General features: G+C 70.2%; 102 protein-coding genes and 7 pseudogenes (1 of these 109 cut by a window edge). 53 read left to right on the top strand and 56 right to left on the bottom strand.

The window, feature by feature from the left end:
- The 5 genes from DTB53_RS33120 to DTB53_RS33100 form a co-directional block, all read right to left on the bottom strand.
- On the bottom strand, positions 1-656 hold the 5' portion of the coding sequence (locus DTB53_RS33120) for a sugar ABC transporter permease (RefSeq protein WP_012377630.1). Its footprint begins 610 nt before the window's first position; the window shows 656 of its 1,266 coding nt (coding positions 1-656); it begins with the start codon at positions 654-656; the stop codon falls past the left edge of the window.
- Complete coding sequence (locus tag DTB53_RS33115) at positions 653-1,513, bottom strand: ATP-binding cassette domain-containing protein (protein ID WP_012377629.1); 861 nt, start codon at positions 1,511-1,513, stop codon at positions 653-655. The genes DTB53_RS33120 and DTB53_RS33115 overlap by 4 nt, the downstream gene beginning before the upstream one ends.
- Positions 1,514-1,623: 110 nt before the next feature.
- Positions 1,624-2,703 carry a substrate-binding domain-containing protein gene (locus DTB53_RS33110; RefSeq protein ID WP_012377628.1) on the bottom strand — a complete coding sequence of 360 codons (1,080 nt, stop codon included), beginning with the start codon at positions 2,701-2,703 and terminating at the stop codon, positions 1,624-1,626.
- Positions 2,704-2,812: 109 nt separating this feature from the next.
- Positions 2,813-4,285, bottom strand: a complete 1,473-nt coding sequence (locus tag DTB53_RS33105) for an FGGY-family carbohydrate kinase (RefSeq protein WP_012377627.1) — start codon at positions 4,283-4,285, stop codon at positions 2,813-2,815.
- 96 nt (positions 4,286-4,381) lie between these two features.
- Positions 4,382-5,437 (bottom strand): 2-hydroxyacid dehydrogenase, encoded by a 1,056-nt coding sequence (locus tag DTB53_RS33100; protein WP_003964093.1) that lies wholly within the window; start codon positions 5,435-5,437, stop codon positions 4,382-4,384.
- 203 nt (positions 5,438-5,640) lie between these two features.
- On the opposite strand from DTB53_RS33100, the gene DTB53_RS33095 reads away from it, so the two are divergent.
- The 3 genes from DTB53_RS33095 to DTB53_RS33085 all read left to right on the top strand — a co-directional run bounded on the left by DTB53_RS33095 (position 5,641) and on the right by DTB53_RS33085 (position 8,670).
- Entirely contained in the window at positions 5,641-6,291 is a 651-nt protein-coding gene (locus tag DTB53_RS33095; RefSeq protein ID WP_003964092.1) for a histidine phosphatase family protein, read from the top strand.
- Between the two features lie 5 nt (positions 6,292-6,296).
- Positions 6,297-7,073, top strand: a complete 777-nt coding sequence (locus DTB53_RS33090; RefSeq protein WP_003964091.1) for a DeoR/GlpR family DNA-binding transcription regulator — start codon at positions 6,297-6,299, stop codon at positions 7,071-7,073.
- Between the two features lie 124 nt (positions 7,074-7,197).
- The gene (locus DTB53_RS33085; protein WP_012377624.1) at positions 7,198-8,670 is read left to right on the top strand and encodes an FGGY-family carbohydrate kinase; all 1,473 of its coding nucleotides are present in this window, start codon (positions 7,198-7,200) and stop codon (positions 8,668-8,670) included.
- A gap of 129 nt (positions 8,671-8,799) precedes the next feature.
- On the opposite strand, the gene DTB53_RS33080 is transcribed toward DTB53_RS33085, so the two are convergent.
- On the bottom strand, positions 8,800-9,705 hold the full coding sequence (locus DTB53_RS33080; RefSeq protein ID WP_042495338.1) for an SDR family oxidoreductase: 906 nt from the start codon (positions 9,703-9,705) through the stop codon (positions 8,800-8,802).
- 35 nt (positions 9,706-9,740) lie between these two features.
- Between DTB53_RS33080 and DTB53_RS33075 the strand changes: the two genes are divergently transcribed.
- Entirely contained in the window at positions 9,741-10,307 is a 567-nt protein-coding gene (locus DTB53_RS33075; protein WP_003964088.1) for a TetR/AcrR family transcriptional regulator, read from the top strand.
- Positions 10,308-10,640: 333 nt separating this feature from the next.
- Positions 10,641-12,197: a pectate lyase family protein gene (locus tag DTB53_RS33070; protein ID WP_012377622.1), complete on the top strand. Its 1,557-nt coding sequence runs from the start codon at positions 10,641-10,643 to the stop codon at positions 12,195-12,197.
- 329 nt (positions 12,198-12,526) lie between these two features.
- On the opposite strand, the gene DTB53_RS33060 is transcribed toward DTB53_RS33070, so the two are convergent.
- From DTB53_RS33060 to DTB53_RS33015, 10 genes are all read right to left on the bottom strand, one after another.
- The gene (locus DTB53_RS33060) at positions 12,527-13,867 is read right to left on the bottom strand and encodes a pectate lyase family protein (protein WP_012377621.1); all 1,341 of its coding nucleotides are present in this window, start codon (positions 13,865-13,867) and stop codon (positions 12,527-12,529) included.
- Positions 13,868-14,048: 181 nt separating this feature from the next.
- Positions 14,049-15,383: an ABC transporter substrate-binding protein gene (locus DTB53_RS33055; RefSeq protein ID WP_012377620.1), complete on the bottom strand. Its 1,335-nt coding sequence runs from the start codon at positions 15,381-15,383 to the stop codon at positions 14,049-14,051.
- Positions 15,380-16,981: a glycoside hydrolase family 43 protein gene (locus DTB53_RS33050; RefSeq protein ID WP_012377619.1), complete on the bottom strand. Its 1,602-nt coding sequence runs from the start codon at positions 16,979-16,981 to the stop codon at positions 15,380-15,382. Before DTB53_RS33050 ends, DTB53_RS33055 begins: the two co-directional genes overlap by 4 nt.
- Positions 16,978-17,832 (bottom strand): DUF6807 domain-containing protein, encoded by an 855-nt coding sequence (locus tag DTB53_RS33045; RefSeq protein ID WP_012377618.1) that lies wholly within the window; start codon positions 17,830-17,832, stop codon positions 16,978-16,980. Before DTB53_RS33045 ends, DTB53_RS33050 begins: the two co-directional genes overlap by 4 nt.
- Positions 17,829-19,049 carry a Gfo/Idh/MocA family protein gene (locus DTB53_RS33040; RefSeq protein WP_012377617.1) on the bottom strand — a complete coding sequence of 407 codons (1,221 nt, stop codon included), beginning with the start codon at positions 19,047-19,049 and terminating at the stop codon, positions 17,829-17,831. Before DTB53_RS33040 ends, DTB53_RS33045 begins: the two co-directional genes overlap by 4 nt.
- Positions 19,046-19,957 (bottom strand): carbohydrate ABC transporter permease, encoded by a 912-nt coding sequence (locus DTB53_RS33035; protein ID WP_012377616.1) that lies wholly within the window; start codon positions 19,955-19,957, stop codon positions 19,046-19,048. Before DTB53_RS33035 ends, DTB53_RS33040 begins: the two co-directional genes overlap by 4 nt.
- Positions 19,954-20,886 (bottom strand): carbohydrate ABC transporter permease, encoded by a 933-nt coding sequence (locus DTB53_RS33030; protein WP_012377615.1) that lies wholly within the window; start codon positions 20,884-20,886, stop codon positions 19,954-19,956. Before DTB53_RS33030 ends, DTB53_RS33035 begins: the two co-directional genes overlap by 4 nt.
- 199 nt (positions 20,887-21,085) lie before the next feature.
- A complete protein-coding gene (araD, locus tag DTB53_RS33025; protein ID WP_012377614.1) occupies positions 21,086-22,840 on the bottom strand; it encodes an L-arabinonate dehydratase in 1,755 nt (584 codons plus the stop codon).
- Positions 22,837-23,739, bottom strand: a complete 903-nt coding sequence (locus tag DTB53_RS33020; RefSeq protein ID WP_042495330.1) for a dihydrodipicolinate synthase family protein — start codon at positions 23,737-23,739, stop codon at positions 22,837-22,839. The genes araD and DTB53_RS33020 overlap by 4 nt, the downstream gene beginning before the upstream one ends.
- A gap of 50 nt (positions 23,740-23,789) precedes the next feature.
- Entirely contained in the window at positions 23,790-24,446 is a 657-nt protein-coding gene (locus tag DTB53_RS33015; RefSeq protein ID WP_012377612.1) for a GntR family transcriptional regulator, read from the bottom strand.
- Between the two features lie 297 nt (positions 24,447-24,743).
- Between DTB53_RS33015 and DTB53_RS33010 the strand changes: the two genes are divergently transcribed.
- From DTB53_RS33010 to DTB53_RS33000, 3 genes are read left to right on the top strand one after another with little or no spacing between them, the layout of a single operon-like run.
- On the top strand, positions 24,744-27,014 hold the full coding sequence (locus tag DTB53_RS33010) for an MMPL family transporter (RefSeq protein WP_012377611.1): 2,271 nt from the start codon (positions 24,744-24,746) through the stop codon (positions 27,012-27,014).
- Positions 27,011-28,195 (top strand): sensor histidine kinase, encoded by a 1,185-nt coding sequence (locus DTB53_RS33005; protein WP_012377610.1) that lies wholly within the window; start codon positions 27,011-27,013, stop codon positions 28,193-28,195. The genes DTB53_RS33010 and DTB53_RS33005 overlap by 4 nt, the downstream gene beginning before the upstream one ends.
- 2 nt (positions 28,196-28,197) lie before the next feature.
- Positions 28,198-28,875 (top strand): response regulator, encoded by a 678-nt coding sequence (locus DTB53_RS33000; RefSeq protein ID WP_012377609.1) that lies wholly within the window; start codon positions 28,198-28,200, stop codon positions 28,873-28,875.
- Positions 28,876-28,908: 33 nt separating this feature from the next.
- Here the strand turns inward: DTB53_RS33000 and DTB53_RS32995 are convergent, their stop codons facing one another.
- Positions 28,909-29,811, bottom strand: a complete 903-nt coding sequence (locus DTB53_RS32995) for a LysR family transcriptional regulator (protein WP_012377608.1) — start codon at positions 29,809-29,811, stop codon at positions 28,909-28,911.
- Positions 29,812-29,970: 159 nt separating this feature from the next.
- Here DTB53_RS32995 and DTB53_RS32990 point away from each other — a divergent pair, with 159 nt between their 5' ends.
- Positions 29,971-30,792, top strand: coding sequence for an EamA family transporter (locus tag DTB53_RS32990; protein WP_042495326.1), 822 nt, complete (start codon positions 29,971-29,973; stop codon positions 30,790-30,792).
- A gap of 367 nt (positions 30,793-31,159) precedes the next feature.
- On the opposite strand, the gene DTB53_RS32985 is transcribed toward DTB53_RS32990, so the two are convergent.
- The 4 genes from DTB53_RS32985 to DTB53_RS32970 form a co-directional block, all read right to left on the bottom strand.
- Complete coding sequence (locus tag DTB53_RS32985; protein ID WP_012377606.1) at positions 31,160-32,191, bottom strand: endonuclease/exonuclease/phosphatase family protein; 1,032 nt, start codon at positions 32,189-32,191, stop codon at positions 31,160-31,162.
- A gap of 354 nt (positions 32,192-32,545) precedes the next feature.
- Positions 32,546-33,310: a thioesterase II family protein gene (locus DTB53_RS32980; protein ID WP_012377605.1), complete on the bottom strand. Its 765-nt coding sequence runs from the start codon at positions 33,308-33,310 to the stop codon at positions 32,546-32,548.
- 476 nt (positions 33,311-33,786) lie between these two features.
- Positions 33,787-34,869, bottom strand: a complete 1,083-nt coding sequence (locus tag DTB53_RS32975) for a lytic polysaccharide monooxygenase auxiliary activity family 9 protein (RefSeq protein WP_012377604.1) — start codon at positions 34,867-34,869, stop codon at positions 33,787-33,789.
- Between the two features lie 837 nt (positions 34,870-35,706).
- A complete protein-coding gene (locus DTB53_RS32970; protein ID WP_042497998.1) occupies positions 35,707-36,306 on the bottom strand; it encodes a hypothetical protein in 600 nt (199 codons plus the stop codon).
- A gap of 667 nt (positions 36,307-36,973) precedes the next feature.
- On the opposite strand from DTB53_RS32970, the gene DTB53_RS32965 reads away from it, so the two are divergent.
- Positions 36,974-37,597 carry a P-loop NTPase family protein gene (locus DTB53_RS32965; RefSeq protein WP_042495323.1) on the top strand — a complete coding sequence of 208 codons (624 nt, stop codon included), beginning with the start codon at positions 36,974-36,976 and terminating at the stop codon, positions 37,595-37,597.
- Positions 37,598-37,707: 110 nt separating this feature from the next.
- On the opposite strand, the pseudogene DTB53_RS37755 reads toward DTB53_RS32965, so the two are convergent.
- The 5 genes and pseudogenes from DTB53_RS37755 to DTB53_RS32940 form a co-directional block, all read right to left on the bottom strand.
- Positions 37,708-37,800 (bottom strand): annotated as a pseudogene (locus DTB53_RS37755) (IS5/IS1182 family transposase); the annotation flags it as partial.
- A 33-nt stretch (positions 37,801-37,833) separates the two neighbouring features.
- The gene (locus DTB53_RS32955) at positions 37,834-38,310 is read right to left on the bottom strand and encodes a DUF6281 family protein (RefSeq protein ID WP_012377601.1); all 477 of its coding nucleotides are present in this window, start codon (positions 38,308-38,310) and stop codon (positions 37,834-37,836) included.
- 303 nt (positions 38,311-38,613) lie between these two features.
- Entirely contained in the window at positions 38,614-38,880 is a 267-nt protein-coding gene (locus DTB53_RS32950) for a hypothetical protein (protein ID WP_075025128.1), read from the bottom strand.
- A 254-nt stretch (positions 38,881-39,134) separates the two neighbouring features.
- On the bottom strand, positions 39,135-39,266 hold the full coding sequence (locus DTB53_RS37750; RefSeq protein WP_012377599.1) for a hypothetical protein: 132 nt from the start codon (positions 39,264-39,266) through the stop codon (positions 39,135-39,137).
- Positions 39,267-39,287: 21 nt separating this feature from the next.
- A complete protein-coding gene (locus DTB53_RS32940; protein ID WP_042495320.1) occupies positions 39,288-39,836 on the bottom strand; it encodes a hypothetical protein in 549 nt (182 codons plus the stop codon).
- Positions 39,837-39,940: 104 nt separating this feature from the next.
- Between DTB53_RS32940 and DTB53_RS32935 the strand changes: the two are divergent.
- The 6 genes and pseudogenes from DTB53_RS32935 to DTB53_RS38170 all read left to right on the top strand — a co-directional run.
- Positions 39,941-40,081: pseudogene (locus DTB53_RS32935) on the top strand (IS5/IS1182 family transposase); the annotation flags it as partial.
- A gap of 221 nt (positions 40,082-40,302) precedes the next feature.
- Positions 40,303-40,698 carry a GNAT family N-acetyltransferase gene (locus DTB53_RS32930; protein WP_012377597.1) on the top strand — a complete coding sequence of 132 codons (396 nt, stop codon included), beginning with the start codon at positions 40,303-40,305 and terminating at the stop codon, positions 40,696-40,698.
- 414 nt (positions 40,699-41,112) lie between these two features.
- Positions 41,113-41,619 carry a hypothetical protein gene (locus tag DTB53_RS32925; RefSeq protein WP_236586243.1) on the top strand — a complete coding sequence of 169 codons (507 nt, stop codon included), beginning with the start codon at positions 41,113-41,115 and terminating at the stop codon, positions 41,617-41,619.
- Positions 41,616-42,422: a hypothetical protein gene (locus tag DTB53_RS32920; RefSeq protein WP_012377595.1), complete on the top strand. Its 807-nt coding sequence runs from the start codon at positions 41,616-41,618 to the stop codon at positions 42,420-42,422. Before DTB53_RS32925 ends, DTB53_RS32920 begins: the two co-directional genes overlap by 4 nt.
- Positions 42,423-42,449: 27 nt before the next feature.
- Positions 42,450-43,373, top strand: coding sequence for a glutamate ABC transporter substrate-binding protein (locus DTB53_RS32915; protein ID WP_042495311.1), 924 nt, complete (start codon positions 42,450-42,452; stop codon positions 43,371-43,373).
- A gap of 65 nt (positions 43,374-43,438) precedes the next feature.
- The gene (locus DTB53_RS38170) at positions 43,439-43,669 is read left to right on the top strand and encodes a DUF4259 domain-containing protein (protein WP_486985136.1); all 231 of its coding nucleotides are present in this window, start codon (positions 43,439-43,441) and stop codon (positions 43,667-43,669) included.
- Between the two features lie 8 nt (positions 43,670-43,677).
- Here DTB53_RS38170 and DTB53_RS37745 read toward each other — a convergent pair.
- Positions 43,678-44,089: pseudogene (locus DTB53_RS37745) on the bottom strand (GNAT family N-acetyltransferase); the annotation flags it as partial.
- 623 nt (positions 44,090-44,712) lie between these two features.
- Here DTB53_RS37745 and DTB53_RS32905 point away from each other — a divergent pair.
- Together DTB53_RS32905 and DTB53_RS32900 are read left to right on the top strand one after the other, a co-directional pair.
- The gene (locus DTB53_RS32905) at positions 44,713-46,050 is read left to right on the top strand and encodes a SpoIIE family protein phosphatase (protein WP_042495308.1); all 1,338 of its coding nucleotides are present in this window, start codon (positions 44,713-44,715) and stop codon (positions 46,048-46,050) included.
- 85 nt (positions 46,051-46,135) lie between these two features.
- The gene (locus tag DTB53_RS32900; RefSeq protein ID WP_012377592.1) at positions 46,136-46,507 is read left to right on the top strand and encodes an STAS domain-containing protein; all 372 of its coding nucleotides are present in this window, start codon (positions 46,136-46,138) and stop codon (positions 46,505-46,507) included.
- 180 nt (positions 46,508-46,687) lie between these two features.
- Here the strand turns inward: DTB53_RS32900 and DTB53_RS32895 are convergent, their stop codons facing one another.
- A complete protein-coding gene (locus DTB53_RS32895; protein WP_012377591.1) occupies positions 46,688-48,163 on the bottom strand; it encodes a UDP-N-acetylmuramoyl-L-alanyl-D-glutamate--2,6-diaminopimelate ligase in 1,476 nt (491 codons plus the stop codon).
- 449 nt (positions 48,164-48,612) lie between these two features.
- Here DTB53_RS32895 and DTB53_RS37740 point away from each other — a divergent pair.
- Positions 48,613-48,825, top strand: a pseudogene (locus DTB53_RS37740) (IS5/IS1182 family transposase); the annotation flags it as partial.
- A 984-nt stretch (positions 48,826-49,809) separates the two neighbouring features.
- Here the strand turns inward: DTB53_RS37740 and DTB53_RS37735 are convergent.
- The 3 genes from DTB53_RS37735 to DTB53_RS37045 all read right to left on the bottom strand — a co-directional run bounded on the left by DTB53_RS37735 (position 49,810) and on the right by DTB53_RS37045 (position 52,613).
- On the bottom strand, positions 49,810-49,941 hold the full coding sequence (locus DTB53_RS37735; protein ID WP_256090749.1) for a hypothetical protein: 132 nt from the start codon (positions 49,939-49,941) through the stop codon (positions 49,810-49,812).
- Positions 49,942-51,037: 1,096 nt separating this feature from the next.
- Positions 51,038-52,228, bottom strand: coding sequence for a tetratricopeptide repeat protein (locus tag DTB53_RS32885; RefSeq protein WP_236586239.1), 1,191 nt, complete (start codon positions 52,226-52,228; stop codon positions 51,038-51,040).
- Positions 52,229-52,325: 97 nt separating this feature from the next.
- On the bottom strand, positions 52,326-52,613 hold the full coding sequence (locus tag DTB53_RS37045) for a chaplin family protein (RefSeq protein WP_003964049.1): 288 nt from the start codon (positions 52,611-52,613) through the stop codon (positions 52,326-52,328).
- 953 nt (positions 52,614-53,566) lie between these two features.
- Between DTB53_RS37045 and DTB53_RS32875 the strand changes: the two genes are divergently transcribed.
- The 3 genes from DTB53_RS32875 to DTB53_RS32865 all read left to right on the top strand — a co-directional run bounded on the left by DTB53_RS32875 (position 53,567) and on the right by DTB53_RS32865 (position 56,246).
- Positions 53,567-54,556 (top strand): helix-turn-helix domain-containing protein, encoded by a 990-nt coding sequence (locus DTB53_RS32875; RefSeq protein ID WP_106431662.1) that lies wholly within the window; start codon positions 53,567-53,569, stop codon positions 54,554-54,556.
- 356 nt (positions 54,557-54,912) lie between these two features.
- Positions 54,913-55,716 (top strand): phytanoyl-CoA dioxygenase family protein, encoded by an 804-nt coding sequence (locus DTB53_RS32870; protein WP_012377585.1) that lies wholly within the window; start codon positions 54,913-54,915, stop codon positions 55,714-55,716.
- Positions 55,713-56,246, top strand: a complete 534-nt coding sequence (locus DTB53_RS32865) for a DUF6309 family protein (protein ID WP_003964046.1) — start codon at positions 55,713-55,715, stop codon at positions 56,244-56,246. The genes DTB53_RS32870 and DTB53_RS32865 overlap by 4 nt, the downstream gene beginning before the upstream one ends.
- Here DTB53_RS32865 and DTB53_RS32860 read toward each other — a convergent pair.
- Complete coding sequence (locus tag DTB53_RS32860) at positions 56,243-56,992, bottom strand: SDR family oxidoreductase (RefSeq protein ID WP_003964045.1); 750 nt, start codon at positions 56,990-56,992, stop codon at positions 56,243-56,245. The genes DTB53_RS32865 and DTB53_RS32860 overlap by 4 nt on opposite strands.
- Positions 56,993-57,067: 75 nt before the next feature.
- On the opposite strand from DTB53_RS32860, the gene DTB53_RS32855 reads away from it, so the two are divergent.
- Positions 57,068-58,402, top strand: coding sequence for an aspartate aminotransferase family protein (locus DTB53_RS32855; RefSeq protein ID WP_012377584.1), 1,335 nt, complete (start codon positions 57,068-57,070; stop codon positions 58,400-58,402).
- A 1,216-nt stretch (positions 58,403-59,618) separates the two neighbouring features.
- Here the strand turns inward: DTB53_RS32855 and DTB53_RS32850 are convergent.
- Together DTB53_RS32850 and DTB53_RS32845 are read right to left on the bottom strand one after the other, a co-directional pair.
- Positions 59,619-59,939, bottom strand: coding sequence for an STAS domain-containing protein (locus DTB53_RS32850; RefSeq protein WP_042495298.1), 321 nt, complete (start codon positions 59,937-59,939; stop codon positions 59,619-59,621).
- A 655-nt stretch (positions 59,940-60,594) separates the two neighbouring features.
- Positions 60,595-61,167, bottom strand: coding sequence for a GNAT family N-acetyltransferase (locus DTB53_RS32845; RefSeq protein WP_042495288.1), 573 nt, complete (start codon positions 61,165-61,167; stop codon positions 60,595-60,597).
- A gap of 551 nt (positions 61,168-61,718) precedes the next feature.
- On the opposite strand from DTB53_RS32845, the gene DTB53_RS32840 reads away from it, so the two are divergent.
- From DTB53_RS32840 to DTB53_RS32830, 3 genes are read left to right on the top strand one after another with little or no spacing between them, the layout of a single operon-like run.
- Complete coding sequence (locus tag DTB53_RS32840; protein WP_012377579.1) at positions 61,719-62,135, top strand: phage holin family protein; 417 nt, start codon at positions 61,719-61,721, stop codon at positions 62,133-62,135.
- On the top strand, positions 62,132-62,587 hold the full coding sequence (locus tag DTB53_RS32835) for a DUF3618 domain-containing protein (protein ID WP_012377578.1): 456 nt from the start codon (positions 62,132-62,134) through the stop codon (positions 62,585-62,587). The genes DTB53_RS32840 and DTB53_RS32835 overlap by 4 nt, the downstream gene beginning before the upstream one ends.
- Entirely contained in the window at positions 62,584-62,850 is a 267-nt protein-coding gene (locus DTB53_RS32830) for a DUF4235 domain-containing protein (RefSeq protein ID WP_003964039.1), read from the top strand. Before DTB53_RS32835 ends, DTB53_RS32830 begins: the two co-directional genes overlap by 4 nt.
- 275 nt (positions 62,851-63,125) lie before the next feature.
- On the opposite strand, the pseudogene DTB53_RS38065 reads toward DTB53_RS32830, so the two are convergent.
- Both DTB53_RS38065 and DTB53_RS32820 read right to left on the bottom strand, forming a co-directional pair.
- Positions 63,126-63,410 (bottom strand): annotated as a pseudogene (locus tag DTB53_RS38065) (transposase family protein); the annotation flags it as partial.
- Positions 63,411-63,416: 6 nt separating this feature from the next.
- Positions 63,417-64,064, bottom strand: a complete 648-nt coding sequence (locus DTB53_RS32820; RefSeq protein WP_012377576.1) for a nitroreductase family protein — start codon at positions 64,062-64,064, stop codon at positions 63,417-63,419.
- A gap of 365 nt (positions 64,065-64,429) precedes the next feature.
- Here DTB53_RS32820 and DTB53_RS32815 point away from each other — a divergent pair, with 365 nt between their 5' ends.
- Both DTB53_RS32815 and DTB53_RS32810 read left to right on the top strand, forming a co-directional pair.
- Positions 64,430-64,882 (top strand): MarR family winged helix-turn-helix transcriptional regulator, encoded by a 453-nt coding sequence (locus tag DTB53_RS32815; protein WP_042495286.1) that lies wholly within the window; start codon positions 64,430-64,432, stop codon positions 64,880-64,882.
- Between the two features lie 589 nt (positions 64,883-65,471).
- A complete protein-coding gene (locus DTB53_RS32810; protein WP_012377574.1) occupies positions 65,472-67,217 on the top strand; it encodes an eCIS core domain-containing protein in 1,746 nt (581 codons plus the stop codon).
- A gap of 409 nt (positions 67,218-67,626) precedes the next feature.
- Here the strand turns inward: DTB53_RS32810 and DTB53_RS32805 are convergent, their stop codons facing one another.
- From DTB53_RS32805 to DTB53_RS32770, 8 genes are all read right to left on the bottom strand, one after another.
- Positions 67,627-67,833, bottom strand: a complete 207-nt coding sequence (locus DTB53_RS32805) for a hypothetical protein (RefSeq protein ID WP_003964034.1) — start codon at positions 67,831-67,833, stop codon at positions 67,627-67,629.
- A gap of 443 nt (positions 67,834-68,276) precedes the next feature.
- Positions 68,277-68,864 (bottom strand): TetR/AcrR family transcriptional regulator, encoded by a 588-nt coding sequence (locus DTB53_RS32800; protein ID WP_003964033.1) that lies wholly within the window; start codon positions 68,862-68,864, stop codon positions 68,277-68,279.
- 5 nt (positions 68,865-68,869) lie between these two features.
- Positions 68,870-69,685, bottom strand: coding sequence for an ABC transporter permease (locus tag DTB53_RS32795; RefSeq protein WP_012377572.1), 816 nt, complete (start codon positions 69,683-69,685; stop codon positions 68,870-68,872).
- Positions 69,682-70,644, bottom strand: a complete 963-nt coding sequence (locus tag DTB53_RS32790; RefSeq protein ID WP_012377571.1) for an ABC transporter ATP-binding protein — start codon at positions 70,642-70,644, stop codon at positions 69,682-69,684. Before DTB53_RS32790 ends, DTB53_RS32795 begins: the two co-directional genes overlap by 4 nt.
- A 260-nt stretch (positions 70,645-70,904) precedes the next feature.
- Positions 70,905-71,651 (bottom strand): SAM-dependent methyltransferase, encoded by a 747-nt coding sequence (locus tag DTB53_RS32785; RefSeq protein ID WP_042495282.1) that lies wholly within the window; start codon positions 71,649-71,651, stop codon positions 70,905-70,907.
- A gap of 17 nt (positions 71,652-71,668) precedes the next feature.
- The gene (rsgA, locus tag DTB53_RS32780; protein ID WP_012377568.1) at positions 71,669-72,724 is read right to left on the bottom strand and encodes a ribosome small subunit-dependent GTPase A; all 1,056 of its coding nucleotides are present in this window, start codon (positions 72,722-72,724) and stop codon (positions 71,669-71,671) included.
- Positions 72,725-73,176: 452 nt separating this feature from the next.
- A complete protein-coding gene (locus tag DTB53_RS32775; RefSeq protein WP_012377566.1) occupies positions 73,177-73,896 on the bottom strand; it encodes a hypothetical protein in 720 nt (239 codons plus the stop codon).
- Positions 73,897-74,343: 447 nt separating this feature from the next.
- Positions 74,344-74,718, bottom strand: a complete 375-nt coding sequence (locus DTB53_RS32770) for a hypothetical protein (protein ID WP_003964027.1) — start codon at positions 74,716-74,718, stop codon at positions 74,344-74,346.
- 664 nt (positions 74,719-75,382) lie between these two features.
- Between DTB53_RS32770 and DTB53_RS37040 the strand changes: the two genes are divergently transcribed.
- The 11 genes from DTB53_RS37040 to DTB53_RS32715 all read left to right on the top strand — a co-directional run bounded on the left by DTB53_RS37040 (position 75,383) and on the right by DTB53_RS32715 (position 88,643).
- Positions 75,383-75,544 carry an SflA family class IV lanthipeptide gene (locus DTB53_RS37040; protein ID WP_172595318.1) on the top strand — a complete coding sequence of 54 codons (162 nt, stop codon included), beginning with the start codon at positions 75,383-75,385 and terminating at the stop codon, positions 75,542-75,544.
- Positions 75,545-75,566: 22 nt separating this feature from the next.
- Positions 75,567-78,266, top strand: coding sequence for a class IV lanthionine synthetase LanL (lanL, locus tag DTB53_RS32760; protein WP_052295611.1), 2,700 nt, complete (start codon positions 75,567-75,569; stop codon positions 78,264-78,266).
- A gap of 250 nt (positions 78,267-78,516) precedes the next feature.
- Positions 78,517-78,915 (top strand): GNAT family N-acetyltransferase, encoded by a 399-nt coding sequence (locus DTB53_RS32755; protein ID WP_012377563.1) that lies wholly within the window; start codon positions 78,517-78,519, stop codon positions 78,913-78,915.
- Between the two features lie 479 nt (positions 78,916-79,394).
- A complete protein-coding gene (locus DTB53_RS32750) occupies positions 79,395-80,312 on the top strand; it encodes a ribokinase (protein ID WP_012377562.1) in 918 nt (305 codons plus the stop codon).
- A complete protein-coding gene (locus DTB53_RS32745) occupies positions 80,309-81,346 on the top strand; it encodes an ABC transporter permease (protein ID WP_003964023.1) in 1,038 nt (345 codons plus the stop codon). Before DTB53_RS32750 ends, DTB53_RS32745 begins: the two co-directional genes overlap by 4 nt.
- A 178-nt stretch (positions 81,347-81,524) precedes the next feature.
- Entirely contained in the window at positions 81,525-82,556 is a 1,032-nt protein-coding gene (locus DTB53_RS32740) for a sugar ABC transporter substrate-binding protein (RefSeq protein ID WP_012377561.1), read from the top strand.
- Positions 82,556-84,124, top strand: a complete 1,569-nt coding sequence (locus DTB53_RS32735; protein ID WP_012377560.1) for a sugar ABC transporter ATP-binding protein — start codon at positions 82,556-82,558, stop codon at positions 84,122-84,124. Before DTB53_RS32740 ends, DTB53_RS32735 begins: the two co-directional genes overlap by 1 nt.
- A 51-nt stretch (positions 84,125-84,175) precedes the next feature.
- Positions 84,176-84,631: a D-ribose pyranase gene (gene rbsD, locus DTB53_RS32730; RefSeq protein ID WP_003964020.1), complete on the top strand. Its 456-nt coding sequence runs from the start codon at positions 84,176-84,178 to the stop codon at positions 84,629-84,631.
- A 119-nt stretch (positions 84,632-84,750) separates the two neighbouring features.
- Entirely contained in the window at positions 84,751-85,464 is a 714-nt protein-coding gene (deoC, locus tag DTB53_RS32725) for a deoxyribose-phosphate aldolase (protein ID WP_003964019.1), read from the top strand.
- 111 nt (positions 85,465-85,575) lie between these two features.
- Positions 85,576-86,334, top strand: a complete 759-nt coding sequence (locus DTB53_RS32720; RefSeq protein ID WP_012377559.1) for a GntR family transcriptional regulator — start codon at positions 85,576-85,578, stop codon at positions 86,332-86,334.
- A 530-nt stretch (positions 86,335-86,864) separates the two neighbouring features.
- Complete coding sequence (locus tag DTB53_RS32715; protein ID WP_012377557.1) at positions 86,865-88,643, top strand: acyl-CoA dehydrogenase family protein; 1,779 nt, start codon at positions 86,865-86,867, stop codon at positions 88,641-88,643.
- Positions 88,644-88,704: 61 nt separating this feature from the next.
- On the opposite strand, the gene DTB53_RS32710 is transcribed toward DTB53_RS32715, so the two are convergent.
- The 4 genes from DTB53_RS32710 to DTB53_RS37725 form a co-directional block, all read right to left on the bottom strand.
- Positions 88,705-89,340 (bottom strand): hypothetical protein, encoded by a 636-nt coding sequence (locus DTB53_RS32710; protein WP_003964016.1) that lies wholly within the window; start codon positions 89,338-89,340, stop codon positions 88,705-88,707.
- On the bottom strand, positions 89,340-90,107 hold the full coding sequence (locus DTB53_RS32705) for an MmyB family transcriptional regulator (protein WP_042495270.1): 768 nt from the start codon (positions 90,105-90,107) through the stop codon (positions 89,340-89,342). The genes DTB53_RS32710 and DTB53_RS32705 overlap by 1 nt, the downstream gene beginning before the upstream one ends.
- A 480-nt stretch (positions 90,108-90,587) precedes the next feature.
- A complete protein-coding gene (locus tag DTB53_RS32700) occupies positions 90,588-91,277 on the bottom strand; it encodes a TetR family transcriptional regulator (protein ID WP_003964014.1) in 690 nt (229 codons plus the stop codon).
- 488 nt (positions 91,278-91,765) lie between these two features.
- Positions 91,766-91,897, bottom strand: coding sequence for a hypothetical protein (locus DTB53_RS37725; RefSeq protein WP_256090968.1), 132 nt, complete (start codon positions 91,895-91,897; stop codon positions 91,766-91,768).
- 131 nt (positions 91,898-92,028) lie between these two features.
- Between DTB53_RS37725 and DTB53_RS37035 the strand changes: the two genes are divergently transcribed.
- Complete coding sequence (locus DTB53_RS37035) at positions 92,029-92,205, top strand: hypothetical protein (protein ID WP_162471655.1); 177 nt, start codon at positions 92,029-92,031, stop codon at positions 92,203-92,205.
- Here the strand turns inward: DTB53_RS37035 and DTB53_RS32695 are convergent.
- Positions 92,165-92,434, bottom strand: a pseudogene (locus tag DTB53_RS32695) (leucine zipper domain-containing protein); the annotation flags it as partial. The gene DTB53_RS37035 and the pseudogene DTB53_RS32695 sit on opposite strands and share 41 nt — an antisense overlap.
- Before the next feature lie 128 nt (positions 92,435-92,562).
- Positions 92,563-93,153 carry a TetR/AcrR family transcriptional regulator gene (locus DTB53_RS32690; RefSeq protein ID WP_012377554.1) on the bottom strand — a complete coding sequence of 197 codons (591 nt, stop codon included), beginning with the start codon at positions 93,151-93,153 and terminating at the stop codon, positions 92,563-92,565.
- Between the two features lie 77 nt (positions 93,154-93,230).
- On the opposite strand from DTB53_RS32690, the gene DTB53_RS32685 reads away from it, so the two are divergent.
- Positions 93,231-93,728 (top strand): hypothetical protein, encoded by a 498-nt coding sequence (locus DTB53_RS32685; RefSeq protein WP_012377553.1) that lies wholly within the window; start codon positions 93,231-93,233, stop codon positions 93,726-93,728.
- On the opposite strand, the pseudogene DTB53_RS37720 reads toward DTB53_RS32685, so the two are convergent.
- Positions 93,729-93,989: pseudogene (locus DTB53_RS37720) on the bottom strand (transposase); the annotation flags it as partial.
- 209 nt (positions 93,990-94,198) lie between these two features.
- The gene (locus tag DTB53_RS32675) at positions 94,199-94,981 is read right to left on the bottom strand and encodes an AAA family ATPase (protein ID WP_277816360.1); all 783 of its coding nucleotides are present in this window, start codon (positions 94,979-94,981) and stop codon (positions 94,199-94,201) included.
- A gap of 1,424 nt (positions 94,982-96,405) precedes the next feature.
- On the opposite strand from DTB53_RS32675, the gene DTB53_RS37715 reads away from it, so the two are divergent.
- The gene (locus DTB53_RS37715) at positions 96,406-97,662 is read left to right on the top strand and encodes a hypothetical protein (RefSeq protein ID WP_042495260.1); all 1,257 of its coding nucleotides are present in this window, start codon (positions 96,406-96,408) and stop codon (positions 97,660-97,662) included.
- Between the two features lie 88 nt (positions 97,663-97,750).
- Positions 97,751-98,125, top strand: coding sequence for a hypothetical protein (locus DTB53_RS37030; protein ID WP_159402417.1), 375 nt, complete (start codon positions 97,751-97,753; stop codon positions 98,123-98,125).
- 210 nt (positions 98,126-98,335) lie between these two features.
- On the opposite strand, the gene DTB53_RS32655 is transcribed toward DTB53_RS37030, so the two are convergent.
- Together DTB53_RS32655 and DTB53_RS37025 are read right to left on the bottom strand one after the other, a co-directional pair.
- Entirely contained in the window at positions 98,336-100,759 is a 2,424-nt protein-coding gene (locus tag DTB53_RS32655; protein ID WP_236586465.1) for an Hsp70 family protein, read from the bottom strand.
- Positions 100,760-101,301: 542 nt separating this feature from the next.
- Complete coding sequence (locus tag DTB53_RS37025; RefSeq protein ID WP_172595317.1) at positions 101,302-101,661, bottom strand: hypothetical protein; 360 nt, start codon at positions 101,659-101,661, stop codon at positions 101,302-101,304.
- A 193-nt stretch (positions 101,662-101,854) separates the two neighbouring features.
- Between DTB53_RS37025 and DTB53_RS32645 the strand changes: the two genes are divergently transcribed.
- The gene (locus DTB53_RS32645; RefSeq protein ID WP_012377545.1) at positions 101,855-102,712 is read left to right on the top strand and encodes an RNA polymerase sigma factor; all 858 of its coding nucleotides are present in this window, start codon (positions 101,855-101,857) and stop codon (positions 102,710-102,712) included.
- A 20-nt stretch (positions 102,713-102,732) separates the two neighbouring features.
- Positions 102,733-104,664 (top strand): SsgA family sporulation/cell division regulator, encoded by a 1,932-nt coding sequence (locus tag DTB53_RS32640; protein ID WP_237528387.1) that lies wholly within the window; start codon positions 102,733-102,735, stop codon positions 104,662-104,664.
- A 141-nt stretch (positions 104,665-104,805) separates the two neighbouring features.
- Here DTB53_RS32640 and DTB53_RS32635 read toward each other — a convergent pair whose 3' ends face one another.
- A complete protein-coding gene (locus DTB53_RS32635; RefSeq protein ID WP_042497981.1) occupies positions 104,806-105,243 on the bottom strand; it encodes a GNAT family N-acetyltransferase in 438 nt (145 codons plus the stop codon).
- A gap of 367 nt (positions 105,244-105,610) precedes the next feature.
- On the opposite strand from DTB53_RS32635, the gene DTB53_RS36720 reads away from it, so the two are divergent.
- The 8 genes from DTB53_RS36720 (at position 105,611) to DTB53_RS32605 (ending at position 114,252) form a co-directional block, all read left to right on the top strand.
- On the top strand, positions 105,611-106,768 hold the full coding sequence (locus DTB53_RS36720; RefSeq protein WP_012377542.1) for an HNH endonuclease family protein: 1,158 nt from the start codon (positions 105,611-105,613) through the stop codon (positions 106,766-106,768).
- A gap of 221 nt (positions 106,769-106,989) precedes the next feature.
- A complete protein-coding gene (locus DTB53_RS37710; protein ID WP_256656863.1) occupies positions 106,990-107,271 on the top strand; it encodes a hypothetical protein in 282 nt (93 codons plus the stop codon).
- Between the two features lie 52 nt (positions 107,272-107,323).
- Positions 107,324-107,791 carry a hypothetical protein gene (locus tag DTB53_RS37705; RefSeq protein ID WP_256656862.1) on the top strand — a complete coding sequence of 156 codons (468 nt, stop codon included), beginning with the start codon at positions 107,324-107,326 and terminating at the stop codon, positions 107,789-107,791.
- Positions 107,792-108,005: 214 nt separating this feature from the next.
- Positions 108,006-108,914, top strand: coding sequence for a hypothetical protein (locus DTB53_RS32625; protein ID WP_106431661.1), 909 nt, complete (start codon positions 108,006-108,008; stop codon positions 108,912-108,914).
- Between the two features lie 24 nt (positions 108,915-108,938).
- Entirely contained in the window at positions 108,939-109,964 is a 1,026-nt protein-coding gene (locus DTB53_RS37125; protein WP_012377539.1) for an ImmA/IrrE family metallo-endopeptidase, read from the top strand.
- 146 nt (positions 109,965-110,110) lie between these two features.
- The gene (locus DTB53_RS32615) at positions 110,111-110,392 is read left to right on the top strand and encodes a DUF3892 domain-containing protein (protein ID WP_012377538.1); all 282 of its coding nucleotides are present in this window, start codon (positions 110,111-110,113) and stop codon (positions 110,390-110,392) included.
- A 190-nt stretch (positions 110,393-110,582) separates the two neighbouring features.
- Positions 110,583-111,827 (top strand): hypothetical protein, encoded by a 1,245-nt coding sequence (locus tag DTB53_RS32610; protein WP_141727088.1) that lies wholly within the window; start codon positions 110,583-110,585, stop codon positions 111,825-111,827.
- 751 nt (positions 111,828-112,578) lie between these two features.
- The gene (locus tag DTB53_RS32605) at positions 112,579-114,252 is read left to right on the top strand and encodes a hypothetical protein (RefSeq protein WP_141727087.1); all 1,674 of its coding nucleotides are present in this window, start codon (positions 112,579-112,581) and stop codon (positions 114,250-114,252) included.
- 179 nt (positions 114,253-114,431) lie between these two features.
- On the opposite strand, the gene DTB53_RS32600 is transcribed toward DTB53_RS32605, so the two are convergent.
- Positions 114,432-114,710, bottom strand: coding sequence for a hypothetical protein (locus DTB53_RS32600; protein WP_012377535.1), 279 nt, complete (start codon positions 114,708-114,710; stop codon positions 114,432-114,434).
- Between the last annotated feature and the right edge of the window lie 633 nt (positions 114,711-115,343).

Below are 115,343 nucleotides of genomic sequence, written 5' to 3'. Positions count from 1 at the left end.
GCACCGGTCGCGTACAGCACGACCGCGCCCGCGGCGACCAGCGTGTACGCCAACCACGGGGGCAGGAAATGGAGTTGGGCGAAGGTCACCAGGCCCGAGTCGAACGGCAGGTTGATCGATCCCTTGGGCCCGAGTATCCACAGCTGCACGCCGAGGAATCCGAGGAGCCCGCCGAGGGTGATCACGAAGCTGGGTACCCCGATCCGGTTGTGGACCTGGGCGTACAACCAGCCGATCAGACCCGCCAGGGCCAGCGCGACCGCGACGGCGAGCCAGGCCGGCAGCCCCCGGTCCACGAAGAGGACCGCCAGTACGGCCGCGCCGAGGCCGCTGATCGAGCCGACCGACAGATCGATCTGCCCGACGAGCAGGACGCAGACGACTCCCAGGGCGATGACGCCGACCGGGACACTCTCGAGGGCGAGGTTCGTGAGATTCGCGCTGGACAGGAAGAGGGGGTCGAGGATCTGCATCACGACCCAGATCACCACCAGCCCGGCGAGGACGGGCAGGAGACCGAGGTCGCCGCCGCGCAGCCGGCCGGACGCCGCCCGCAGACGGTCCCGCGCACCGGCGGGGCGGGGCTTCTGCCCGAGGGGGCTGAGGGGATCGTCGGGCCGGGGCCCGGGATTCGTGACAGCGGCCGGTTCCGTCATGACGCCTCCCCCTGCTGGGCCGCTCCGGCCCCGTACGCCGACTCCGTGCCGTCGGCCGTGGCCCGGTCGCGGCCGGCGCGGCGGCTGACCACGTTGTCGGCGGCCCCGGTGATGGCCGCCACCAGCTGCGACGCCGTCGTCCCGGCCGCGTCGAGAACCCCGTTGTTGCGGCCGAGCCGCAGGACGGCCACCGTGTCGGCGACGGCCCGCACATCGGCCATGTTGTGGCTGACCATGAGGACGCCCAGGCCACGCTCCCTCAGGCGCTCGATCAGATTGAGGACTTCCGCCGTCTGCGCCACGCCCAGGGCCGCCGTCGGCTCGTCCAGGATGATCACCTTCGGGTCGCCCAGGAGGGTCCGCGCGATGGCCACCGTCTGGCGCTGGCCGCCGGACAGGGCCGCGACCGGCACGCGTACCGAGGGGATCTTCGCCGACAGCTCCCCGAGCAGAGCGCGGGAGCGGACCTCCATGCCCACCTCGTCCAGCCGCAGCCCGCGCAACTCGCGCCCGAGGAAGAGGTTCTCCACCACGTTCAGGTTCTCGCACAGGGCCAGGTCCTGGAACACGGTCGCGATGCCGAGCCGTTGGGCGGTGGCCGGGGAGGTGATCGCCACGGTTTCGGCGCCGAAACCGATGGTTCCGGCGTCCGGCCGGTGCACCCCGGAGAGGATCTTCACCAGGGTGGACTTCCCCGCGCCGTTGTCGCCGACCAGAGCCACCACCCGCCCCGCGGCGACGTCGAGGTCCACATCGGTGAGCGCGGCGACGGCGCCGAAGGATTTGCTGATTCCGCGCAGGGAGAGCAGCGGGCCGCCCGGCCCCTCGTGCGGGGAGGGTGGGGAGTCAGCGGGCATGGACCGGCCTTCCGGGGCGAGCGGACGGGGGAGTGGCGGCCCGGGCCGGGGCGGGGAGGACGCCCCGACCCGGTCGTGGACGGGGTGGCGCCGTGGCCGGGCCGGTGGGGCTACGCGAGGCCGACCTCGGCACACGCGGCGGCGTACGTCCGCGTGCACACCTCGGCGGTCTTCAACGGCTTCCCGTCGCCCACCAGAACCTCCGCGATGTTCTCCCGGGTGACCACGGTGGGGGTGAAGAGTTGTGCGGGGGTGCCGAAGAGTTCGGTCTCGCCCCGGGGCTTCTCACCCCGTGCGAAGGCGTACGCCGCGTCGGCGGCGGCTTCCGCGACGGTCTTGATGGGCTTGGAGATGGTGTTGTACTGATCGCCCTTGATGATCCGCTGGGCGGCGGCGAGTTCGGCGTCGTTCCCGGTCACCGGCGGCACGGCCGCTCCGGCCGCCTTGAACGCGGCGATGGAACCGCCGCCCGTCCCGTCGTTGGCGGCGACCACTCCGGCGATCCTTCCCCGGAACTTGGCTATCTGACCGCTGACCCAGCTCTGCGCCTTCCCCGGTTCCCAGGCAGGGGTGTCGTACTCGGCGAGGAGGTCGAATCCGCTGGAGTCGACCGCGCTGTGCACGCCCTTCTTGATCAGGCCCGCCGCGGCGTCGGTCGGTGAACCGTTGACCTGGAGGAGGCCGCCCTCGGCCGAGGTGGCCCTGAGGTGTTCCACCAGGGACGCCCCGATCATGGAGCCGATCTTCTCGTTGTCGAAGGAGACGTAGTAGTCGGCCTCGACCGCCGGGATCGGCCGGTCGTACGCGATGACGGGGACCCCTCGGCCCTGTGCCGTACGGACGGTGCCGGCCGCCGCCGCGGAGTCCACCGGATCGATCACGATGACGTCGGCGCCCTGCGCGAGAGCGGAGTCGGCCTGCTGCTGTTGCTTCGCGGCGTCGCCGCCCGCGTTCTGGTACAGCACCTCGCAACCACCGCAGAGATCCTTCACCTTCGCCTTGAAGAGGGGGGCGTCGTACAGCTCGTACCGGGTGGAGGCGATATCGGGCATCAGGAACGCGATCTTCGCGTCCTCCGACGACCTGCCGCCGGAGCCGGTCGGCGCCTTCGTCGTACAGGCGGCGGCGGAGACGGTCACCGCCATCGCGGACAGGACAGCGGCGAACGATCTGACAGAGCGTTGCTTCACTGGAATCTCCTGTGTCTTCAGGCGGAGAGCCCTCCTTCGCGTCAAATTAACAGCGCACGTGTTAGTAGTGTCAATGGGCATGTCATAAATAACAGGCCGACGGGCCCGTTCAGGGACGCCGGGACAACCGCGCGCGAGCTCCCCATGCGGCCCGGGCCGTCGCCAACTCCGCCCGGTACCGCTCGTATCCGTCCTCGTACAACGCCCGTACGCCCTCACGCGGTTCGACGACCCGGTGGCGTCCCGGCGGCGCCTCGTACCCCGGGGAGAGGGAGGACCGGGCGACGGACACCACGCCGAGCGCCCCGACCTGCTCCTCCAGTGGTACGCGGACGGGCCGGCCGAGGACGTCGGCGATCAGCCGGGCCCACAACACCGACCGGGTGCCGCCGCCGCACAGGGCGAGCGTGCCGCTCAGCCCCGCCGTGTCCAGACAGTGCCGGGCGGCATAGCCGATGGCCTCGCAGACGGCCCTCACGGCGTCCTCCCGGCCCGTCGCCAGACTGAGCCCGTCGAGTCTGCCCTGGGCCGACGGATCGACGAACGGGGCCCGTTCACCCGCTTCGGACAGGAAGGGGAAGGCGTGGACGCCGCGGGCCCCGGGCGGGCTGTCGGTGAGCAGGGCGTCCACGTCGGCCGTGGTCGCGCCGACGAGCGCGAGCACCCACTCCAGCGCCGCCGTTCCCACCATGGCGGGCATGGCGCGCAGCCAGCGGCCGGGGGACGGCGTGCACAACCACATGCCGGCGGGCTCGGCGAGCGGATCGAGATCGACGCGGTCGGTCAGCACCTGGCTCGCGAGGGTCGTGCCGAGGATGAGGACGCCGTCCCCCACCTCGCGCACGCCGCTCCCGATCGCACAGGCCGGCAGGTCGTACGGCCCCGCGACCACCGGCAGTCCCTCGGGCAGCCCCAGGAGCCCCGCGCCGCGACCGTCCAGCGCGAGCACCGTGCCCGGAGCGGCGGGGGACGGCAGCAGACCCGCACGGTCCCCGATCCCGCAGGCGGCCAGGGCCTGGGGCGCGTAGCGGCGGGTACGGGGGTCGAGGAACGGCAGCGTCGCGTCCGACGCGTCCAGGCACACCCGGCCGGTGAGCCGCTGGGCGACCGCGTCGACGCAGTACCCCGCGACGGCGGCCCGGTCCAGCGCGTCGGGCTCGTGCTCCTGGAGCCAGTTCAGCAGCGGGCCGTGGCAGCCGGGGAACATCCCGGAGCCGGTGTGCGCGAAAGCGGTGCTGATCGTGCCGTCCACCAGCCAGCGGGTCACCAGCTCCGCGGCCCGGCCGTCCATCCACGAGATGGCGGGCCGCACCGGCAGGCCCCCGGAGTCCCGCAGCCACAGACCGTCCCCCTGCCCGGTGAGCGCCACGGCGTCCGGCGTCCGGCCGACCGCGGCGGCGACCTCGCGCACGACATCCCCCACACCGGCCACGACGTCGTCGAGATCCTGCTCGACCCGCCCGCCCGGCAGCATGTCCAGCCGCGAGCGCCGGCTCGCGGAGGCCAGGGCGCCCCCCGCCCCGTCGTACGCCACGGCCTTGGTGACCGACGTCCCGATGTCCACACCGATGATGGTGCTCACGCCTGGTGCCTCCTGTACGAGCCGGTAGCAGCCGATACGAGCCGATGGATTCCCGCGCGGCGGGCCGCGGGTGACGGGTCACGGCGACGGCGGCCGTCAGGCCCCGCCGGCCGCCAGGACGTCGGGGTTCGCGAGGTGGGACAGCTTCTCCCCGCGCAGGAAGCGGCCGACCTCGGCGGCCGTGATGGCCGCCGCACGGTGCGCCGTCTGCCGGGTCGCGCCCGCGAGATGAGGAGTGGTGATCACGTTCGGCGCGTCGCGCAGGGCCCAGTCGGCGGGGACCGGCTCGATGTCGTACACGTCGAGGGCGAGCGCCCCGAGAGCCCCGTCGCGCAACAGCCCCGGCAGCGGCGCGTGGTCGAGCAGCCCGCCGCGGGCCGAGTTCACCAGGACCGCGCCGTGCGGGAGCAGCCCGAGGCGGCGGGCGTCGATCAGATGACGGGTCTCCTCCGTCAGGCGGGCATGGAGGCTCACCACCGAACTCCGGCTCAGGAGGTCGTCCAGCTCGACCGGTTCCACCCCGTCCGCCTCGACCGCCGCGCGGTCGGCGTACGGGTCGGCCGCGAGCACCCGGGCCCCGAAGGCGCGCAGCACCCGTGCCACGATGCGGCCGATGGCCCCGTAGCCCACGAGGCCCACCGTGGCGCCGCCGAGCTCACCGCCGCTCTCCTCGTACGCGTACAGATCGCCCCGCCAGACGCCCCGCCTGAACTCCGCGTCCGCGACGGTGACACGGCGCATCGCGGCGAGCATCAGCCCCACGGCGAACTCGGCCGCCGCCTGGGCGTTGCGGCCGGGGGCGAAGCTGACCCCGACGCCGTGACGGGTGGCCGCGGCCAGGTCCACATTGACCGGTCCTCCCCGGGAGACGGCGACGAGACGCAGCCCGGGCGAGGCGGCGAACACCCGCTCGGTGAACGGGGCCATCTGCGTCACGCAGACCGATGCCCCGGCCAGCGCCTCGACGAGCCCGTCCTCCGTGCCGCTCGCCTCGCGGACCTCCGCGACCGGACCGAAGGGCTCATGAGGCCAGGGGAGGGTCAGCTCCGCGAACTCCGGGAGCTCCCGGCCCGTCCGCGACAGCTCCCGGCTCACCGCGGCGCGGATCAACGCGGGACGGACGAAGTGGTCGCCTGCGGCGAGGATGCGCATGACGTCGGATTCCTTCTGCGAGGAGAGCCGGTGGGGTGGCATGGCGAGCAGGCCGGAACGTGATCCGAGCCATGACGCGCCGGTCCTGGGCTGTGGAATTTCTGTTAAATTTAACAGCGCTCACGTGAACCGGCAATGAGCCCGGCCCGTACGACCCGCCGCTGATGCCTCGGATTCGCCCCGACGTCGAAAGGGCCCCCTCCATGACCACGCGCCTCCTGCTGGTGCGCCACGGCGAGACCGAGTGGCACGCGGAGAACCGGTACGCCGGTGTCACCGACGTCGCCCTGACACCCAGGGGCGTGGCCCAGGCTGCCGACCTCGGAGCCTGGGCCGCCCGCAGCCGTGTGGACGCGGTCGCCTGCTCCCCGCTCGGCCGCGCCCGTCTGACCGCGGCGCCCGCGGCGGCGGCCCTGGGCGTGGCGGCGGACGTCCGGGAAGGGCTGCGGGAAGTGGACTTCGGATGGGGCGAGGGCAGGACCGTCGAGGAGATGGCCGAGGAGGACCCCGAAGCCGTACGGCGCTTCCGCGAGGACGCCGAATCCGGCGCCTTCCCCGGCTCCGAACCCGTCGCCCTGGCCGCCGCGCGGGCGACCGGCTCCCTGCGCGACCTGGCCCGCCGTCACCAGCGGGGAACGGTCCTCGTCGTCGCACACAACACCCTGCTGCGCATCGCCCTGTGCGAACTCCTCGGCCTGCCCCTCGGGCGCTACCGGCGCATCTTCCCGCGACTCGACAACGGGGCCGTCACGGAGATCGAGATCCGCGGCACGGAGACGGCGCTGCGCTCGCTCAACGTACCCACCACCGCGCCCCCCGCCCCAGCGCCCGGCCCGAGCCCTGCGGGAGACTGACCCCCATGACCAAGAGATCCGCCGAAGAACGGCGACGGCTCATCGCCGACCATGTCGTGGAGCAGGGCACCGCCACGGGCGCCGACCTCGCCCGGCTCACGGGCGTGAGCCTGATGACCGTCCACCGCGACCTCGACGACCTGGCACGGCAAGGAGTGCTGCGACGCTTCCGCGGCGGCGCCTCCGCCCTGCCGTCCACCGTGTTCGAGTCGAGCCTCGACTACCGGCTCGGCGTCAACACGGCGGAGAAGAACGCCGTCGCGCGCGCCGCCGCCGCGCTGGTGGAGCCCGGGATGTCGGTGATGCTCGACGACTCCACCACGGTCCTGGTCATGGCCGGTCTGCTGGTCGACCTCGCCCCGCTCACCGTCGTCACCAACGCCCGCCGGGTGCTCGACGTCTTCGCCGGGTGCGAGGGCATCCGGCTGATCGCCCTGGGCGGCGAGTACTCGCGCACCCACGACTCCTTCCTCGGGATGCCCTGCGTCGAGGCGGTGGAGGCGCTCTCCGTCGACCTCGTCGCGGTCTCCACCTCGGCCCTCGATGCCAGGACGGCCTACCACCAGGAACAGGACGTGGTGCTGGTCAAACGGGCGATGCTCACCTCGGCGGCCACGAAGGTGATGCTCATGGACCACACCAAACTCGCCCGGACCGCGCTGCACCGGGTGGGGCCCGTCGGCGACCTCGACCACCTCGTCGTGGACGACGGAGCCGACGCCGGACTGCTCGGCAAACTCCGCGAACGGACCCGGGTGACCGTGGCCGCCGTCGCCCCCTGAGGCCGTTTCACCCGCCCTGATGGAAGGCATGTTGATTTCACAGGCACGCAACCACCGCGATGGACCGTCCACCCGATCGGTGGGCGCCTGAGGCCCGTTCCGCCCGGGAAGGACGCTTTCCGCCATGAGCAGTGCATCCCGCCACCCCACGCCCCACGCCCCGGCCGTGATCGGCATCGACGTGGCGACCGCGTCCGTCCGCGTGGTGTGCGTGGACGGACGCGGTTGCGTGCTCGCCGAGGCCCGTGCCGAACTGCCGCCCCCCGTACGGACCGTCGCGGGGACGAGCGAGCAGGACGCCCGGTCGTGGTGGCCCGCCGTACGCACGGCGCTGCGCCGCACCACGGGCGCGCTGCCCCGGGGCGGCCGTGAGGTGACCGCGGTGGCCGTGTCCGCCACGTCCGGCACCATCGTGCCCACCGGGGCCGACGGCGTCCCGCTCGGCCCGGCCCTCATGTACGACGACCGGCGGGCCGCCGACCTCAACGCCGAGGCGCAGCGGGTGGGCGGCGCGCGGTGGGACGCGCTCGGCCTGTCCGTGGGACCCACCGCGGCGCTGGGCCGAGCCGTCTGGTGCCTGCGGACGTACGGCCGGGGCCTGCGCCACGTCCTGCACACACCCGACCTGGTCGGGCGCGCGCTGACGGGCCGTCCGGTCGCCACGGACTGGAGCCACGCACTCAAGTCCGGCTACGACGCCCGTGCCGCGGAGTGGGCGCACGAGGTCTTCGACGCATTCGACTTCCCGCTCGCGCTGCTCCCCGCCGTACGCGCCCCCGCCACGGAGGCCGGAGTCGTCGGCCGGGAGGCGGCCGAGGCCACGGGCCTGCCCGAAGGGTGCTCCGTACGCCTCGGGATGACGGACGGCTGCGCGGGACAGATCGCCACGGGGGCGGTCGAACCGGGCCGGTTCGTGGGCGTGCTCGGCACGACGTACGTCCTCAAAGGGGTCTCGGCGGAGCTGGTCCACGACGCGACCGGGGCGGTCTACAGCCACCGCCACCCCGACGGCTGGTGGCTCCCCGGCGGGGCGTCCAACACCGGAGGGGAGTGGCTCGCCGACGTCGATCCGGCCCGCCTGCCCGCGCTGGACGCCGCCGCGGCGGCCCGGGGCCCCGCCTCGTACGTGCGGTACCCGCTGCGCCGCGACGGCGAACGCTTCCCCTTCGTCTCCGGCGCGGCGCGCGGATTCGAACTGGGCCGCCCCCGCGACGAGGCGGACGCCCACCGGGCCGCACTCGAAGGAGTCGCCTTCGTCGAACGCCTGGCCCTGGAGCGGGTCGAACGACTCGGCGTTCCGGTGCTCGGCCCCCTGCACGCCGCCGGCGGGGGCAGCCGCAGCGCTGTGTGGACGGCGATCCGGGCCACCGTCCTGGACCGCCCCGTCCGCGTCGTCGACCGTGCGGAGACGGCCTTCGGCGCCGCGCTTCTCGCGGCGACGGGGACGCTCCACGAGGATCTCGCGGCCGGCGCGGCGGCCATGGTGCGCGGCGGCGCCCTCGTCGATCCGGTGCCGGGGGAACGCTCCGCGCTCGACGACGCTCACGGCCGCTTCGTCGCGGCGCTGCGCGAGCGGGGCTGGATCTCCGACGGCTGACGCGTCGTCGCTCCTCGGGCGACCGCGGCGGCTCACCGCCGACGAGGAGCGGCGACGACCGCCCGGATGCCGGCGGCGGTGGATCCGCGACCGGGACCCGTGGCGGGCGCGTGACGGCGGGAGATCGGCTCAGCGGGCGGCCCCGGTGAAGTCGCCGGCGTGATCGCGGGCCCACTGCGCGTAGGACCGCCCCGGCCGGCCGAGGACCTCGGCGAGGGTGAGGTAGGCGTCGTCGGAGCCGGGGTCCACCTCCCGGTGCTCGTCGGTGACGCCCTCCACTCCGTCGTAACTGGTGAAGCCGTAGAGCCAGTCGGCGTTGTCGGCGGCGAAACCGCCCTGCTCGCGGTAGAAGGCGAGCGCCCGCTCGGGCGTCACCTCGTCGAGGGCGATCTCCACTCCGACGGCCTCGGCGATGCGGGCGACCTGGTCGCGCTTGGTGAGTGCGTCGGGTCCGACGATCGTGTCGATCCGTCCGCGACGCCCGGGATCGAGGAGGTCGGCGACGATGACGTCGGCGATGTCCTGCTCGTGGATCGGGCTGCCGCTCTGGTCGGGGAACGGCTCGACCACCCGCCGGCCTGAGCGGATGGACGGCCCCCAGATGAGGAGCGCGTTGGTGGCGAACTCGCCGGGCCGGACGATCGACCAGTCGAGCCCGGACTCCCGCACCGCGCGCTCGACGGGCAGGTTGTAGGTGGTGTCGTGACCTGCGGTCACGGCGGCGGACGACACGACCACGATGTGCTCGATGCCCGCCGCCCGCGCGTACGCGACCACCTCGACGGCGGTGTCGGGCACCGCGACGAGTACCAGGGCCCCGGCCCCCTCGAAGGCGGTGCGGAGTGTCGACGGCTCGTTGACGTCGCCGACCGCCGCCTCCACGGCAGGGGGCAGGGCGCCGCGGCGGGGCCGCCGGGACACGGCACGCACCGGCCGACCGGCGCCCAGCAGTCCGTCGACGACGCGCCGCCCGAGCACACCGGTCGCCCCGGTCACCACAGTAAGAGGCAATGAGCTATCAAGATGAGACTTCATAGTCTCATAATGGCACGGTGCTTTATGATCCGGCAATGGAGTTGTCACCGCAGAAGCAGCGCACGCGCCGTGCCGTCCTCGACGCGGCGGCCGGTGAGTGGGCGCGGGATCCCGCCGCGAGCCTGGGGCGCATCGCCGCGGCGGCCGGTGTGGGCCGGGCGACCGTCCACCGCTACTTCCCCGACCGTGAACACCTCCGGTCGGCGCTCACCAGTGATTCCTGGGCCGCGCTCCACGCCGCGATCGTGGAGGCCGCTCCCGGCTCCGGCCCGGTGTCGGAGGTGATCGACCGGATCGTCAGCGCCATGGTCCACGTCGGTGACCGGGTGCTGTTCCTGTTCGCCTCGGCGGGGGACGACCCCTCTCCGGCGGACGCCGAAGTGGCGGGTGCGGTCGACGAGATCCTCGTCGCGGAGATCCGGCGGGGGCAGCGGGGCGGTGAACTCGACTCCACCGTCCCGGCCGAGTGGATCCAGCGCATGGTGTGGAGCATCGTCTACACCGGCCTCCACGCGACCGGTGACGGGCTCGTCGCGCGTCATGGTGTCGATGACCTGATCCGCTGGACCCTGCGCGGCGCCATCGGCGCGCGCCCGGGCTAGCGGCGCCGGGGGAGGCCCGAATCCGCTCGGGGGTCAAGGGCTCGGGGTGTGCGGCCGGTTCGGGGAAAACGCTGCCGCACGCACCTTGCCACGCCGGTCGGAGACCTCTACTTTCGCTGTAGAAAGCGCTTGCTGTCCGGTCGCTTCCGATGGGAGGCGCAAGGCGTGGTGGTGCTGTCGCACGTCCCCCCGGTGGTTCGAGCCGCTTCTGCGTAACGACGTGCGGGAGCGCTCCCATATGTCATGAACGCGTCAGAAGATGTGCTCCGTCGCCCGTCACCTGTCGACCGAAGTCACCCGTCACCGATCAACCGAAGACACCCGGGAGAGAACATGGAACGACCACTCGCACGGCGGCTGCAGGCCGCAGTTGCGGCCCTCGCCCTCGCGGCCGCGACCGGAGCAGTGCTGGCGGCGCCCGAGGCGGCGGCCGCGACCGGGAGCGCCACCGGCTACGCCACCCAGAACGGCGGGACCACCGGCGGTGCGGGCGGGCAGACCGTCCGCGCCACCACCGGGACCCAGATCCACGAGGCTCTGTGCGGTCGGGCCGACAGCGACACCCCGATCGTGATCGAGGTCGAAGGCACCATCAACCACGGCAACACGACCAAGGTGTCCGGCAGCAGCTGCAACACCGCCGCCGGCGTGATCGAGCTCAAGCAGATCAGCAACGTGACGATCGTCGGAGTAGGCAGCGGGGCCGTCTTCGACCAGCTGGGCATCCACCTGCGCGAGGCCGGCAACATCATCATCCAGAACGTGACCGTACGGAACGTCAAGAAGTCCGGCTCGCCCACCTCCAACGGCGGCGACGCCATCGGCATGGAGTCCGGCGTCCGCAACGTCTGGGTCGATCACACCACCCTGGAGGCGTCGGGCGGGGAGTCGGAGGGGTACGACGGCCTCTTCGACATGAAGGCCGACACGCAGTACGTGACCCTCTCCTACAGCATCCTGCGCAATTCCGGCCGCGGCGGCCTGGTGGGGTCCAGCGAGAGCGACCGCTCCAACGGCTTCGTCACCTACCACCACAACCTGTACGAGAACATCGACTCCCGCGCGCCCCTGCTGCGCGGCGGCATCGCCCACATCTACAACAACCACTACGTCAAGCTCAACGAGTCGGGCATCAACTCCCGGGCCGGGGCCCGCGCCAAGGTGGAGAACAATTACTTCGAGGACTCCAAGGACGTTCTCGGCACCTTCTACACCGACGAGGCCGGCTACTGGCAGGTCAGCGGCAACACCCTCGACAACGTCACCTGGTCCGACCCCGGCGGCACGACCAACCCCGCCGGGCCCGACATGAAGTCCACCACCACGGTCGACATCCCCTACGCCTACCGTGCCGACAGTGCCGGGTGCGTGCCGGACGTCGTCGGCCGCACCGCCGGAGCCGACAAGGGCCTGAAGGTCTCGGACGGCAACTGCACACCGCAGACGCCCACGCCCACCCCGACCGACCCGACGCCGGGACCGACGGACCCGACTCCCGGTCCGACGGACCCCACCCCGCCCACCGGAACCAACCTCAGCATCGGAGCGGGCTCCGACGGATCCAGCAAGGCCGCCGGAACGAGCTACGGCGCTCTGCGCGACGGCGACCCGAGCACCTACTGGTCTCCCGCGGGTCCCACCGGCTCCGCCTCGATCAAGTGGGCCTCCGCCACCTCCGTCTCCGCGGTCGTCATCCGCGAGGCGGCGGGTTCCACCGGTGCCGTCAAGGGCTGGCGGCTTCTCGACGGCGACACCGGCACCGTCCTGACCACCGGCGAAGGGGCGGGGGCCATCAGCTTCCCCCGCACCTCCCTGCGCAAGATCACCTTCGAGATCACCGGCTCGACCGGCACTCCGAGGATCGCCGAGTTCGAGACCTACGCGGGCTGACCTCCCGGTCCGCGCCCACCGTCCGCGACCCGCATCTCCCCGGTGACCGGGAGGTGCGGGTTCCGGGCGTCCTGCGGGCGGGCCCGCCGGGCCCCGGCCGCGTCGGACCGCGTCCGGTTCGCGGGGACGATGTGCGCGACCGGGCACGACGAGGCTCCTCGGGGTGAGCGGCGAAAGGCCGGAGCGGCGCTCTCCGGGACGGTGGAAAGCATGCGGTGCCGCTCCGGCCGTTCCGGAAGGTCGGGTCGAGGGTCGATCAGACGCGGGGACGGGGCGTGCCCGACGGGAGCGACGGGGCCGCCCCGGCGGGCGTACGGTCGGGAAGGGGCTCAGCGCCCGCCGGCGCCCGCCCTGCCCGCTCCCGCTCCCAGCGCCACGAGGACCGGCACGACGAGCGGGTGGTGGACCGCCGTGCGCAGACGGGGCGTCCAGCCGGCGTCCTCGGTGAGGTGCTCGCCCGGGACACCCGCGTTGTGCACGGCGACCAGGTCGGTCTTCCGCCCGTCGACGTAGTTGTTCTCCGCAGTGAGGGACGACTCCGACCACTTCTTCAGGATCGTCGCCCGGTCCACCTCCCGCGTGAGGGTGAACGCGTTGTGCTCGGCGACCAGCCGGGACTCCGCCCCGATGCCGAAGGTGTAGCCGTAGGCGCTGCCCTTCGTCGCCACGAAGTGGTTGTTGTACGCGTCGACCTGGCCGAACCGCACGCGCGGGGCACGCTCCTTGACGTCCTTGAAGAGGTTGTGGTGGAGCGTGACGCGGAGCTTGCCCCGGTCGGTGGCGCCGGCGCCGTCGCTGTTGCCGATGAGCATGGTCTTGTCGTGGTCCTTGAGGACGTTCCAGGAGACGGTGACCAGGTCGGCGCCGCGCACGATGTCGAAGAGGCCGTCGTGCTGCTGGTAGACCTGACCGAAGTAGTGGGGCTGGTCCGCGTCGGGGCGGTCGCCGTCGCTGAAGGTGTTGTGGTCGACCCAGACGTGGCGGGACCCGTACACGACGAGGTTGTCGTACTCGGAGTTCCAGGCGCCCTCGGCCCCGTCCGTGGGGTCCCACTGGGGGAAGCAGTCGTAGGTGTCCTCGAAGCCGATGTTGCGGATGATGACGTTGGAGACGTCCCGCACCTGGAGCGAGGCTCCGATGATCTTCGGGTTCTTCCCCACCCCGACCAGGGTGGTGTTGGAGGGGACCTTGACGGTGACGGCGGTCGCCTGCAGCTTCGCGGAGGCGGCGCGGGCCTCCTCCAGCGGACCCGCGGGGACCGTGTCCCGGCCCCAGACCTCGGGGTCGTAGGCGGCGAGGTACTTCTCCAGCGTGTAGCCGCCGGTCCGGTACTGCTCGCAGCCGATCGGGCGGCCGTCGGCGTCGGAGTTGCCGTGCACGGTGCCGGATACTCTGATGATCTTCGGTGCGTCGCCCGCCTCGGCGAAGGCGGCGACGAGCTCGGCGCGGTCGGTCACCGTGTAGACGTGCTCGGGGGCGGCGTTCGCGCCACCCGTGGTGGAGCCCTCGGCGGCGGCCCAGCCGTCCCGGGCGGGCAGCACGGCGCGCTCGACGCCGCCGGGAGCGCTCGGCTGCGCGGTGGCCAGGGCCGGGGTGCTGAGGGTGAGGGCCAGAGAGGTGCAGCCCAGGGTCACGGCGATGGCGCGGAGATGACGCTTGCGTGCGGGCATGGCGAATCCTTCTGTGTCGTCGTCAAAGAGGGCAGGGGGCGCGGGGCGTGGGCAAGGAGGCGGCGGGCCGGGAGGGCGCGAGGGCCGTCCCGGCCCGCCGCGGTGCGCGGGTGAAGGGGGGCGGCGGGGCCGGGGACGCGGCCCCGGTCAGCGGGGTACGGAGAGCCGGAAGGCGGTCGGATCAGCCGTTGCCGAGCTCCTTCCACTCCTTGTTGGCGGCGTTCAACTGCTCGGCCATGTCGTCCAGGAACGCCTTGGCCGTGATCTTGCCGAGCAGCACCTTCTGGAACTCCGGCTCGTTGTCGGCCTTGCTGATGTTGTTCCAGTCCGGCAGGTAGTACGGCAGGTCGACGATCTTCGTGGAACCGTCCGTCAGGGTCTTCGCCGCGAGCGCCGTCGACTCGGTCTCGTTGATCCACGGGTCCTTCGCCGCCTCGGCGTTGGCCGGGATGGCGCCCGCCGACTCGTTCCACTTGCTGTTGGACGCGTGGGAGGCCGCGAACTCGATGAACTTCCATGCCGCGGTCTTGTTCCGGCTCGACCGGAAGAGGCCGAGTCCGTCGACGGGGTTGGAGACCTGTACCCGGGTGCCACCCTCGCCGATGGGCGCGGGTATGCCCGCGAACTTGTCCTCGCCGAGGGCCTTGAGGTGGTCCTGGTACGAGCCGAGGTTGTGGCTCAGCATGCCGATCGTGCCGGTGTCCCACTGGGCCACCATCTTGGTGAAGTCGTTGTTGACGTCGGCCGCGGGCGTCGTGCGCTTGAAGAGCCCGGCGTACTTCTCCAGCGCCGCGACGTTCTTCGGATCGTTGAGGGTCGTCGTGTCGCCGTCCCAGAACTCGGTGATGCCGGACTGGCCGTAGACGGCGTCCAGCGCCTGTGCGATGGAGCCGGCGCCGCCGCGGATCGTGTAGCCGAACTCGTTCTTCTTCGCGTCGGTCAGCTTCTCGGCGGCCGTGTAGAAGTTCGCCCAGGTGTCGGGAGCCTTGAGACCCGCCCGCTCGAACAGGTCGGTGCGGTACCAGAGCACACCGTTGTTGGCCGAGGTCGGCACGGAGTAGACGTCGTCGCCCCGGCCGGCCGCCGCGCGGACGCTCTCGACCATGGACTCGACCAGCTTGCCCCGCAGCGCGGACTTCTCCAGTCGGTCGTTGACCGGCTCCAGGGCCTCCTGGGAGACCATGTTGGCCAGGTACGCCGTGCCGACGCCGCCGACGTCGGGCAGTCCGCCGCCCGCGATCGCGGTGTCGTACTTCGACTGGACGTCGGCGATCGGGATGGGGACGTACGTGACGTCGATGTCGGGGTGCTGCTTCTCGAAGTCCTCGATGATCTCGGTCCAGACGGCGGTGCGCGGACCGCCGTTGTTGTCCCAGAAGGTGATCTCGCCCTTTCCGCTGCCCTCCGTGCCGGAGCCGCTGCCGTCGTCGCCGCACGCGGTCGCCGTCAGCGCGAGCACCGCCGCGACGGAGACCGCGGCCGTGGCACGTCCTCGCTGTGTTGTCGAAATGGTCATCGTCGGCTCTTCTCTGTCGGGTGATGCGGGTGTGATGGGTCGTGACGTGTGCACTTCTGCGGGGGGTTGGGGCCGGTGACGCGGAAGGTGGTGAAGCGGGCCGTTCCGGCGGGGCCCGTCCCGGCCGGTGCGGTGGCGAAGAGGCCCAGGAGAGCCCCGACCCAGCGCCAGGGGGTGGCGGCGAAGACCTGGCCCGAGGGCCAAAAGCCGTCGCCGGTGTCGGCAAAGAAGCGGCAGCGGGCCCCCGCCGTGACCTCGACGCGCAGCCGGGCCCGTCCGCCGGGGGACGCCCGGGATCCGGCCGCGTCCCGTTCGTGTGCGGCGGCGCCCTCGGCGAAGCGGTGGACGAGGCGGGGTGTGCCGTCCGCGGCGACCGCGAGGCCGATCCAGCCGAAGGCGTCGCCCAGCACGGCGAGTCCGGCCTTGGCGCCCGCCTCGACGCTGTCCAGCACGAGCTCCACGTCCACGGTGAACGCTTCGGCGGGCAGCCGCTGGACCAGGATGTTGGGCAGCAGCCGCAGGTCGTGCTCGTCCGCGGTCCGTACGCAGGTGAGCCGCAGCCCGTCACCGGCGCCCCGGGCCGCCCAGCCGTGGCGCGGATTGGCCGTCCACTGCCACTGGGCGCCGGGGCGGCCGCCCGGGAAGTCGTCGTCGACGGCGGGCGCCGCCACCGGCTGGGCGGGGGCGACGGGTTTGGTGTGCCGGAGCACGGGTTCGCCCCGGTCGCCGATGACGGGCCAGCCGTCGGCGTCCCAGCGCATCGGCTGGAGGTGGACGACCCTCCCGTACGCTCCCCGGGCCTGGAAGTGGAGGAACCAGTCCTCGCCCGCGGGGGTGTCCACCCAGCCGCCCTGATGGGGGCCGTTGACGTCGGTGCGGCCCTGGGCGAGGACGACGCGCTCCTCGTACGGGCCGAAGAAGTCCCGGGAGCGGAACGCGCCCTGCCAGCCGGTCTCCACCCCGCCGGCCGGTGCGAGGATGACGAAGCATCCGTCGCGCCGGTAGAGCTTGGGACCTTCCAGGGTGAACCAGCCCGGGATCCGGTCGGCGTCCACCAACGTCGCTCCTTCGTCGAGGAGCTCGCGGCCGTCGGGGCTCATCCGGTGGCCGGTGAGGCGGTTCTTGACGCCGGAGCGGGACTTGGCCCACGCGTGGACGAGGTAGGCCTCGCCGGTCTCCTCGTCCCACAGCGGGCAGGCGTCGATGAGGCCCTTGCCCGCCTTGAGGAGATGAGGGGCGCTCCAAGGGCCCTCGACGCGCTCCGCGTTGATCTGCTGGATGCCGTGGTCGGGGTCGCCCCAGAAGATCCAGAAGCGCCCGCCGCGGTGGCGCAGGGAAGGCGCCCAGACCCCGCGGTCGTGGCGGGGAGCGGAGAACTCGGCGGCGGGTTCGAGGCGGTCCAGCGCGTGCCCGACGGCCGTCCAGTTGACCAGGTCGCGGGAGTGCAGGAGCGGCAGCCCGGGGGACCGGCCGAAGCTGGACGCGGTGAGGTAGTAGTCGTCACCGACGCGGACGACGTCGGGGTCGGACCAGTCGGCGTTGAGGACCGGGTTGCGGTACGTCCCGTCACCGAGGTCCGCGGTCCAGGGCCGGCTCACCGGGCCACCGCCTCGCGTGCGTACCGGGCGGCGGTCTCCCGGTCCGGCCTGCCGTCCACGACGACGGTGATGATCCGGCGCACGACCGAGGACCCGGCGGGTACGGGCAGCCGCTCGTGCGCCGCCAGGCTGGAGCCGACGCCCGGGTACGCGGAGGTCCGTACGAACCACGGGTCGCGCCGGGTCCGTGCCGTGGCCCCCACGAACACGAGCGTCCACCCGGCCCCGGAGAGGGCCAGCCAGTCGGCGGTGCGGCCGTGGACCTCGCTCTCGCCCTCGCCCGTGGCGCTGAACACGGTCGGTGGCGCTGCCTCCTTGGGGGCGCGCCAGAAGAAGCCGCCGTACCCGGCGCCGGGCCGGCCGTTCGTCGCGGGGCTGCCGAGGGAGAGCTCCTCGCCCCCGGTGTTGGTGAGCACGAAGGAGAAGTCCAGCTCCCAGGAGGCGTCCGAGGTCCTGGTGGCCGACAGGGTGCGGTGCTCGCGCAGGAGCTCGACGCCGGCCGCCTCCCAGCCGAGCTCCTGGGTGAAGCCGTTCGGGCTGCGCTGCGGCCGGGCCAGGTGGCGCTGGACGCCGTGGTTGTCGAGCGCGGTGGGCCCCTTGCCCCGTACGAAGGTGTGCCCGCCCCAGAAGTTGTACCCGGCGACGTCGGGAACGGCGACGGAGACGCCCAGGTGGTGGAGGTGGTCGGCGGGGCGGTCCTCGGTGACGGCGGTCCCGCCGAGGGTGGTGACGGGGTGGAGGCGGGGGCGGCCGTCGGCCCCCGGCGCGTAGCCGTAGTGGGCGACGGTCCGGCCGTCGCAGGCAAGGGTGGCCGGGAGGTCGGGGAACGGGGCCCCGGGGCGCTGGTTCATGAGGCGGCCGCCTGGCCCACCCGGGCCCACGGGGCGCCCAGTTCGGAGAAGAGGCTGAGGGACTCGGCCCCGGCGGCGACCAGGGAGTCGATGCCCGGCACGACCCGCCTCGGCCCGCCGCCCGGGCCGTCGTACCGGGTCTCCCAGGCCCGGTCGGGCAGCGGGGCGGGCTCGGGTGCGGTGCGCACGGCCTCGACGACGCGCATGAACGCCCCCGTGGACGCGGGCGGAACCAGCAGCGGTGTGCCCTGCGCCAGGTGGTCGAGGAGGTTCTCCAGGAGATCGGTCCGCCCGTGGACGGTCTCCTCGGGGCCCCGCCCGGCACGCTGCACCAGGACTCGGTCCTGCTTGTACCAGAAGGTGATCCGGCCCCTCTCGCCGTGCACGATGACGTACGGCTCCCCGGGCCGTTCGGCGCACAGGGTGACGGCGACGGTCACACACGGCCCGCCGGCGGTGGTGACGCGGACGCTGCTGGTGTCGTCCGCCTCGATGGCGTGGGCCCGGTACAGCTCCGTCTCGACGGCGGTGACCTCCTCGGACCGGCCCCGGCAGGCCAGTTCGAGCGCGGTGGCCACGGCGTGCGCCAGGGGATTGGTGAGGACGCCGTCGACCACGTCGGTGGAGCCGATCCTGCGCCGCCCGGCCCAGGGGGCCCGCCGGAAGTAGGCGTCGTCCCGGACCCACGCCCCGGCGGCCCCGAAGCCGGTGACGGCCCCGATGGCTCCGGTGGCGACCAGCTCCCGGATGGCGGGCAGCGCGTGCGATCCGAAGGACTGGAACCCCACCTGGCAGGCGATGCCCGCCCGCTCGACCCCCTCGGCCATGCGCGCGTAGTCGGCCCAGCCGGCGGCGGGCGGTTTCTCCAGCAGCAGGTGGACGCCCCGGCCGGCGGCGGCGAGTGCCAGCTCGGTGTGGGTCTGGATGGGGGTGCAGATGATGGCGGCCCGCGCTCCGGTGACATCCAGGAGCGCCCCGAAGTCGTCGGACTGCTCGGGCGCCTCGCCGGGGCCGAAGCCGCAGGCGGCGAGTTCGTCGGCGGTCAGCGGCTCCAGCTCGCAGACACCGGCCAGCCTGACCCGGCCCTGGTGCTGGAGCCGGCGCACGTTGGCGAGGTGCCACCGGCCGTGGCCACGGGCGCCGGCCAGCACGACGGGCACGGGGACGGCCGGGACGACGGGCACCGGGACGACGGCGGGGGCGGTCGCTCTCCTCATCCCTTCACCGCCCCGGCGCTGAAGCCCGTGATGAGCCACTTCTGGATGAAGGCGAAGACGACGACCACGGGGACGGCCGCGATGACACCGCCCGCCGCGAGCGCGCCCAGGTCGACGCTGTCCGCGCCGATCAGCGTGTTGAGGCCGACCGGGATCGTCTGCTTGTCCTGCTCGCTCAGGAACATCAGGGCGAAGAGGAAGTGGTTCCAGCTGTGCACGAAGGCGAAGGAGCCGACGGCGATCAGCCCGGGGCGCAGGAGCGGCAGGACGACGGTGCGGAAGGCGGTGAAGCGCGAGCAGCCGTCGACCCAGGCGGCCTCCTCCAGGGAGACGGGCACGTTCTTGATGAAGCCGCTGATCAGGATGATCGACAGCGGAAGCTGGAACACCGTCTCCGCGATGACGACGCTCCCCAGCGAGTTGATCATCTGGAGGTTCCGGAAGATCTCGAACAGCGGTACGAGCATCAGGGCGCCCGGGATGAACTGCGAGCAGAGCAGCGCCAGCATGAACGCGCCCTTGATCCTGAAGTCGAACCGGGCCAGGGCGTAGCCGCCGGCCAGGGCGACCAGGGTCGTGGCGACGAGCGTCGCGACGCCGACGATCATGCTGTTCTGGAAGAAGACCGCGAAGCTCCGCTCGTTCCAGACCTTGGAGAAGTGCGCTCCGGTCATCGGCCAGGGAGCCAGCGATGTGGAACCGGCGGGCCGTACGGCGAAGAGCAGCATCCAGTAGAAGGGGACGAGCGTGAACAGCAGGTAGAGGCCGAGCGGCAGATAGATCTGCCAGCGCGGTACGTCGTCGAAGGCGCGCTCCCGTCCCGGCCGGCGGCGCCGGGCCGACGGTGGAGAGCCGGGAGCGGTGGACCTCGGGGCGGTCCCGTTCCTCTCGGTGAGCAGGGCGGTCATGTGCGGTCGCCTCCGAACTTGCTCAGGCGCAGATAGACGATCGAGCAGAAGAGGAGGATCACGAAGGCGACGGTGGTGAGCGCGGAGGCGTACCCGAAGTCGTGGCCCTCGATGCCGGTGTTGGCCACGTAGAGGGGCAGGGTGGTGGTCTCACCCGCGGGCCCGCCCCCGGTGAGGGTGTAGAGCAGGTCGACGTTGTTGAACTCCCAGACGCCGCGCAGCAGGGTGGCGAGGATGATCGCGTCCCGCAGGTGGGGGAGCGTGATGTGGAAGAACTGCCGCAGCCGGCCCGCGCCGTCGACCGAAGCCGCCTCGTACAACTCCTTCGAGACGGACTGGAGGTCGGCGAGGATGAGAATCGCGAAGAACGGGACGCCGCGCCAGAGTTCGGTGACGGTGGCCGCCCAGAACACGGTCCCGGTGTCCGAGAGCACCGACGTGCCGTACTCGCCGATTCCGGCGTCCGCGAGATAGCGGCTGAAGCCCGTCGAGGAGTTGTAGAGCAGGATCCAGATCGTGCTGGTCAGCACTCCGGAGACGGCCCACGGTGAGAAGACCATGGCCCGGGAGATGCCGCGCCCGATGAACGTCTGGTTGACGATCAGGGCGAGCGCCAGACCGAGGAGGAGTTGCAGGGTGACCTGGGTGAAGACCCACTGGGCGCTGAACGCGAGCGTCGGCCAGAACTGGTCGTCCTCGGTGAAGACGCGTCGGAAGTTGTCGAGCCCGGCGAAGCCATTCCGCCACGGCTTGGTGACGTTGTAGTGCTGCAGGCTGTAGGAGAAGACGCTGAGCACCGGATAGGCGATGAAGCCCAGCATCAACAGGCCCGCGGGCGCGATCAGCAGATACGGCAGGCGGCGGGGTCTCGCCCGGCGGCGCCGGGACTTTTCGGGCGGCGGTGTGGCCACGGCTGCGGTTGGGGCCATGACACGTCTCCGATCTCTGGGAGGTGCTGGATGCGCCGGACTCCGGGCCTGTCGGCCACGGATTCCGAAAGCGCTTGCTACGGAGGGTCGGAGCGACCCGGGGAAGTGAGGTGCGAAGGGGGGTGCCTCGGTTCCGCCCGCGTACGGTGAAGCGGGCCGTGCGCGGTCACGGGACCCGCGCACGGTCATGGGGCCCGGTTCACCCCGCGTACGGGTCGGGCACCTCGCCCTGTCGGGCCAGGAACGCGAAGTCGCATCCGGTGTCGGCCTGGGTGATCTGGTCCTGGTACAGCGCCCCGTAGCCCCGCCCGTAGCGGGCCGGCGGCGGGGACCAGGCGGCCCTGCGCCGCTCCAGTTCCTCGTCGTCGACTTCGAGCCGCAGGAGCCGGGCCCCGACGTCCAGGGTGATGAGGTCGCCGGTGCGGACCAGGGCGAGCGGCCCGCCGACGAAGGACTCGGGCGCGATGTGCAGGACACACGCCCCGTAACTGGTGCCGCTCATCCGCGCGTCCGAGATCCGCACCATGTCCCGCACACCTTGCTTCAGCAGGTAGGCGGGGATCGGCAGCATGCCGTACTCGGGCATGCCGGGGCCACCCTGGGGCCCGGCGTTGCGCAGCACGAGCACATGGTCCGGAGTGAGGGCGAGGGCCGGGTCGTCGATCGTGCGCTGGAGCTCCCGGTAGTCGTCGAAGACGACGGCGGGCCCGGTGTGGCGCAGCAGGCGCGGCTCGGCGGCGATGTGCTTGATGACGGCTCCGTCGGGACAGAGGTTGCCGCGCAGCACCGCCACCCCGCCCTCCCCGGCCAGCGGGTCGGAGCGCTCGCGGATGACGGCGCTGTTGTGGACCTGGGCGCCGTCGAGCTGCTCGCGCAGGGTGTCGTGCGCGACCGTGGGCCGGTCCAGGTGCAGTACGTCGGTGAGCCGCCCCAGGAAGCCGGGCAGACCGCCGGCGAAGTGGAAGTCCTCCAGCAGATACCTCCCGCCGGGGCGCAGGTCGGCGAGGACGGGCACCGTGCGGGCGATCCGGTCGAAGTCGTCCAGCGTGAGCTTCACACCGGACCGGCCCGCCATCGCGATCAGGTGGATCACGGCGTTGGTGGATCCGCCGAGAGCGAGCACCGTGGCGACCGCGTCCTCGTACGCCTCCGGCGTCAGGATCCGCGACAGCGTCACCCGCCGCATGACGAGGTCGACGATCCGCAGCCCCGAGGCCGCGGCCATCCGCTCGTGCCCCGAGTCGACGGCCGGTACGGACGAGGCGCCCGGCAGGGTGACCCCCAGCACCTCGGCGGCGGCCGTCAGGGTGGAGGCGGTACCCATCGTCATGCAGTGGCCGGGGGAGCGGGCCAGGCCGTTCTCCAGCTCGGCCATCTCGCAGTCGCCGATGGTCCCGGCCCGCCGCTCGTCCCAGTACTTCCACATGTCCGTGCCGGAGCCGAGGACCTCGTCGCGCCAGTGCCCGGGAAGCATCGGTCCGGCGGGCACGAAGACGGTCGGCAGGTCCACGGAGGCGGCGCCCATCAGCAGCGCGGGCGTCGACTTGTCGCAGCCGCCCAGCAGCACGGCCCCGTCGACGGGATACGAGCGCAGCAGCTCCTCGGTCTCCATCGCCAGCAGATTGCGGTAGAGCATCGGGGTCGGCTTCTGGAAGGTCTCCGACAGGGTGGAGACGGGGAACTCCAGCGGGAACCCGCCCGCCTGCCAGACCCCCCGCTTGACCGCCTGCGCCCGGTCGCGCAGATGGGCGTGGCACGGGTTGATGTCGGACCAGGTGTTGAGCACCGCGACGACCGGCTTGCCGAGGTGCTCCTCGGGGAGGTAGCCGAGCTGCCGGGTGCGGGCGCGATGGCTGAAGGACCGCAGTCCGTCCGTGCCGAACCACCGGTGGCTGCGCAGCTCCTCGGGCGCGATCCGGCCCTCTCCCGGGCCCCGGGTGGACGCGTCGCTCACAGGGACCACTCGGCTGTCAGCCCGGCCACCTCGGCGCGCCGGGCCTCGGGCAGGACCCGGCTCGGGGCGCGTACGTCACGACGGCAGAGCCCCAGCGCGGAGAGGGCCTCCTTCACCACGGTGACGTTGTCGGCGGACTGCTCCTCGGCGCGGAGCTCCTCGAAGCGGCGGATGCGCTCCCACACCTTCATCGCCGCCACGTAGTCCCCGGCCCGCAGCGCCTCCAGCATGTCGAGGGAGACGGCCGGGGCGACGTTGACCAGGCCGGAGGTGAAGCCGGTGGCGCCGGTGGCGAAGTAGGAGGGGGCGTACAACTCCGCCAGCCCGGCGATCCAGACGAACCGCTCCAGGCCGGCGTCCCGGGCGAACGCGCCGAAGCGGGCCGCGTCGGGGACCGCGTACTTCACGCCGACGACGTTGGGGCAGGCGTCGGCGAGTTCGGCGAGCCGCTCACCGGCCAGCCGCGGGCTGCGGATGTAGGGGACGACACCGAGGTGCGGCACCGCCTCGGCTATCGACCGGTGGTAGTCGACCCATCCCTCCTGCGCGACGTACGGGTGCACCGGCTGGTGCACCATCACCATGGCCGCTCCGGCCTCGGCGGCGTGCTCGGCCGCGGCCACCGCGGTCGGTACGTCGTGACCGACGCCCACCAGGACGCTGGCGCGCCCCGCCGCCTCGTCGACGGTCAGCTCGGTGACCAGACGCCGCTCGTCGGGGGTGAGGGCGTAGAACTCCCCGGTGTTGCCGTTCGGGGTGACGGTGCGGATACCGCCGTCGAGCAGCCTGCGCATCAGGGCGCGGTGGGTCGCGGTGTCGATGCTGCCGTCCTCGGCGAACGGTGTCACCGGGATCGCCACGACGTCTGCGAGGGCCGCCTTCAGCGGGGAGTGGTCCATGCGGACTGGCCTTTCGTCGAGGTGCTGGTGGAGCGGGCCCAGCGGGCGGTTCACGCGGCGTCGCCCCCGTCTTCGTCGTCGGGGAAGGCGCGGCGTACGAACGACGCGATGTGGTGGTGCAGGGCCCCGGCGGCGGCCTCCGCGTCATCGGCGAGGGCGAGCCGCAGGATCTCGCGGTGCTCGGCCGCCTCGCGCTCCCAGGACGGGACGGCCGACCAGGCCACGGTCGACACGAGCGCCGCCTGGTCGCGGACGTCGTCGAGCATCCGGGAGAGCAGCGGGTTCCCGCAGGGCAGGTACAGGGCCCGGTGGAAGTCCCGGTTGGCCAGCGACCTGTCCGCCGGGTCGGCCGCCGAGTCGGCCCGCTCCAGGGCCTCCTGGGCAGCCTCCAGAGAGGCGCCCCGGGTGATGGAGCGGCGCAGCGCCTCCGGTTCCAGCAGGAGGCGCACGTCGTACACCTCCCTGGCCATGGTCGCGTCGACGAGCCGTACGGTGACGCCCTTGTACTGGCTCATCACCACGAGTCCGGTGCCCGCGAGCGTCTTGAGCGCCTCGCGGACGGGCGTCTTCGACACCCCGAACTGCGCGGCGAGTTCGGTCTCCACCAGCGCCTGTCCCGGTCTCAACCGCGCGGTGAGGATGGCGTGCTTGATGGCCTCCAGCACGTACTGGGTCCGGGACGGGATCGGGGCAGGGGCGAAGGTCATGGGTGACGGGCTCTCACATCTCGCGTATCGCGTCTCATATATGACGTACGAAGTACGACGCGATGAAGTTAGAGCCGCGCCGAATGTTTCGTCAACGCTTCCGACCGAAGAACTTCGCCGAACCGCACAGCACTTGGCGGCCTCGGCGCGCGTACGGCCCTCGGGAGGAGCCCGGGGATCTCCCGCCCGGCGCACCGCCGCCCTGGACACGGCCCCTCGTGTCCACCGGTCGGTGGACAAGGAGTTCAGTCGGCAGGACGTGTCGGACGCCGCACCCCCGCGGCCAGGATTTCCGGCATGAGACACCTACCTGTACGGATGGCCCGATGGAGCGCCCGGCACGCCGGGCGGGCGATCGCCGGCTGGTTCACGTTCGTCGTCCTGTGCCTTGCGGCCGGCCTCGCGCTGGGCACCAACGAGGCCACCACCAGAGACTTCTGGGTCGGCGAGGCGGGACGCGCCGAGGCGACGGCGACCGAGGGAGGCCTGGAGAGGTCCCCCACCGAGCGGATCATGATCCGGGCCGGGGCGGGGGAGCTGGACATGGCCGCGGCCGGTGCGGCGGCCCGGGACGTGACCCGGCGGATGCGGGACCTGCCCGAGGTGGAGAGCGTGGCCGCTCCCGTCCGCTCGAAGGACGGGAAGGTCCTGCTGGTCTCGGTGGTCCTGAACGGACCCGAGCTGGAGGGGAAGAAGAACGTCGTACCGCTGCTGGAGCAGACGGCGGCCGTGGCCGCCGACCACCCGGACCTGGTGGTGGAGGAGACCGGATCCCCCGCCATCAGCAAGGGCGTCAACGACCAGCGCGACGAGGATCTCGCCCTCTCCGAACGCGTCAGCCTGCCCGTCACCGCCATCACCCTGCTGGTCGTGTTCGGCTCGGTGATCATGGCGGGTGTGCCCCTGCTGCTGGCGCTCTCCTCGATCGCCGCGGCGATCGGACTCTCCATGGCCGCCTCGCACCTCATGCCCGACGCGGGGGTCGGGACGAACCTCATCCTGCTCATCGGCCTGGCGGTCGGCGTCGACTACACCCTCTTCTACCTGAAGCGCGAACGGGAGGAACAAGCGCGCGCGGGCGGGCGGCTGGGCCCGGAGGCGCGCGTCGAGCTAGCTGCGGCGACGGCCGGCCGGGCCATCGTGGTCTCTGGCCTCGCCGTCATCGTCTCCACCGCCACCCTCTACCTGGCCACGGACGTCATCTTCTCCTCACTGGCGACCGGCACCGTCCTCGTGGTGGCCGTCGCGGTGGCCAGCTCCCTCACCGTGCTCCCCGCACTCCTGGTCGTCATCGGCCGCCGCGCCGACCGCCTCGCGCCCCGCAGGGCCGCCCGCCGGGCCCGGAGCGGCAGACCGCCCCGCGCCGAGAAGCCGGAGACGGGACGGGTGTTCGGCGCTCTGCTGCGTCCCGCCCGGACCCGCCCCGCCCTCACCCTGTGCCTGTCCGTCCTCGTCATGCTCGGCCTGGCCGTGCCCGCACTCGGCCTGAAGCTGATCGACCCCGGAAGGGACACCTTCTCCCGCGACATCCCGGCCATGCGGGTCTACGACCGGCTGACCGAGAGCTTCCCCGAACTCCTCGTCACCCATGAGGTCGTCACCCGCTCCACGCCGGAACGGGCGGCACAGGTGAGGCGGGCCCTGGAGGACCTCGGCCGCCGGGCGCAGGCGGACCCCCTGTTCGCCCAGCCGCCGAGGAACGGATACGAGGCGAACGACTCCGAGGGGGCCACGAGCCCCACGGACCCGGCGGCGCCCGGGCCGACGGTCCGTACGTCCGCCGACGGCCGCGTCAGCGTGCTGGAACTCCCCGTGCCCCATCCCGCGCCCTCCGCCGAGGCGATCGCGTCGCTCACCCACCTCCGCCAGGACCACATCCCCGCGACCGTCGGCCGACTGCCCGGCGTGGAGACGGCGGTGAGCGGCGACGTCGCGCGGGGCCGCGACTACGTGAGCCACGAGAGCGACAGACTGCCGCTGGTCCTCGGCTCCCTCCTGCTGATGACCTTCCTGATGACCGTGTGGGCCTTCCGCTCCGTGGTGATCGGCGCGATCGGCGTCGTACTGAACCTGCTCTCCGCCGGCGCCTCGCTCGGCATGCTGGTTCTGGTCTTCCAAGGGACGTGGGCGGAGGGGCTGCTGGCCTTCGACTCCCTCGGGGCGATCGCGTCCAGGGTTCCGCTGTTCCTCGTGGTGATCCTCTTCGGCCTGTCGATGGACTACCAGGTCTTCGTGGTCAGCCGGATCCAGGAGGCCCGACAGAACGGCATGTCCGCCCGTGACGCGGTCCTGGAGGGCATCAACCGTTCGGCCAAGGTGGTGACCAGCGCGGCCATCGTCATGGTGACGGTGTTCGGCGCGTTCGTGGCCCTGCACCTCACCGAGATGAAGCAGATGGGATTCTGCCTGGCCGTGGCCGTCCTGCTGGACGCCGTGGTCATCCGGCTCCTGGTCCTGCCGTCGGTGCTGCTGCTCCTCGGTGAGCGCGCCTGGTGGCCGGCCCGCCGCCCCGGCCGGAGTCCGGAGCCCGCCGCCGGACCCCGGACGGAAAGTAGGCTGACGCGGTGAATCAACGGCCCCTGCCCGAAACCGCGTCGACCGTACCGTCGCCGCACCGGTGGAACGCCGTCCTCTGGGTGCTCCTGGGCGTGGTCCCGCCGGCCATCGCCGTCGCCGACGCACCCGGGACGACGCGCCTGCCGGTGCTGGGGCTGCTGGCCGTCCTCGCCCTGTCGTACGCCGCGGTGGGGCTGTTCCCCGGCAACCCCGTCCTGAGCCCCCGCCCCTACCTGTACGTGCAGGTCGTGGGCCTCGGGGCCCTGTCGTACCTGCTCGACGGCGGCGCGGCCCTCTTCGTGGTGACCCTGCCGCACTTCTGGATCTACACCGCGAGCGCGCGTGCCGCGATCGCCCTGAGCGGTCTCGCCGCCGCGGCCGTCGTCACCGGCAACGTGGTGCGACAGGGCTGGGACGGGGAGTTCTTCACCGGCAACGTGATCTTCACGCTCATCGGGTACGCGGCAGGCGTGCTCATCGGCTCGGGGGTGCGCCACATCACGGAGGACGCCGACGAGCGGGCCCGCCGGCTGCGCGCCGAACTGGAGGAAGCGCGGCTCCGGCTCGTCGAGGCACACCACCGCCAGGGCGCGGCGGACGAGCGCGAACGGCTCGCGCGCGAGATCCACGACACCCTCGCCCAGGGCTTCGCGTCCATCGTCGTGCTCGCCGAGGCCGCCAGATCCGGTCTGGCCACCGACCCGGGCACGAGCGGGAAACACCTGCTCGCGATCGAGAACACCGCGCGCGAGAACCTCGCCGAGGCCCGCGTCCTCGTCGGCTCGGCCCCGCAGGGCGGCGCCGCCACCGGCTCGGTGGCCGACACCCTGCGACGGACCCTGCGGCGGTTCACCGAGGACACCGGAACCCCCGTCACCTCCGAACTGCCGGACGTCACCTGCGACCAGCGGACCCGGATCGCTCTCCTGCGCTGCACCCAGGAGTCCCTCGCCAACATCCGCAAGCACGCGGCGGCCTCCACCGTGGACGTGGTCCTCACCGCTCAGCCGTACGGGATCGAACTGGAGATCACCGACGACGGCACGGGCTTCGTGACGGCGGACTCCCGCGGCTTCGGGCTGCACGGCATGCGCGGACGCCTGGCCGAGCTCGGCGGCGAGCTCACCGTCACCAGCTCGGTCGGCGACGGCACCCGCGTCCTGGCCATGATTCCCACCGACGGACAGGGCTGAGCATGACACGCGGGCCGACAGCGCGGAGAAAGCTCCGGATCCTCGTGGCGGACGACCACACGGTGATGCGTGCCGGAGTCGTCGCCCTGCTGGCCGACGAACCCACCATCGACATCGTCGGCGAGGCCGAGGACGGCCGGGCGGCAGTCGCCCTCACCGAACGGCTGGAGCCCGACGTGGTGCTGATGGATCTGCGGATGCCCGTCCTGGACGGGACGAGCGCCACCGCGCGGATCGTCGCCGGACCCTCCCGGACCCGCGTGCTGATCCTGACCACGTACGAGACCGACGCGGAGATCGAGCGGGCCGTCGAGGCGGGCGCCATCGGCTACCTGCTGAAGGACGCCACCCGCGACCAACTGGTGGAAGCCGTCCACTCCGCGGCCCGGGGCGAGACCGTGCTGGCGCCCCGGGTCGCGGCGCGGCTGGTGGCCCGGATGCGACGGCCGGCGCCGGTGACGCTGACGCCGCGGGAGGTGGATGTGCTGGGCGCGGTGGCCGACGGGCTGTCCAACGTGGAGATCGGCCGCCGGCTCGTCATCGCGGAGGCGACCGTGAAGACCCACCTGCTGAGGGTCTTCGCCAAACTCGACGTCGCCGACCGTACGCACGCGGTGGTCAGGGCACTTGAGCTGAATCTCCTGGAAGGTCCCCGGAGGAGAGCGGCGGAGGACTCCTGACCCCCTCCCGGTCAGCGCTCCCACCGTGGCGGGTCAGCCTCGCGGGCGTCCGACGGGCCGGTCCTCGCGGTAGAGGGCGGCGGCGAGGGCGATCGCGGTGTCCGTCGCGGGGTGCGGGGTGTGGGCACGCCAGATGAGGTGGACGGTGACCGGGTCCGCACCCCGGAGCGGACGGTAGGTGATGCCGTCGCGACGGTACTGGGCGGCGGTCGCCCGAGGCGTGAGCCCCACGCAGCGGCCGGTGGCGATGGCCGCCAGCCAGTCGTCGATGTCCTGGGTGAACTCGACCTCCGGCCGGTCCCGCTCCGGCCACAGATCCAGAGCGGTGGTCCCCGTGCGGCGGTCGATGGCCAGGACACGGGTCGGGATCTCGTCCAGGCGCACGCCGCGACGGCGGGCCCACGGGTCGTCGGACGCCATGGCGACGCAGCGGGCCTCGGTACCGATCCGGGCGTGGGACCACGGCGCGAGGTCGATCGGAGCACGGATGACGGCGAGGTCGCACAGCCCTTCGGCGAGACCGCCGGTGGGCGTGTTGTGACGGATGAGACGCAGGTCGGTCCCGGGATGTTGATCGTGCCAACGGCGCTGGAACTCGGTGGTGTGCCGCCCGAACGCCGACCAGGCGTGACCGATGTGCAGCCGGGCGTGCCCGGTGGTCGCCTCGCGGACGAATTCCTCCGTGCCGGCGAGCACGATGCGGGCGCGGGCCAGCGCCCGGACCCCCGCCGCGGTGGGCGCGACCCTGCGACTGGTGCGGAGCAGCAGCCGCACCCCGAGGAGACTCTCCAGGCCGGCGAGGGTGCGGGAGACGGCGGCCTGCGACATGCCGAGCGCGTGGCCGGCGTCGGTGAAACTGCCGGTGTCCACGATGGCGACCAGACACCGGAGCTGCTTCAGCTCCAGCGCACCCGCCGTGCTCACCGACTCATCCATACGCCCATCGTATAGACGCGTGCGCGGACGCATTTTGCGCGGGACGACGCCTCTCCCATCGTCGGTGGCATGCAGACCGACACATCTCCGACCTCAGCACCCCTCCCGACCGGAGCCGACGGCCCGCCGCCAGCGAGGGGGGCGGGGCGCGGAGCCGGTGTGGCCCTGATGCTGGGCAGCGGCCTCTCCAACCAGACGGGCGCCTCCGTCGCGGCGCTGGCCTTTCCGGTGATCGGACCCACAGGAGTCGTGGCGGTACGCCAGTGGGTGGCCGCCGTCGTCCTCGGCGCGGTCGCGAGGCCACGGCTGCGACACTTCACCGCCGCGCAGTGGCGCCCCGTCCTGGGCCTCGCCCTGGTGTTCGCCGGGATGAACCTCTCCCTGTACACGGCGATCGACAGGATCGGCCTCGGGCTGGCCGTCACGCTGGAGTTCCTAGGCCCGCTGACCGTCGCCCTGGCCGGCTCCCGCCGCCCCCTCGACCTGGCCGCCGCCGGGGCAGCCGCGGGCGCGGTGGCGGTTCTCATGCGCCCCACACCCTCCACCGACTATCCGGGCATCGGCCTGGCCCTCCTGGCGGCGGCCTGCTGGGCCTGTTACATCCTGCTCAACCGGACCGTCGGAGCCCGCCTGCCCGGCCTGGAGGGCTCGGCCGCAGCGGCGATCGTCTCCGCCGTGCTCTACCTGCCCGTCGGCGTCTGGGTGCTCCGGCACCACCCGCCCACGCCCACCGCGCTGGGCTGCGCCCTCGCCGCCGGGGTGCTCTCCTCGGCGGTGCCGTTCCTCGCCGACCTCATGGCGCTGCGCCGTGTCCCGGCGCACTTCTTCGGAGTGTTCATGAGCGTCAACCCGGTCTTCGCCGCCCTCGTCGGCCTCGCCGTTCTCGGGCAGCGGCTCGACGCCCTCGCCTGGCTGGCCATCGCGGTGATCGTCGCCGCGAACACCACTGCCGTCGCCACCTCCCGCCGCAGAACCCCCTGAAGATCACGCCCAAGGGGCCTCCACCGTGCGTCAGGACCGTTCCGACCGCCGAGCGACGGTGGTCAGGAAGCCCAGGACCAGCGGGCTCGCGACGGCGCGGAACTCCTCGAATCCAGCAGGGCACGCCGTGCCTTCCCCGGGCCCGTCCGCACCAGGGGAGTGGCCAACTCGCCCCGCACGTGACAGGCGATGGCGACCCGGTCGGGCGTCGTCGTGTGCGGCATGCGCGTCCTTGCTTCTCACGGGCCGGTGGCCGGGGGCGGCGAACGGTCCGAGCGCACCGGCCGGGCCGTAGGCGAACCGGCTCTCGGCGATCCGGCCCCGCCACAAGACGGGGAGGACCCGGCCGGTAGCCCCGAAGAATCTTCTACCGGCTCCGCTCCCCGGCCCTCTCCGGCAGAAGCGCGAGCACCGCGACGACGGCTCGATGATCGGTTCCCGGCACAGTCCGCTCGCCCACCGAGACCCCCGCCAGACCGGAACCGTGCAGGACGTGATCCAACTGGACCACGGGTGGGACGAGCATGAGGCCGACGGGCCACGTGGGAGCCCACCCACGACCGAGCTCGGCATGGGTGTCCGTGAGGCCGGCCGCGAGCAGGTCCCGCATCGGGGCGTGGTCGAGCGAGGCGTTGAAGTCACCCAGGAACACGGTGTCCGGCCCCGCGCGCCGTGCCAGCGAGGTGAGCGCGGCCATGTCCCGGGTCCACCGCTCCGGGCTCCCGAGGGGGTAGTACGTGTGCACCGCCACGAACCGCACGCTACGGCCGCCGACCGCGACCTCGGCGACGGTCTGGGGCCAGGCCGTGTCGGCCCGAGTCGTACCGGCTTCGCCGAGCGGGAGCCGCGAGTAGACGGAGGAGTCGTACTCCGGGTGGAGTTCCTGGTGCGGCAGCAAGGCGCCCAGGCCCGCCCTGTCGAGGGCCTCCACCCCGCCCGGCGGCATCTGCTGCACCGCCAGAACATCGATCCGCTCCGTCCGGACCAGCCGCACCACCGCCCGGGCGTCGGCGGCGCCTCCGTTGGTGTTGATGGTGGCCACGCGCAGCTCCACCGCGCCTTCCGCCACCTGCGGGCCGTCGGACAGGAACCGGGGGGCCAGCAGGACCGCGTGAGCGGTCACCAGGGCCGCGGTGCCGACCAGCGCCCACCGGGACCGCAGTACGGGAACAGCGGCCAACAGCAGCAGCACCAGCACACCGATGACGGTCGTCCACGGGAACAGGACCATCGGCATCGCCAGCGGTGTTCCGGCGTCGAGCCCTGTCAGCCGGACGACGAGCAGGACGGCGGGCGCGATGAGCGCGACCCCGCAGGCCGACAGCCCCCAGCGCCGTCCGCGACCACCGGCCCGCCGCCGTCTCTCATCGCGCGGGGCTTCTGCAGCCGTGTGCGTCACTTGTTCCCGTTCTGGAGTCGCGCCCGGTGGATCGAAGGTGATGGCCGGGTCCCGGGCGGAGACGTCCGTACACGCTGCGTGGTTCCGTCGGTCCACCCGGTTCCACCGGGATCTGATGGGGCGCCGGCGAGACCTTCAGCAGGCGGAGCAGCGGGCCGGGGCCGCGGCCCGGACGGACGATCGATCCGGGCCGCGGGTCAGCGCGGCCCGCTGCCGCAACGCGGGACGCGCCAGGCGACTCGATCAGCCGTCGCCTGCGCGGGACGAGACGGACGGGGAAAGGGACACGACAGCATCACTCCACGGTGGTGGGCCCGGTTCCAGGGCCCACCGGGCGGGAGACGGCCCCGGGGGTCAGCGTCCGGCGGCGGTGGCGGGCGCCAGCCAGGCGGCGATCTTGTCGGTCACCGCTGTGGAGTGGGCGTTGAGGTAGAAGTGGCCGCCGGGGTAGACCGTCATCTCGAACGGCCCGGTGGTGTGGTCGGCCCATGCGCGTACCTCGTCGGTCGTGGCCTTGGGGTCGGCGTCTCCGGTCAGGGCGTAGACGGGCGTCGACAGCGGCGGGCCGGGCTCGTAGCGGTAGGTTTCAGCGGCTTTGTAGTCGGCACGGATCGAGGGCATGACCATCCGCTTGATCTCGTCGTCCTCGAGCAGTTGGGACTGGGTGCCGTCCAGACGTCTGATCTCCTCCAACAGGCCGTCGTCGTCGCGCAGATGGACGCGTTCGTCCCGGAGCGCGCTCGGCGCGCGCCGCCCGGACGCGATGAGCGCGGCGGGCAGGTTCCCCCGGGCCTCCATGCGCAGAGCCACCTCGAAGGCGACCGAGGCGCCCAGACTGTGTCCGAACAGCGCCAGCGGCTTGTCCTGCCACGGGCCGATGACCTCGACGATCCGGTCGGCCAGTTCGCGCACCGTCTCCAGGCACGGCTCGTGCCTGCGGTCCTGCCTGCCCGGGTACTGCACGGCCAGGGTCTCGACATGCGGGGTGAGACGTTGGGAGACCGGGTGGAAGTAGCTCGCGGAGCCTCCCGCGTGCGGCAGGCAGAGCAGGCGGACCGGCGCCTGGGGTGCGGGGTGGTAGCGGCGCACCCACAGGTCGCCCGAGTTGCTGGTCGCCATCGCGTTCGTCTCCCTTTCCGGCCGGTGACGTTCGCCCCTAGGATGGGGGAACGCGCTCGGCGTCCGCGGCTCACGCCGCCACCGGCGCGCCGCCACATCGGCCCGGCCCCAACGATCTCAGTGCCACCGGCCGCCGACAACCCCTGAAAGATCACGGACCACCGCTGCGGCACCGGTGCGGAGACCGCCCAACCGCCGCCCACCTGCGACCTGTTGTGCGGAGCGGGATGAGAGGGGCGACACGAAACGCCCCTTCTGACGACCGATCGCCTCCGTACCGGACCGCCACGATCTGCCGTGCTACCGCGCCGCGTATCCGGTCAGCCGATCACCACCGATGCCGCCGGGGGACCGGGCGGGACAGGCGGCAGTGCCGGTCACCACGAACAGGGGACCGGCACTGCTCACGCCCGCGCCACGGGCGGGTCACACGTGCGGACCGACCATGCGGACCACGTAAACGACTACGTAACCGGCTACGGGGTTACGCAGCCGATCGAGCCGACCGGGAAGTCGTTTCCGGTCGATGTGGCGGTGAACCCGAAGGTGACGCTGCCCTCCGGTGCGATGGTGCGGTTGTGGGCGAGGTTCCTGACCGTGACAGTGCCGTCGGGCCCCGTGGTCAGAGCACCGTTCCACGTGTTGCCGACGGTGACGCCGACGCCGGGCTTCCACCGCACGGCCCAGCCCTCGCGCGCCGTCGTGCCGTGGTTCATGACCTCGACGGAGCCCTGGAAGCCGCCGCTCCAGGAGTTGGCCACGCTGTAGACGGCCATGCACCCGGAGTGCGGGTCGGTGGGGGTGGGGGTCGGCGTGGGCGTTGGGTTCGGCGTGCCGCCCGAGCCCCGGATGCCGGTCACCTCACCGTTGCCGCCGTCGAAGACGATGTCGGAGCAGGAGAAGAAGTTCTCCTGGCTGTCCGAACGCACCCACTGGATGAACATGACGGCGTCCCCCGAGCGGCCGGAGGGAAGGTCCAGGTTCCAGTAGTAGTGGCCGCCGTCGGTGCCCGGACCGCCGGACTGCGGCGGGTCGGTGACGGTCTCGATCAGCTCCAGATCGTCCCAGCCCAGCTCGGTGCTGGGCGAGTAGCCGGGCTTGGACAGGTACACCCGGAAGGAGCCCGGGTGCGCTGCCCAGTTGCTGTGCTTGACCTGGATGGTCTTCCCGGCCGTCAGATGCGTCCGGGGCCAGTCGGAGCGCGGGGCGTTGTAGCCCGTGAAGTCGTACGGCGACCGGTCACCGGCGCTGCACAGCGTTCCGTCCGGCACGTAACCAGCCCCCCGTCCGCCGGCGTTGGAGTCGAGTACGGCGAACCAGTTGTACAGCGCGTTCGCACCGCTCTCGTCGAGCGCGGCCTTGCAGGCCGGGTTCGTCGGGTCCAGAGCGCCGGTGCCGGTCCTGGCGTCCAGCATGCAGAGGTAGGTGCGCGATCCCGGCGTCATCGTGACGCCGTGCGCCTGAGCGTTGTCCTGACCCATCAAGGTCAGGCCGATTCCGCCGAGCAGCGTCGCGAGCACCGCCACCAGCGAGGTGAGAAGCTTCTTGCGTCGGGCCATGAGGTCTCCTGTGCCTGGGTCGGGGTCGGTCTTCGGTCTGTTCCGCGCTTGTCTCCTGTGGCCTCCGTCGGGCACGGAGTCCCGGCGGGTGGTGCCACCGGGCGCGGGGGCGCCGACGGGGGCGAGGGGTCGCTCCGGCCGACGGCTGTGGTGCCGGGCGTGCGTTCGTAGCCGTAGCCGCCGGAGCCGACGACGCGCGGACTCGGGCTGTGGGAGGCCAGGGGGAGTGAGGTGCCGCTCGCATGCGGGGGCCTCTCTGTGGGGGAGACGACCGGATCGGGACGATCACAGGATGAAAAGCGCCCTGGCGGAGAATCTGGGAGCGCTCCCACACGCTGATACTTACGGACTGTAAGAGCGTGCCGTGCCCCTGGCAAGCCGTCGTGCGGAGCGCGTTGAGTGGATCGTCGAGGCCAGTCGGCAGGGTCGAGCGCCGGTCCGGCCGACCCCGGAACCAGCCGTCCGCGGCTGTCTGTTGCCTCCTGCTGCATGAGCTATCGCTTTGACAGATTGGGGAGCGCTCCCGCATCCCACTGGTTTCGCAGGGGAGGCAATCCCCGGTCGCGACTGCTACCGAGCGGAGGGGGTGCGTTGGCGATGCTCGCCAACGGCGCCTCCGTCCAGCCGGTCTTCGTGCAGCCCTAAGTAGCCGCCACGCGGCACCGCCGGCGACTGCCTGCCCGCGACGAACGCGGTGGATGCTTGACGGTCTCGAACGCGGTGTCGCACGCCCGGGAGACCGAGAGAGGTAGCCGGAGGGGCCACCCGTTCAACGCCGAGAAGCCCGCCAGCGTGCTGACGGGCTTCCATGGCACTGCCGCCTAACCTGTCACCAGGTCAGATGGTCGGCGTCTCGTCGACGATCTCCTTGTGCGGTTCGACGACGAACTTCCAGCCCTCGCTCGGCTCAAGGAACCGTACGCGCGTCGGAAAGATGTCCAGGGCGCGGCGGTCGCGATTCTGGTTGTTCGCGTTCTTGCGTCCCCGGGCCGGCTCCTCGTACAGGTCGACCTTGACGTCCGGCACTTCGACGACTTCCTCGCTCCAGCGCTGGACGACCCCCGCGCCGAATGCTTCCCGGGCCGCGGAATAGAGAGATTCCAGGGACTCCTTGTTTCCGCCGGGAACGAAGAGGGCCAGGTTCAGGAGAACGCCGGCGCTCTGGAGGACCTCGATTGCCTCCCCTGCCTTGTCCGCAATCCAGATCCCGCCTTCTTCGGCGTTGTCGGGAAGGACGTGCACCTCCTCGCCGAACGCCGTCCGTGCAATGAAGGAGCCACCTTCGAAACTCTTCCCCGGCTTCGTGAGGAAGGCAGGTGCGTAGCAGTCGGGGGATACGCCGTCCATGCTTGCCGGGACGAAGACGCTGTCCTGGGGGCCCAATTCTGCAGTCTCTTCAGCCGTGAGACGTCGAGCCGTAAGCTTCTCGGTATTCACGCATTCCCCTTTTATCGCGTCGTTCTGATAAACCATCAAGACTCTATCACGGAAAAGGTCCAGGGTTTCCCTCGGATGCTTCCGCGCTGGCGTTGGTCGGGTCGCGGAGAAGCAGTCGGCATAGGGGGCGTCTGTAGCCTGTATGGGAACGTCCGGACGGAACGCGGATCTGCGTTGGCGGTTGAGAATCCGACCGAAAGGAACTCGCCTCTGAACGTGCGGCGGCACTTCCCGTATTGGGCTTTGTTCCCCCCTGATGGTATCAATCACCAATCACCGTGAATGACGGCTTTCCCGCGAAGCCGACTCGGCGGACACGATGGAACCGGAACCTGGCGGAGCGCGTCTGCGATCTGCGTCGAAGTATGTCGACCTCACCGAGACGACCGAAGTGAGAGCCGCGGCGCGACCACGGCTAGGGGCACCTGCCGCTGCGCGCCGCAGACGGGGTGTGCGCCAACAGCTCCGTAACTTGCGTCCCGCACGCCCGAACTCGTCGATGGGGAGAGCGCATCGGACCTTGGCCGCTCGATCGCGGGGCGACCCGGATCCGGACGTCGCGCGCTCGTGGACCGCCAGGGGGTACCGCCGGCCCGTTGCGTCACGTGTCTCCGCCGACCGCTGGCGCAGATGGATCAGTAGGGTTGTCGGTGTGCGTGATGTGCGAGTGGTTCTGATCGGCGGTACGTCGAATGTCGGCAAGTCGACCGTGGCCCAAGCGGTTGCGGAAAGGCTCGGGTTCGCGTGCCTGAGTACCGACGCGCTGGCCCGGCACCCTGGGCGACCCTGGAGAACCTCGGAGGGGGAGGTGCCGGCGCACGTCGCTGAGCACTACGGGTCCCTTACGGTGAACGATCTGATCACGTCTGTGTTGGACCACTACGATCGGCTCTGGCCGCGCATCGAAGAACTGATCACCACGCGTGCGGTCGAAGACCGCGGCAGTGCGGGCCTGGTGCTTGAGGGGTCGGCACTCTGGCCCGTGCGCGTAGCGCGGCTCCAGGTCCCGCACACGGCCGCCGTGTGGCTCTCCACCGACGACTCCGTGGTACGTTCCCGCGTTCACGCCGCGGGCAGCTACGAAACGGCTACAGCTGCGGAACGGATCCTGATGGACAAGTTCCTGGCCCGCACGGAGCGCTACCAGGCACTGATGATCGAGGCCGTCGGCCGGCTGGGCCTGGATCGCATCGACGCGGGTGATGGACAGTCCGCCGGGGAACTGGCTGACATGGTGCTCGCGGCAGTCGACGCGCAGACCGCGCCGGGACGGGCATCCAACGATCGGTGACCATGCATGGCGGCTCACCTACGGTGCGGGCCGCTGCCGAGCGCTTCACTGAATCGTGTTGCAGAAAGTCGTGTCCGGACAAGCCAGGAACGGTGCAGATGCCGGTCTGATCACGCGGCGGGGGCGAGGTCGTGCCTGTCGGCGACGGCCTGGACCGCGTGGTGGAGGCCATCGCCGCGCTGTCGGCAGTCGCGAAGGGTCGAGTGGTGCTTCACGCTGGCTGCCGTGGACCCTCCTCACGTGGTGGCCGCGTCGTCCAATTCCTGGGCCTCGATCAGTTTCCGAAGCTCCGGCAGGGTCTTCTTCGACGCCTGCTCGATGTAGAGAGTCCCGCCGGTCGGATAGTCCAGGGTCACCGCGTGGACGGGATCCACACCCTCAATCGCGTACACGGTTACCGGCTTCGAAGTCGCCTGCTGGTCACCCTCGTTGGGAGTGTCATCACAGCCGGGGACGGAGCCCGTGCCCAGCCGCCTGCCCGCCCTGACACCGTCGCCGTCGCCCTCGTCGTCGGGATGGAGCCCGTGCCCCAGATAGGTGCGGCCCTCGTAATCGAGCAGGGCCGCGCAGGAACTGCCTGAACCACCTTGCGTGGCGCCCGCGCCGGCGCAGGATACGGACATGAACAGGGCCGCCGCCGCGAGCGTCGCCCGCGCACTCACGGACCGCACGAACCATCCGCGCACCGTCCCACTGGCCGTCTGCCTGCCCATGAACCGACCTCCTCGACTGCCGCTACGTGCGGCCTGCCGTACCTTCGACGCCACAAGGCCGCGAAAGGTTCGCTCATTCTCCGGTCGAGCACGCAGAGGCCCGGATGGGCACGGTCGGTGATCTTCCGTTCTGCCTCCGGGTGACCGGTGGCGGGGTGGGGATCGGCGGGCGGAGACGATCCCAGGTATGGCAACAACGGCCCCAGCACCACCCACCGTTCGTCCGTGAGATCTCCGCGACCCAGGAACCGTGATCATCCACAGCCCAAGATCCACTTGCGACACACGGCCCAAGCTTGCCGTTCAACCTCGATGCGAGATGAGTCGGGCGAGCGACTCTGTGGGCCAGCAGAACCACGCGAGAAGAGGGCTGGTGACCACGAACCAGTGGACACTGAGTCGGCCCTGCTGCTTGTCCAGGATCGGTGGGGCCCCATCCCGGTGGACGTGGCGGAGATATCGGCGACGGACCGGCGCTCCGGCGATCAGCAGCACTGGTGAGGCGACGAGGAGCGCCACCGGGACCAGGGCTCTCGCGGCGGCGAGTTTCGCCTTCTCCTCGTATCGCATGCGCTCAGTGTGCTGATCCCGGATGTCGCTTGCCAGCCTGTCCTGCGAGTTTTGCCGCCGACGTTGTGGTGAGCGGGGCGGGCGTATGCCTCGCCGGTGGCGAGGACTCGTCCGATGTCGCAGCGGGTGGCGGGCCGCGGTGCTTCGAGCCCAGCGGGCGGCCGGGGCCAGGGGGGGAAGGTTTCGGTGCGCCGGCTGGAGAGCCGGTCTTCGCGTGCCGGTTCCTGAACCCTTTGCGACGCGGGCGGGGTCAGTCAGTTCGGCTCGGTCGGTTTCTCCCCGAGCCTGCGGAGGTCGGTGTCCGGCGGGCGTGCGAGCCGGAGCTGGGCGTAGGCGGAGATCACGAGCCAGGCCCACCGGTCGGCCGCTTCCGAGTTGCGGAGCAACCGGAAGAGTTGGCGTGGTGCTCAACCGGTGGTTCGCGAGGTGTCCAGGGACCGGGCGAAGTCGGCGAGCAAGTGGAAGTCGTTCTTCCGTAGGCCGATCCGCGGGTTGACGTGGTGCAGGAGCCCGGCGCCTTGGTGGTGAGCGGCCACGAAGGTCTGATCCAGCTCACTCTGCTCGTCGTCCACCCACGCGAAAGGACGGCCGCCTGCGTAGTCCACCAGCGGCCCGGTCTTCCAGTGGACTCCATCAGGGCGTTCCCGGAGTAGGACGTCGCCGAAGTCCACAAAGGGAAGTTCTGGTAGGCCCAGGACCGGTGCGATCCACCGGTTGGCGTCGTCCATCCATGTGGTGGCCCAGCACAGCTCGAAGCCGAGCTGGAGCAGGAATCGTCCATGCTCCGGGTTGAGCCAGACCCGCAGGGGCCGTCGAGACGTGAGCCTTCTGTCGTCCTGATGCTCGTCGTTCCGGGGGACTCTGAGTGTGGTGTAGCCGTCGGGACGTCTCTCCGGCTTGGCCGCGTAAGGGTTGAGCGGCCCGTCAACGTCAAGGAACAGCAGTGGTCGGTTCACGGTTCCCCCGGGTCTTGCGCACGATGGACTGCCCCGATCAGCGTAACTGTGGGATTGACTCGGCATCGGGTCGGCCAGAGTGATGATCACGATGTGGCGCACCAATCATCCCGCACCGCGGGAAACGTGGCCAGGGCGAACTTCCGGCTTGGAAAGGGGAGCACACCGACTGCCGCCTCAAAGGCGTCAGCGTCCACCACGCCATGCTCGGCATCGCCCGGATGCGCAACCTCGCCGTGGCCGGATGGGCACTTCTCCCGCAGGGCCGATCAGTAGTTCGTGCTGAGAAATCGGACGTAGCGCAGACCTCACGTGCTCCTCTCAGACGGTGTGTGCCTTGGGAGTGCGCTTTCCAGGTTGTGTCGGCAACCACTCCTTGCGCGGCAGGTTCGACCGCAACGGTGAGTGAACGGTGAGTGTGTCGGCCGCCCCGTATTCCGGTTCTGATGGTCGCTAGATTCGGATCATGATGATCACGTATGAGTGGCGGGGCGACGTCGACAACTCAGCTCTGAACAAGCTGCATGCGGAAGGGTTCGATCATCCGGTCGGACAGACGGACTGGCGTACAAGGCTTCGGCGTCACAGCCTCGGCTGGGTCTGCGCCTGGGAAGGTGATCGTTTGGTTGGGTTCGTCAACGTCGCCTGGGACGGCGGCGTCCATGCTTTTGTCCTGGACACGGTCGTAGCTCAGCGCAATCGCTCTAATGGGGTGGGAGCGGCGCTGGTCGAGCAAGCTGCTGAGGGATGCCGCGCTGCGGGGTGTGAATGGCTGCATGTCGACTTCGAAGACCACTTGCGATCGTTCTACTTCGATGCCTGCGGCTTCAGAGAGACGGCGGCAGGACTCATCGCCCTCTGACCCTGGCCTCCCGGCCCAGCGACGGACGGGCGAGGGTCCGCGAGCGAAGGACCTCAGCCGGTGTCGTGATCCTCGGTTCGGGACCGGGTGGCGGCGAGCCGGCGGGAGACGCCACCGGCTTTGATCACCCCGCCGTTGAAGGCACGTAAGGAGAGTCCCTGGCACTGCGCGCGTGACGCTCCACCGAAGAAGTCAGGCCGGGTGGCTCCCATGCTGTTCTTCCTGACTGGGCGGGCACCCGACACAAAGGCTGGTCCTGATCGGCGGCGCAGCCACGCAGGGGCTGCTACCGCGAAATTCCCTGTCGCCGACCGCCTCGAACGTACCCGATCAGGCCTCACCCGCGCCCCCCCACAGAGCACAGCTGGCAGACTGTCAGAAGCATTGGAAACCCTTTACCATAGCTCGTTGACGGTGTTGGAGCGGCGCACTGCAGAATCGGTAACGGGGGCTCACATGACCGGTCTTCCTGAAATCTCCGCTGAACTCGCCACCTACTTCTCCCTGACGGCCGAGGTCTTGGGCGCCGCTATGGTGGCGAGTGCTGCACAGCGGCTCACGGACGGTTCGATCGACGCAGGCCAGGGCTACTTTCGCAGGATCTTCCGTCGCGACAGCGGCGAGGACACCCCGATCGCTCTGCCCGAGGGCCGCAGCGAACAGCGCGCCGACCAACTGCTCGGCGCGCTTTCCACCGAGGACAGGCAGCGGCTGGCGGCAGCCCTGACGGCGTGGCTCGGCGAACAGCGGGACCGACGTCCGGACGAGGCCCGTCTGGCGGAACTGATGGCAGCCGCCCCGACCTCCCACCGTACGTACCACGTCACGGCAACCGGCCCGAATTCCGCCGCTATCGGGTCGGTGGGGAACGGTGCCACCTTCCACTTCGGCGGCGGCAGTCGTCACGGGGACGGAGCGTGAGCTCCGGCGGCCCCGGCGCTGACAGAGGCTCCGAGGCCGCCAACGTCACGTCCAGTGGCGTCGGTTCGTCCTCGTTCGGCTCGGTCGGTGACAACGCCACGTTCAAATGGGAGCTCAAGCGGACGCTGACGCACGTCGCCTGGCTCCCCGTATCCGCCTGTCTCGTCATCGCCGCAACCGTCGTCTTCGCCGTCTTCGCCGTCGCCCAGTGGCCCGGCGGTCCACAGAACCAGTACGTCTGGTTCTACGTCCTCGCGGCCCTCGGCCTGCTGGCCGCCGGCACCGCCGCCCTGTACCCGGTCGGCCGTACCGGGCAGATTCGCGACGCCGCACAGCAGGTCGCCGAGACACAACGGCGCACAACCATCCGGGCCGTCCTCGTCGGTGCCGCCGCGCTCTGCAGCGGTGGCGGCGCGCTCGCCTGGGTGGACGTCGACCGTACGGGCGAGATCGGCGTCGAGATGACCATCAGGGGCACGCAGCCCGTGGACGACACCGGCGGCACACTCACGGTGATGATGACACCGCCGCCCGACGGCTACGTACGGGACAAGCTGCGCTTGACGCTGACCATCAAGGACGACGACCCGAACACGCCCACCTGCGTCGGCAGGACCACGGCGACGATCACCTCCGTCACTCCGGGCATCACCCCGCACAGTACGGAAGTCCCCGCGCAGTCGACCGTCGACTTCGACCTCGGCGGGCGCGAGGGTGCGGTTCACTTCGACGTCGCCGTCAGGCCGGAGACAGGCTGTTCCATGCGTCTTGCGCAGGCCCGGGGAACGCTGCACAACGACTGAAAACCGAAACGACCGTGAGGACCGTTCATGGGCAAAACAGGTCACCGTCGCCGCACCATCCGCACCATCCGCACCGGGGCCGTCGTGGTGGCCCTTGCCGGAGCTGCCCTGGCCGGCTGCTCCTCGGAACCCTCGTCACTGCTCGCCGAGGGCAAGATCGAGATCGGCAGCAAGGGCGATCAGCCGGGCACGAGCTACTCACCCCACGACGGCGAGTTCAACGGGTTCGACATAACGGTCGCCCGGGAGGTGCTCGACAGGGTGGGGGTCAAGGTCAAGTCCTCGGACTTCGAAGGTGTTCTGTCCAAGAACCGGGCCCGCGCCCTGCACGACGGCGACGTCCAGCTCGTCGCGGCCACCTACTCGATCACGGAACAGAGGATGAAGCCGACGTCGGAAGGCGGCGACGGGCTGGACTTCGTGGGCCCCTACGCGTCCACCCGGCAGGGCGTTCTCGTGCGGACCGAAGAAGCCAAACGCTACAAGAACCACAGCGACCTCAACGGACGGCTCATCTGCGTCTGGGAAGGCACCACCTCCGCGGCGGAGCTGAAGAAGCCGGCGTACAGCCTGATCCGTACCGTCGACATGACAGACGCCCAGGAATGCGTCAAGGCACTGAAGGAAAAGAGAGTCGATGCTCTCTCCACCGACCAACTGATCCTCTACGGGTTCATGAAAGATGATCCCAGCATCACCGTCGCGCACGCCCTGACGTTCGGCCCCTTCAACGACTACGGCATCGCCATGGCCAAGGGCCACCGCGAAGACTGCAAGAAGCTCCAGCAGGCCCTCATGGACTACGCACAGAGCAACGACTGGGACCGGGACTTCCAGATCAATCTGCCCCTCGTGCCCAAGAAGGACCGCGACGAGGCCAGGCCCACCGACGACGAGATCGAGAGGAGCTCCTGCCTCGACAGACCGAGCAACGCGAAGGTGGACGGCTGACTCGATCGCGACCTGGCGGCCGTCACCGCCGGCCCGACTTGCCCCGGAGTCGGGCCGAAGCAGCAGTGGAGGAACGCGTAGCCATGGTCCGGAGCGTACTCAGCCGCGGCCCCGGGCCTGCGGGCGCCCTGGATGCCTCCGACGGAGAGCGAGCAGTGGCCGCAGGCGCCCTGGTCGTCGCCCTGCTCTCTGACGGCGAGCCTGTGTGTTCGAACCACGGCCCGTCAGAACCGCTACGATTCCAGCCTGCAGAGAGGAATTGTCCCATTCTGTGGATCGACCGGACAGCCCAATGACCGTTCGGTCAAGCGAGCGGCTTGCGGTAGCGGACGTACTCGTTCTGTCTCCGGAACTCCACGCTCCCGTAAAGGTCGTAGGGTCGGTGCGGATTCGCCGTGCCCGTGTACAACCTGGCAGTCGTTGCACCCTGCTCGCGAAGGCTTCGCAGCCCTTCCAGCAGGATCCGGCCGATTCCAAGGCGTCGCTGGTCCGCCCGGGCACGCAGTTCTTCGACCTCGCCCACGGTGTGGTCGTGGCCGCGGATGGAACGGAACAGAGGGGCACGCCGAGCATGTCCTGCCCCTTTTAGGCAGCCCTCCAACATGCCGGGTTGGCGGTGTCGACAAAGTTCTGGAAGTACCATTTCTGAAACCGGTGTCCGCATACGAATCGACAACCGTCCTCCACGCCGCGCGGTAGTGGCTGGTCCCAATCGGCCGCGTGGTCCGCCAATGGGGCTATTCAAGGGTTGGCGTCGGCCTCCAGTGCGGCGGCCGGCATCCGCCGCGCACCCTTCCTGACGATGCCGCCGATCAGGTGAGCCGGTCTCGGTCGGTTCATCGGCGCTCCCGACGCTGAGGACTGTCGCGCCTTCCCGACCGACCGTGCAACGTCGGCCTACTCGACTACCAGAAGTCGATCACTCGGGAAGGTACGCCCTTCGCGTCCGTCCCCGAGGCCGATCCACAGGGCATGAGCATTGCTCGCCCCTACACGCGTTGGCGCGGCTGCGTCGTGACCTGACTGATGAACTGATGGCGGAGATCATCGACCTCGGGCCCGTAGGAGCACTCGCTGCAAACTCCTCTTGACGAGCTCGTTGGACAGCTCCGCCACACCGGAGGCCTCCGCCATGATCAAGCCCAGCCCATGTCAACAACGCTGGTGATCAAATATTGTTCTGGACCGCTTGAGAAGGGGTGTTCTGCCGGCCCGGCGATCGCAGGCTCGCGTTGACGTCCGCGGTGATCTACTGGGCGCGTCTGTTTGTGACGGCGCCGTCCAGGCTGTGGTTGGGTGGCTCGCGGGCTCCTGCGGGGAGCCGAGGAAAGAGGGCGGGTTGTTGGGTGGGGTGGAGTATCCCGAGGGGGTGCGGGATGACGGGCTGCCGGCGGTGTTGTCCGACCCCGCGCGGCTGGCCTCACTGGAGGCCAGTGGCATGGTCGGCAGCGCTCCGGAGCAGGTGTTCGACGACCTGACCAGGCTGGCGGTGTCGGTCACTGGTGCGGCGATCTCCGCGATCACGTTCGTGGGAGGGGCCCGGACCTATTGGAAATCGGTGCCACACCTGCCGTACGGTGGGTCGGAGCAGTGGCAGAACGGGGTGGGGGAGAGCTTCTGCTACTTCGCCGTCGGGGCGAACGGCCCGTTCATCGTGGAGGACGCGGCGAAGGACCCCCGTACGGCGGGGCATCAGGGCATCGGGCCGTGGGGGGTCGGATCCTGGGCGGGGTTCCCGATCGTCACCACCGACGGGCACGCCATCGGGACCATGTGCGTCATCGACGCGAACCCCCGCCAGTGGAAGCCGCAGGAGCTGGAGACGCTCGCCACTCTGGCCCGGGCGGTGTCCAACGAGATCAACCTGCGGATCTCGCTGAGCACCGCGCAGAGCGCCCTGGCCACTGCCAACGCGGCGCTGTCGGTCTCACAGGATCTGGCCCGCAGCCTTCAGGAAAGCCTCTTGCCCCCGGTCCTGCGTCCGGTACCGGGGATGGATGCCTCGGCCCGCTACCTGGCTGCCACCGGGGATGTCGAGGTCGTGGGTGACTTCTACGACCTCTTCAACGCCCGCGGGCCGTGGTGGACCGCCGTGATGGGAGACGTCTGTGGCAAGGGGCTCGAAGCGGCGAAGGTGACCGCCCTGGCCCGCTACACCCTGCGCGCCGACGCCGGTGACCACCTCTCGCCCGCCGAGGTCCTGGACCGGCTCAACAGCGCCATGCGCGCCCAGCGCGCGCCGCGGTTCCTCACCGCCGTCCAGGCGACCTTCCGTACGACCCCTGCCGGGGCGGCCGGGCGGCTCTGTCTGGCCGGCCATCCCCCCGCACTCATCCGCCGGGCCGACGGCCGCGTCCAGCAGACCGGCCTGCCCGGCACGCTGCTCGGGGTGATGCCCACCGTCTCCCTGTCCGATGTCCGCTTCCGCCTTGCACCGGGTGACCTGCTGTTTCTCTACACCGACGGTGCCTGCGAGGCCCGCCCCGACCCCAGCAAGCCCCTTCCGCACCGGCCGATCTTCGACGAGGAGGCCCTCGCCGAAGCCCTCGCCGATACCCGCGGCATGGACGCGGCGGACACCAACGCGCACATCGCCGAGGTTCTGGCCGGTCACCACGGCGGATGGGCCAGCGACGACACCGCCCTCCTCTCCCTGCGAGTGCCCCCAAGACCCTGATCCCTGAACGGGCGAGCGGCATCCGTGCCTATTTCCGGCGCAAAAAACACATGAAAAGCGCTACATCGGACAGAAGGCACATGACATGCAGGAACGCCGACTCGACGATCTGCTGGTCAGGATCACCGAGTACACCCGTCCGAACGCCTGCGTCCTGGCTCTGCTCGGCAGCACCGGAGCATGGAACACACCTGCGCTGGAGCACGCATTCCACGCCGCCGCGGCGACGGAGCGTCCGCTCGTGGTCGACCTCACCGGCCTGGACTTCGGGGACGAAGTCCTTCTCGGCATCCTCGTCCAGGCTCACGCCTCCCTCCGCGGTCTCGTCCTGGTCAACCCCGCCACCGGTTCCTTCGCCCGCCGCCTGCACCGGACCGGCGTCGAAGAACTCTTCAACACCCAGAGCACCCTGCCCCTCGCCCTGGCCCAACTGCCCAGCAGCCCCCATCCCCGGTGAGGTGATGGATCCGGCTCGGTAGCGGACACCGGCTGTCGAACGCTTGCTGCCGGTCCTTACGCCGGTGGCGAGTGCGCGGCGGCGGGCCGGACGGGAACCGGCGTGGGGCGTGGCCGGACCAGGGTCCCCGCACGCGTGCCGCCAGCGCACGCATTGACCGTGACCCGCGCTCCCACTGGCCTAGGCGCCGATCAGCTCACGCACGGTGGCCATGTCGCTGAAGGGGAGCAGCTCGCCCCGGACGCTCTGGTGAGGTTCGCTGCCCTTGCCCGCGATGAGCACGACGTCGTCCGGCCCCGCCTCCCCCAGTGCGGCGGCGATGGCCGAGCGGCGGTCGGTCAGCCGCTCGAACGGCGTCCCGGTCGACACGATGCCCTTCGCGATCTGGTCGAGAATGCCCTCGGGGTCCTCGTAACGGGGGTTGTCGGAGGTGAGAACGCACAGGTCGGAGTGGGTGCCCGCGATCGCGCCCATATCGGCGCGCTTGGTGGTGTCGCGGTCGCCGCCACAGCCGAACACGGTGATGACCCGGCCCCGGGCGAAGCCCCGGATGGTGGTGAGGACCTTGTTGAGGGAGTCCGGCGAGTGAGCGTAGTCCACGATCACCGAGGTACCCCCGGGGATCTGGAGGCGCTCGAAGCGGCCGGGGATCTGCGGCATCCGCTCCAGGGCGTCCACCAGCCCGGCCAGACCATGGCCCAAGAGGTGGCACGCGGCCACCGTGGCCAGCGCGTTCGAGACGGAGAACCGGCCCGGCGACGGGATGGCCGCCGGATACTTGCGGCCGTCGTGGTGCAGCGTGAAACGGGAACCCGAGGCATCGACGGCGAGGTCGCTCGCGCGGTAGTCCGCGTCGCCGTCCAGCGCGTATGTGGTCACCGCGCCGGGCATCAGCTTCCGGATCCCGGCACCCACCGGGTCGTCGGCGTTGACCACGGCGCGTCGGCAAAGGCCCTGGAAGAGGCGGAGTTTGGCGTCCCGGTAGTTCTCCATGGTGCCGTGGTCGTCGAGGTGGTCCTGGGTCAGGTTGGTGAAGACGCCGACGTCGATGAACGTCCGGTCCAGGCGGTGCGTCAGCAGCCCCATCGACGTGGCCTCCAGGACGACGCTTCCGCACGCCCGGTCACGCATGTGCCCCAACAGGTACTGGAGATCGGGCGATTCCGGAGTGCTGAGCACCGATGGCGGCATCGGGATGACCTCGTCCCCGATCCGGCTGCCCGCAGTGCCGATCACTCCGACCCGGGCCCGCTCGGCGAGCCGCAGCACCGACTCGGTCATGTACGAGACGGATGTCTTTCCGTTGGTGCCGGTGATGGCGATCAGATCCATCGCCCGGCCCGGTTCGCCGAAGTAGCGCGAGGCCACCACCGCGGCGGCCTTGCGGACATCAGGGACGCGTAGGACGCACACGTCGCCCATTGCCGCGGGCAGGGTAGGCGCCTGTTCGTCGACGAGCACCGCGACCGCGCCGCGCGCGACGGCGGGGGCGACTGCGTGCGGGCCGCCGGCGGCATGGCCGGGCACAGCGGCGAAGACGGAGCCGGGGGTGACCCGGTCCGCGTCGATCGTCACGCCGGCGGTGACGTTCGTGCGGTCGGGGGTGCCCCGCAGCGCATGGTGGTCCTGTCCCGCGATGAGGTCGCTCAGCTTCACGGTGATCCCTTCGAGTGCGGCATCGGCCGGGTGGTGCGCCGTAGCCGGGAAGCGGCACGGGCGGGTGCGCCGTGGGCCGCGTGGTGCTGTGGAGCCGATCGTGAAACGCTCGCCTGCGGCGGGCGCCGGAGGCGACGGGGGCTCCGGCGCCCGGCGCGCCGGAGAGGTGGTGTCGGTGTGGGTGCTGCGGCGCGGTAGGTCACGCCGGGGGCTGGAACGCCGGATGCCGCTGCCGGGAACGGGTGGGACGGTCGCTAGCCGTGGCCGTGCAGTGCGGTACGGCCCGTTCCGGGCGCCGCGTCGGCGGGCGCCGGGGGCACAGCCGCGGGGGCGTCGGCCGGGGGCAGCGCGGAGCAGGCCCGGTGCGGGCACTTACTCGGCTCGGCGCTGCATCCCATGGGCCGAGTGTACGGGGGGAAGGAACAGGCCCTGACCGCGTCGGCCGGGGCCCCGTACTGATCGTGGACGGGATGCTCGTGCCCACGCGCTGCCACACCATCGCGGAGCGCTCCAAGAACTGTCGGTACTCCGCCAACATCAGATCGTCATCGACGCTGACCTCCACGTCGTCCTGGTGGGTCGCCCAGTACCCCGGCAACCGGCATGTCTGCGAGGCACAGGAGGGGGCAGAGGCCAAAGCTTCCGTCGGCACGACCATCACCTCCCACGTTCCTGCCCGCCAGAGGTCATTTACGTGAAAGGCCTCAGCCTCTCGGTTCAGGGCCCGAATCGAGGAGTATCTGGAAGCAGCGGTTGTGCGGTAGCGGCGAGTGTCAGGGACGAGCCGAAGGTACTGGGCTGCCACCCAGCACCGCGTCCCTGGCGTCCTCGAAACGGAGACCACCCGGCAACTCGTCGGCGCCGGGGTGGCACGCACAGAGACACTCCACGGCATCCGCAACGCTCACTCGGTCTGACGCCACCCCCGCGGCGAGACCCTCAGACCGCAGCGGAGTTGGCGCCTCGACTCCTCCAGAACAAAGACCATCCGCGCCTCACCGCCGACGTCGGCGAGTGGATCACCACTCGCTGGAATGCCTCCCGCGGCAGCGGCAGCGACTGTGATGACGCGCGGGCAGGCGGCCTGCCTCCCGTCCCCACTGGTCAGCGGCGTGCGAGGTAGTTATGTAATGACTCTGAGTAATTCACTCCCTTGGGGTCGGAGCATCGCTGCCGCTTGCCGGAGGGAGCGTGTATCGTTCGGCGGCCCACCTCGGGATGGCGTGGATCGCCGCTTGTGCGTGTGTGAATCTCTGGCAAAACGGTGTATTTGGTTCCGGCCGTACGTGCGGTGATTCACCCTTGGCGGCATGTGACTTCCATCACTCCATGCGGGGTGGAAAAGGGGAACTACCAGCATCTTTCGCTGCCGTAGTGCATTTATGCGGGGTGTTCGGCTTGGTGATGCCGCTGGAACGGTCGGGCCAATCAAGGCATAGTGGGGGCATCGCGCAACATCAATGTGACGGGCATCACAAAGCGGTCAGTCGGCTTGATGTGTGCGCTCATAACCGCATTCGGACAGAGAGAAAGCCCCACCTGACGCCCGCGAAGCAGCCTGGTGGAGCTCTCCCTTGCACCCCGTGTGCAGTGCGGCCGACCTTGTTGGGTCGGTCAGGCCCCGGCCCTCAGGTCGGGGCTGTCCGCTACCAGGGCCAGTTCAGCGCGACCTCGTAGATCACGCGGATCAGAGTCCCCAGCCATCGGGAGCCCCGTTCGGGCTGCTCCCGCCTGCTGCAACACTGGCAGTGCCCCTCCGACTCATCCAGCTCAGTCACAGGGACCTTCACCTCACTTCCTTGGCGGAGCTACGGATTTCGTAGATCCGCGTGAAGCCCGCCGCTTATCGAGGACTCCGCGCGGGTGTCCACGCGACTGCGTAGGCCCGTGAGGTAAGAGGTGAGGTGACTTTACCGGAGCGCAACGGATGCCGTTTCCCCTCAAGCCGCCGACTATCAGACGGAGATGTGACACCCCGTGCCATTCTGAGCGGTCGCATAGGAGCTCCATCCGTTCTCGGGCGGCACCGCAACTCCCGGAACTGCAGAAGCTCGTGATGGTGCGTCGGGAACGCAGTGTCAGTTCCCGTCATCCGCGTGCGGAACGTCACACAGGAAGCGCACGCTCCGGGTGATAGTGCGCCGGGTGTACCTCCGTGCGCCCCGTCGCAGGCTCATCAGTTGCCGCAGATGACCGCCGGGGTGGGCTGAGGAGTTCGGAACCCGCGGCCTCGGTGGTCCGCGCCGTACGTCGACGCCTGACCGGGGGCGCCTCCTCTGCCCTGCACCGGGTGCGAGGAGTGCCGCGATGCCCCGGCTCGTTGATGAACCGCGGGCCTGCATCGGGGTACGGACACAGGCCAGTCCTGCTGGAGCGCAGCTGCATGGTGCCAACGCACCACGAGCGGAAGACCGGGCCCCGACATGATCGCAGCGGACGGGTGCTGGGGATGCACAGCTTGGCAACCGGGGGCGCGCCCAGTAGTCGGAGTGCGCCGGCGGTCTCGTAGGTGAACCAGCTCTCGGCGAAGGCCTCGCGGGCCTCCCGAAGCAGCGCACGGCCTGTGCAAGATCTACTGACGCCTGCTCCATGTTGAGGTCGTGTTCGCTGTAGTCGGCCCTGTAGTGCTCGCCGCAGACGGAATTGCGGTCCTCGTCCGCTGTCTCTTCAAGGAGCCGCCACGCCGGCGTTTTGGTGTTCATGGCCCTGTTCCCGCCGATTCCGACGGTTTCCCCTGCGGTCCTTCACTCTCCTTCCGGCGGTTTCTGAGCTGCCCGGCCCAGTACGGAGACAGCCCAGCGGTGAACTTCCGCGTCCGCGGGTGTGGCCCTGGAGGCCCGCGGTTTCGCCGGAGTGAGTCGCACGTCCTGAGGGTCAGCGTGGGGCCAGGAGCAGGTTCTCGTAGGTGTGGTGGTCACGGGTGGTGGTGCGGTGCCGGAGCAGTGCGGCTGCGCGGGCGGGGTCGCCGGCGTCGATGAGAGCGCGGGCGAGTGTGTCCTGGACGATCTCCCGCTCCACGCGGACTCCGCCGATCTGTTCGGCTTTCTCACCGAGAGCGGCAAGGCCTTCGGCCGCGGCACGTGGGTGGCCGACTGTTATGTGGGCCAGCGCCCCCACGACGGGGGCCAGGACTTCGCGGTAAGCGGGGCGCGGATCGGCGGCAGCCCGGCCGGCCAGCGTCTCCAGGTCCTCGGTCGCGGCTTCCACCGCGAGGGCCAGGGCAAGGTTGAAGGTGTGGAAGACCTCGGCCATGCCGCCCGGCGCTGCCAGCAGTTCCCGCACGTGATCCAGGTCGCTGCGACGGGCGGGCTCCTGGCCCACCAGCATCAAACGCCAGTTCGTCGCCGCCCGCATGCCCACGTCCTCACGCCGCAACGCCGTATCGGCCCGGTGCCGGGCGTCGGCGAAGTCTCCGCAGGCGATGGACTGCAGAGCGGCGTGCCAGTTCAGGTGCCCCAGTTGCACGGCCTGGGAGTCCTGGGCCAACCACCGGTCCAGCATCCTGGTGGATGCCGGGCCCGTGCCGAGTTCGTGCTCGACGTGGGCGAGGGCGTGCACGGCCACTCCCGAGCGGGGGTTGCGGGACAGTGCGTGTTCGGCGAGTCGGTGCGCTTCACGTACCCGGCCCTGCTCGGCTCTGACCGCGGCGAGACAGCTCGCCCACACCCAGCTGTCCGGCCCCGCGAGCGTCGCCTGCTGCTCCACCAGGGCATCTCCGTGCACGCGGTATGCGGAGTCCCCTGCGGCGGAGAAGGCATCCAGTATCAGTGTCGCGACCTCGTCCGTTGGCCAGCGCTCGAAGTGCGCCATCAGATGGTCGGCGGTCAGCCGGTACTGCCGGTGAGTGTGCAGGAACACCCCATATACCAGACTCGCCTCCCGCTCACCCGAGGCTTGCGCGTCACGGTGGGCGGTCACCAGCTGCTGTTTGAGGACCCTGTCGTCCATCCGCTCGGACGTCGCGAGGGTGAGCAGGCCGCGCGCCACACCGTTGCCGGGTTCCTCGCCCGCCCAGTTCCGCAGCAGCGGCAGCGTCTGCCCGCCCAAGGCCAGGAACTCGGCCACTGCCCGGTCACCAACCCGCACGCCGGTTGTCGACGTGCCCGCTGCCATCATCGCCCCGGGCCCTCCGTCACCGGCGCCGGACCGTTCGTGCGGCGCATCAGTACCGCGCCATGAAGAGGGCGGTGCAGATGATGCCGCTGTTGCCGCAGTGGTTGCGTGCCAGGTTCAGGGGCAGCCCGGCGTGGTTGCCGCTGCCCAGGCCGCTTCCGGCGACGGTGGCTCCCTCGGCGCGTGTATCGGCCTGGTTCGCGCACGTGTTGCCGAACGCTGCGTTCCCGACGCCGACGACGTTCGCCTCGGCCGTCCCTGCGGGGAGCAGTGCCGCCCCGGCGACCGCCCCCAGCACGATGGCCCGCGCACCGGTGTTCCGCGTTTCCCTGTTCATCGTCAACTCCATGTGTGTGCGACGGACCGGGTCCGCCTGGCATATGCCGGTCTCTCGATCAACGACCGGATCCGGCCCCCGACACGACGTACGTCGACCACACCCCCCCGCAGCGTCAGAAGCGGATCGACCAGGCGCCGGAGGTTTCCCCGGCTGCTCGGTCCCGGAGGGTGATGCGACGGCCGGCGACGGATCCCGCGGTGCTCCCCGCACGCTGGTGAGCCAGGTCAAGGCCCCCTTGAACCGATCCACCGAAGTCGAGACGCCGCGGCAGGCCGGCCTGCGTGCCCGGTCCTGCAACTGAGGGTGGGCAGAATGATGGGCTTTCTTCATCCGTGCTGCGTCCTCGTGTTCCGTCCGACGCGGCGGAGCTGCCGCTGTGCAGAGCGCTCCCGGCCTCCTGCCACGGCGGCAGTTTCCCGGGTGCGACTGGTCGGGCCGCAGAGGCCGCGTACTGGGTAAGGCCGACCTCGATGACGCGCTCCCCGGGGAGCTGCCCGCTGGGCGCGGTGGGGTCTTGGAGCCGAGGTATTCGCCGCGGATGGTTTCCCCGTTCCCGGCCCAGTGGACTGCACACCGCTCCTCGGAGTCCTTGTCACTTTGCGTGCCGCTGAGGCAGTCCCGGGTGGTCACGAGTCCATGGGGCCGGTGACGGCGGTGGGTACTCGTGCCTGCTTCGCCTGAGCTTGGGGCGGGTCAACAGGAGACAGAGGACTTCACGGGCGTCGGCGCGCCGGGCGGGGTCGTGGGCCAGGACCGCGACGGCGGTGGCCAGGAGTGGACCAAGTACGCCAAGCACGACGCCGGCGAGCGGCACAATGAGCAACATCATGAGGGCGGCTTTCCGGTAGGAACGGGATAACGCCACTCATTGAGGCAGCCCTGAAGCGTTCGGTGGGGTGCGCCGAAGGACGGCGAACGACGCCGAACAGCGATGGGGGCAGGAGGTGGCGGTGGACCCGGTCGAAGAGTTTGCCGCTTGGCTGCGTCACCTGCACCGGGAAGCGAAGAAGCCCAGCTACACCGAGATCGTCCGCCGGATCCGGATGACCGACCCGACTGCGAGTGTGGTCGTCAGCACGATCTCCGAGACCCTCAACGGCAAACGCCTCCCGCGCTGGACGACGGTGGAACCGATCGCCCGGGTCCTGGGCGGGCCCACCGCGGCAGAGGAATGTTTGCGCCGCTGGAAGCAGGCCGACGCTGCCCGCACCCCAACCGCCACGCAGAGCGACACGGCACCGATCCCTGACAGTATCGCCCCCGGCCTGGAAACTGAGGGTGCTGCCGCCGGGTCAGTGGCGAGCCACTCCTCCTTCGCTCCGGGCAGAAGCGGAGAGGCAGCCGATCCGGATCAGGGGGCGCGCGAAGGGGAGGCGCCGGTTCACGCTCCACGTGGGAGACAGTCTCCGGTGCGGATGGTGAGTGCGGCCAGTGCCCTGGCCGTGGCTGTGGCGGCCTGGGCAGCCGTAACCGTCATCGACGACCGGAACCAGGCACCCGCCGGAGGCCCGACAGCCGTCACGCCCACCGCACTGGACCCCCGTCCCACCGGCGGAACATCGGGAGCGGTAGCGGACGCCCCGGAAGCCGCCGCGCAGCCTCAGTTCAAGCCCGGCACCTACGAAACAGAGCTGACCGTCAACGAGGGATCCTGGGCGTCGCCAGACGGCAACATCCGTATCCGCGTGCCCGGCGCATCCACCAGCGATGGCCCAACGATCTTCGTCACCACACCCTCGGTCTCCTGCCCGCAGACCACGGTGGCGATCGGCGACGCACTCATCGTGCCGGAAGTATCGGGAAGCTCATGGACCCGCATCACCACCGTGAAGGTATGGGCAGAGGACACCCCGAACGGCGAAGCCTTCGACATGTACGTCCAGCTCCAGGTCGACCAAGGCACGGGCCGCGCGCCGCAAGGGCAAGGATGCGCTTCCTGAAGCGCGATTCGTCCGGCGTGCCCGCGCCCTGCCCGAAACGTACGAGGACACCTTTCCACCGCCTTCGCAGGCAGGGTGGTGCGGGACGTGGCTGGAGGCCCGGGGGAGTGCCTCGCTGATCGGGCGTTCCCGGACGGCGTGGCCGGTCTGCTCGGGCGCACTCCCTTCGTGATTCTGTGGCCCCCTTCGGGCAGGGACAGCGCTGCCGGCGGGGGACATGTGTTCCGGCCACCCATCGGTCATCTGGCCAATGTGAGGCGTCAACGCGTGCAACCCAGGTGAGAGGGACAGAAACGTTCCGCGTACGAACAGTGGATTCCTGACGGCTTCTCTGCTCACAGACGGGGGTATCTCGAATGAGCGGTTGCACGGACTTCGACACGCGGGTGAAGGACTTCCCTGAACTCGGATTCCTCGTCCTGCCGGGATTCCTCCCCGCCTCCCTGGTCGATCGTCTCGTACCCGAAGTGGACCGCTGGGTGGACACCGGCCTCAGACAGTTGTCCATCGATGCCTGCTCCCTTGCGGAGGACGCCGCTCCGCCGAAATTCGAACTACAGATGGCGGCTCACGGGGACCTCGCTGTCTACGCTCCGCTCCTGGAGCTCCTGCGGGACGAGAACCTGCTGGGGCCCTCTTTCGTCTTCCATCACCTGCACAGCGACCGCCGGCCGCCCGGCGGAGCCGGCAAGAGCTGGCACCACGACTACGAACAGCACCCCCAGCAGGACCGAGCCCTTCCGATGATCCACGCGCTGCACTACCTCGGAGGCCTCCGGCCCGGCATGGGGTCGCTGGCCGTGCTGCCCGGATCCCACCACCAGATCGCCGAGAAGGACGAGCGGAGCGCTCTGGGCACCGACTGGCAGCCTGGGGAGGAGACCATCGACGACCTGCCCCGCGGCTCCACCGTGCTCCTGCACTCGGCGATCTTCCACACCCGCAGAGCCGCACGAGGCCCGGTCGAAGCAGCCCCCCGGTACATGGTCGACGCCTCGTACTGCACAACAGGGGCGCCGTGGCCGCCTGTCAAGCCGTACTGGCGGTCCGTGCTTGCCGTGGGACGCACGCTGGAGCCGGCCAGGGCGCAGTGGCCCGAACTCTTCGCCGAACGGCACTTCAGTCCGTACGTCCCCCGCACCCAACGGCCGTCGGCGTGAAGATTCTGGAAGCCGTCAGCTACGACGTGCTCATGAGCCGCTTCACCAGGGAACATCCCTACGACCCCTGCGACGAGGCCAACTCGAACGACGAGGCCGCCGCGCACATCCGTGACGCGCATCGCGTCCTCTGCGGGCGCTGGCACCGGGTTCTACTGGAGGGACCCGAGGTACTCGATGTCGTGCTGCCGTGGCACCTGGGCGAAGGCGGCGACGTCGAACTGATCCCGCCGACCGGCCTCACGGTGGCCGCCGCGGCGATCCGTCTCACCGCGCTCGACGCCACGTACACGCGGACCAATCCGCTCTGCGCGCTCAAGCTGACGCGCCAGACCCACGCCCCGGCCCGGCCGTTGTATCTGAGCACCCGGGCAATGCCGACCCGGGACTACGCGGCGCTGACCGTCCGGGAAGGTCTGGTCCATCTCGACGGCCTGCACCGGATGCTGGCTTGGCACCGCAGCGGCATGCTGGCCCCGGGCCGCTGGGTCGAGGCCTACCTCGCGGGACTGCCCGACGCACCGGGCTAGCCGCGTCCGACCAAGGGCATGGAACTGGGCATGAGGAGGACGGACTGCATGTTCACCCCCGCCGGTAGCGCGGCCATGGCGCGGACGGTCTCGACGACATGGCGCATGTCCATCGTCGGCTCGACCCGGAAGGAGCCGTCCGCCTGGCGTACCTCGGGCTGCGGCCGATCCTGCGGTGTGACATTGCCGATGTCGATCTGGCCACAGGAGATGTCGTAGCGGCGGCCGTCCAGCGAGAGCGAGCGGGTCAGCCCGGCCACAGCGTGCTTGGCCGCGGTGAAAGCGATCGAGTCGGGGCGTGGCGCCTGGGCGGACGGTGCTCCGTTGTTGATGATCCTGCCGCCCCGCGGCGACTGGAGCATCATCATGCGGAAAGCGGCCTGGGAGCAGAGGAAGGTGCCAGTGGCGATGGAGTCCATCACTCTGTGCCAGTCCGCAGCACTCACCTCCTCCGTGGGCGTGTACGGCATGGTGTCGGCGGCGTTGTTGAACAGCAGATCGAGTCGGCCGAACCGGTCGGCCACCTCGGCGAACAAGGCGTCGACCTCGACGGGTTGGGTGATGTCCGCCCGCACCGCCACGACCCGCTCGCGGTCGGCGGCAGGTGCGAGCCGGGCCGTCTCCGCCAGCGCCGCAGCACGCCGCCCGGTCAGCACGACCGTCCAGCCGTCGGCGAGCAGACCCAGCGAACAGGCTCTCCCCACCCCGCTGCCCGCCCCGGTGACCACAGCAGTCCGTACATCCATGAAGTGCACTTCCTCTCCACGTGGGCCAGCTCTCCGAGCGTGTCCCTGCGCCTCCCCGACCAAACAGGAGCAGCAATGAATGGCTTCATCCCGGCACTGGGCGGCACCGACGGCAGCCGCTCCTGGTTCGAGCGAGCACAGCACTCGCTGGCCGGCGGGATCAGCTCGTCCTCCCGGCTCACCTCCACCGGACCGCACCCGTACCCCCTCTACATGGCGAGCGGTTCAGGGGCCCGGATCACAGACGTCGACGGCAACGAGTACATCGACTACCTCATCTCGTACGGCAGTGCCGTACTCGGACACGCCTCGCCGCTGCTGACCGAAGCGCTCACCCAGGTACTGCACTCGGGGACGATGTTCGGCACGTGCAATGTCCCCGAGGTGGAACTGGCGGAGCTCATCTGCCAGATGGTGCCCTGCGCCGAACTCGTGCGGTTCGCGAACTCGGGCAGCGAGGCGGTGCAGGGAGCGGTACGGGCGGCGCGCGGTTACACCGGGCGTTCCGCGATCCTCAAATTCGAGGGCCACTACCACGGCTGGAGTGACACCCTGGCCATCTCCAACCGGCCCTCCGCAGCCCAGGCCGGCCCTTACGCGACACCGCATCCTGTCCCACACTCACCCGGCATCCCAACAGGCGTCATCGACGACGTGGTGGTCTGTCCGTGGAACGATCCCACGGCGCTGCGGGACGTCCTGGACGGCCACCCGAACCTGGCCGCCGTGATCTGCGAGCCGATCGTCGCCAACAACGCCTGCACGATGCCCGACCCGGACTACCTGGATCTTCTCCGCGAGGAATGCACAGCACGCGACCTGGTGCTGATCTTCGACGAGGTGTGCACCGGGTTCCGCACAGGACCAGGTGGAGCCCAGAACCTGTTCGGCGTCCTGCCGGACATCGCGGTCTTCTCCAAGGCGCTCGGCGGCGGGTTGCCGATCGCTGCTTTCGCCGGCCGCCGTGCCGTGATGGAACCGCTGGCCCGCGGCGAGGTCAAGCACGGCGGGACTTACAACGCCTCCCCGCTGTGCGCGACAGCCGCACTCGTCACGCTCCGGCAGTTGAACGACACCACTGTCACCAAGCGCATCGACGAAGCCGGACAGCGCCTGATGGAGACGGTCCGCCGGGCCGCGCACGACAACCGGGTGCCCTGCGCGGTTCAAGGCGTCGGTGCGATGTTCCAGGTGGTCTTCTCCTCAGACGGCGCTCCCACCCGAGGCTACCGCGACCTGCTCAGCGCGGACTCGGGCCGGTACGACGCCTTCCGGCACGAACTCCTCAAACGTGGCGTGCACTCCAACGCCTACGCCATGGCCTGCTGGTTCGTTCCCGCAGTCGTGTCCGAGGACGACCTGTCAGCCACCTGCCAGGCCGTGGAAGGGGCATTCGCAGCCCTGAGATGACGACGCACAGACCTTCGCCGGCCGGAGGAAAGCCAGCTCGATGACATCCAGGGGAGGCGGCGCCAGTTCCTCTGGACGGAGCAGCGCCACGCCGACTCTCCCCAGGGTGGCGCGACTGCTTCTCCGGGTGCAAGGCGCTGTGGCCGATCATGGCGGAGCGTGCCAGGGCCGAGTTGGCCGACGCTGTTCAGGCCTGTCGGGTGTGCCGCGCGCAAGCCGTGCGGTACAGGACCCTGATCGACCGGGCCCGGTTCTGGGCCTTTGCGACGCTGGTGGCGGGGCCGGTCGGGAGGTGGTTCACCGAGCCCCGCGGTACTGCTTCGGCCAGCGGGCGCAGTTTGCTGGCCGCCGGGCAGGGAGCGGCCAGCGCTCAGTTCGGTGGTCGTGCCGTCGCTCACGACTCGGCCCCCTGGTATCGGTGGCGGCCCTTGCCACCGGCACCAGGCCCCGGAGTGGCGAGCACACAGCCCATCCGGTGTGTGACTGCTCCCGTGCGAAATCCAGGGTGCGTGACGGACTCTGCCGAGTGGTGAGAGTGGCTACGGGACTCAGGGCGCCATGCTGCCCCCGGACTGTTCGCAGCCGAAGACCCCCACGACCGTCACCCTGCCCGGGCGATCCGGATCTGCGACGGACCCGAGGAGCCCGCATTCCCAGATGGTGCCGGAGGCGACATCCTTGATGCTTCCAACACCCTCATAGCCGGCCGGGCCACCACTGGTACTCTCCCCGGCCACACGGTTGATGTCATCCACCAGGACGCCTGGCACGTATACACGGGGTTCTGCTCGGCGGCCCCGCGGGGCAGGCGGCAGTTCGACGACAGGGCCTAGAACGAAATCTCGATTCGAGCATTCTCGGCACGCCTCATCCGGCAATCACCCCGTCGTGGGCACTGTTCGAACCTCTCGGCCAGCTTTCTTCAGGGGCTTTGCGGCGGTGGTCCCCGCCGACGCCCGGCCCCCACCGATGCGGTGGGGGCCGTTCTTGCCCCGGCGGTCGGAACCGCGTCCGTCTGGATGGCGCCCCGCTCGTCCGTGCCACGCTGCCCGGCCTTTCCCCAGGAGCTCGGGAGACCGGGGTCATGAGAGCGCGCCGCCGGGATGTCGCCCTGTTCCTTCAACCCGTCGGCGCGTGGGCCGCGTGCGGCGGTTGCACCGGCGAGGAGTGGTGGCCGGACCGACCGTTCGACCACGCCGAGGCCGGCTGCCCGGTGTCAGCCGTGGTGGGCGGCGTCGACGGTGCTGTGTATCCGTAGGACCTGGTCGGCTCCCACCAGGGTGAAGAGGCGCTGGACCGTGGGGGAGAGGGCGGCGATGCGGAGGTCGGTGCGGTCGTGGGTGGTGAGGATGAGTCTCAGGAACATCGAGTCCGCGAACGTGATGCGGCTCGCGTCCAGGACCAGTCCGCCGTAGCCGGTTATGGCCGCATTGATCTGTGCTTCCAGAGGAGGCAGGGCGTCGATGTCGAACTCGCCCTCGGGCGCGATGACCGGCAGCGGTTCGGTGCTGGGGCGGTTGGGCTGAGGTGTCGTCATCGCGTGATTATCCCCAAGGCTTCTGTGAGGAGACCGGCCGGGGCCGAACACGGACGGGTGGGCCGCCATACCCGCCCGGAGTACTTCCGCGACACGGCGTCCCTCACACCCTCGGGCCGGTTCGGTGGGGTTGGTCGCGTTGACGAACTGCCCCGGATCCAGGAGCCAAGTGCGCTGCAAATCCCGGTCCGCCGCGCGGTGGGCGAGGTGCGCGAACGAGGGGACTAACAGGCCCTGGACGAGATGTCCGGTTGAGGTCGCCCGCCCCCTCCGCCATCCGGCCTGCGTGTCTGGCCCTTGGTCGAGCGGACCTGTGTCGGCGAACGCCGGGCCGTCGGAACGATCAGGGCGACCGCCGGGCCGGCCGGAACGATCCAGCCCGGCCCTGGACGTGGACCGAAAGATCACCGGGCACTCGGTCCTCGGCGCCTCACAGCGCTGCTACGGCATGCATGGCCACTTCGGGGCATACCGGTGGGACATATCGACCCAAGCCGTGGTCGCTACGAAGTTCCGCGCGATGCCCGTGGGCATGATGCGGAAGTCCGCCTGCCTCGTGACGACACGGGCAGCAGTGCATGGGCGGACCCCCACTCAGCGCCGGACACCTTTTGACGACGTGTCGCCTGACCGGAGTCCGCTGCTCAATATCTTTCTATGACCTGACGTGGCGGCTGGCCGTCGGGTGCCACTCGCGCCGGAGGAGGCCGAAGACCCAGGAGTCGGAGACGTCGCCGTTGACGACGCAGTCCTCGCGGAGGGTGCCTTCACGGACGAAGCCGAGCTTCTCCAGGACTCGGGCGGACGCCGTGTTGCGGGTGTCGGTCTCGGCCTGGACGCGGTTCAGGTCCAGAGTGTCGAACGCCCACCGCAGGACGGCGTCCGCGCTCTCTGTGGCGTAGCCGTGTCCCCACACGTCGGCATCGAAGACGTAGCCCAGGGAGGCGCTGCGGAAGTCCGGATTCCAACTGGTCAGCCCGCACCAGCCGATAAACGAACCGTCGGAGGCGCGTTCCACGGCAACTCGCGCTCCCGAGCCTTCTTCCTCGATCCTCCGGCAGGTCGCGAGGAAGCGCTGGGAGCGAGCCGGATCGGTCCACGGTGGGGAGTCCCAGTACCGCAGCACGTGGGGGTCGCTCTGCAGAGCGTAGAGCGGCGCCGCATCGGCGTCGGTGAACGCCCGCAGGCGCAGGCGCGGCGTGTGGAGCTCGGGAGTGGGCAGCGTCATACGAAGCATCCTGCCTTGCCGTGCCCGCACCCGACCAGCCGTTTTCGTCCGGCCGGCCGGGGCACGAACGTCGGCCGTGACGCCGGACGCGCCGGATGGGGGAGTCCGAAGCACCTTGGTGCCGCGACGAGTAGACGGCGGCCGTACTGGTACTGGCGCGCCCTCGGGAACCGACCAGTCCTCGGGAACCGACCAGTCCAGTCCTGCGCCGGACCATCACAGGTTCGGCTGCATTCGGTGGGGTGCCCAGGCAGCACAGCGGGATGCCGGATCTGCTCCGGGACGGCCTTCGGACGGTGTAGCGGTTCGGCTACCAGGTACTGGCGCCCCGAGTAGGAGAGCCGTACGTGACGCAGAGCCCCGCGACCTTGGAGCCTGGAGCGGTGGGGAGCGCTGCCGCATGGAGAAGCGAGCCCATCTCGTCGGGGGACGGGTACGAACGCGACTGGCGGGTAGCCGGGCGACAGCCGCACAGATTCGGACTCAGAGGTTCCGTGCGGCGGTCCGCTTTCACGTGCCGATTCCGATAGGGAAAGCCAGGTGACCTCAACATGAGTACAGCAGGACGGCAAACTCCCAGTACCAGCGAGGAGCCGGTGGGGGTTCTCGTCTCGCGTGCCTCGCAGCAGATCTCGGAACTGGTCCGCGAGGAAATGCTGCTGGCACGTTCGGAGATGACGGAGAAGGGCAAGCGATTCGGTAAGGGCGGTGGCCTGTTCGGTGCTGCGGGGATCGTCGGCATCCTCGCGGCTCAGGCCCTTGTGGCGACCTGCATAGCCGCGCTCGCACTGGCCCTGCCCCTGTGGGCGGCAGCTCTCATCGTCACGGTTGTGCTGGCCGCAGTGGCCGGTATGGCCGCCCTTGCAGGGAAGAAACAGGTCGCCCGGGCCGGAACCCCCGCGCCGGAGCAGACCATCAACAGCGTCAAGGCCGATGTGGCCGAGGTCAAGGAGAGGGTCCACCGATGAACGACGAGTCGCGGAACAAGATGGGTACGCCCACTCCCGAGGAAGTGCGCGAGCAGGTCGAGCGGACGCGCGACGAACTCGGTCAGACCGTCGAAGCACTGGCGGGCAAGGCCGACGTCAAGGCACAGGCCGCGGAGAAGACCGCGGCGGTGAAGGAGCAGGCCGCAGCGGCCACTGCCCAGATCCGGGAGAAGACCATGCATGCCGCGGAGACCGTCAAGAACAGGACGCCGGACGTCGTGCAGGAGAAGACGGCACAGGCAGCTACGCAGGTGCGAGAGAGCGCGGCCCAGGCCGGACAGTTCGTGATGGACCGTACCCCCGAACCACTTCTGGAGAAGGCGGACCGGGCCGGGAGGGCCGCCCGGGCCAACCGCACCCCGCTTCTCGCGGGCGGTGCGCTGCTGATCGCCTTCCTGCTGATACGCCGCGGTCGGGGGCGCAACAAGTGAAAGCGTCCAAGGTCGCCTACAAACCGATGGGGTTCGTCCTCGGCGCACTCAGCGGCATGATCGCGAGCGCCGTGTTCAAACAGACCTGGAAGGTCGTCGAAGGCGAGGGCGATGCTCCCGACGCTCTCGACGAGGACCGTCCGTGGCGGCAGATCCTGCTCGCCGCCGCCATCCAGGGGGCGATCTTCGCCGTGGTCAAGGCTACCGTCGAGCGCTCGGGAGCGCAGGCGACCCGGCGCGTCACGGGCACCTGGCCGGCGTGACCTGCGGCGGTGTCGGCCCTCTACCGGCCGACACCGCCGCAGCTGCGACACGTCACCCTCATACCGGCCGGTTGCCGTGACGCTCGGGACCGCCCGAGCCTGTTCTCGAACCTCGTGACGCTCATGGTGATCCTGTGCGTGATGGACGGAGTGCTGGAGGTTCCCGGAGCGGTCAGGTGACTGCCTTGCTGGGGATGCAGCCTGACCCGTTGTCCCGGCGGAGGTGAGCGGCAGTGCTTTTGCCGAGGAATGGCCCAGGGGCACGTGAAAGCCGATTCGTTGACGTCCCCGCCCGTGATCGTGAACGTGAGGGGTCGGCCCTGCCCGTCGCAGGAGAGATGGATTTTCGTGCTCGGCCCGCCGCGGCACCGGCCGAGTGCCTCGCCGGTCCAGAGCCCCCGTTTCGAGCCCCGGCCGCGCGCTGGTGGGCCCGCACGATCGTCGAGTCGACGCACACGATTGACCGGTCGACCTCCCCGAGCCCGTCGGAGTGCTGCTGGACGCGGGCCAGGATCCGGTCCCACGTTCCGTCCGGCGACCAGCCGGCGGAACCGTTCGTGTCTGCGCTACCACTGCTCCCAGTGCAGGACCTGCTCCCGAGGAACTCGGCGGGCCGGCTTGAAGTCGGTACCGATGGTGAAGGCCAACGGGATGAACGCGGTGAGCATCACCTCGTCGTAGGGCACCTCGAGTGCGTCCGCGAGTTCCTTTTCCAGCGGGCCCTGTGCCGTGGTCCACACGGTGCCCAACCCCCGGGCGCGCGCGGCGAGCATGAAGCTCCACACGGCCGGGAGGATGGACCCCCAGGTCATGGACTGGTCGAGCACGGAGGCGCCTTCCGTGCGGCCTTCGATGGCCGGGATGACGAAGGCGGGTACACGGTGGATGTTGTCGTGCAGGTGCCGCAGCCCGTCCGAGATCCGTTCCATGGTGCCGGGGTGGGCGAACATGCGGGGCAGGTCCCGCTCGGTCGGAGGCTGCCCACCTCCGGTGGTCAGCGCGCGGCGGAAGATGTCCCCCACGAGGCGGCGCCGGTCGGGGTCGGTGACGACGATGAAGTGCCAGCGTTGGCGGTTGCGCCCCGTCGGTGCCTGTGTGGCCAGATCGACGCACTCTTCGATCAGGGATCGTGGCACCGGGCGCTCGAGGTCGAGGCGTTTGCGTACTGCGCGGGTGGTGCTCAGCAGTTGGTCGGGGGTCAGGTCCAGGGGCATGAGGAGCCTCCTTTGGTGGTGGTGGTGTGGGCGAGGCTCAGGAAGAGGCCTGAGCCTCGGTGCCCGACGCGGGCCCGCAGGACGGTGGACGCGAGGGGGGGCGTCGTGCAGCGAGGGATAGCTGGGCACGAGCAAATCGATTCGGTGGCTGACGACTCGGGGCCCGCCCGACTCACGTGACGAACTGCGGCCGTCCACCCGCTTGCGGCTGTCGGAATCGGAATGGTCCATGCGCGACCTCCACCAGAGCGCCAATGATCTGCCAGCAGATGGTTGGCGAGCATACGATTCCAATCGTTTGTCGTCAAACGATCTGGAGTCAGATGATTACTGGTACGGTGGCGGGGCCAGGAGGGAGCCACCACATGCCGTCCACAACCACGAACCACACGAGCGCCGCCTACTTTCCCCGGCTCGCTGCCGAGCGTTTGGACATCGCCCTGTGCCGAGCCTCAGCCGCGGTCGCCCGGGCCGCGGACGCCAGGGCCGGTGCGCTCGGGCTCGGCGTCGGCCAGCACCTGGTGCTGAAGATGCTCGCCGAAGTCGGTCCCAGCTCGCAGCGCGTCCTGAGCGACGAACTGCGCATCGATCGCAGCGTGATGGTCGGCATCTGCGACAGTCTCGAACAGGCAGGCCACGTACGCCGCGAACGAGATGCCGCAGACCGGCGCGCATACGCCGTCACCATCACCGACCCCGGTCGACAACTCCTCGCCCAGGCCGAAGAGGCCGTGCCGGAATTCCTTGACGGAACCTTCCAGGCCCTCAGCCCGGCGGAGCGCAGACAGCTCTCCGGCATCCTCGGCAAACTGCTCTGAAGCATCGGAACCTCGGCGGTGCTTCCGCAATGCGAGGCGAGATGGCCGTCAGGGCTCTACAGGAGAACCTCATAGAGCACCCGATCCGGTGCTGGTGCGCCGACACGGGGCCGAGCGCTTGCCGGCGTCGCTGTCGGGGGTGCTGTTCTCGTGAAACGGCGGCGCCCCTTGAAGGCGTGTACAGCGGAGACAAGGCGGGCACCGCAGCTTTCTGATGCGTGATGAACTCATATGCCGTTCACCGCGAGGCATGCCAGATCCCTGTGCCACCCCCTTGGGAGGGTGGCCTCAGGAGCAGCGCAGAACCCCATCGATCGGGCGTGGCCCATCGAAGCCGCCGGACTCGGTCTCGCTGACGAACCTGGCGAAACCGCGCCCGACCCGACGGCGGCCGACTTCTTCCAGAGCGACGCGCGCCGCCGGCACCTGCAGCTGCGGCACCCCCGCGAGGTGCCCCGGACCCGGGCACTCCTCTTACCCCGACCCGCTGCCCGCCCGGACGTTCGACGCTGCCCTCACGGCCCTTCACCCGGCCCCGTCGCATCCGGTAGGCAGGGGTACAGCTGTTTCACCTGCGGAAAGAGACCCCATGCGCGCTCAAGGCAACGCCGGACGACCGGAGTCCGAGAGGACCGACCGGACGCCCGGCCGCACTCCGGCGACCGTACCGGCCGGCGCGGACGGAGCACAGCCAGCGGGCCTGCAACCTCTCCAGGGCAGCGTGGGCAACGCAGCCGTCGTCCAGATGCTCCGCCGCGCGGGCCACACCGGCGTGCAGACAGCCGAGCAGGAGCGGCACCAGCACGGTCCGGACTGCGACCACCAACAAGCGGAGACCCCCGCGGTGCAGCGCGCTGCCGCGCCGCAGGTGCAGCGGCGCTCCGCCGTGCACGACGTGCTCCGCACCGGGGGGCGCCCGCTCGACGACTCGACCCGCACCGACATGGAGTCCCGGCTCGGCGCGGACTTCTCCGACGTACGCATCCACAACGACAGGGCCGCCAAGGCATCCGCCGCGGAGGTCGGCGCCCGCGCCTACACCTCGGGCAGCCATATCGTCATCGGTGACGGCGGCGCCGACAAGCACACCCTCGCCCACGAGCTGACCCACGTCATCCAGCAGCGCCAGGGCCCCGTCGCGGGCACCGACAACGGGTCGGGGCTTAAGGTCTCCGACCCCTCCGACCGGTTCGAACGCGAGGCGGAGGCCAACGCCAGCCGCGTCATGTCCTCGGCGGCCCCCGTTCTCCAGAGGAGGCCTGCCGACGCGCCGGGCCGCGCCGCCGCGGCACCCGTCGTGCAGCGCATGCCGAAGGCGAAGAAGGCGTCCCCGGAGGCCCGCGCGAACAAGGAATTCGCGCGCGCCGTCAAGTCGCAGTTCGAGGCCAAGGGGTGGATCGCCGATGGAAGCCCGGAGGTCTGGGCCCGGATGACGCTCCACAAGATCGGCGGGATGGACGCGCAGCAGGCCGCCGCTTTCAAGTCCAGCAACGCCGCCTACAAGGCGAGCCCGGACAACACCATGGGCCCGCGGTCCTACGCCGGCGAGCCCGACAAGCAGGCGATGCGCTGGGTATCCACCGTGGTGAAGAACTACCTCACGGAGAAGGGCGAGAATCCGATTGAGATCCAGGCGGCGATCCACGGAGAAAAGCTGTACATAGCCGGGAACACCACGGCGGCCAACAGCTTGCTCGCCTCCGAGCTGGGGGGCCTGAGCGGCAGCGCGTTCCTGAAGAAGGTACTCAAGGAGTACCCGGCCGACTCGGACGACCTCCTGCGCGGGGACGCCGAGGGCAGGCTCGCGCGTCACTCCGACAAGACGGACAAGCGCATCGCCAACGACAGCGCCGATGAGGCGGTCACCGAGAAGTACGCCAACGTCATCACTGCGCTCGCCGAGCCGGTGACGGTGGCCTCCGGCGGCGACGAGGGCTACCACGCCGAGCGCCGGATCGTCGACCACCTCACCGGCGACGAGCCGGAGAAGGTCATCCCGGACAGCCTGGCAGGGACCAAGCGCCCCTGTGTCTCCTGCTACGCGAACCTGTTCATCGGCACGGAGGCGCGGCCCGGCCCTCTGTGGATCTCCGGGGCCGCCAACATCGGCATGGCCGGCTACTCGGCGAAGAACGCCACACGGTTCGTCTCCCGTGTGGACGATGCGATCGGCAACACGTACGCCACTCTCCAGTGGGAGTGCGACGCGGACCACGAGATCACCATCGCCACCACGGGCGGCTCACCGAAGACGACGATCGACTACGGGACGGACTCGGACAGTGACACCGACGGCAACCGCCGCCGCCTGACCGAGGCGATGGAGACGGAGTAGCGGCGAGCCAGCGGTAGCGCCTGCACCCCTGCGTGGCGGGGCCGAGCACCGGCACCGCCACGCCGTCCACCGTGCTCATCAGCTGGCCCGAGTGCAGGATCACCCCCGGCGGCCACGGGCCGGGGCCGGTTCCCGATGGACTTCGCGCCGGTCGGGATCGCGGCTGCAGGGCTGCTTGATGATGCCCCGAATCCAGTCGCCTTCGGGAAGGGGGGCGGCGCTCATACGGGTCGCCCCCGTACGGAGGGTGCTTGGGCGGCCGGCGCGGTGCCCGTTATGGACGGCGGGGCCGCTTGCGAGGCCATGGCGACGACCGTGCGGCCGAAGTGCTTCCCGCCGGAGAACTCTGCGTCGGTGGCAAACGCCGCCGTCGGAAACCAAGTTGTCCGACGCCGCGGTGTGACCGGGTTCAGAGGCCGAGTCCGACTCCGCCGTTGCTGCTGCCGGGGTCGTTGCCGTCGCCGTCGAAGAACGCGCCGACGAGCAGGGGAACGGCGCTGAAGGTAAGAGCCATGGATGCGAGAAGCCACAGGGTGCCCCAGGTCAGCCAGGCGATGATTCCGGCCGCGGCCAGGAGGGCTGCGGCGATGAGAAGCATTCTGGTCCGGTCGCTCATGGTGTACCCCCGGCGTGGCGGATCGTGGTGTTCAGTGACGTGCCCGAGGAGGGGCTACAGAACACCGGAGTCCGGGGGCGTCCGGGGTCAGCGGGGCTCGCTTGTTCGTGCTCCTTGCCGCGCGGCCCGGCCGGCGCGTGGTTGAGGTTGGTCGTCGGGGGACGTACGCCCCGCCGCTGGATCGGGTTCGGGTTTCCCACCGGGTAGCGAGTGGCGTCGCCAGGTAGATGGGACAGCAGCACAGAGGAGGCGTTATCGGTGGCCCGGTGGTGGGGTTGGTCGGGCCGACCTGGTTCGGGTGGTGGACCCGCATACCGAGCCGCCGGCCGTCACTGGGTCACCGGTCGGGCGACGACCGTACTTCGCCCGGGCGACCTCAGATCTCCAAGCACCCGTAAGTTCGAAGAGGGCTTGGCCGGGCGCTTGAGAGCTGGGCGTTCAGGTCAGGGGGTGCCTGGGCCGGCTCCTCGCAGGAAGAGGTCGACGACATCCCGGGCCAGGCGGTCGGCGGAGGACGCAGTGCGGTCGTCCTGTGTGGGGTGGACGGTGGCGGCGAGTTCCATGAAGGCGGTGGCGAGGAATCCCGGGTCGGCCTGCCGCAGCTCGCCCGTGGCCACCGCCTCGGCCATGAGGTCGGTGACGGGCTCGATGAGGCCGCGCACGTAGGCGTGGGAGATTGCGGCGCGCTGGTCGTCTTCGAGGTGGCGGGTGGCGTAGTAGATCTGGTTGCTGAGCGCGGAATTGTAGGTGCCCTGGGCGTAGGAGGCGGCGAGGGCGAGGAGCTTGTCGCGCAGGGTGCCGGGGGTGGCGAGCGCGTTCTGGAGGAGGGCGGAGGCCTCCTTGGTGTAGTGGTCGGCGACCTCCATGAACAGGGAGGGCTTTCCGCCGGGGAAGTGGTGGTAGAGGCTGGCCTTCTTCACGTCGACGGCTTTGGCGATGTCGTCGAGGGAGACTCCGAGGTAGCCGTAGTCGGCGAGCCGGCGGGCGAATTCGTCGCGGGCACGGACGCGGGTGTCGCTCTGGCGGGGCATGGTGGTCAGACTCCTGTACGGGTACGGCGGGTCAGGGCGAGGTGGGCCGCTGCGGCGCCCGTCACCAGGATGGCGAGAGCGACGAGAGCGCCCGGCAGCAGGTTCTGCTCGTTCCAGGGTGCGGTGAGCAGGCCGCGCATGGCCTCCAGCGGCGGGGTGAGCGGGTTGACGTCGGCAGCGTGGGCCATCCAGCCGCCGAGCTGGTCACGCGGGACGAACGTGGCGGTGAAGAAGGAGAGCGGGAAGAAGACGAGGGTCACGGAGCCGACTGCCGAGCTGTTCCCGGTGTGGAGGCCCACCGCGCCGGCCAGCAACAGGAAGCCCGTACCCAGCAGGACGGTGGCACTGATGATCGCCAGGATAGCGGGGGCCCCGGTGACGGGGTCCAGGCCGAGCAGCAGGCCGAGTCCGGTGAGCGCTGCGGCCTGAGCGGCGAGGACGACGACGCCTGCCATGACGGGTGCGGCGAGAAGGGCCCAGCGGCCGACCGGGGTGAGCCAGAGCCGGGCGTGATAGCCCGAGCCGATGTCGTTCACGAACAGCTGACCCGCGGTGGCGCCGCCGGTGAAGGCGGTGGTGAGCAGGCACAGTGGCAGAACCACGTCGATGTAGCGACCGCCGGGAGTGGCTGCGGCCGTGACCGACGACAGCTGCCCCTCGTAGATGATCATGAAGAACGCGCTGGTGAGCAGCGGGGAGAGCAGCAGGGACGGCGTACGGAGGCAGGACTTGAGCGAGCGGGCGGTCAGAGGCCCGAGGGCTGCCCACGACTTCGGTGCTGCGGGCGGGCCTGCAGTGTCGGCGGTGGTGACCGTGCTCATGCGGCGGCGCCTTCCGGGGTGAGGGCCAGGCGGAGAAAGACGTCTTCCAGGCTGGGTTCGTCGACGGTCAGGGACTCGGCGTGCAGGCCGGCTGAGGCCAGGGTGAGCAGCGTCTCTCCATCGGCCCCGGGGCGGGCGAGCCGGATACTCACCGCGTGTGGAGCGGTTTCGGCCGTGTGGAGCTGTTCTCCCTTGGCGGCGAGTAGTTCCCGGGCCTGGTCGGCGGCGGAGGCATCGCGGAATCGCAGGGTGAGGAAACGGTCGCCGACTTCGTCCTTGAGGGCGTGCGGGGCGGCGGAGGCGATGAGGCGTCCGGCACGGAGGATGCCGACGCGGTCGCAGAGCTGGTCGGCCTCCTCCAGGTGCTGGGTGGTCAGCAGGACGGTGACGCCGTGGTTGGCCGCCAGTGTGCGGATCTCGTCCCACAGGTCCCGGCGGCTGGCCGGGTCGAGTCCCGTGGTGGGTTCGTCGAGGAAGAGGACGTCCGGGCGCTGGACCAGAGCGACGGCGAGGTCGACGCGGCGGCGCTGGCCCCCGCTGAGCCTGCCGACGGGGGTGTCCGCGAAGTCCCGCGCGTCGAAGGCGGTGAGGAGTTCGGTGCAGCGTGCCCGTGCCTGCCGGGGGGTGAGCGACTGGAGCCGTCCTTGCAGGCGCAGCAGTTCGCGGGCGGACATCAGAGGGTCGAGGGCGGTGCCCTGGAGAACGACTCCGGCGCGGCGGCGGACCGTTCCAGGGTCACGGGCGACGTCGGCTCCGGCGACCTGTGCGGTGCCCCGGGAGGGGCGGAGCATGGTGGTGAGCATCCGGACGGTGGTGCTCTTGCCCGAGCCGTTGGGGCCGAGCAGGCCGTAGACCTCTCCGGCGTTCACTTCCAGGTCGAGCCGGTGGACCGCGGTGTGGTCGGCGAAGTCCCGGCCGAGCCCGATGGTACGGATGGATGGGGTGGCGGCGTTGTCCATCCCTGAAACCTACCTATCGATAGGTAGGTTTGCAAACGTCGGCCACCGGCACTCCGGGCGGCAGATGGATCCGCGACGCTGCGCCGCGTCGCTCTGACGGCCCTGCCCCGAGCTGCCCCGGCCGGGAAGGAAGGTCAGGGCCTGCGTGGAGGCGGAGGATGTCCTCTCGCCCTTGCCATCGGCTTGATCGCTGTGGGGGTGAGGTGTCCCGAGTGGGGCCCGGAGGATGTGACGCCCGGACCCCACTCGGGGCGGGAGTGTCAGCGCTTCATGAGAGCGAAGACCCCCCAGCTGAGGTACTCACGCCCGTAACGGGCGTAGTGGGCGGGCTCGGTGGTGAGTTCTTCCCGTACTTCGGAGGCGAGCTCGTCGTCCGGGTTCTCGTCGAGCCAGCGGCGCATGCTGAGCCACTGGGCCGCGGCGTAACGGTCCCAGCTGTTCTGGTCGGCCAGCATCATTTCCACGACGTCGTACCCGAGTTCCCGGAACTGCCCGATCAGTTCCGGGAGAAGCAGGAAGTCGGCGATGGAGGTGGCGTGGCATGCCGTGGCCGTCTCCTCGTCCGGAGGGGTCTGCCGCCAGAAAGGTTCGCCGATGAGCATCATTCCTCCCGGGCGGAGGCTGCGCTGGAGCAGCTCGGTTGTTCCGGCGACACCGTCGCCGATCCAGGTGGCGCCCACGCAGGCGGCCAGATCGACCGGCTGGTCGGTGACGTGGCCGGCCGCGTCACCGTGGAGGAAATCGACCCGGTCGGCGACGCCGAGTTCGGCGGCGCGTGCCTGGGCCTGCTCGGTGAAGATCGTGCTGATGTCGACGCCGGAGCCCGTGAAACCCAGGTCGCGGGCCCAGGTGCACAGCATCTCGCCCGAGCCGCTGGCCAGGTCGAGCACGCGGGTCCCGGCGGGGAGGCGGAGGGATTCGCCCAGGGCGGCGAACTTGTCCGCGGTCAGAGGGTTGTGGATGCGGTGGTTGCTCTCACGGATGGTGAAGATGCGCGGAAGGTCCATGACCGTGTTCCTTTCCGTCATGCCTTGAAGTGGGGGGACTGCTTGAGGGCGCGCACCTGGCGCGAGATCTGCTTCATCGGCCGTTCCAGCTCGGCACGCAGCCGCGCGTCGGTGCGGGCGGCTGCGTAGGTGTTCTCGCGTTGCAGCCGGTGGTAGCTGTCGAGACGCCGCTGGGTGAGACGGCCGTCCTCGACGGCGGCCAGCACGGCGCAGCCGGGCTCGGTGGTGTGGGCGCAGTCAGCGAAGCGGCAATCGCGGGCCAGCTCAGTGATCTCTGCGAAGGTGTGCTCCAGGCCGTCGTCGGCGTCGTGCAGCCCGACGCCGCGCAGACCCGGGGTGTCCAGGAGGACTCCGCCGTGGGGCAGCGGCACCAGTTCGCGCCATGCGGTGGTGTGCCTGCCCTTGCCGTCGCTGCCGCGTACCTCGCCAGTGGCCAGGAGATCCTCGCCGAGCAGGCGGTTGCCGAGAGTGGACTTGCCGGCGCCGGAGGGGCCGAGCAGGACCACGGTGCCCGACAGGACGGCGGTCAGGATGTCCAGGCCCTCGCCGGTGGTGGCGCTGGTGACCAGCACCTCCACGCCCGGTGCCGCCTCGGCCACCTCGGATGCCGCGGAGGCGGGGTCGGTGGACCGGTCGGCTTTGGTGAGCACGATCACGGGTGTGGCGCCGCTCTCCCACGCCAGGGCGAGCGTCCGCTCGATCCGCCCGAGCTTGAGCGGGTCGGCGAGGGAGACGGCCACCGCCACGGTGTCGACGTTGGAGGCCAGCACCTGGGCATGAGAGGTGCGCGAGGAGGTGGAGCGGACCACGGCCGTCCTACGCTCCAGCACCTCCACCACGGTGGCGGAGGTCGCCGGACCGGCCGGCCGGACGGACACCCAGTCGCCGGTGCACGGCGTCAGCCGGTCACCGGTACCCGAGGAGGGGAGGACCATCGCGCGGACGGGGCCGGTCTCGGCGACGACGTCGCACAGACCGCGCTCGGCCCGCACTGCACGGCCCGGGACCAGCCCCTCGTCCCTCGACGGACCGAAGGACCGCTCACGCTCCGCGTCCCAGCCGTAGTCGGCCAAGGTCGGGACGCGCGAAGCACGGGAGAGAGCGGAGGGAAGTGAAGCGTGTGGGTTAAACAATGAAGAGACCCTTGAAAGGGGGCCTCGCCGGACGTCAGACGTGCCGGAACCACTCCCGTACAAGGGAGGCCGGCAGGGGAAAGGTCAGGCCGAGACCCGAGAGATGCGAACGAGTCGGGCACCGCACACAGCGGTGGTCACCACGACCGTCATCGCGCATCTCCTCCGATCTCCAAGAGTGGCCTGGTCGCCACTTCAGCGGAAACCGTAGCATCTTCTGCGCGCCACTGCGTCTGCCCCGGGCAACGCCGAACGCTCCCTTCACCAGCGCTTCAGCCTCGGGGCAGACGCCGCCGGCCCGGGCGCCGCATGACGCCTCGCCGTTCACCGCGGTGGCGCGGTGCCGGTCGTGAGTCGATGGCTGACGCGACGCCCGGCCGAAGACAGAGTTGTCACGATGGTTGGTTGATCCAGTCACCGGGGACAGAACCGCGGAGTGAATCCAGCGCTGGAGCAGTAAGGCCCAGGGCCCAAAGCCACTCGCCGGCGTCTTCCCGCAGCAGCCCTTCGGGCGAGGCGAACCATCGGATCACGCATCCCTCGACAGCCCACATCGGGTAGTCGGGCAAGGCTAGACGCTGGAATCCGGGCGACGCCCCGATATCCTCTGACTCTTCGAGAGGCCGGTTGTCCGCCCGCGTCTCGCTGTGAGCGAAGAGGGACTCGGAGAGCACCATCTCGATACAGGCGGTGGAAAACCGGTCGAGGAAGGGCATCCAGCGATCCGAATCGCCGTCCCTGCGCCGGAAGACCACGGGCGGGTCGTCGTCTGTCAGGTGCTCCTGCCGGATGGCCCACTCGGCGACCGCTTGGTTCTCCAGCCGGAACACCAGCGCGCCATCGTCGACATGAAGGTGCTCCGGGGAAAGCAGGGAGTCCTGAACGCTGGTCAGGTCCGGACGCCGTCCGAACAGGCCGTACGCTTCCCACAAAGCCGCCGGCAGCTGCGATCCCAGCCGGCACTCCGCCTCGGTGAGCTCCCCGGAATCGCAACCGTCGCCGGGCCGGACCGGCTTGCGCCAGTGTGCAACGAATCCCCTGATGAATCTCCAGGCATCCGCCCGGTCCGAAACGCCCGCCAGCTCGGCAGCAACGTTGAACCCCTCTGTCATACGCCGGAGAGTAGCCCCCCGCGGAAGCGTTGACCGGCCTGTCCACCAAAGACAGGCAACTCGACACGTTCAACGTGACAGAGAAGTCGTCGCTGACGAGGTCCACGGGCGGCTGACCACGGAGTACGGATGCACCGGCAGCCGCCGGCGGTCGGGTTCGCCGGCCCCTACGACCTCGCCCCGAACGGCATCTGCGGCAGGTCGGCAGGGCCGCCTTCGGCGGTCACTCCTTACTCGGTGCTCGCCCGCAAGGTCCGTCACCGCAGCTGGTGGAGATCCGGGCCACGCAGCCCCGATCATGCTGCACTCCACCGTCGCCGCTCCCGTGGCCAGACACTGCCGGCCACTCGGCCCCGGCTGTCGGCTCAAGAACGGTCTTAAGGCGATCGAGCGTGACGAGACGTGACCTGACGAGCCACGTTGTTTCCGGCGGCCAGGGGCACTTGATCAGTTATTGATCACCCGCTGAAAGACGTCGGTGAACTCGTCGTTCTCGATCAGTCCGGCGATCACGTCGGTCATGCTGTCGATGCCGGGATCCCTGACGATCAGGCCGTCCGATACCCAGAAGTACCGGCCGCCGAGGGCCTCGTCGGTTCCTTCCCAGAGTCTCATCAGGCGCTCGACTTCCGCGACGGTGAACACGGTCGCGGTCCAACGAGATCCATCCTTCAGGGTCACGGAGACATCGACGTTGCAGACCTCGCCCAGGTCCTCGCCGTCGCCGGGCAGAAACGACGCCTGGAACTCCTCCGTGCGGACCCGGTACCAGGGCTCGTCCCACCCTCGCTCGATCGGTTCGGACGATGTGCTGTGGCTCATCGCGCGAGTGTCCCTGGCCGGGACAATGATCTCAACCGAGATTCTCTGCTGTGCCGCTGCCCGCGGTCATAGCTGGGGACGCTCATCCGTACGCAACCGGGGAGAAGGGCCCGTACGCCGGCAATTGGGCGCGATAGTGGACTTCCCGGCCCCGGAGGGGGCCGATGAGAACCATCAGGCTGCGCAAGGCCGGGGAACTGCACCGACCGCGTGCGAAGTATCGGACTACGTCACCCATCTGCGCTTCGCACGGGCACTGGGGCACAGCGCTGTCACCTCTCCGAGCCGGGCGCTTGATCGTCAACGATCCCCGGCGGTGATCTCGCTGATCGATGCAGGTGCTGACCGGAGCTTCGGCTGGGATCCCGCCCGGTGGAGATTCCCGAGCCGCCGGCCGCCACGGGAGCAGGCCACCCATGCCGTCGAGGCGAGGACGAGGGTGAGGACGTCGTCCGTAAGGGTCTGTCCCGCCACAACTTCCCTGCGGGCAAGGACATTTCATCGTAATGAATGGCAATGTCGTCGATCGACGATCGTAAATATCATCCGTACGGCGGACTCGGATGGGGTGGCCCAGTTCTACGCTGATGGGTCGTGGTGGGGGTCGGTACTCACCGACGGGATGGAGCGCCCACCTTCCTTCTTCGCAGAGAAAAGGACCGTCATGAGCTCTCTGGCAGTGCAGATCCGTGACGCCGGCCCACTCGATGTGGCCGTGGAGGAAGAAGAGATTCCGTTCGAGGACCAGGTCGATCCCGGCCGCGCTATCGAGGCGTGTCTGCCCGAACCGTTCCCGACCGCGACGACCCGCGTTGGCTGCGACTAGGCGAGGGCAGCGCACATCGTCCGTGCCCGCCCCGACCGGGGCGGGCACGGACGATGTGCGCACGGTCCCGTCACCTGGTGCGGTCGAGCCCGGCGGCAACCAGGGCATCGGACAGCGGATCGAGCTGCTGCTCGCCGGCTGCGAGAGGCGACTCGTGAGGGACGGTCAGTGGCTCTGCCTGTTCGCCCCGCGCCCCCTCGGGAGTGAGATCCCGGACCACGGTTGGAAGCTGCACATCTCCGCCCGTCCGAACGACCTGTCACCACTCGTGGATCTGGTCGTTCCCGTGCTGCTGCGCTACCTCTGCGACGCCAAGTTCGCGCGCGACGCCGGGGTACTGGGTGCCATGAACAGCGGTGATCGCGATCCCGCGCTCGTGGGGAAGGCGATCACCGTCTATCCCCGAGCGGAGGATGTGAGAGCACTCGGCGGTGAGCTCGCCGATCTGCTGTCCGGGAGACCGGGCCCCCGAGTGCTCAGCGACCGGCGGATCAGGCCCGACGCCCCCGTCTACTACCGCTACGGCCCGTTCCGGGCCACGGGCGCCGACGATGCCGCGCTCACCATGACCGGTCCCGACGGGGTGCGTTTCCCCGGCCGCGCGGGTACCCGCTACCGTCAGCCGCCGTGGGCCGCCGACCCCTTCCGGTCCGCCGCTCCAGCTCCCGACCGTCCCGCGCGTCTGATCGGCGGTCGATACCGGCTCACCGCGGGCATCACCCGTTCTGCGCACGGCGACGTCTACCGCGCGGTGGACAGGGCGACCCGCGAGCACCTGATCGTCAAACAGGCCAGGGCCCACGCCGGTGAGGACGCCCACGGTGTCGATGCCCGCGGCCGCCTGCGCCACGAACACGCGGTCCTGGCGGCGCTGACCGGCGTCGACGGCGTCCCCCAGATACGCGAACACCTCCGGCACGGTGACGACGAATTCCTGGTCACCACCGACTGCGGCCCCCGTGACCTGCGCCGCGACGTACTTGCCCACGGCCCCTTCCAGCCCGGTGCCGCGCTCTCGCCCGCGGGCTCGGAACCGGCTGATGCGATGGCGACCGGCCGCGGAATCGCCGAGCTGGCACGACGTCTGCTCGCCGTTCTCGACAGCGTGCACACCCGAGGCGTCGTGGTCGGCGATCTCAAACCGTCCAATGTTGTGCTCGGCGACGACGGTGCCGCCCACCTGGTGGATTTCGGCATCAGCGCACTGCACGGCGACCGGCCCACCGGTGCGACACCGGGCTACTCGATGCCGGCGTACCGAGCCGGTCGGCCGACCGGACCGGCCGACGACCTGTACGCGCTCGGAGCGACCCTGTACTTCGCTCTGACCGGCATGGATCCGGTCGTCGTCGACAGCGACGACGACGTCAACCGCGACCGCACCCTTCTCTGTCTGGCTGCCGTACTCCCGGGCGCCGAGCACCGGCCGGTACGCGAACTCGTCGCCGGGCTCACGCACCCCGACCCGGCACAGCGCGCGGCCCACGGGCAACGGTGGCGCACGCAGGCGCCGGCCTTGGCGCCCGAGCGCGTGATTCCCCTTCCGAGGATCACTCCGGGCATCCTGGACGACCTGATCGCACACACCGTGGCGAGCTGTGTGAGCGCCGCCGCCCAACTCCCGACAGGGGCAGCCCGAGACGGGCAGCCAGGCTTCGGACTGACGCTCTACGACGGCGCGGCAGGAGTGGGCCTGGAGCTCCTGCACCACACGGAACAGCCCGGCGTGCCACGGGCCGTGGCCGACCTAGCCCACCGGACCGCACTCCACCCCCAGCTGGGGGCCTTGTCCGACGCGCTCCACATCGGCCGTACCGGTGTCGACCTCTTCCTCGACTCCGCCACCGTGCTGAACGACGCACCGGCGCCTCTCCCGCCGCACAGAGGGCTCTCCCACGACCGCACCGGAGACCAGATCAGTGGCGCGGCCGGCGTCGGAACCGGACTGCTGGCGCTGGCCCGGCGCGCCCGGACGGCGGGGCGCGAGGAAGAGGCACGCGCGCGCCTGGCCGCAGCGGAGGAGTGCGCCCACGGACTGCTCGCCGCGCGGGCCGGGAGGGAACGAGCCGAACCGCGAAGCTCGGCGGCGGACTCCGAAGCTGCGTTCACGCTGGGCTTCGCCCACGGCCGCGCGGGCGTCATCCACTTCCTGCACGCCTACCACCGCTTCACCGGCGATCCGGCCGCCGGCGCGGCCGCACGCCAGGATCTGGCCGAACTGATCTCGCACACGCCGAGGTTGCTTGCACTCGCGGCCCGTCCCGAAGCCCACCGGCGTTACGGATCCTGGTGCCGAGGACTCGCCGGGATCGGCACCCTCCTGATCGAGACGGGCAGGTACGAGGGGGACATGCCCGCAACGGATCTGGGCGTACGGTGCGCCTGGTCATGCCGCGATCTCGCACCCCGGATGAGCCCCGTCTCCCAGTGCTGCGGGCTGTCCGGTGTCGGCGAACTACTCATCGACGCGGCGGCGGTCACCGGCGACGACCGGCTGTTCCGAGCGGCGGAGGACGTGGCAGGACTGATCCTGGCCCGCAGCGGCGGCACCATGCGGAAGCCGCTGTTCCCCGACAACACCCTCGCGGCGTCAGGGCCGGGTTGGGCGACCGGAAGCGCAGGCGTTCTGTCCTTCCTGCGCCGCCTGCGCGATCGGGGCGGCCCGCGCCTGTGGACCGACAGCCCGGCCCGACCGGTCGCGCGGACGCCGCGAAGTCGGTGACGGTGGCACGTGCGCGCGGGCCCGGCCACGGGCTTCGAGAAGCACGCTGTCGGTCATGGCCTGAAGGCGGTCGTGCCCTGCTGCTGCCCCCTGGCAGCCGCCGGGATGACACACGGCCCGAGAATCCGTTCGACCCTGCTTTCGGCCATGATCCTCGAGTGACCGCCTACCTCGAGTCCGAGCGTCTGCCCTTGCGCCCTTCTCAGCGGCCGATGCGGACCTGCTGTTCGCGCTGGACAGTGACCCGGCGGTGATGCGGTACCTGACCGGCGGCGCTCCGATCCCGTCGGCTGAGGTCCGGGACCTCGTCATCCCGAGCATCCTCGCCGGCTACGAGCGATGGGATCACGACCTCGGCCTGTTCGCCGCGCACGAGAGGGACGGCGGCGCGTTCATCGGCTGGTGCTGCCCGCGTCCGCTGCGCGGCGGCCCGCGTGAGGAGGCCGGACTCGGTTACCGCCTGCGCCGGCCGGCCTGGGGCCGGGGCTACGCCACGGAAGTCTCGCAGGCCCTGCTGGCCAAGGGGTTCGCCCGGCTCGGCATACGCATGGTCTGGGCCGAGACGATGACCGTGAACCACCCGTCGCGCAAGGTGATGGAGAAGCTCGGGATGACGCTCGCGGAGAGCATCCCCCACCGGACGACATGACGGCGGTGGAGGGATCCGAGCACGGGGGTGTGCGGTACGAGACCACCAAGGAGCAGTGGGAGCGCCTCCAGGCATAGGAGGCGCGAGGCGTCTCGCCCGTCGATGCGAGGCCGACAGCCCGCGCACCCTCGCGCGGCGCCGATCGGCCGGACCGGACCGGACAGCGGCGCTCGACCGGCGGCTCCACGGGCGCTCGGGGTCGTCCCCACCCTCGATCGAGACGGAGGAGCTCGCGGTACGGGCCGTTCGCGGTGGTGCCCTCTGCCGGGCGCCAAGCCCGGCAGAGCTTCCGCCCCGCCCCGGCTCGTTCGGCGGCATACGGACAGGCGGGAGCCCGGCCCTGAGCTGCCGCTCCACCACCTTTACGGGGGCGAGTGCCCCGTCTTCCGCATTCGCCGTGTGACGACCATTGACTATGGACATCCCTGTACCTACGATCGCGCTTGTCCATGGTTGTCCATACACAAAGTGGTGTGCCGATGAAGATTGCGGTTGTCGGAAGTTACGGAGCCGGCCTCACCATGCGGGTGCCCAAGGCGCCCGCTGCCGGTGAGACCGTCTCGGGTGGCCTCTTCGACTCGGGAGCGGGCGGGAAGGGCAGCAATCAGGCCGTCGGCGCCGCCCGGCTGGGCGCCGAGGTCGCGCTGCTCACGGCCGTCGGCGACGACGAGTTCGGCCGCGCCGCGCGCGAGCTGTGGCGGCGCGAAGGGGTGAGCGTCGAACACGTGATCACCGCCGGAGCCCCCACCATGGTCGGGTTCATCCTGGTCGAGCCGTCCGGGGAGAACCGCATCGCCATCGCCCCCGGTGCCCTGGACGAGCTGGATGCCGCCGCCGTCGACGCCTTTCGCGCCGAGATCGCCTGCGCCGACGTCCTCGTCGTCTCCATGGAGATCCCCGAGGAAGCCGTCGTCGCCGCACTCCGCGCCGGGCGCGAGAGCGGCACCCGCACCCTGCTGAACCCGGCTCCCGCCCGCCCGCTGCCCGACGCGTGCTGGCCTCTCGTCGACGTACTCACCCCCAACCAGACGGAGGCGCCCGTGCTCCTCGGTCTCGACGAGGGGCACGGACTCGGCGACGAGGACCTGGCCCGAGCGCTGCGGGAGCGCACCGGCGGCACCGTGGTCATCACCCGGGGCGGCGAGGGCGCACTGGTCGCCCAGGACACCGGCGTCACCGCGGTGCCCCCGCACCCGGCCCGCACCGTCGTGGACACCACGGGCGCCGGGGACTCCTTCACCGCCGCCTTCGCCGTAGCCCTGGCCGAAGGCCGGCCCGTCGACCGGGCGGTCGAGTACGCCACCGTCGCGGGCGCACACACCGTGTCGATCGCGGGCGTCATCCCCGCCCTGCCCACCAGAGCCCAGCTGAACGCCCGGATCGGAAGTGCCTCGTGACCTCGACCACCACCAAGCCGCCCACCACAGCGGCCCCGCCGTCCGACGCGAGTACCCGGCAGTTCCCGCTCGCGCTGCGCAGACTGCTGCACGCGCGGGAGGCAGGCGTCTTCGCCGCGCTCGTCCTGATCTTCCTCCTGGGCACCGTGCTTTCGCCGACCTTCGCCCAGTCCGACAACCTCCTCGCCGTGGGCCAGCAGATCGCACAGATCGGCATCATGGCCGTCGGGGCGACCTTCGTCATCCTCAACGGGGAGATCGACCTCTCGGTCGGCTCCACCTACGCCCTCTCCGCGATCTCCACCGGCATGCTGATATCGGACGGCTGGAGCTGGCCCGCAGCCATGCTCGTCGGCCTCGCGGTCGGGGCCGTCGCCGGACTCCTCAACGGCTTGGCCGTAGTCGTCCTCGGCGTCCCGTCCTTCATCGTCACCCTCGGCACGCTCAGCGTCTTCCGCGGCATCGCCCTGCTCATCTCCGACGGCGCCCCGATCTCGCTGAGCTCCTCCCAACCCGGCGTCTCCGAGTTCAACCTGCTCGGCCAGGGACGGCTGTTCGGCATCGTGCCCATGCAGTTCGTCTTCTTCGCCGCTGTCGCCGCCATCGGCGTCGTACTGCTGGCCCGCTCCCGCTTCGGCTTCAACACCTACGCGGTCGGCGGCAACCAGGAAGCCGCACGGCTCGTCGGCGTCAACGTCAAGCGAGTCAAGCTGACCGCCTTCGTCCTCTCCGGTTTCTGCGCGGGTCTCGCCGGCGTCCTCGGCCTGTCCTTCCTCTCCTACGTGCAGGGCGTGACCGGACAGGGCTTGGAGCTCACCGTCATCTCGGCCGTCATCATCGGCGGCGCAGCCCTCTTCGGCGGATCCGGAACGATGTGGGGCACCGTCATCGGCGTCGCCTTCATCGGCCTCCTCCAGAACATCCTCAACATCAAGGGCATCTCGTCCTTCTGGCAGACCGTCGTCACCGGTCTCGTCATCGTGGCCGCCGTCGCGGCCGACACCTGGCAGCGCAAGCGCAAGACCCGGGCCTGACCCGTATCGCCCCCGGCGCCTGCCGGCCCCGCGCGTGCCGCACCTCCGGCCCTGCCCCGTAACCCCGGCGGAAGCCCCCGCACCGGCACCGCCGGCTGTCCGGGCCGCCCCGCCCCCGCCGCCCCACCGGCCCTTCATCCCCCGCCGCCTGAACCACGGACTCGTCGAAGGAGCCCCCATGGCCCCGCGCACTCTCCTCAGAAGCCTCATCGCGGCCACAGCCGCAGCAGCAGCCCTCTCCCTCACCGCCTGCGGTGCGATCACCTCCGCCGACGGCAGCTCCGGCAGCTCCGGCGACGGATCCTTCAAACTCGCCCCGTACATCCAGCAGCGGATCGACGACGACAAGCCGATGCGCATCAAGCTCAGCTACCACGACCCGTCGCTCGCCTTCGCCACACCGATCAGCGCAGGCATGAAGAAGGCCGGCAAGGAAACGGGTGCCGACGTCGCTCTCATCGGCCCCACCGGCGGTGACGCCGCCAAGCAGGTCTCGGAGATCCAGACGCTCATCCAGCAGAAGGCCGTCGACGGCCTCGCCGTCTCCTCCGCCTCCAGCGACGCCCTCAAGCCCGTCATCAGCCAGGCGTACAAGGCGGGCATCCCGATCATCTCCTTCAACACCGACAACCCCGACTCCGACCAGATGGGATTCGTCGGCCAGGACCTCAAGGGCTCCGGCAAGGCACAGGCCGAACAACTCCGCAAGGACCTCAAGGGCGACCTCAACGGCAAGTCCGTTGTCGTCTTCTCCGTCGACACGGGCGCCGGCTGGTCGCACGACCGCTTCAGCGGCTTCAAGGAAGGCCTGGACGGCAGCGGACTGAAGGTCGTCGGCCCCGTCAACGTCGGCAACGAGCCGAGCAGCGCCTACAACACCGTCGAGTCCACCATGTCCGGTCAGTCGAACGTGGTCGCCGTCGCCGGCCTCGACTGCTGCTCCACCACGGCCGCCGCCAAGTGGGTGGCCCAGTCCGGCAAGGCCGACGACATCACCATGGGCGGCTTCGACCTGCTCACCCAGACCGCCGAGTACATCGAACGCGGCGTCCTGGACTTCAGCATCAGCCAGAACCCGAGCGAGCAGGGCTACCAGGCCGTCAAGGTGCTGCACGACTACCTCTCCGGCGGCACCGAGATCAAGGGCGTGGACACCGGCGCCCAGTTCGTCACCCGCGACAACCTCGCCGACACGGCCGTGGAGGACTGATGACCCCCGCACCCCACGCCGCCGCCCCCGGAGGCCCGGACCGCTCCGCGGACCCGGGCACCGGCGAGCCGGCCGTCCGGATCCGCGGCCTCACCCGCAACTTCGGGCCGGTCCGCGCCCTGCGCGACGTCTCCTTCGACGTCCCCGCCGGTGAAATCACGGCACTCCTCGGGGAGAACGGCGCCGGCAAGTCGACGCTGCTCAAGATCCTGGCCGGTCTCCAGCCGCCCAGCGAAGGCGGTGTCACCGTCTTCGGCGAAGAGGTCACCTCCTTCGAACCGGCCGCCATGCTCAGCCGGCACGGCGTGGCGATCGTCCCCCAGGAACTGTCGCTGCTGCTCGACCGCACCGTCGCCGAGAACGTGCTCAGCGGAGTCGAACCGGGCAACCGCTGGTTCCCCTCCCGGCGCCGCATGCTGGAGCGCACCACCGAACTCCTCGCCGAACTCGACCTCCACCTGGACCCGAACGCCTCCGTCCGCACCCTGGACCTGGCCACCCAGCAGCTCATCGTGGTCGCCCGATCCATCGCCCGAGGCTGCCGAGTCCTGATCCTGGACGAACCCACGGCGATGCTGACACCCGCCGAGGCCGACCGCCTGTTCACCCTCATGGGCCGGCTCAAGGCCACCGGGACGACCATGCTCTACGTCTCCCACCGGATGCCGGAGGTCTTCCGCCTCGCCGACCACATCCAGGTGCTGCGCGACGGCGGCCACGTCGCCTCATGGCGCAGCGAGGACACCACCCCCGACCAGGCCGTCGCCGCCATGGTCGGCCGCGAACTGGGCCGGCTCACCCGCCGGGCCGACGCCGCCGCCGTGCCCACGGCCGAACCCGCCCTCAAGATCCGCGGGCTGAGCGGCAGACGCCACCGGGATGTCTCCTTCGACCTGCGCCCCGGGGAGATCCTCGGCATCGCCGGACTGCCTGACTCCGGACGCGTCGAACTGCTCCACAACCTCTTCGGCGGGGACTCCGGCACCGGCGGCACCGTCGAACTGCTCGGCGAACCCTACGAACGGCGCAACCCGATCGCCAGCGTCGAGCGCCGTCTGGCGTTCGTACCCGGCGAGCGCCGCGCCCAGGGCCTGCTGACCACGATGAGCGTCGGCGAGAACGTCGGTGCCCTCACCGCCAAGGCGTTCAGCCGGCTCGGCCTGATCCGCCGCCGCGCCTTCGACGCGGCAGCCACCGAGCAGGCCCGGCTCCTGGGGGTCAAGACGGCCACCATGACCCAGCCGATCACCAGCCTGTCCGGTGGAAACCAGCAGAAGGCCGTCCTCGGCCGCTGGCTCGCCATCGACCCGGGCGTGCTCATTCTCGACGAACCCACCCGAGGTGTGGACATCGGCGCCAAGGCAGAGATCTACGCCCAGCTCACCGCTCTCGCCGACAAGGGCCTGGCGATCCTCTGCTCCTCCTCCGACCTGCCCGAACTGCTCACCCTGACCGACCGCATCGCGGTCATGAGCGAGGGCCGCCTCGTGGCCGTCGTCGACTCCGCCGACGCCACCGAGGAATCCGTGATGACTCTCGCCACCGGAGCCGTGCCGGCCGCAGCCTGACCCGCCCGTCCCCGACCCGCCGGTCTTGACACCCACCCGAAAGGAAACACCATGAAGCGCTCCGGCATCCTCAACGCCGAACTGGGCGAAGCCCTCGCCACGCTCGGCCACACCGACCTGCTGCTCGTCGTCGACGCGGGCTTCCCCGTGCCGCGCGACGCACACCGCATCGACCTGGCCCTCGCCGAGAACCTCCCCGACCTCCGTACCGTTCTCGGCCTCATCGCCGACGAACTGGTCGTCGAAGGCGTGGTCCGCGCCGAGGACGTCCCGAGCCACAATCCCCGCCTCGACTCCTGGCTGCACGAGCGCTTCTCCGGGGCCGAGTTCACCACCCGCCCGCACGCCGAGGTCCTCGGCGAGCTCGCCCGCGAGGCCAAGGCCGTGGTGCGCACCGGAGCTTTCGAGCCCTGGGGCAACATCGGCCTCTACTGCGGCGTCGACGCGCCCCGCTGGTTCGGCGGCGAAGGCGTCGTCGTCCCGGAGCAGTACGCCTCCAAGGTCTGAACCGCGTCGGCCCGCAACGGCCGCCGACGCACCGTCAACTCACGGCGGCAGGAACAGCAGAAGACCCGGTGGCCGACCCACTGGACCCCTGCCGCCACCCATCCAAGGGAGATCACCCCGTGTCCGAAACCACCGTCAAGCCCGGCGAGCTCAACCTCACCCCGGCAGAGTTGGCCCCCTTCATCCAGCACACCAAGATCGATCCGGACGCGACCCGCGACGAGATGATCGCCCACGCCCAGGAGGCCGTCACCCACGGCTTCAACGCGGCGATGGTCCCCGCCTCCTGGCTGCCGCTCGTCGTCGCCGAGCTGAAGGGCACCGGCGTCGAGGTGGCCTCCGCCCTGGACTTCCCGAGCGTCGGCGTCATGACCAGTGCCGGAAAGGCCGCCGAAGCCGCCGAGATCGCCCGCCTCGGAGCCGACCAGCTGGACATGGGAGTGCAGGTCGGCTGGCTCAAGAGCGGCCGCTACGATGACTTCCGCGAGGACATCGCGGGCGTCGTGCGCGCCTCGGGCCTGCCCGTCAAGGTCATGCTGGAACTGCCCCTGCTGACCGACGCAGAGAAGGAGGCCGCGGTCGAACTCGCCATGGAGGCGGGCGCGTCCTTCCTGAAGAACGCCAGCAGCGGCCAGATCGAGACGGCGAATCCCACGAGCGTTCGTTACCTTGTCGAGCGGGCGCGCGAAGGGGTCCGGGTCAAGGCATCGGGCTCGATCAAGAGCTACGGCCAGGGTCTGGAACTGCTGCGGGCAGGCGCGTCCCTCCTCGGAACCAGCGCCGGGCTGGCGATCATCACCGACACTGGTGATGCGTCCACCGCCAGCTACTGACCGACCGGACACCACCGCCGTACCCCGGCCGCCCGCCGCGGCCGGGGTACGGCTTCCACGCCGGAGCGACATCCGTCCTCCGGCGAGAGCGGAAAAGGAGATGCGACCACTGTGACGGCCGACAAAGGCGGGCTCCCCGACATCAAACGGGATGTCCCCACGGCGATCCACGTCCAGATCTCGGAGCACATCCGGCTGCGGATCGCCAGTGGCGAGTGGCCGCCGCACTACCGTCTCAAGAGCGAGCCGGAACTGGCCCAGGAGTTCGGTGTCAGCCGTGGCACGCTGCGCAGGGCGCTGACCACGCTGATCGAGGAGGGTCTGCTGCGCCAGGTCCGGGGCCGTGGCACGTTCGTGACCTCGACGACGATCGAACCCGCCATCGCGCAGAAGCTGAGCACTCTGTCCGAGGACTTCGCCGACCAGGGTGTGGTCACCACGACGACCGTGCACGAGTGCACACTCATCGCGCCGCCCAAGCCGGTCGCAGCCCTGCTGGACGTGGCCCCGAACACCCGTGTCCTGCGCCTGGTGCGGGTGCGGCGCACCGAGCAGGGGCCGGTCGCCCTGCTGTTCAACTTCGTGCGCGCCGACCTCGCGCCCGGCATCGAGGAGGTCGACTTCACCTCGGCCAGCCTCTTCGGCGTCCTGGAGGGCACCTACGGGCTGAAGATCGCCACGGCCCGCCGTACCTTCGGTGCGGAGGCGGCCGGTGCCGAGGTCGCCGCTTCCCTCGACCTCGCCGAGGGGGCCCCGGTCCAGTATCTCCAGCAGGTCACCTACCTCGCCGACGACCGGCCCGTCGAATACTCCGACGTCTGGATCCACAGCGGCCGCCTTCGCGTGACGTCCCTCCTGCTACGCCGTTGAACGCGGCCGGGGCGTGAGGTCACGTCGCCCGGCTCGGCGGTCTCGCGGGGACCCGCGCGCGGCCAGGCTCGCGCACCCCGTGCGCCGGGCGGTGTACCCGGTGGGCCGGCTGTCGCTGTCGGGGCGCAGGACGCGGGTGCGGAGGGAGCGACAGGGCGACCGCCTGCGGGGCGCGGGGGAGGGGAGCCGGAGCAGCGGCGCGCTGGCAGACGTGCCCTGTGCTGTGCCCTCGCTCCGGTCGTCCAGGCCGTCATGCTGGTCACGGGGCGCGGTGTTCCCTGGGCGGTGCCGCTTCCTGCCTCGGTGCGGGGGCGCTCCGTCCTCGTTCCCGATTACGGGGAGCGGGGGCCGGTGAGGGAGTGGTCGGGGGGAGCGGTTCCGGCCGTACGGTGCGCCGACTCGGTCCGCTCATGGCCGGTGAGCGGGGTGAGAAGGAGTGACGGAGCGGGTACCTACCGTGTTTTCGCCCAGTTCAATCGTGTTGATCATCACCCCGTCAGACGTGATCGTTCAGGCTAGTTTTCTCGGGTGTGACTGACTCTCAGATTCCGGATACCGCAGATGCCTCCATCGCCCTCGCTGACGTCCTCTTCGCGGGTCAGCTGGGCACGACCCACGCGCGGTGGAGGCGCCTGTTCAGTTCCACCCCGTTCCGCTTCGAGGAGGGGCTGACGCACCGAGAACGCATAGACCTGAGTTACGACCGGCTCCGCCTGGTCAACGAAGCCGTACAGGCTCCGCAGGTCCTGGCCAACGATCCGGCCGAGCTCACCGCCATCCACGAGTGGGGCGGTGCGGTGGACCCGGGTATGGCGACCATCGTCGCGATCCACTACAACCTCTTCTTCGGCAGTCTGGCGGACCACGAGGCCGCAGGGCGCGATCTGGGCGAGTACGTCCGCGCGGACCGCATCGGGACTTTCCTCTGCACCGAGATCGCTCATGGCAACGATGCCGCGCATATGGAGACCACGGCGACCTACGACCGGGCGGCGCGCGGGTTCGTACTGCACACCCCGACGCCCGCCGCGGCGAAGTTCATGCCCAACACCAGCCCGGCGGGAGGGGCGAAAGGGGCTGTCGTCGCCGCCCGTCTGATCGTCGACGGCACCGACCACGGCGTCTTCCTGTTCCTGACGCCTCTCAGCGACAGCGACGGCAGCCCGCTGCCGGGTGTGGAGGTGCGGGCGCTGCCCCAGACCGCCAGCAGCCCCGTCGACCACTGCGCGACGACGTTCCACCGGGTTCGTCTCCCGTACAGCGCTCTCCTCCAGGGCGACCACGGCCGCCTCACCCCCGACGGCGAGTTCACCAGCACGCTCGGCAGCCCACGTCGGCGTTTCCTCCAGTCCATCGGCCGGGTCACGATGGGCAAGCTCTGCATGACCGCCCACAGTCTCGGCGTCATGCGGCACGCGCTCGACATCGCCATGCGCTACGCCCACACCCGGGTCACCTCGGGCATGACGAACGGGCAGCGCGTGCCGCTGATCGCCCACCGCGGGCACCACACCCCCTTGCTCGACGCGGCGGCGACGACCTACGCCGCCACACTGCTCCAGCGGTCGGTGGTGCGGCAGTGGGACCGGGCGGCCGGCGAGGAACGCGAGGCGTACGAGCGGCTGACGGCGATCAGCAAGGCCTGGATCACGTGGCGGGCGCGTGCGGTCATGACCGAGTGCCGCGAACGGTGCGGCGCCCAGGGCCTGATCCAGTCGAACGGCATCGCGCTCCAGCTCGCCTCCATCGAGGGCACGATCACGGCCGAGGGCGACAATCAGGTCATCATGCAGAAGGCCGGGGGAGAGATGCTGCTCGGCGGCGTCGACCTCAAACCGGAGAGCGAGATCGCGCCAGCGGACCGGGAGCTGACCGACCCCCAGCACCTCCAGGACCTCCTGGCCGATATCGAGCGGATCTCCCACACGCGTGCGAAAGCCCGGCTGCGGCAGCGCGCCGGCTCCCCGCTGGCCCGCTGGAACGCGACCGTGACGCCCGCCGTGGCGCTGGCCGACGCCCACGTCCACCGGCTGGCCGCCGAGTGCCTCCTGACCGCCGCCGGCCAGGTCCCCTCCGGGCTGCCGGAGGACCTGCTGCGCGGGCTGCACGCGCTGTTCGCGCTGCGCCGGATCGCCGCGCACAGCGGGGACCTGCTGGCCCGGGGGCGGATGACGGCGGATCAGGTCGAGCAGCTGCCCGACGCGGTCGAGGCCGTCCTCGGCTTCCTGGAGCCGCACGCGCTGACGCTCACCAGCGCCTTCGCCGTACCCGAGGCCCTGCTGGAAACGCACCCGATGCTGAGCGCCTGACCGGAGCCACGGGGGAGACAGACCTCCGGCCGCCGGGCGGGGGCGGCGGCCGGAGTGACGGTCAGGGGTACAGGGACCGGTGCATCGTGTACATGAACAGGTCGCCCGAGCTCACGGCCCGGCAGAACCGATCGCCGAAGGCCGTGTACTCGGCGTGCTGCCCGCAGTCCAGGGTGACCTCCTGCACCGGTCCGGCCGGGGCCGCGTCCCGCAGCGACGCGAGCAGGGCGGGGGGCGCCGGTATCCGTAACGCCTGCAGGACCCGGCGGAAGTTGTCGACCAGATCCCGCTCCCGCGGCTCCCTGATCTCCTCGAGTGCGCCGGCCAGCGCTCCGCCCAGGTCCTTCTCGGCCTCTTCGAGCAGCGTGAGGCACGCCGCCAGGCCGCTGATGCTCTCCACGCCCACGTCCACCGCGTACAGGCTGATCAGCTGTCTGCCGTCGGGGCTGTGGAGGCGGTGGCCCTCCGACTCCCGGCGTGGCACGGCGAGCTCGAACGCGGTCGGCGTGTGCCAGCTCAGGAACTTGGGCATCGCCGCCTGGATGTCGCCCCAGGCCTCGTAGGCCCGGGCGACCGTCTTCGCCTGGTCCCGCGGCATGTGACCGCGGTGGAGGTAGTACAGGGAGTGGAGGAGGGGTTCCTCCACATCCAGGAACCGCGTCATGAACACCGGGTCCTCCGGCACGAGGATGTGCATCACAGCTCCTGGTCGCCAGGTTCGAAAATGAAGGTCAGGATGCTCGCGCCGGCCGTTCGCGCGGTGAGCAGGTGCACGGTTCCGTCGCCGAGTGCCGGGTGGCGCAGCGGCAGGGGAGCGCCGCCGAGCCCGCTGCCGGTCTCCTCGACCGCCCGCAGCCGTGCGTCCCCCTCGACCTCCGACAGGAGACGCAGGGCCGCGCCGTCCCGCTGCGCGCGCCGGCACATCACCTTGATCTCGGTCAGCAGGCGCGGGGCCCATGCCTGTTCCCAGTCCAGCAGAACCCTTTCCGCATCAGGGCTGAACAGCGCCCAGCGCCACAGGTTGGCCGGCGGCCCGCCTCCGGGGAACAGGGCCGCGAAGGCGGAGTTGGCGGCCACCCGGCGCCCGTCGGGCGTGATCGCGCACGCGATCTCGCCCTGGCCGCCGATCAGACGCCCCAACAACGGCGAGGGCGGCACAGGGGGCAGAACCGGCTCGGTCCGGAAAAGCTCCAGGTGGCCGAGGACCGTGTCCTCCCGGCTGAATCCCAGCAGCTGCGCCAGACGCATGTAGAGGTCCGGTGAGGGCCGCAGCCGGCCCGTGCAGATCTTCTGATAGGTGCCCGCGCCCCCCTGGAGGGCGGTGTCGACGTCGACCTGCCGGATGCGGTCGGACCCGCGGCGGCCCCGACCGGAGGGAAGGGGGCCGAGCCCGATCTCCTTCCGGGTCCGCCGACGCCGGTAGCGCTCCATCAGCCGCTGGTACTCGCGCCCCGCTCCCGGCACCGCTCTCCCCCTCCACTCGGCCCGGCGGCTGCGCACGGAATGTGCGCACGCCCACGGGCCGTTGCTCTCTCGCCGCCCGCTCCGAACGATAGAGATCAAACCATGTGCATGGTTTGGTTTGGAACCCGGCAGTGCCCTGTGCTTCACGCAGAGCGACCCCCGCTCCTGCGCCCGTCCTTCCCGACGAGCGTTCAGCGTCGATCTCGCGAGGGGCACGGACCCGGCCGAATCGTGACTTTGCGTGACGGTGTGGGGGTCGGGGCCGTGACTGGTGCCGGAAGGCGGGTGCCGGCGTCGGTGCGGCGCCGTGACGGGCCCGACCGGGAGCAGGGAAGCGCGGAACCCGCGAGCCTTGGGCTCCGCGTCTCCGTACGGTTGTACGTCCGTTCCTGGCCGACTCGGCCGAGTCCGAACCCGAGTCCGGGCGCGGCGGCGGGTACGGGCTGTGAGGGCCCTCTCGTGCAGGCGCTGTCCTCGCGGTCAGGCCGGGCTGCCGGCAGAAGCCGCGGCGTCGAGGCCCTGGATGTACTCCTCGGCCCAGCGGGACTGCCGCACCAGGAGGTCGCCGCGCTGCACCGACATGTCCAGCTTCAGGGCTGTTTCGGCGGTGACGATGCCGCGCACGATGACCGTGTTCGCCTGCGCGATCTTCTGCGGCAGCCGACGATAGTCCAGGCGGGCGTGCTGATCGGTTCCCGAGTAGAGCATGACCCACGCCTCCGCTGTGAGGGCCGGATCCACGCCCTGCTGAAGCTCCCCCAACTCCGCTGCCTGCTCGATCAGTTGAGTGACCTGGGGGATGTACAGCCGGATCAGGTGGCCGTAGAAGTCGGGATGGTCCTGCTCGGTGGCGAGCCGTGCGGCGGCCTTGACGACCGGAACCACGGGGGTGAGCGTCGCGAGGGCGATGGAGGCGTCCACCACGCTCTGGATGCGCGGCAGCATCGGTACCGCCGCGTCCATCGTGAAGCCTTCCGTCACCACTGCCGTGGCGACGTCGGATTTGCCCTTGTTGAAGTAGTGGTAGAACGCGCCGCGGCCGACCCCGGCCAGCGTCGTGATGTCCTCGACCGTGGTCCGGTAGTAGCCCTTCTCGGCGAAGACCCGTGCGGCGGCCGCCACCAGCTCCTGCCGCTTGTGCATGGACCGCTGCTGGACCAGTCGCCGCACTGTCGCCTCCTGTTTCGGCTGCGCTGCGGCAGCGGTCTGCACCCCGGACCCCCGGCGGCTTCCGGCTGCCGGGGCGGTCATCACTTTCCGTCACAACGGGGCTGAAGAAACTCTAACCCCGAACGATAACCGCACCGGAAGTGCGCACACCATCTTCTCCGTTGATCTGTCACCCGCCGCCTGGAAGAGTTACCGCCGAACCAGTCACAGTGTTCGGTCAGCCGGCCGAACGGGCGACGGGGAGGGGAAGCACGGCCACCGGATGCCCAGTAGAACCGAGTGTCCGGTCCGTGCCGTCTCGCTGACGGGACGACGGGGGACTTCTTCCTGCGCCTGCCCTGTGACGGCGTTCGGCTCCAGCCCGAGCCAGTGTTCTGTGGTGGTGCAGGCCTCAAGGTCGGCACCACCACAGAACGCAGAAAACCCACAATGGTTCCGCGGCGCGCCCGAGGACGGCGGGCCCGTAGCCTGCTCCGAACCCCGCTGCGTCACCCATGGGCGTCGGCATCCAAGCTCTCGCGCAGCACCGCCGCCTCCTCGTCGAGGTGGCGCAGGAGGGCTTCGAGGGCAGGGGCGCGGGGGCTCCTTCCTGCGAGACGGGAGCCCGGGGCGGGCTGCATCGCTGCATACCAGGATCGTTATGGCTCTCATGCTGATCGGCATGAGATCGGCATGGCTGGGTGGGCACGCTGTACCAGCACGCCCGGAAAGAATTCGGACAGGTCCCGGCCCAGCAACGGAGGTTTGCAGGGTGAGTTCACCCGTGCGGCATTACGCAGGCGGCGGGTTCGACGCGTCCGGGGTGCCGTTCCCGCTCGTCGATCCGGTTACCGGCCGCACCGCCAGCGTGGTGCCGGAAGCGTCGCCGGAGTTGATCGACCGGGCCGTGGGCCGCGTGGAGCCCGAGGGAGCGGTACCGGATCGCTGACGGGATCGAGGCGTGCTTCGAGGGAGGCGGAGGCGCGGCGCGGGGTCGTACGAGGTCGGCTGGAGCGGACGGCGAGGCCCGTATCGCCCTCGGCCCTCCAGCGGCGGGCCCATTTGTGGGCCGTGGGTCGGGATACGCCCATCTCCGCGGCGACGGGACGGCCCGCCAGGACTCGCTCGACCAGAATCCGCCTGCCGTGAACGGTCAGCCGGGCAGCACGGTGCGACATGAAGGCCTCCGTGCGGTGAAGAATTCGACACCTCCACCACACGCGGAGGCCTTTGCCATGATCAAGCCCGATCGGCGTTAACAACGCTCGTGATCAATACAGCTAGGGCGTGTCCTTCGGGTCAGGCGTCAGCCGAAGCGGTCGAGCAGCGCGGTGGCGCTGTCCTCGGCGAGGTCCTCGGCGTAGGGCGGGAGGGCCTCGCCGGCGCGGAGGTGGCGGCGGACCACGCTCAGCGGTACCTCGACCACGGCGAGGGCGATCCGCTCTCGGTCCTCGGGGCCGGTCGCGCCGAGGGCCGTGCCGAGCGCGGCCAGCCGGGCGAGCGTGCGGCGGTTGCCGCCGTCCGCCCGCTCCCGGTGCTCGGGGGGCCAGTCGGCCTGCCCGAACTCCTCGGGGCCGTGCAGCAGGAGCGCGGCCTGCCGCGGGTGGGCCCGGCTCCAGGCGACGACGTGGCGGGCGGCCGCGCGGGCGGCCCGGTGCGGGTCGGGCTCCTGGTCGAGGGACTGCGCGTACTCCTCCTGGAACCGCTCGACGGTCCGCAGCCAGACCTCGGCCATCAGCGCCGGCCGTCCCGAGAATCGGTGGTAGACGGAGCCGCTGGGCGCGCCGACCGCCTGGGCGACGGCGGACATGGTCACGGCGGCGGGCCCGCCGCCGGCGGCGAGGTGGACTGCGGCGTCGAGGAGTTGGTCGCTGTCGAAACGGGGTGGCCGGGCCATGAATCGGAGAGTACCCTCTCATTCCATATTGGAGAGAACTCTCTAATATGCTTCCGACCTCTGTCCTGGGGAGACACATGGCCGTCCTGAATGTGCACGAACGTCTGGTCGCGGCGGGCGCCGACGCGGTGGGTGAGCTGCTCGACACCCTCTCCGCCGGGCCCGAGGACCGGCTCTGGCCCTCGGCCCACTGGCCCGCCATGCGGCTCGACCGCGGGCTGTCGCCCGGATCGGCCGGTGGGCACGGTCCGATCCGATATGCCGTCAACGCCTACGAGCCCGGTGCGCGGGTGCGGTTCGACTTCACCGGGCCGCCCGGATTCCACGGCTTCCACGAGTTCGCCGTGGTCCCGGTCGACGCGCACCGCACCCTTCTGCGGCACACGCTGTCGATGCGGACCACGGGAGCGGCCCGCCTGGCCTGGCCCCTCCTCTACCGCCCGCTCCACGATGCCTTGGTGGAGGACGCCCTGGACCGCGCCGAGCCGACCGCCCGGCCCGCCCGCTGGAGCCCGTACGTCCGACTGCTGCGCACGGCCCTAGCCCGGCGGGGCTGGAGCCCGTCTGACAAATGATCACCCGACGGGTTCGCGGAGCCACGGGACCAGAGCTACCAGTACAATTCCAGCCCGGTAGCGGTCGGCGAGCTTGTCGAAATCTGGTCGCGATCGCGCGAAACTGCTTGAGGCGTGCGAAGCATCGTTCGACCACGTTGCGTTCGCGGTAGGCCTCCTCGTCGAAGGCGCGGGGCCGGCCGCCGAGGTGCCCTCGGCGGCCGGCGGTTGGTCGCGGTGCTCGGGGATCGTGACGGCGATGCCGCGATGCCGCAGCAGGCGCCCCGGTCCGCAGCCGCCAGAGCACCCCGTTGACCACCTGTCGGTGATCAAGCCACGGACGACCACGCCACGGACGACCACGCCCATCCACCCGCGGCAACATTCGCTCCCACGCCGATAGGCGGTGAAGGTCCGGTGCCGGCTGGTGGGAACCGACAGGTAGGTGCCCGCGGCGTTCAGCCCGAGCGGGAGCCCGCCCAGCCGGACGGTCAGCGCTTCTGCCTCGGCCTCGGTCCCGGCACGGGGTGCGGCATCCAGAAGAACAGCTCCGCCCGCGTCGCCGGCGAGGGGCTGAAGGTGCAGCAGGCCGGCATCCGGCCCCCAGGTCTGCGCGCTCGTGTCCCGGCTCGTGACCAGCAGCACCCCGCCCCATACGGACGCAACCACCCCCGGTACGCGGCCGGCGGCTCCGACCCCGGCCCGACCCGGCCGGGCGTGTCGACGTTGTCGACGACGATCACCCACCCCTCGACCGCGGCCAGATGCTCCCAGACCGCGTCGACGAGCGACACCCTGCCCGTCCGGGCCTCCTCCAGCCGCGCCTCGGCAAGACCGAGAACATGAGCGGCCCGGGCAAAATCCTGCCCCAGCTGGGCGGGATCATCACGCCACCGGACCCACACCACCACCCGCCCCTCCGCCCGGGCCCGGGCCGCGGCCTCCGCAGCGAGCGTGGTCTTCCCCAGCCCCCCCACCCCGCACACCACCACCATCCCCCCACCATCCCCCCGCACCAAGCCCCCCAGCCGCTCCAGCTCAGCCTCACGCCCCCGCACCCGCGCCGAGACCGCCGGCGGGTCCATCGAGTGCCCCCCTGCCGCGATCCGCCCGAGCGGCACCGCCCGCCCACCACCGTCCGGCGCCACAGCAGCCAGACGCCGCTCCCAGAAGAACAACCCGAGCGACACCACCACCAGCGCACCGAACACCGACCACACCACAACGGTGTTCTCCGCCCACCCCGGCAGCTCCGCGGTGACGTAGTTCGTCACGATCCCCACCAGGAACGCGATCCCCGCCGAACCCCCCGAAACCGCCGAACCCACCCTGGCCGCACGCCTGCTACCCGCCACCCCACGCCCCCCGCACCCCTCGAAACCAGAACCACATCATCGCCCCGGCCCCGGCGACGCGCCCCTGCTCCGCTCGGCCCGGTACCGGCCCGTGACACGACGTCAGCCAGAAACCCCCGGGCCGGGGTACAACAGAGCTCCGGATGCCCGCGAGCTACGCCTGCCTGCCGCAGCGCTGTTCCCGCTCCGGCCCAGCGACCCTTCTGTCCGGTCTTCGTGAAGATGGCGAGCGTCCCGCTGATCATGGCGAACCGGCTGGGCCGGTGGGCGTTACGACTGGGCGTGCGGGACGTTGAGACTGTTATGGCTACGCGTGAAGGTTCTGATCCGGGACGGGGTTCGACAGCAGTCGGCGGGCGCGCCGGCTGCGGTATGCCTTCTGCCGGCAGGCCGCGTTGCAGTACTCAGAATCCGCACGCCCAGCCGTAACGGGCGTGCCGCAGGCGCCGCAGGGGCGGCTCGATCCGATGCCTCCGTGACGTTTGCGTGTGATGGATGTCCGGCACGCCCGTGAGCATGTCACCCCCCGCATCGTCTTCTCCGCCCCGCGCACCACGACCAGGCCGCACCCGGCGACACAGGCCTGCGGCGGGAGCGCCGGGCCTCGGCCGGCCAGCTCCCGCCACTCGATGCTCTGTGTCTGCCGGGTGGAGACCGCCCGGGTCAGACCCGTTTCCGGATCCGGACACCCTCGGTCGTAGCAGGACCCGCAGATCAGGAAGCGAGTAGGCGTCCGACGACCCTGCCGCCGGGCGCCGTCGACCAGATATGCCGTCCCGCCGAGCAGACCGGTCCCGCACATCACGCAGAGCCGAGAACCTTCACGCATAGCCATAACAGTCCCAACGACCCGCACGCCCAGTCGTAACGCCCACCGGCCCAGCCGATTCGCCATGATCAGCGGGACGCTCGCCACCTTCACGAAGACCGGACACCTTCCAGCACGGTCGACGGGCGGCCGGCCGCTCAACGGGCCCAGGCCGCCGCCCTCCTGCGCGAAGCCGCCGACCTGACCGGCGCCCCCGCCCCGTTGAGCGGCCGGCCGCTCAACGAGAACAGCACTCAGGCAACAGCCGCCGCCCAGGCCGCCGCCCTCCTGCGCGAAGCCGCCGACCTGACCGGCGCCCCCGCCCGCACCACAACACCGCCGCGCACCGTACGGGTGACACCCGCCCCGGCCCGTGGCCCCGCCACACCCCCGCCCGTTACCGCAGTACCGACCCGACCCCCCACCGGACCGCACCCAGCACCCCGGCCCGCCCCCGCTCCGGGGCCCGCCCCAGGTCCCGCCACGGGGCCGGGTCCGGGGCGCTCGCGCTGACCACGACGAAGGAGCCTCCCCAGTGACCACTCCCGCGCCCGCCCAACTGTCGGGCGAGCCGTACTCCGAAGCCCTCTCCGAAGCCGCGCAGGCCGCCGCGATGTCCGTCCGGCTGATCCTCACGATCGCGGACGCGGTCCGCCGCGCCTCCCAGAAACACCACCACGGCCAGGAACACGACCTGCCCGACGACATCGGACAGATGGCGCAGTCCTGGTGGTCCGCCGACGAACTCGGCAAGCACCTGCCCGGCTCCCTCCTCGACCACCTCACCAACACCCCCGACTGGCCCGTGACCGCCCGCCAACTCGTCTCCCTCAGCCGCGCCGGCGTCGACCTCACCCAGTTCCTCCCGAACCTCGCCACCATGGCCGCAGGCGTCGAGCGCGCCGTCGCCCGCAACACCGCCCGCACGAAGACCGAGGGCACCGACCGGTGGGCCGATCTCCTGCGCACCACCCTCCCCGACGGCCTGGTCCGGAACGCGATCCTCGCCTCCCCTACCTGGCCCGACATCGCCGCCACCATGGGCCGCCTCCACGACCAGGGCATCGACGTCACCCGCATCCTCACCGACGCCCACACAGCAGGCCTCCGCATCGACCAGACCATCGCCACCGCCATCACCCCCACCACCGCGCCCGCGCCCGCAGCCCCGGCCGCGCCCGCTGCGCCCGCCCCGGCCCCGGCCGCTCCCACCGCGGCCCCGGCCCCGGCCGCGGCCGTGCCGCTCGCTCCGGAGGTGAGCGCCGACGCGAGGAACCTCTGGGGCCCGCTCACCGAAGGCCTCGACATCCCCCACGACCTCGACCTCAGCGACCGCGCCCGCGCCCTGGAACAGCTCGGCATCACCCCCGCCGCCCACCGCACCCTGGTGAGCCAGGTCAACGAAGCCCTGCCCCAGCGGGACGCCGCGCTCCTGGTGAGCTCCCGTCAGTGGCCCGCCCTCGCCCACCGCATGACCCAGCAGAACGGGCCCCTGGCCGCGCATCTCGCCCGGATCGCACCCGACACCGCCTCCTGGCGCACCGGCCCGCCCTCCGGCATCACCACCCGCCTCCTCCTGGCCGCCCACCACGCCCTCACCACACCACTCGACCAACCCCTGCCCACCGGCCCCCGCGTCTCCACCACCGCAGCCCGCTCCCGCTCCACCACCGTCCCGGATACCGCCACACCGAAGCAGCCCGCGCCCGCCGGACCCGCCCCCACCGAACCCGCCGCCCCCGCACACCGCCGAACCACCGCCCCCGCACCCCGCCAAGGACGCGGACGATGACCACCGCCCCGGCCTGACCGGACCCAACAGCCGCCGGAGCAGGGGCGGTTGTGGCACCACGCCCGTGACCTGGGGGACAAATCCCGGGGTGATCAACCGGGAGCTCTCCAAACGCCTGGCAGCCGGCCGCGACCGCCGTCTCACCCAGCTCGCCGACGCAGCCACCCGCTGGGGCGGACACGTACCCGAGGACCCCGGCATCACCGAACTCGCCGACCTCCTCGAAACCGCCGCAGCGGACGTTCCCGCCCCGCCCGGCGACCCCGGTCACACCGCCCGGCCCGGCGCCCCCGGGCACCCCGCCAGGACTCTCCTGGCCGGTGCGGTCGAAAACCTCCGGGCCGCCGCCCGGCTCGGAGGACACCTCCCCGCGGTCACCCTCTGGCACCTCCAACGCGCCATAGACCAGGAACACACCGCCCACCAGCAGACCGTCCCCGCACAACGCCAAGGACGCACCTGACAACCCCTGCGCCGGAGCTCGTCCTCTGGACGAACTCTGGACGATTCCTGGGCGGCCCCCAGCGAACCGGCGGCCGGCGGACAGCCGGACAGGCCTCACCGGCCGGGCAACCGGTGCCGAAGACGTGCCTTCCGTGGCACGAGCCGGCAGCCCCCGGTTCCGTCGATCGCGTCGATGTCGAGGTGGAGTACGACGCGGGAACACGAGCATTCAACAGGCCGGGTGAGTCACAGGGACGAGATCACGCAGGCGGGCCCAGCGGGAGGAGCGCAGGAGCGCCGCCGCTCGTTCCTTCGTCGCCTGGCCGACCGTGGCGGACGTCTCGTTGCCCGTGCCCAGATCCCTGACCTTGATATGAAGATCGTCGCTGGCGGTGCAGTCGACCGTCACCTCGATCATGGGCACACCGCGAGGAGCGGGAGGCAGGGCGAGTTCGAGGACGGCGAGGGGCCAGTTCCGCGCGGCGTCCTTTCGCTCGCCCTCCACGATGTGGAATAACACCATGGGCTGGTCGTCCGTGTGCGTGGTGAAGACGTCGGAGCGCCTCGTGGGGATGGTCGTGTTCCGCTGGAGCAGCTTCTTCATGGTCCCGTCGTGCGTTTCGACGCCGATCGAGTAGGGGGCGACGTCCAGGAGCAGCACGTCCTTCACCTCCCCGGTCAGGATGCCTGCCTGGAGCACCGCGCCATGGACAACGGCCTCCGGGCTCAGACGCTGGTAGGACCCCTGGCCGCCCGTGAGCCGGCGGACCAGGTCGCCCACCGCAGGCATCAGGGCGGCACCGCCCGTCAGGACGACCTGATCGATATCGGCGAGCGTGCACCCGGCGTCGGCGAGGACGTTTTCGACCGGGGTTCGGCAGCGTTCCAGCAGGTCCTGGGTGAGCCTCTCCAACTCCTCGCGGGTCAGTTCCTCTTCAAGGTGGACGGGGCTGTCCGGACCGGTGGCGAGATAAGGCAGCCGGACGGTCGTGGTACGCGCCGCCGACAGTTCGATCCTTGCCGTCTCGGCCGCCTCGCGCAGCCGCTGGATCGCGGCGACATCGCCGGTGAGATCCACGCCGTGCCGCCGCCGCACATGGTCGGTCAGGTGCTCGACGATCCGCTGGTCCCAGTCGTTGCCGCCGAGGCGGCTGTCGCCCGCGGTGGCCCTGATCTCCACGACGCCGTCACCGAGTTCGATGAGGGAGACGTCGAGGGTGCCCCCGCCGAGATCGAAGACCAGGACAGTGAGGTCGTCCCGGTTCGGCCCGTAGGACGTCGCCACGGCCGTAGGCACGTTGACCAGCCGCAGAACGTTGAGCCCGGCCCGTTCACCGGCCGCGACCAGCGCGGCACGCTGGTCGCGACGGAAACCAGCGGGCACCGCCAGCACCGCGTCGGTGACCGGCTCGCCGAGGTAGGCCTCGGCGTCCTCGCGCAGGCGGGCGAGGACCAGCCCGGCGACGTCCTCGGCGGTCAGCCGTACCCCGCCCCGCGCGACACGCCAGTCGGTGCCCAGCCACAGCATGGCGGCGCCCGCGGTGAAGCCGGGGTTGGCAAGGGCCTGCCGCTCGGCGTCCGTGCCGACCAGCGCGTCCCCCTCGGCGGTGAGGGCCACCAGGCTGGGAGTGGTATGCCTGCCCTGGGCGTTGGGGATCAACAAGACCTCGCCGCCCTCCATGACGGCGACCGCCGAGTTCGTCGTCCCGAAGTCGATGCCGACGGCCCGACGCGCCCGCCGCGCCGCGTTCGGTCCGCCGTCCGGCGGCGCCGTGGCCCCGGCGGCTTCGGTGTAAGGGGCGGTCGGGGGCGTGGCGTGCCGCTGGATGAGAGTGGTGACGGCCTCCGGCCAGGGAGAGCCGCCGCGGAACTCGTCCGCCGGCTCCCAATGCGCGCCGATCCGCTCCAGCAACGTCGCGAGCGCAGGCCGGTCACGGGGATCCTTCGCCAGACACGCCTCGACCAGCTCACGCAACGGGCCCGTGAGCCCGTCCAGCCGGGGCCGCCCGCCGACCACCCGGCGGAGAACCGCCAGCTGCGGGCCCTCCCCGAAAGGGCCCGCCCCCGTGGCGGCGAAGGCGATCACCGCCCCCAGCGCGAACACGTCACAGGCCGAACCGACCTTGCCGCCCTCGGCCTGCTCGGGCGCCATGAAGCCCGCCGTCCCCACCACCAGGCCGGTCATCGTCAGTGGGGTGTCCTCCAGCGTCCGCGCGATTCCGAAATCGATCACCCGCGGCCCGTCGGCGGCCACCAGCACGTTCGACGGCTTCAGATCCCGATGCACTACCCCCACCACGTGAATGGCCTGCAAGGCCTCCACCAGCCCCGCCGCCAGCCGCCACACCGCGCCTTCCGGCAACGGCCCCGCCACACCGACCGCTGTCGCCAGATCAGGACCCGGAACGTAGACGGTCGCGATCCACGGCCGATCGTCCTCAGGACCCGCCGCCATGACCGGAGCCGTGAACGCCCCGCTCACCGCCCGCGCCGCCGCCACCTCCCGTGCGAACCGCTGCCGGAACTCTTCCTGCCGCGCCAGATGCGGATGCACTACCTTCACCGCTACCGCCCGCCCACCCGGCGACCGGCCCAGAAACACCTCGCCCATCCCGCCAGCACCCAGCCGGCCCCGCAGTACGAACCCACCCACCGACTCCGGATCTCCGGCCCTCAGCGGCTCCACCCCAGCCCCCTTCGCCCTCAGCACCCACCACGGCCCGGCGCCAACGCCCGCCGCTCCCACGTAGGTTATCGGCGTTGAGGACCAGGCCGAGGGCGGCGAGCTGGTCCTCCTGGCCCTCACGGCACGCCTGGCGGATCTTGCCCCGGCCGGCGCAGAGCCAGGGACTGTTCGCCGCCCACGGCGTCGGGTTCACGGGTGACGAGCGCCCCCGCTTCGCTCGGCTTCACCGTCCGCTGCCATGCTCACGCCGCTGCTCATTGCCGTCCGAGGCCGGTCTCGGAGGCTGCTGGCCGGTGAACGCGGCCCGCGGGCAGGAGGCGGGTGCCGCGGCCCCGCTGTGAGCGGGATCGGGGGAGGGGGCGGCGGGGCGGCCGGCGGGGAGGGGGCGTTCCGGTGCCCGGCTCCGCCCCTGGAGGAAGGGGCGGAGCCGGGCACCGGGTTGCAGACGCCGGGGCACGAGCCTCGTGCCGGCTCTGCTCGACGGGGCGCTCAGGGCCCGGGCCGTGCCGCTATCCGGCGATGATCTTCTGGAAGAAGAGGACCCCGCCGGCGAAAGCACCGCCTGCCGCGAGGGCCGCGGTGGCCGGGTCCTGCTGGGCGCTGTAGGTCAGGACACCGGCAGCCGTGGCGACGAGGATGCCCAGCATCAGGATGATCGCGCTGCGCAGGCCCAGCAGCGGCCCCTCACCCTGGGGGCCCTGCGGCAGATCGCGGCTCGCCGGATCCTGCCGGCCAGGGGCGGCCTGCGCCACCTGGCCCGGAGAACAGCCCGGTGCCGCGTCGCGGACAGAAGGCTCCTGCCCGGCGCCGCGCCCGGCGTCGCCGCCCGTGCCGCCCACGGGGCCCGGGCCGGGGGGTGTGTACATCATGAGGTCCTCCGTCTGCTGGGCGGCCCCGCGGTACCGGCGCCGTTCGATGAAGGTCTAGCGGCCCCCACACCCCGTCCCCCCGCGTGACGCACATCACACTCCTGGATGGGCGGCGGCCCGGGGGAAGACACCCGGACCACACCTATGACCACGAAGACGGACCGGCGGCCGGGACGAGGGCAAGGGAGCGGATGTGCAGGATGGAGACGTCAAGGGGCACACCCCCCACGACCAAGTCCACCACCTCGACGCGGAGACCCACACAGACCCCGCAGCCGAACTGCGCGGCCTCGAACGCTCCCTGACCGCAAGCACGGACCCGGACGCCGCAGCGCACACCCGGCTCCGGGAAGCCGACGCCAGCCTCGTCGCGTTCCTCCGCCGGCGGAACTTCGAAGGACCGCACTACCGGACCTTCACCGCCGAGCTGATGGACTACGGATGGCGCACGCTGAGCACCTGGACCGCCAGCGGCCACATTTTCGAACGCACCGCCCGCATGGGCCGCCCGGTACCACCGGCGATGATGCCCGACTCCTGGACCTACGAGGACCGCACCCAAGTCGTCACCGACACCGTCATCAAGGGCAGCAGCCTCTTCCGCGAACACGGCCTGGTCCGCGGGAAGTGGACCCCCGACGGCGGCGCCAGCCTCACCACCTACTTCGTCGGCGCGACCATCCTCGCCTTCCGCCCCGTCTATATCCGCTGGCACAAGAACCACCACGTCGGACAGTCTGAACTCAACCACCGCACAGCCGACACCGACGACATCCTCTACGCCCAGCAGGACATCCCCGACCAGCGCGCCACCGACCCCGCCCAGGCCGCCGTCACCCACGACGACATCACCCGGCTGCGCACGCTGCTGCCCGACGAACAACTGCGCGAGGCGCTCGGCTGGATGGCCCTGGGCTACACCCAGGCCGAGGCCGCCGACCGCGTGGGCCTGACGCCCAAGGCGCTCGAGAGGCGCCTGGCCCGCGCCCGGAACAGAATTTCTGCCAGCGGACTGCACACCGTCCAGCTGGAGGAGGGGGGAGCACGATGAGTCTTCACCAGGACAACGCGATGCCGACCGCCGCCGACGACGACGAGTTCACCGCCCTGATGGCCGCTTCCAGCCTGCGCGCCCCTCACGTGCGCGCTCTCAGCGACCCCATCCCCGACGAGGCGCAGACCCGCCTCCGGGAATCCGCTGAAGGGCCCGACGCCGAGCAGGAGCCCACAGCCCGCACAACCCAGGAAGCCACCACCACCGACGCCGGCGACGCCTCCGAGGACGACCCCCTCGACCCATGCCGGCTCGGCAACTGGCCGCTGCGCACCTTCAGCTGGACCATGAACAGCGTCCTCGGCACCCCCGAACACCACGCACCCGCCCTCCACCTCAGGGCGCTGCTCGCGGCCGGCCCCCCGGCCACGACGAGGACGACCGGCATCCACGAATGGCTGCTCCGCGAGCCCGACAACAACAGGCACTACCTCCTCATGCACACCGAGGACCCCCTTACCCCCACGCTCCTGCCGTGCACGACCGACCCCGGCCCCACGTACTCCAGCGCCAGCGCCTTTCTGCGCATGGCTCTGTTCCGGCGGCGGCTGGAGCACGTTCTCGGCGCCCGCCCCGGCACCGGCTTTCCCGACTACCGACTGACAAGCACGTCCGCCGGGCCATCGGCCGAATCGCTCGCGCGGACAAGCTTCGACATCGAATTGAACACCACGTGCAACATGTACACGGCACTCCGGTTGGCGGGAGAACCGGAAAGCCGTGGATCCTTTACTTCAAGAATCCGAATCCACGCGCTGATGAAGCAGGCATATGAAAGTGCTCTGATCGATTATGCCGCCCATGAACTCGCCGGGAATTCCCAACGATCTGACCAGCAGGTCAGAGCACCCGGAACCGCAGACCCAACGCGCTTCGGTGCACCCGCGCCCGCCCACAGCATCGACCGCCTGGCCGCGGGGCGCCTGACCGACCTGCTCCAGCCTGCCCGACCACCACACATCGAACAGCTTCACCAGCACCCGGCCGACGGGCGAACCAGGTGCCGCATCGCCACCATCCCGGACAGGGTTCCCGCCGGCGCTTGGCGGCCGCTGCTCCTCAGCGCGCTCTCCGGCTATCCCTGGGCGCACGGAACAACGCCAGGAGGGCACCTGATCACGGGCGAAACGGCTCTGCCCGGCCTGACCCCGCAGGACACCACAGCCGTGACCAACCGCCCCCTCACCCCCGCCCACCTGCTGATCGCCACCGACTCGGCGGTGAGCCTGGACCAGGCACACCGCCACACCATCCCCGAACAAGCGCCGACCCCGCCCGACCTGGACGCCTACACAGCCCAGCCCGGCAGCCTCCTTCTGCTGCCCGCCGCCACCGCGACCGCAGCCGGCCACGGAGACAGCAGAAAGACCGTCAACCGGACGCACGACACCGAAGACCCGGACAAGGAACTCACCTCGCAGAACAGTTCCAGCGACCCGTCAGAACTCCTGACCGACGACCGCAGAACGACGAAGCTGTGGACCACGAGAACAGACGACGCCGGCGACGGGCTGGAACAGCGCATGCAGCTGTGGATGCGACAGCACCACACAGAAGACGACCGCGGCGACCGCATCCTGACCCAACTCGCCTACCGCACGAAAGACCCCTACGCCGTCACGGCCGTCTTCTACGCAGGAACCGAAGAGGAACTGGAGTGGACCTTCGCACGCGAACTCCTGACCGACGGACTCCACACCAGCGTCGGCATCGGCGACGTCATCATCTGGCCCGGACCACAACGACCCGGCGACACACAGCGCATCTTCATCCGGCTGCGCCCGCCGGGCAGCACCGCCCTGCTGTCCCTGGACCACGATGACGCCCTGGAATTCCTGGAAACCACCCAACCGCTCCCACAGAACCCCAGTGCCACAGCACGAACAGCCGTCCTCGCCACATGGGAACAGGAACTGCGAGACCTCATCTGCCCCAGCCCCGGCGAGTAGAACACGACCGCAGCTGCGCGCCTTCGCGTGAGTCGACTCACGCGAAGGCGCGCACCTGCGGCACCCTCTGGTGCGCGGGCGGTCCACCCCCGGGAACCGCGCTCGATGCCTTTGCCCGGCTCAAGCAAGGGTGTTGTGTGTCTACTCGTCGAGCGGGACGCGATAGACGGTCGACTCTCTGCTCCGGAAGCCGAGACGCTCATAGAGCCGGTTCGCCGCCGCACGATCCGGCCGGGAGGTCAGATCCACCGTGCGGGCACCCGCCTCCCGAGCAATCCGCAGAGCCTCCCCGGTGAGAAGACCAGCCACTCCCTGACCTCGCGCCGAACCGTCCACCACCACATCCTCGACGCGGGCCCGCAAACCAGACGGCACGGGAAACATCACCAGCGTCAGAGTTCCCACGATCACCCCGGCCGCCCTGGCGACGAGAACCGTGTTGACATCACACGCCACCATCCGCTGAACCGCCTGAAAGCCGAGCGGCTTCGCCCTCGAAGACAACTGCGGCAACAGCCGGCCGAAGGCATCGACGAGCTCCCCACTCACTTCCCTGACGGTCTCTACACGCACGTCCATGAGCGGAGCTGTGGTGGCCCGGCTGAAGGTGAGCAGGCTAGGTAAGTCCGAGCTGGCCATTGCTCACTTTGGTGAGCGCAACCTCTAGTTAGGGGTGATCCGTTGCTGGTCTTAACTGGCCTTGGATCGATTTGCTCGTGGTGCCGTTGGCCTGCGTTCTGTGACCTGTGATCCGGCTCAGCCTGCGTTGCTCACAGAGGGCGGATGCTGCGCAGTTTTGCCGAGCCATCGGTGCGGTGGTCGAACCTGCCGCTTGGAGGTGCTGCTCTGGTGGGCCCCGGGGGCCGGCTTACGGCATCGACAGAGCCGCATTCGGTCTGTCCGTCCTGGGGGTCCGTTTGTCGGTGCCGCACCGTAGCGTTACGGCATGGTCAGACGATCACTGACGGACGCTGAAGCGCGGTGGGTGTTGGAGGTGGTGCAGTCCGGCCGGATGACTCAAACCGAGGCCGCGGCGGCGCTAGGGGGCACGTTGTCTCGGATCAATCAGTTGGTCAACGGGAGAACCTATAAGCACCTCCACGGCACAGCCGGAGTACGGGTAACTGATGGTGGCGAGCGGTACGGCATCACCGAGACGCCTGAGCGCCGTAAGTTTCGGGAAGCGAGTTTCTGGGACCGTGTCGACCACTCAGCTGGAGTGAACGCTTGCTGGCCCTTCAAGGGCGTCAAGGGCAACAAATACGGACACACCGCTGCTGGCCAAGCCATGACCGGCTCGGCGAGCGCACATGTCGTGGCCTTCACCCTTGCCAGCGGGCTACAGCAAGCCCTGCCGGGCAGCACGCTGCTCAGACACCTGTGCGACTTCAAGCCCTGTTGTAATCCCGCCCACCTGCTCCCCGGGACAAAGAGCGAAAACAATCGGGACACTTGGGTCGCCCGCAGAGAAGGCCGCACAGGAGCGAAGAAGGTGGCGGAGCCGGTCACGCCTCCACAGGGAGGGTGGAGCATCTCGACAGGAGATCTCGTCGAACTGGACCGCGAGGCCCGTGTATCGGAGTTCTGGGCTCGGATCGATCGCAGGGGCGGAGACGACGCTTGCTGGCCCTGGACGGCGAAGACGCGCAACCACTTCGGATACGGACAGCTCAGGTGGGAGGGCGTCCAGGCAGCCTTGACACATCGCATCGCGTATGCGCTCTCCCAAGGGGTGACGTACAAGGAGCTTGGGCCCGCGGTCATCCGCCACACGTGCCCTGAGAGTACTTACAGGAACAACTGCAATAACCCTCGGCACCTCAGAGCCGGTTCGCAGGCCGAGAACATTGCCGACAAGGCCTTCCACGGGACCAATGCCAGAGGCGAGCGCCACCCAATGGGGCGCAGGTTCCCAGACGCCCTGATCCGCGAGATGCGCATCCGCTTCTGGAGCGTTCCCCCAGAGCGGCGGCCGACGATCACTGCACTGGCGAAGGAAGCCGGAACATCGGTCACCGTCATGAGCCGATGGCTTCGAGGCGAGCAGCGAAACGATGCTGGCGGGCCGATCGCCGCCATGCCTGGCGACTTCCCGCGAGGTTGAGATCCGCTGGCCGAAGCAGTGTGCACCGTCGTGGTGGTAGCCGGTCAGCGAGACGGCGCCCTTACTTCACCGTTCTGGTGGGTGCCGCCTCTCGCAGAGGAGGGCTCGAACGGAGGGAGTATGCGCGTGTCGCATGCCAGGGGGATGAACGCTGGTGTATGCAGGCTTGAAACCTTGCGGCCGTAGACGTCCGCCGGGGAGCAGGGATCGGGGTGGGGCACGTGACACAGAGCGCGTACGAGGAGCTGCAGACCGGCGGGTTGGGGCCGGCCACGTTCGAACTACTGCGGAGGCTGGTTCACCAGGTGCGTCGTGGCACCGGCTTTCCGCCCCCCGAGGGCCACACGGCATGGAGCGATGACGCGGCTTACGACGTGATCAGCGCGATGCTGTCCCGGGAAGGAGCGGGACAACGGTTCGTGACCGCCTGCTTCACCCAGGCCGCCGACGAAGCCTCCCTGGAGCGACTGTTTTCTCACGTCGATCAAGAACTTCCTCATTGACGAGGCGAAGAAGACACCGCGAGGCAAGCTCCGGCGCCGTATCGCCCGGCTGATGGGCGAAGACGCGGCCTACCGCAAGCTCAAGGGTTCCCCGCCGCGCTGGGCACTGGCCGACCATGTCGAAGGTGCCGTATGGCAGGGAGACCTCGACGATCTCATCGCCCAGGCCGCACAGGTGAAAGGCGTCGGCATCACCCGCTGGAACCATGCCGGCCCCACACCCCGGCAGACAGTCCACGCCCTGAAGACCGTCCTACTGTCCGTGCTCCGGTACGCACAGGGAGCGGTGCGGGAGGAAGACCTCGCCAAGGTCCTCGAAGCCCGGTTTGATCTTCTGGAACCGGCCCGTTTCACCGCCCTGTACGCCGATGAGGGGACCGTCGCCGAAACGGTCGAACAGCATGCGGCGGCCGCAGCCCCGGACCCGACCGGGGTTGAGGGGGTGGCCGAGGACATCTGGCAGCGCCTCACGCCCAACGACCTGCCTGACGCTTCGCCCGACACGCGCGCAGCTGCTTGAGATCCGGCAAGGCCACGCAGCCGCGGTCCTGTCCAACCTCAAGACCATGCTTCCGTAATGCTCTGTCCGCGGACATCGACCCCCATGCGGTCATGGGCCGCCCTGCTGCGGCGCTGCAGTGAGACCGCCTCGTGAACAGCCCAGTTACGTCGTCTGGACCCAGTGAGAAGAGAATGCGCTGATGGACCACAGCCGAGGAGACGGGGGAGACAGCATGAGCTCTGTCCACACCACTGCCTACCAGAGGCTCGTAGCCGCCGCAGCGGGCCTGAAAGTGCCCGATGCCGTCCACCAGGCGGCCACCGCACCACCTCAGGACCCCCGCCCCGGCCAGATCTGGCGCGCGGTATGGGACGACACCATCCAGCTGCTGCTGATCACCACGGCCGGAGACCAGGACACCGCCCGCGCCGTACCGGCCTCCTTCGAACGCTACGCGGACGCCGACACCCTGCTCCTGCCCGCCCCGGCCACGACCCTGGAGCAGCCCTTGGCGCTCTGGTGGGGCCTGGAAACCACTCTTCCGTGGTGCGTACTGGACCGGCCGGTCAGCGAGCTGACAAGCCGCCCCGACCCCCTTACCTCCCGCATGCTCGCCGACACCGTCACCGGCGCCCGATGGGGCAGCAGTACTCTCGTGCCCGCAGCAGCCGGCGAATACCGCGCCGCCCTCACCGACCACCTCGAGGTCCTCGCCTCGGCACAATGGGCCCCGCAAGGGTCAGGCGGCCTCTCCGAACTCCTTCGCGACCACGCCATCACCGTCCAGCAGCTCGCGGCCGAACTGAAACTGCCACCGCCCCTGGCCCTGGACATGTGGAGGGGGCAACAGCCCCTCAACGCCGAGCAGGCCGATACGCTCGCCGCACTCCTCGGCCAGCCCGCCGCCCGCTTCCTCGACACCAACCCAGCTCTGCCGCCCGCCGTCGTACACGAACTCAACCGGCCTCTGCGCCGAAGCCAGGTCAAGAAACTCGCCGCCCAGTACGACGAGACCGAACATGCCGCCCGTCTGCGTGCCGCCTACGGCGTCTACACGCTCGCGGCACGCGACGACAACCGCACCCAGCCGAACTGGAACGCACGCACTGACCGCTACTTCGAGCTCCTCCTGGACGAATAGAGAAGAAGGAGAGGTACGCCTGAGGTGGTCAACTACGTACGCGCCGGCGCCGCCCGCACCCAGGCCGCCGCCATGATCACGGAACTCGAAGCAGCCCGCCCCGGTGCCGCCGAACTCCTGGCGCAAGACGCCCTCGCAAAACTGCGGACCTGGCCCGAGCTCACCGTCAAAGACGTTCCCGAAAACGAGACGGCACAGGGCTGCAGCGTCGCCGGAGCATACGACTACGGCCCCCCGCCCCGCCTGTCCGTCGCCACCTCCGCCAGCCACGCACGGCGGGACTTCACCGCCCTGCACGAACTCGGTCACCACCTGCAGAAGAACAGCTTCGACCTCATGGAGCCCTTCAGCCGGGAACCCGACGGCGGTGTCCTCCTCGAAGACGCCGCCTGCGACGCGTTCGCCGCCCAGATCCTGCTCCCTGCACACCTCGTCGACCAGCACCTGGACGCCAAAGGACCCACCGCCTCAGCTATCACCCTCCTGTGGAAGACGAGCAACGCCTCCCGCATGGCCGTCTGCGTACGAGCAGCCCAGCACCTCCCCGCCCCCGGTCACGTCCTCCTCCTCGACCCCGACGGACACCTCGCCTTCGCCGCCTCCAACGGCCTGCCGCCCCTGCCGCGCGGCAGCTTCCAAGGCGACATCCCCGTCATCGACCGCGCCCTGACCGGCCCAGGCCGCGCACAAGGACGAACCCAGGTCCGCTACCGCGACGGCATCCTCGGACGCGAACTGCACACCGACACCGCCCCCATGGACGGCTACACCGTCGCTGTCCTCGTCACCGACTCCGCCCCCTGGCGCGCCTTCACCCCACCCACCGCCGACACCGGCCCCCGGTCGCGCGACTACATCTGCGCGAACTGCGACGAGAACTACCGCTCCTTCGAACCCGCCTGCCCGCGCTGCCACGTCCCTCACTGTCCCGAATGCGGCAGCTGCGCCTGCCCGCCCCGCACCCCCGGCCGCTCCTGCCCCGGCTGCTTCCTCAAGCACCCGCCCGCGATGTTCGCCCCGGACAGCGACCGCTGCCTCGACTGCTCCTGACACCCCGCCAGCCACACGCGTCCTCCTACCCGCGAGTTACGTCGTCTGTCCCAGGCGAAGCACCCCACCCGGGGTGCTCACGGAAACCGGGCGCCGGCCGCGGGAACCCGTCAGAATGCCGCCGGCAGAACTGCAGGACAGCAACGATGGCCATCCAGATCACCGCGGTACGCCTGACAGCCGGCGGTACCACCCATGAACACATCACCCACCTGTGGTGGACCAACCAGGCCTCCGGCAACAGCGGCAACAACACCCGGGCTCAGCTCGTCGACTGGATCGACAACCAGTCCGGCGAGGCCTACACCGACGCAGCCGGACACCGCACGAAGGTCGTCGTCGTGACGCCCACTCGGGGCGAGAAGTACCTGCGGACCCACGCCGACGGCGTGTGGACCAACAACCTCCTCGCCCTCCCCAGGCGCTGACCCGCCACACTCACCCGGGCCGTCGAACGCGCCGCCCCTCCGGCGGCGCGCCAGACCCCCAATCCGAACACACGATTCCCACTTACCGACTGAGGTGTTGCGTGTGAGTAAACCGGTGTCGCACCAGTGGGATGGGAAGGAAGAAGCGGACGGACGAGGCAGTGTCAGTGCCGCTTCTTACGATCTGGGCATGGCCTACGAATCTGCTCGTGATCTTCCTTCCTATCTGGAGCTCGAACGGCAACTGAAGGTGGTGAGGTTCCTCGGGAGAAGCAATCGGAAGCTGGCCGATGCGATCCGGCTTCAGCTGCGAGAGTTCGGCGACACGGTCGACGCCTTCTATGACCTGTTCGGGGGAAAGCACTGGATCTTCCACGACCGGCTGCCCCTGGAACCGGTGCGGGCCATTGTCGCCAACGCAGGAGAGGATGTGGACGGGGCGGAACGGAAGCTCATCGAGCTCTACCACGACGCCGAGAGTCTGCCGTTCATGATCCTTCCGCTGCGGAAGCTGCCGGCCATGCGCCGCAGGCTCACCCTGGTGGAACGGGCCCGGCAGGACTACTTCGCAGGCCGCTACTACGCCACTGTCCAGGTGCTGCTGAGCGTCATGGACGGCTTCGTCAACGAGTTCGAGAGCGTGCGCCGTGGGCTGCACGCACGCGCTCCCGAGGAACTGCAAGCCTGGGACAGCGTCGTCGGCCACCATCGCGGCCTCCAGCACGCCCACAAGACGTTCACCAAAGGGCGCACGGCCACACTGGAAGAACCCGTCTACGAGCTCTACCGCAACGGCATCGTGCACGGCAGCATTCTCAACTACGACAACCTCACAGTCGCGACCAAAGCCTGGAACCGGCTGTTCGCCGTCGCTGACTGGGCCGCCGCGCGCCTGAAGCAACAGGAACACCAGTCCAAAGAACCAGTCACACTCTCCAGCGTGGGACGCCAGCTCAAAGAACTCACCAGCACAGCCCTGCGACAAGCCGAGATCAACCGCGTCAACGAGAAGTGGAACCCCGGCAGGCATCTCCCCGGAAGCGAGACCTTCAACAGCCACCCCGCCCACACTCATACCCGCGAACTGCTGAACTGCTGGATGCGCCGCAACTACGGCTCCCTGAGCGACCTGCTTACCTACGACCTGCACACCCGGCACGGCAAGGCGGTACGCAGCGAGGTCCGGCGGGTCTACGACCCCTTCGTGCTCTCCGCATTCGAGATCCTCTCCATCCATCACGACATGGCAGCAGCCTGCACGGTCACCGCAACGCTTGATCATGGAAGCAGCGCCACGACTGAGGTTGAGCTGCGATGGGTCAGAGAGGACGCCCAGTCCTATCCCACGCCTGAACCCTGGCCAGGGAACTGGCGGCTGGTGACCTGGGATCCTCGCTGCTACTTGGGCCGGATCGCCCCCTCCTCGTCCCGGTAAAGCCCCTCAGTAACGGTTTCCGCTCACGACTTCCCAGGCCGACCCGCTCTCCGCTTCGCTCTCACTTGCGCCGCTGGAACCGACCCCGTACCGAGGCGGCTGGCGGCGCAGACACCCGCACCTTCTGCGGGCCAGCGGTGGTCGCCGGTTAACACCGGCCGAGAGGCCGGTGAGCACATCACGTCCCGGCGGCGGAACTCCTGCCGCCGAGAGGCGGATACCGCCCTGACGCGGACGCAGGCCAGCTGCTGGGCTTCCCCTTCCCTGTTGTCCTGCTGATCCAGGGAGGAAGCAAGACCTCACCGGTCCCAGTGAGGCTGCCTGGGGCTGCCGCCGTCCGGTCGAGTGTCAGTGCCGGGTGGTAGAGCTGATAGCGAGAGAAGAGCCAGCAGTTCACTGGGCGGGGCGTCCGCGCGGTCCGCAGTGGCGAAGCGGTCCGCACACGGGTCCGGCCCCAGCGCACCACACCCCGACCGACTCCGCCCGGACCCCAACGGCCCTATCGCCCGCATGACAGGAAGATCCGATGGCCCCTACACCTGACCTGGTCAGGGAGATAGCAGCGATAAGAAGGATGCTCGCTGACAGCGAGCCGGCCCCCGTGCGCTCAAGCTACCTTGCCGACCCCTCACAAGGCCGCCCTGTCCATCAAGGTTCAACAGCTCCAGCTCTCGTTCCGGAATGGCACCAACACCCCAGCGGTTTGCTGGTTCCCGCATCGTCGGCGCAGAGCCCTGCCCCCATCGACCTGATGGCCGTCTACCTCACCGCAGAAGAGATCTTCGGGTTCGTACCGCCCAGCGACTACACAGAGCGACAGCTGGAACGGATCCCCCTGGAGGACGTGCTCCGGTTCTGCGCCTGGGCACTCACCGCTCTCGCGATGCCTGATGCCTCAGCGCGAGACGTAGAGAAGACATTCGTGAACACGCTGATGCAGGGGCCATTGCGTGATCGTGTGCTGAACCTCCTCAGAGACGACCGCCGCAGACTTCTTGTCCCCCAAGCCGTCATGCTTCTGGCCCGCACGGCAGTGCACGTATCGCCAGACACCGTGCCGCAGGGCGCCCCAAAGGGTGACTTGACCGTCGCCCTGTTGTGCAACAGCCAGAGCATGGGGCACCACTCCGAATCAGGCCCGACCGTCATCGCGGACCAGCCCGGCCCTCTGGGCCGGGAAATCATTGCCAACCAGCACTTCAACCACACCTGGTCTGTCTCCGGCGTCCTGGCCCGCTATGCACGCCGGTGGCTCGAGCTGCCCATGGAACACCTCTCAGAGCCCGGAGCCATCGACCTCAGCCAGGCCTACGAGGACTGCACCGGCGTTCGGCTCGACGACCTGGCCGCCGTCGCCGGCTACCTGTGGGCCCGTACCACACAAGGACACTTCGTCCTGGAACATGCCGAATACTCGGCACTGACCCTGCCCGCCGAGCGACTCCACCGCGTGCTCTCGCTGATCAGCAACGATCTGCCTGGTATGAGAGAAGCAGTCCGGCAGGAACGGCCGGAACACCGCACCGAATGGTCCTTCGACCCCTTCCAGCGCTGGCCCGTCATCCGCCTGCCCCAACGCCGACTGCTGGTCCTGGACCCCCGTCACCTCGTGAGCCGTGCCTTTGGGTGGCTGCCGATCTTGGACATCCGGTTCCCACCGCCCCACCACCCCAGGCCGTCCGGCCACAAGACCCTCGCCACCCGCGCCGAACAGACTCTGCGCCGCATCAGCGAGGTGTACGTCAGCGAAGTTCTCCACCGGATCACCGAGGACGCATCCACCGTCCGGCGCGTCTATGACGACGCGCAGCTCAAAGCCGCCTACACGGTCAAAGGCCAGCGCATCGCCGACGCCGCGGTCGACTATCCGGGAACCTGGATCGTCATCGAGGTCACCACGACCCAGCTACGCCGTGAAGCGGCCACTGCCGTGCCCGACGAATCACAGATCAAGGACATCGACAAGCTCATCGAGGAAGTCGACCAGATCAACGCCACCATCGATGCCCTGCGCCAGGACGAGACAGCCCTCACCGGCATATCACCCACACACCCGCGACGTTTCCTGCCCTTGCTCGTCCTGCCCGAAGGCTTTCCCGTCAACCCTGTGACTCTGACCGTGATCCGCGAGCGCGCACGATCCCGAGGCCTTCTCCAAGCGCCGGACACCGACCCCCTCGAAATCGCTGACATCGAAGAACTGGAGATGATCGAAGGCATACAGGAAGACGGTGGACCCAGCCTCCTGGAGATCCTGCAGAGCAAGAACGCCGGCACACTGCGCAACACTGGCCTGCGCGAGCACATCTTCTACGGCCTGAACCTCAGTCCGTCCAAGCCCGCCCGGCACGCCGAACTCTTCGCTACCGCCCTGCAACCCCTCTTCGAAGCCCTGCCCAGACCGGAGCCTGAGCCGCCTGCGTGAGACAGGTCGGCCCAGGCAAACGTGAGATCAGCCGAACGAATATTCCTGCACGCACGCGCTCGCCCGCGGCTTCGGCAGACCTGCGGCGGGCTTGTCGGATGCCAGGGCGTCACGGCAGACGGTCCGTGGTTGACCAAGGCTCGGCGGGCGTCCAGCAGACACAGGAACTCATGTACCTCTCAGCCGATCAACAGGCCCTGTCGCGTCAGATGGATGCCGACCAGCCCGATCTTGTAACTGTCGTCGTAGTCGAGCAGGGGGTATCCGGCAAGCTGACAGAACTCGGCGCGAGCGATGGATTGTTGTCCCGCAGTCGATGAGATGCCCGGCGGGGCGTAGTTCGCGTCCGCCCCGCAGAGGGGAGTGCTGTCGGCGAATGCCGGGCCGCACACCCGGGCGGCCTCCGGAAGATCCACGATCCACTGCATCGCACCGGGCCGGTATGCAAGAACCGCCATTGCTGAGATGTCCCCGGAACGTAGTGCGGCAGCTGCTCAGGCAAGCCCTTCGGGTGCCGGGCGAGATCGGTGTACCGCAGAGGGGTTCGAGGCCTTGCCGGTATACCTCCTCGAACCACGCCACGACGAAGCACAGCCTGGCCGGGTGTTCTCGGATGGGGGTTCCTGCAGCAATCTGTTCGGAGCGGCTCAGAGCTCGGCTCGAGCCGGTCAAAGAGCTCGTGGCCTGCGTCAACGACAGCGAGGCCCGATTCGAGTGACGCGGAGCCGACGGGCACGCCGAATGCGACCGTTGCAGCCGCCCTCGACGCGGGCGGCCGGCTGGTCCTAGTGATCCAGCACCCCTGCCCGGCTTTCACCTAGAGCCTGTCTCTTTGACTTCACGGTGGTCGGGCCACGTGCGAGGGTGGTGGCCATGCCGCAGCTTGGTCACCGACTCCGATCCTTCAAGTTCACGTTCGGGCTTGCCCCGACGGGCTTCGCTGCATGCCGGGAGACAGGTGCCCCGGCTTTGGTGCACGCCCTGGCGGATAGGGCGACGCTCTGTGGCATCCCTCGGCGCCAGGTGACGGTCTATCGGCGTCTGTTCGTCGCGAAGAGGTTCAGAAGTTGCTCGGACTGCAGAGTGAAGGC

This window comes from Streptomyces griseus (genome assembly GCF_900460065.1).
Taxonomy (GTDB): domain Bacteria; phylum Actinomycetota; class Actinomycetes; order Streptomycetales; family Streptomycetaceae; genus Streptomyces; species Streptomyces griseus.
This window is presented reverse-complemented; position numbering and strand designations above follow the sequence as displayed.

Bases quoted from the DNA above. Each gene is read 5' to 3' on its own strand.
- DTB53_RS32950 (WP_075025128.1), bottom strand. From the start codon at position 38,880: ATGCGATACGAGGAGAAGGCGAAACTCGCCGCCGCGAGAGCCCTGGTC.
- DTB53_RS32635 (WP_042497981.1), bottom strand. From the start codon at position 105,243: ATGGACGTGCGTGTAGAGACCGTCAGGGAAGTGAGTGGGGAGCTCGTC.
- DTB53_RS37045 (WP_003964049.1), bottom strand. From the start codon at position 52,613: ATGAACAGGGAAACGCGGAACACCGGTGCGCGGGCCATCGTGCTGGGG.
- DTB53_RS32835 (WP_012377578.1), top strand. From the start codon at position 62,132: ATGAACGACGAGTCGCGGAACAAGATGGGTACGCCCACTCCCGAGGAA.
- DTB53_RS32860 (WP_003964045.1), bottom strand. From the start codon at position 56,992: ATGGATGTACGGACTGCTGTGGTCACCGGGGCGGGCAGCGGGGTGGGG.
- DTB53_RS37025 (WP_172595317.1), bottom strand. From the start codon at position 101,661: ATGATGTACACACCCCCCGGCCCGGGCCCCGTGGGCGGCACGGGCGGC.
- DTB53_RS32750 (WP_012377562.1), top strand. From the start codon at position 79,395: ATGAAGATTGCGGTTGTCGGAAGTTACGGAGCCGGCCTCACCATGCGG.
- DTB53_RS33115 (WP_012377629.1), bottom strand. From the start codon at position 1,513: ATGCCCGCTGACTCCCCACCCTCCCCGCACGAGGGGCCGGGCGGCCCG.
- DTB53_RS33010 (WP_012377611.1), top strand. From the start codon at position 24,744: ATGAGACACCTACCTGTACGGATGGCCCGATGGAGCGCCCGGCACGCC.
- DTB53_RS32930 (WP_012377597.1), top strand. From the start codon at position 40,303: ATGATGATCACGTATGAGTGGCGGGGCGACGTCGACAACTCAGCTCTG.
- DTB53_RS32710 (WP_003964016.1), bottom strand. From the start codon at position 89,340: ATGCACATCCTCGTGCCGGAGGACCCGGTGTTCATGACGCGGTTCCTG.
- DTB53_RS33045 (WP_012377618.1), bottom strand. From the start codon at position 17,832: ATGAACCAGCGCCCCGGGGCCCCGTTCCCCGACCTCCCGGCCACCCTT.
- DTB53_RS32815 (WP_042495286.1), top strand. From the start codon at position 64,430: ATGCCGTCCACAACCACGAACCACACGAGCGCCGCCTACTTTCCCCGG.
- DTB53_RS32785 (WP_042495282.1), bottom strand. From the start codon at position 71,651: ATGGACCTTCCGCGCATCTTCACCATCCGTGAGAGCAACCACCGCATC.
- DTB53_RS32870 (WP_012377585.1), top strand. From the start codon at position 54,913: ATGAGCGGTTGCACGGACTTCGACACGCGGGTGAAGGACTTCCCTGAA.
- DTB53_RS33020 (WP_042495330.1), bottom strand. From the start codon at position 23,739: ATGGACCACTCCCCGCTGAAGGCGGCCCTCGCAGACGTCGTGGCGATC.
- DTB53_RS33040 (WP_012377617.1), bottom strand. From the start codon at position 19,049: ATGAGGAGAGCGACCGCCCCCGCCGTCGTCCCGGTGCCCGTCGTCCCG.
- DTB53_RS32625 (WP_106431661.1), top strand. From the start codon at position 108,006: ATGAGCTCTGTCCACACCACTGCCTACCAGAGGCTCGTAGCCGCCGCA.
- DTB53_RS33080 (WP_042495338.1), bottom strand. From the start codon at position 9,705: ATGAAGTCTCATCTTGATAGCTCATTGCCTCTTACTGTGGTGACCGGG.
- DTB53_RS32810 (WP_012377574.1), top strand. From the start codon at position 65,472: ATGCGCGCTCAAGGCAACGCCGGACGACCGGAGTCCGAGAGGACCGAC.
- DTB53_RS33075 (WP_003964088.1), top strand. From the start codon at position 9,741: ATGGAGTTGTCACCGCAGAAGCAGCGCACGCGCCGTGCCGTCCTCGAC.
- DTB53_RS36720 (WP_012377542.1), top strand. From the start codon at position 105,611: ATGGTCAGACGATCACTGACGGACGCTGAAGCGCGGTGGGTGTTGGAG.
- DTB53_RS32775 (WP_012377566.1), bottom strand. From the start codon at position 73,896: ATGACAGAGGGGTTCAACGTTGCTGCCGAGCTGGCGGGCGTTTCGGAC.
- DTB53_RS37705 (WP_256656862.1), top strand. From the start codon at position 107,324: ATGGGCGAAGACGCGGCCTACCGCAAGCTCAAGGGTTCCCCGCCGCGC.
- DTB53_RS32690 (WP_012377554.1), bottom strand. From the start codon at position 93,153: ATGGCCCGGCCACCCCGTTTCGACAGCGACCAACTCCTCGACGCCGCA.
- DTB53_RS33060 (WP_012377621.1), bottom strand. From the start codon at position 13,867: ATGCCCGCACGCAAGCGTCATCTCCGCGCCATCGCCGTGACCCTGGGC.
- DTB53_RS33085 (WP_012377624.1), top strand. From the start codon at position 7,198: ATGAGCAGTGCATCCCGCCACCCCACGCCCCACGCCCCGGCCGTGATC.
- DTB53_RS32840 (WP_012377579.1), top strand. From the start codon at position 61,719: ATGAGTACAGCAGGACGGCAAACTCCCAGTACCAGCGAGGAGCCGGTG.
- DTB53_RS37040 (WP_172595318.1), top strand. From the start codon at position 75,383: ATGAGCTCTCTGGCAGTGCAGATCCGTGACGCCGGCCCACTCGATGTG.
- DTB53_RS32685 (WP_012377553.1), top strand. From the start codon at position 93,231: ATGGCCGTCCTGAATGTGCACGAACGTCTGGTCGCGGCGGGCGCCGAC.
- DTB53_RS32800 (WP_003964033.1), bottom strand. From the start codon at position 68,864: ATGCCCCGCCAGAGCGACACCCGCGTCCGTGCCCGCGACGAATTCGCC.
- DTB53_RS32770 (WP_003964027.1), bottom strand. From the start codon at position 74,718: ATGAGCCACAGCACATCGTCCGAACCGATCGAGCGAGGGTGGGACGAG.
- DTB53_RS33015 (WP_012377612.1), bottom strand. From the start codon at position 24,446: ATGACCTTCGCCCCTGCCCCGATCCCGTCCCGGACCCAGTACGTGCTG.
- DTB53_RS32820 (WP_012377576.1), bottom strand. From the start codon at position 64,064: ATGCCCCTGGACCTGACCCCCGACCAACTGCTGAGCACCACCCGCGCA.
- DTB53_RS37725 (WP_256090968.1), bottom strand. From the start codon at position 91,897: ATGCAGCCCGCCCCGGGCTCCCGTCTCGCAGGAAGGAGCCCCCGCGCC.
- DTB53_RS32995 (WP_012377608.1), bottom strand. From the start codon at position 29,811: ATGGATGAGTCGGTGAGCACGGCGGGTGCGCTGGAGCTGAAGCAGCTC.
- DTB53_RS32850 (WP_042495298.1), bottom strand. From the start codon at position 59,939: ATGACGACACCTCAGCCCAACCGCCCCAGCACCGAACCGCTGCCGGTC.
- DTB53_RS32955 (WP_012377601.1), bottom strand. From the start codon at position 38,310: ATGGGCAGGCAGACGGCCAGTGGGACGGTGCGCGGATGGTTCGTGCGG.
- DTB53_RS33035 (WP_012377616.1), bottom strand. From the start codon at position 19,957: ATGACCGCCCTGCTCACCGAGAGGAACGGGACCGCCCCGAGGTCCACC.
- DTB53_RS33000 (WP_012377609.1), top strand. From the start codon at position 28,198: ATGACACGCGGGCCGACAGCGCGGAGAAAGCTCCGGATCCTCGTGGCG.
- DTB53_RS32805 (WP_003964034.1), bottom strand. From the start codon at position 67,833: ATGAGCGACCGGACCAGAATGCTTCTCATCGCCGCAGCCCTCCTGGCC.
- rbsD (WP_003964020.1), top strand. From the start codon at position 84,176: ATGAAGCGCTCCGGCATCCTCAACGCCGAACTGGGCGAAGCCCTCGCC.
- DTB53_RS32915 (WP_042495311.1), top strand. From the start codon at position 42,450: ATGGGCAAAACAGGTCACCGTCGCCGCACCATCCGCACCATCCGCACC.
- DTB53_RS32900 (WP_012377592.1), top strand. From the start codon at position 46,136: ATGCAGGAACGCCGACTCGACGATCTGCTGGTCAGGATCACCGAGTAC.
- DTB53_RS32980 (WP_012377605.1), bottom strand. From the start codon at position 33,310: ATGGCGACCAGCAACTCGGGCGACCTGTGGGTGCGCCGCTACCACCCC.
- DTB53_RS32855 (WP_012377584.1), top strand. From the start codon at position 57,068: ATGAATGGCTTCATCCCGGCACTGGGCGGCACCGACGGCAGCCGCTCC.
- DTB53_RS32845 (WP_042495288.1), bottom strand. From the start codon at position 61,167: ATGACGCTGCCCACTCCCGAGCTCCACACGCCGCGCCTGCGCCTGCGG.
- DTB53_RS32795 (WP_012377572.1), bottom strand. From the start codon at position 69,685: ATGAGCACGGTCACCACCGCCGACACTGCAGGCCCGCCCGCAGCACCG.
- DTB53_RS32735 (WP_012377560.1), top strand. From the start codon at position 82,556: ATGACCCCCGCACCCCACGCCGCCGCCCCCGGAGGCCCGGACCGCTCC.
- DTB53_RS32975 (WP_012377604.1), bottom strand. From the start codon at position 34,869: ATGGCCCGACGCAAGAAGCTTCTCACCTCGCTGGTGGCGGTGCTCGCG.
- DTB53_RS32610 (WP_141727088.1), top strand. From the start codon at position 110,583: ATGGCCTACGAATCTGCTCGTGATCTTCCTTCCTATCTGGAGCTCGAA.
- DTB53_RS32615 (WP_012377538.1), top strand. From the start codon at position 110,111: ATGGCCATCCAGATCACCGCGGTACGCCTGACAGCCGGCGGTACCACC.
- DTB53_RS32640 (WP_237528387.1), top strand. From the start codon at position 102,733: ATGCCGACCGCCGCCGACGACGACGAGTTCACCGCCCTGATGGCCGCT.
- DTB53_RS32600 (WP_012377535.1), bottom strand. From the start codon at position 114,710: ATGGCGGTTCTTGCATACCGGCCCGGTGCGATGCAGTGGATCGTGGAT.
- DTB53_RS33030 (WP_012377615.1), bottom strand. From the start codon at position 20,886: ATGGCCCCAACCGCAGCCGTGGCCACACCGCCGCCCGAAAAGTCCCGG.
- DTB53_RS33090 (WP_003964091.1), top strand. From the start codon at position 6,297: ATGACCAAGAGATCCGCCGAAGAACGGCGACGGCTCATCGCCGACCAT.
- DTB53_RS32740 (WP_012377561.1), top strand. From the start codon at position 81,525: ATGGCCCCGCGCACTCTCCTCAGAAGCCTCATCGCGGCCACAGCCGCA.
- DTB53_RS32605 (WP_141727087.1), top strand. From the start codon at position 112,579: ATGGCCGTCTACCTCACCGCAGAAGAGATCTTCGGGTTCGTACCGCCC.
- DTB53_RS33055 (WP_012377620.1), bottom strand. From the start codon at position 15,383: ATGACCATTTCGACAACACAGCGAGGACGTGCCACGGCCGCGGTCTCC.
- DTB53_RS33100 (WP_003964093.1), bottom strand. From the start codon at position 5,437: ATGCGCATCCTCGCCGCAGGCGACCACTTCGTCCGTCCCGCGTTGATC.
- DTB53_RS33095 (WP_003964092.1), top strand. From the start codon at position 5,641: ATGACCACGCGCCTCCTGCTGGTGCGCCACGGCGAGACCGAGTGGCAC.
- DTB53_RS33070 (WP_012377622.1), top strand. From the start codon at position 10,641: ATGGAACGACCACTCGCACGGCGGCTGCAGGCCGCAGTTGCGGCCCTC.
- DTB53_RS32790 (WP_012377571.1), bottom strand. From the start codon at position 70,644: ATGGACAACGCCGCCACCCCATCCATCCGTACCATCGGGCTCGGCCGG.